At 68.7% G+C, this 87796-nt stretch carries 67 protein-coding genes and 3 tRNA genes; 31 read left to right on the top strand and 39 right to left on the bottom strand.

Translation table 11 applies throughout. The features are described 5' to 3' along the window. Both VFZ09_RS45620 and VFZ09_RS45615 read left to right on the top strand, forming a co-directional pair. Positions 1–559: hypothetical protein (locus tag VFZ09_RS45620; RefSeq protein ID WP_329734123.1), on the top strand; the 559-nt coding region annotated here is incomplete at its 5' end. 373 nt (positions 560–932) lie between these two features. After that, a complete protein-coding gene (locus tag VFZ09_RS45615) occupies positions 933–1343 on the top strand; it encodes a hypothetical protein (RefSeq protein WP_329734122.1) in 411 nt (136 codons plus the stop codon). Positions 1344–1366: 23 nt separating this feature from the next. Here the strand turns inward: VFZ09_RS45615 and VFZ09_RS45610 are convergent, their stop codons facing one another. Next, entirely contained in the window at positions 1367–1489 is a 123-nt protein-coding gene (locus VFZ09_RS45610; protein ID WP_329734121.1) for a hypothetical protein, read from the bottom strand. Between the two features lie 97 nt (positions 1490–1586). On the opposite strand from VFZ09_RS45610, the gene VFZ09_RS45605 reads away from it, so the two are divergent. Next, positions 1587–3068: a hypothetical protein gene (locus VFZ09_RS45605; protein WP_329734120.1), complete on the top strand. Its 1482-nt coding sequence runs from the start codon at positions 1587–1589 to the stop codon at positions 3066–3068. Here the strand turns inward: VFZ09_RS45605 and VFZ09_RS45600 are convergent. After that, complete coding sequence (locus tag VFZ09_RS45600; RefSeq protein WP_329734119.1) at positions 3048–5234, bottom strand: hypothetical protein; 2187 nt, start codon at positions 5232–5234, stop codon at positions 3048–3050. The genes VFZ09_RS45605 and VFZ09_RS45600 overlap by 21 nt on opposite strands. After that, a complete protein-coding gene (locus VFZ09_RS45595; RefSeq protein ID WP_329734118.1) occupies positions 5231–7273 on the bottom strand; it encodes a CHAT domain-containing protein in 2043 nt (680 codons plus the stop codon). Before VFZ09_RS45595 ends, VFZ09_RS45600 begins: the two co-directional genes overlap by 4 nt. Positions 7274–7437: 164 nt before the next feature. On the opposite strand from VFZ09_RS45595, the gene VFZ09_RS45590 reads away from it, so the two are divergent. Beyond that, a complete protein-coding gene (locus VFZ09_RS45590; protein WP_329734117.1) occupies positions 7438–8937 on the top strand; it encodes an FAD-dependent monooxygenase in 1500 nt (499 codons plus the stop codon). A 9-nt stretch (positions 8938–8946) separates the two neighbouring features. Here VFZ09_RS45590 and VFZ09_RS45585 read toward each other — a convergent pair whose 3' ends face one another. Beyond that, positions 8947–12198 (bottom strand): C45 family autoproteolytic acyltransferase/hydolase, encoded by a 3252-nt coding sequence (locus tag VFZ09_RS45585; RefSeq protein WP_329734116.1) that lies wholly within the window; start codon positions 12196–12198, stop codon positions 8947–8949. A gap of 503 nt (positions 12199–12701) precedes the next feature. Between VFZ09_RS45585 and VFZ09_RS45580 the strand changes: the two genes are divergently transcribed. After that, on the top strand, positions 12702–13976 hold the full coding sequence (locus VFZ09_RS45580) for a penicillin-insensitive murein endopeptidase (RefSeq protein WP_329734115.1): 1275 nt from the start codon (positions 12702–12704) through the stop codon (positions 13974–13976). Positions 13977–14037: 61 nt separating this feature from the next. Here the strand turns inward: VFZ09_RS45580 and VFZ09_RS45575 are convergent, their stop codons facing one another. The 6 genes from VFZ09_RS45575 to VFZ09_RS45550 form a co-directional block, all read right to left on the bottom strand. Further along, positions 14038–17505 (bottom strand): methylmalonyl-CoA mutase family protein, encoded by a 3468-nt coding sequence (locus VFZ09_RS45575; RefSeq protein ID WP_329734114.1) that lies wholly within the window; start codon positions 17503–17505, stop codon positions 14038–14040. Positions 17506–17513: 8 nt separating this feature from the next. Beyond that, entirely contained in the window at positions 17514–18488 is a 975-nt protein-coding gene (locus VFZ09_RS45570; protein ID WP_414640808.1) for a hydroxymethylglutaryl-CoA lyase, read from the bottom strand. 28 nt (positions 18489–18516) lie between these two features. Next, entirely contained in the window at positions 18517–19287 is a 771-nt protein-coding gene (locus VFZ09_RS45565) for a class I SAM-dependent methyltransferase (RefSeq protein WP_329734112.1), read from the bottom strand. 69 nt (positions 19288–19356) lie between these two features. Next, on the bottom strand, positions 19357–20553 hold the full coding sequence (locus tag VFZ09_RS45560; protein ID WP_329734111.1) for an aminotransferase class I/II-fold pyridoxal phosphate-dependent enzyme: 1197 nt from the start codon (positions 20551–20553) through the stop codon (positions 19357–19359). Between the two features lie 16 nt (positions 20554–20569). Next, entirely contained in the window at positions 20570–21517 is a 948-nt protein-coding gene (locus tag VFZ09_RS45555) for a phosphatase PAP2 family protein (protein WP_329734110.1), read from the bottom strand. Then, on the bottom strand, positions 21514–23994 hold the full coding sequence (locus VFZ09_RS45550; protein ID WP_329734109.1) for an efflux RND transporter permease subunit: 2481 nt from the start codon (positions 23992–23994) through the stop codon (positions 21514–21516). Before VFZ09_RS45550 ends, VFZ09_RS45555 begins: the two co-directional genes overlap by 4 nt. A 440-nt stretch (positions 23995–24434) precedes the next feature. Here VFZ09_RS45550 and VFZ09_RS45545 point away from each other — a divergent pair, with 440 nt between their 5' ends. Then, positions 24435–25976, top strand: coding sequence for a pyridoxal phosphate-dependent aminotransferase family protein (locus tag VFZ09_RS45545; RefSeq protein ID WP_329734108.1), 1542 nt, complete (start codon positions 24435–24437; stop codon positions 25974–25976). A gap of 9 nt (positions 25977–25985) precedes the next feature. Then, entirely contained in the window at positions 25986–27167 is a 1182-nt protein-coding gene (locus tag VFZ09_RS45540; RefSeq protein WP_329734107.1) for an N-acetyltransferase, read from the top strand. A gap of 30 nt (positions 27168–27197) precedes the next feature. Here VFZ09_RS45540 and VFZ09_RS45535 read toward each other — a convergent pair whose 3' ends face one another. After that, positions 27198–27761 carry an ABC transporter substrate-binding protein gene (locus VFZ09_RS45535; protein ID WP_329734106.1) on the bottom strand — a complete coding sequence of 188 codons (564 nt, stop codon included), beginning with the start codon at positions 27759–27761 and terminating at the stop codon, positions 27198–27200. Between the two features lie 203 nt (positions 27762–27964). Here VFZ09_RS45535 and VFZ09_RS45530 point away from each other — a divergent pair, with 203 nt between their 5' ends. Both VFZ09_RS45530 and VFZ09_RS45525 read left to right on the top strand, forming a co-directional pair. Next, positions 27965–28888, top strand: coding sequence for a class I fructose-bisphosphate aldolase (locus tag VFZ09_RS45530; RefSeq protein WP_329734105.1), 924 nt, complete (start codon positions 27965–27967; stop codon positions 28886–28888). A gap of 353 nt (positions 28889–29241) precedes the next feature. Then, positions 29242–30348, top strand: a complete 1107-nt coding sequence (locus tag VFZ09_RS45525; protein WP_329734104.1) for a polyprenyl synthetase family protein — start codon at positions 29242–29244, stop codon at positions 30346–30348. A 228-nt stretch (positions 30349–30576) separates the two neighbouring features. On the opposite strand, the gene VFZ09_RS45520 is transcribed toward VFZ09_RS45525, so the two are convergent. From VFZ09_RS45520 to VFZ09_RS45495, 6 genes are all read right to left on the bottom strand, one after another. Continuing rightward, positions 30577–30649, bottom strand: a tRNA-Ala gene (locus tag VFZ09_RS45520). Between the two features lie 70 nt (positions 30650–30719). After that, positions 30720–30792, bottom strand: a tRNA-Ala gene (locus VFZ09_RS45515). A gap of 53 nt (positions 30793–30845) precedes the next feature. Beyond that, positions 30846–31244, bottom strand: coding sequence for a hypothetical protein (locus tag VFZ09_RS45510; RefSeq protein WP_329734103.1), 399 nt, complete (start codon positions 31242–31244; stop codon positions 30846–30848). Positions 31245–31336: 92 nt separating this feature from the next. Beyond that, entirely contained in the window at positions 31337–32707 is a 1371-nt protein-coding gene (locus VFZ09_RS45505; RefSeq protein WP_329734102.1) for an RsmB/NOP family class I SAM-dependent RNA methyltransferase, read from the bottom strand. 21 nt (positions 32708–32728) lie between these two features. Beyond that, the gene (locus VFZ09_RS45500; protein WP_329734101.1) at positions 32729–33379 is read right to left on the bottom strand and encodes a response regulator; all 651 of its coding nucleotides are present in this window, start codon (positions 33377–33379) and stop codon (positions 32729–32731) included. A gap of 88 nt (positions 33380–33467) precedes the next feature. Further along, a tRNA-Leu gene (locus VFZ09_RS45495) sits at positions 33468–33553 on the bottom strand. Between the two features lie 93 nt (positions 33554–33646). On the opposite strand from VFZ09_RS45495, the gene VFZ09_RS45490 reads away from it, so the two are divergent. The 3 genes from VFZ09_RS45490 (at position 33647) to VFZ09_RS45480 (ending at position 37507) form a co-directional block, all read left to right on the top strand. Continuing rightward, positions 33647–34396 (top strand): tetratricopeptide repeat protein, encoded by a 750-nt coding sequence (locus tag VFZ09_RS45490; RefSeq protein ID WP_329734100.1) that lies wholly within the window; start codon positions 33647–33649, stop codon positions 34394–34396. 365 nt (positions 34397–34761) lie between these two features. Beyond that, on the top strand, positions 34762–35721 hold the full coding sequence (locus tag VFZ09_RS45485; protein ID WP_329734099.1) for a diguanylate cyclase: 960 nt from the start codon (positions 34762–34764) through the stop codon (positions 35719–35721). 49 nt (positions 35722–35770) lie between these two features. After that, positions 35771–37507 carry a response regulator gene (locus tag VFZ09_RS45480; RefSeq protein ID WP_329734098.1) on the top strand — a complete coding sequence of 579 codons (1737 nt, stop codon included), beginning with the start codon at positions 35771–35773 and terminating at the stop codon, positions 37505–37507. Between the two features lie 8 nt (positions 37508–37515). On the opposite strand, the gene VFZ09_RS45475 is transcribed toward VFZ09_RS45480, so the two are convergent. Both VFZ09_RS45475 and miaA read right to left on the bottom strand, forming a co-directional pair. Continuing rightward, positions 37516–38004 (bottom strand): hypothetical protein, encoded by a 489-nt coding sequence (locus VFZ09_RS45475; protein WP_329734097.1) that lies wholly within the window; start codon positions 38002–38004, stop codon positions 37516–37518. Positions 38005–38202: 198 nt separating this feature from the next. Beyond that, a complete protein-coding gene (miaA, locus tag VFZ09_RS45470; protein WP_329734096.1) occupies positions 38203–39102 on the bottom strand; it encodes a tRNA (adenosine(37)-N6)-dimethylallyltransferase MiaA in 900 nt (299 codons plus the stop codon). Between the two features lie 164 nt (positions 39103–39266). Here miaA and VFZ09_RS45465 point away from each other — a divergent pair, with 164 nt between their 5' ends. After that, entirely contained in the window at positions 39267–41282 is a 2016-nt protein-coding gene (locus tag VFZ09_RS45465) for a hypothetical protein (protein WP_329734095.1), read from the top strand. Positions 41283–41405: 123 nt separating this feature from the next. Here VFZ09_RS45465 and hisS read toward each other — a convergent pair whose 3' ends face one another. The 5 genes from hisS to VFZ09_RS45440 form a co-directional block, all read right to left on the bottom strand. Next, on the bottom strand, positions 41406–42668 hold the full coding sequence (gene hisS, locus VFZ09_RS45460; protein ID WP_329734126.1) for a histidine--tRNA ligase: 1263 nt from the start codon (positions 42666–42668) through the stop codon (positions 41406–41408). 26 nt (positions 42669–42694) lie between these two features. After that, positions 42695–43537, bottom strand: coding sequence for an archaetidylserine decarboxylase (asd, locus tag VFZ09_RS45455; protein ID WP_329734094.1), 843 nt, complete (start codon positions 43535–43537; stop codon positions 42695–42697). A gap of 42 nt (positions 43538–43579) precedes the next feature. Next, complete coding sequence (locus VFZ09_RS45450) at positions 43580–44254, bottom strand: hypothetical protein (RefSeq protein WP_329734093.1); 675 nt, start codon at positions 44252–44254, stop codon at positions 43580–43582. A 115-nt stretch (positions 44255–44369) separates the two neighbouring features. After that, the gene (locus tag VFZ09_RS45445) at positions 44370–45632 is read right to left on the bottom strand and encodes a hypothetical protein (RefSeq protein ID WP_329734092.1); all 1263 of its coding nucleotides are present in this window, start codon (positions 45630–45632) and stop codon (positions 44370–44372) included. Positions 45633–45637: 5 nt separating this feature from the next. Then, entirely contained in the window at positions 45638–47059 is a 1422-nt protein-coding gene (locus tag VFZ09_RS45440) for a hypothetical protein (RefSeq protein WP_329734091.1), read from the bottom strand. 293 nt (positions 47060–47352) lie between these two features. On the opposite strand from VFZ09_RS45440, the gene VFZ09_RS45435 reads away from it, so the two are divergent. Continuing rightward, a complete protein-coding gene (locus tag VFZ09_RS45435) occupies positions 47353–48129 on the top strand; it encodes a hypothetical protein (RefSeq protein ID WP_329734090.1) in 777 nt (258 codons plus the stop codon). Between the two features lie 107 nt (positions 48130–48236). Here the strand turns inward: VFZ09_RS45435 and VFZ09_RS45430 are convergent, their stop codons facing one another. The 6 genes from VFZ09_RS45430 to VFZ09_RS45405 form a co-directional block, all read right to left on the bottom strand. Beyond that, positions 48237–48968: a metallophosphoesterase family protein gene (locus VFZ09_RS45430; protein WP_043393211.1), complete on the bottom strand. Its 732-nt coding sequence runs from the start codon at positions 48966–48968 to the stop codon at positions 48237–48239. Between the two features lie 33 nt (positions 48969–49001). Then, positions 49002–49349, bottom strand: a complete 348-nt coding sequence (locus VFZ09_RS45425) for a TIGR02266 family protein (RefSeq protein ID WP_329734089.1) — start codon at positions 49347–49349, stop codon at positions 49002–49004. Between the two features lie 172 nt (positions 49350–49521). Beyond that, positions 49522–50445, bottom strand: a complete 924-nt coding sequence (locus VFZ09_RS45420; protein ID WP_329734088.1) for a PfkB family carbohydrate kinase — start codon at positions 50443–50445, stop codon at positions 49522–49524. Positions 50446–50567: 122 nt separating this feature from the next. Next, positions 50568–52094: an MlaD family protein gene (locus VFZ09_RS45415; protein WP_329734087.1), complete on the bottom strand. Its 1527-nt coding sequence runs from the start codon at positions 52092–52094 to the stop codon at positions 50568–50570. Between the two features lie 12 nt (positions 52095–52106). Then, a complete protein-coding gene (locus tag VFZ09_RS45410; RefSeq protein WP_329734125.1) occupies positions 52107–52847 on the bottom strand; it encodes an ABC transporter ATP-binding protein in 741 nt (246 codons plus the stop codon). A gap of 23 nt (positions 52848–52870) precedes the next feature. Next, positions 52871–53629 carry an MlaE family ABC transporter permease gene (locus VFZ09_RS45405; protein WP_414640807.1) on the bottom strand — a complete coding sequence of 253 codons (759 nt, stop codon included), beginning with the start codon at positions 53627–53629 and terminating at the stop codon, positions 52871–52873. A gap of 279 nt (positions 53630–53908) precedes the next feature. Here VFZ09_RS45405 and VFZ09_RS45400 point away from each other — a divergent pair, with 279 nt between their 5' ends. Genes VFZ09_RS45400 through VFZ09_RS45385 form a run of 4 tightly spaced genes read left to right on the top strand, consistent with a single transcriptional unit; the run spans position 53909 to position 57972 of the window. After that, entirely contained in the window at positions 53909–54487 is a 579-nt protein-coding gene (locus VFZ09_RS45400) for a hypothetical protein (RefSeq protein WP_329734085.1), read from the top strand. 39 nt (positions 54488–54526) lie between these two features. After that, positions 54527–55927 (top strand): hypothetical protein, encoded by a 1401-nt coding sequence (locus VFZ09_RS45395; RefSeq protein WP_329734084.1) that lies wholly within the window; start codon positions 54527–54529, stop codon positions 55925–55927. Next, the gene (locus tag VFZ09_RS45390) at positions 55924–56586 is read left to right on the top strand and encodes a hypothetical protein (RefSeq protein ID WP_329734083.1); all 663 of its coding nucleotides are present in this window, start codon (positions 55924–55926) and stop codon (positions 56584–56586) included. The genes VFZ09_RS45395 and VFZ09_RS45390 overlap by 4 nt, the downstream gene beginning before the upstream one ends. A gap of 18 nt (positions 56587–56604) precedes the next feature. After that, positions 56605–57972, top strand: a complete 1368-nt coding sequence (locus VFZ09_RS45385) for a M50 family metallopeptidase (RefSeq protein WP_329734082.1) — start codon at positions 56605–56607, stop codon at positions 57970–57972. A 179-nt stretch (positions 57973–58151) separates the two neighbouring features. Here VFZ09_RS45385 and VFZ09_RS45380 read toward each other — a convergent pair whose 3' ends face one another. The 4 genes from VFZ09_RS45380 to VFZ09_RS45365 all read right to left on the bottom strand — a co-directional run bounded on the left by VFZ09_RS45380 (position 58152) and on the right by VFZ09_RS45365 (position 63485). Continuing rightward, positions 58152–59354 (bottom strand): C39 family peptidase, encoded by a 1203-nt coding sequence (locus VFZ09_RS45380; RefSeq protein WP_329734081.1) that lies wholly within the window; start codon positions 59352–59354, stop codon positions 58152–58154. Positions 59355–59430: 76 nt separating this feature from the next. Then, a complete protein-coding gene (locus VFZ09_RS45375; protein ID WP_329734080.1) occupies positions 59431–62460 on the bottom strand; it encodes a DEAD/DEAH box helicase in 3030 nt (1009 codons plus the stop codon). Between the two features lie 58 nt (positions 62461–62518). Further along, positions 62519–63238 carry a double-CXXCG motif protein gene (locus tag VFZ09_RS45370; protein WP_329734079.1) on the bottom strand — a complete coding sequence of 240 codons (720 nt, stop codon included), beginning with the start codon at positions 63236–63238 and terminating at the stop codon, positions 62519–62521. A gap of 4 nt (positions 63239–63242) precedes the next feature. After that, positions 63243–63485 carry a TIGR02269 family lipoprotein gene (locus VFZ09_RS45365; protein WP_329734124.1) on the bottom strand — a complete coding sequence of 81 codons (243 nt, stop codon included), beginning with the start codon at positions 63483–63485 and terminating at the stop codon, positions 63243–63245. Positions 63486–63689: 204 nt separating this feature from the next. Here VFZ09_RS45365 and VFZ09_RS45360 point away from each other — a divergent pair, with 204 nt between their 5' ends. From VFZ09_RS45360 to VFZ09_RS45340, 5 genes are all read left to right on the top strand, one after another. After that, entirely contained in the window at positions 63690–64427 is a 738-nt protein-coding gene (locus VFZ09_RS45360) for a dienelactone hydrolase family protein (protein ID WP_329734078.1), read from the top strand. A 154-nt stretch (positions 64428–64581) separates the two neighbouring features. Beyond that, on the top strand, positions 64582–65223 hold the full coding sequence (locus VFZ09_RS45355) for a (2Fe-2S)-binding protein (protein ID WP_329734077.1): 642 nt from the start codon (positions 64582–64584) through the stop codon (positions 65221–65223). Next, entirely contained in the window at positions 65223–67697 is a 2475-nt protein-coding gene (locus VFZ09_RS45350) for a xanthine dehydrogenase family protein molybdopterin-binding subunit (RefSeq protein WP_329734076.1), read from the top strand. The genes VFZ09_RS45355 and VFZ09_RS45350 overlap by 1 nt, the downstream gene beginning before the upstream one ends. Positions 67698–67714: 17 nt before the next feature. After that, positions 67715–68704 carry an FAD binding domain-containing protein gene (locus VFZ09_RS45345; protein WP_329734075.1) on the top strand — a complete coding sequence of 330 codons (990 nt, stop codon included), beginning with the start codon at positions 67715–67717 and terminating at the stop codon, positions 68702–68704. Positions 68705–68712: 8 nt separating this feature from the next. After that, on the top strand, positions 68713–68955 hold the full coding sequence (locus tag VFZ09_RS45340; RefSeq protein ID WP_329734074.1) for a hypothetical protein: 243 nt from the start codon (positions 68713–68715) through the stop codon (positions 68953–68955). Positions 68956–68985: 30 nt separating this feature from the next. Here VFZ09_RS45340 and VFZ09_RS45335 read toward each other — a convergent pair whose 3' ends face one another. From VFZ09_RS45335 to VFZ09_RS45325, 3 genes are read right to left on the bottom strand one after another with little or no spacing between them, the layout of a single operon-like run. Beyond that, positions 68986–69708: an RNA pseudouridine synthase gene (locus tag VFZ09_RS45335; RefSeq protein ID WP_329734073.1), complete on the bottom strand. Its 723-nt coding sequence runs from the start codon at positions 69706–69708 to the stop codon at positions 68986–68988. Continuing rightward, a complete protein-coding gene (locus VFZ09_RS45330; protein WP_329734072.1) occupies positions 69705–71117 on the bottom strand; it encodes a pitrilysin family protein in 1413 nt (470 codons plus the stop codon). Before VFZ09_RS45330 ends, VFZ09_RS45335 begins: the two co-directional genes overlap by 4 nt. After that, complete coding sequence (locus tag VFZ09_RS45325; protein WP_329734071.1) at positions 71118–72473, bottom strand: pitrilysin family protein; 1356 nt, start codon at positions 72471–72473, stop codon at positions 71118–71120. It lies immediately after the preceding gene. A 218-nt stretch (positions 72474–72691) separates the two neighbouring features. Here VFZ09_RS45325 and VFZ09_RS45320 point away from each other — a divergent pair, with 218 nt between their 5' ends. Together VFZ09_RS45320 and VFZ09_RS45315 are read left to right on the top strand one after the other, a co-directional pair. Then, the gene (locus tag VFZ09_RS45320; protein ID WP_329734070.1) at positions 72692–73816 is read left to right on the top strand and encodes an AAA family ATPase; all 1125 of its coding nucleotides are present in this window, start codon (positions 72692–72694) and stop codon (positions 73814–73816) included. A gap of 10 nt (positions 73817–73826) precedes the next feature. Continuing rightward, complete coding sequence (locus VFZ09_RS45315) at positions 73827–74426, top strand: hypothetical protein (RefSeq protein WP_329734069.1); 600 nt, start codon at positions 73827–73829, stop codon at positions 74424–74426. A 4-nt stretch (positions 74427–74430) separates the two neighbouring features. Here VFZ09_RS45315 and VFZ09_RS45310 read toward each other — a convergent pair whose 3' ends face one another. Beyond that, positions 74431–75042 carry a hypothetical protein gene (locus VFZ09_RS45310; RefSeq protein WP_329734068.1) on the bottom strand — a complete coding sequence of 204 codons (612 nt, stop codon included), beginning with the start codon at positions 75040–75042 and terminating at the stop codon, positions 74431–74433. A gap of 344 nt (positions 75043–75386) precedes the next feature. On the opposite strand from VFZ09_RS45310, the gene VFZ09_RS45305 reads away from it, so the two are divergent. From VFZ09_RS45305 to VFZ09_RS45295, 3 genes are all read left to right on the top strand, one after another. Beyond that, the gene (locus tag VFZ09_RS45305; RefSeq protein ID WP_329734067.1) at positions 75387–76604 is read left to right on the top strand and encodes a cytochrome P450; all 1218 of its coding nucleotides are present in this window, start codon (positions 75387–75389) and stop codon (positions 76602–76604) included. Between the two features lie 77 nt (positions 76605–76681). Beyond that, positions 76682–77929, top strand: a complete 1248-nt coding sequence (locus VFZ09_RS45300) for a cytochrome P450 (protein WP_329734066.1) — start codon at positions 76682–76684, stop codon at positions 77927–77929. A 16-nt stretch (positions 77930–77945) separates the two neighbouring features. Continuing rightward, positions 77946–80105, top strand: a complete 2160-nt coding sequence (locus tag VFZ09_RS45295) for a fused MFS/spermidine synthase (protein ID WP_329734065.1) — start codon at positions 77946–77948, stop codon at positions 80103–80105. An 88-nt stretch (positions 80106–80193) separates the two neighbouring features. Here the strand turns inward: VFZ09_RS45295 and VFZ09_RS45290 are convergent, their stop codons facing one another. Then, positions 80194–81960 (bottom strand): ATP-binding protein, encoded by a 1767-nt coding sequence (locus VFZ09_RS45290; protein WP_329734064.1) that lies wholly within the window; start codon positions 81958–81960, stop codon positions 80194–80196. Between the two features lie 313 nt (positions 81961–82273). On the opposite strand from VFZ09_RS45290, the gene VFZ09_RS45285 reads away from it, so the two are divergent. The 3 genes from VFZ09_RS45285 (at position 82274) to VFZ09_RS45275 (ending at position 87619) form a co-directional block, all read left to right on the top strand. Continuing rightward, positions 82274–83923, top strand: coding sequence for an ATP-binding protein (locus tag VFZ09_RS45285; RefSeq protein WP_329734063.1), 1650 nt, complete (start codon positions 82274–82276; stop codon positions 83921–83923). A gap of 135 nt (positions 83924–84058) precedes the next feature. Then, positions 84059–85096, top strand: coding sequence for an FYVE zinc finger domain-containing protein (locus tag VFZ09_RS45280; RefSeq protein ID WP_329734062.1), 1038 nt, complete (start codon positions 84059–84061; stop codon positions 85094–85096). A gap of 75 nt (positions 85097–85171) precedes the next feature. After that, on the top strand, positions 85172–87619 hold the full coding sequence (locus VFZ09_RS45275) for an LPS-assembly protein LptD (protein ID WP_329734061.1): 2448 nt from the start codon (positions 85172–85174) through the stop codon (positions 87617–87619). Positions 87620–87796 lie beyond the last annotated feature (177 nt).

Raw genomic sequence — 87796 nt, 5'->3', positions numbered from 1 at the left:
CCAGAAGGTGCCGCTGCTGGGCGCGCGCACGCTGGCGGATGGCAGCCGGCTGCTGCCCGGCACGCCCCTGCACAAGGCCCAGCGCTGGGTGGACTATCAGTTCCGCCACCCGGAGAAGTACCCCCGCTTCTCCTTCCAGCCCGACGCCGACTGGGAGCGCCTGTACGAGTCCATCCTCAAGAACCGGCAGGCGGGCAACGTCTTCGAGGATGCCATCCTCCAAGTGGGGAGATACGAGCGCAACGGGGCGATGATGATGCCGCCGCCGGGCAGCCGCGCTCAGGGCTTCATCCCCGACTCGGTGAAGGGCAACCCCGCGGAGCTGGTGTGGGGCCAGCCCTACCCCTTCGTCGAGGCCAAGGCTCGCAAGGAGTTGTCCCTCTCCGGCAACCTCGAGGCCATGATCGAGTATGTGGAGAAGTACGGCGGTCACCTCGAGCTATGGGTGCGCTCTGCCAAGCACCCTGATGGGCCTACGAAAATGTCCGGCAAGTTGGAGAGGTTCCTGCGGGAACTCGCCCAGGAAGGAAAGGCGAAGGTGATGTATCACCCTCCTTGAGGTGCTCGTGTCCGCCAACGCTCTCGACACATACATCCATCTTCCGCCTGGGCCGATCTCAAGCGATGTGCTACGCCAATTTCTGCACCTCGTTTTCGACGAGTTCCAATGGTTTGCTCCCGTCCGGTACGGTTCCGTATCGACGAAGGAGAAAATCCCTCAAGGCGTGCTCAACGCCGAGCCACTCGTCTCCTATTACGAAGAGAATACGAACCTGTGGATTTCCTCCAGGACGGAGAAGGAGTTCATCTGGGTTCGTCCCTCCAAGCCTGGCTCTCCCCCGCACCATGGCAAGCTCATCTGGGTGACCTCTGCGAAATCAGCCCTGAAGGCTCCTTGGTGGACGTCACATGCTCAGCAGGTGGCCACGGTCATGCAACTCGTACAATCCCCGCTGGCATGGTGCGCACTCGAGAGCGACATCCAACGCAAGACCCAGCGGCTGGAGCCTGAAGGTATCGGTTCGAAGCTCACCTTCAACTTGCGCGACTACAGCGAAGGGCTCCCGGGCCTGTTCTGGCGCAACTTCTACGGCCCGCCCTTCCTTCGCATGTTCGGCGAGCGCCTCGACTCCCTGCCCGCCGAATGCCGCCAGAATCTCGGTGAGGACCTCGTCCTCGTCCAGCCCTACGAGCTGCCCACCGAGGCGGGCACCGCGTCCGGTATGGCGCGCGAGCGCGAGCTCATCTCCCTGCTCGGTCCCGAGTGCTTCTACGACCACGAGCACCACACCCTCCCCACCCGCCGCCCCGTCCTCGACTCCCTCGGCCAGCCCCTTCACTGAGCGGCTTCGGGCGAGTCCCTCACTCAGGTAGTCACCTGCGTGCCGCGCTTCAGGCGCTGCCGCTGGATGGCGGCGGACACCTGATCCGGGGTGTCCACGAAGTCGGCGTGATGGGTACCGAGCATCCAGTCGCGATGAGTCGTCATGTGCACCCCCCTCTTCGTGTTCACACCCTAGAACCAACACCTCGCGACGAAGCCGGGCGCCCGGTTGTGCGAAGGTGGGGGTGGGAGGGACACCGCCATGACACGGAAGGGACCACTGGAGAGCGTACCGAGCGGGTTGAACCTGCTGCTGGCCCGAGCGGACGACCGGCAACCCGTGCTGCCCGCCGGACTGCCCGAGGAATCGGCCCGGGCAGCCCCACGGCCCGAGAAGCTCCCGGGCCGGGCCGAGGTGCCCACACTCGAGAAGCCCGATGCGAACCCGAACGACCTGTCCGCCCAGCGCTGGGGCGTGGTGGCTCCGGAGGGCGAAGAAGGCGAGGCGCTGCTGCGAGCCATCGCGCCGCTGATGGAACACCGGGAGCGGCAACAGGGCGCGCCCGTGCGGGTGTACCGGGTGCCCGCGGACATGGACGCGAAGCGTTCCGTGGCCTGGCGCCGGGACGTGTACCAGGACGAGGCCGTGCCCCAGGAGGACCGGCCCAGGTACCTGCTGCTGCTCGGGGACCTTCACCCACTGTCCATGGAGCTACAACAGGTGATGGCCCTCGGAGCCCTCGTGGGGCGGCTGCACATGGCCACGTCCTCGGGGGCGCCGGACCTCGCGGGCTACCGGGCCTACGCGGAGAAGGTGCTGGCCAGCGAGGGCCGGGCCGACCCGGACGAGGCCGCCGAGGTACTCCTGTACTGCGCGGACGATGGCACTCCCGCCACGGCCCAGGGCCGCCGGCTGCTGGTGGATCCCTGTGCGCAGCAGGTGGAGACCCGGTGGAAGCGGCGGCACCCGGCGCTGCGTCTGCGGGAATGGAGCGAGGAGCGCGTGGGCCTCGAGGAGTTGCTCCAGGCGGGAGGTGCGGCACGCTCGGGGGTGATGCTCTCGGTGAGCCATGGACTCGGGAAGCCTCGTCGGGGTTGGCGCTCCCTGGAGCAGCAGCGCTCACAACAAGGGGCCCTGCGCCTCGCGAGCGGAGAGCTGCTCTCCGCGGAGGAACTGCGGACCACGCCCTTCCTCCCCGAGGGCATGTGGTTCTGCCTGGCCTGTTTCGGCGCGGCCACGCCCCCGCGCAGTGCCTTCCATGCGTGGCTGACGCTGCTGGCCCGGGAGGGCGGCCAGAAGGACCACGCCCAGGAGGTCCTGGAGAGCCTGCCCAAGGAGGGCGAGCGTCCCTTCCTCGCCGCCCTGCCCCAGGCGGCCCTGGCCAACCCACGAGGCCCGCTGGCCATCATCGGCCACAGCGACCTGGCCTGGACGTATGGCTTCACCACCGTGGGTGCGGCCTCTCGCGGCCGGGCCTCGCGGATCGCCGGAGCGCTGGAGGTGCTGGCGAACGGCAGCCGGGCGGGCGTGGCGCTGGACGCGTTGATGCGCGCATACCGCGAGGTGAACGACGGCCTGATGACGGAGTATCAGGAGCGGCAGGATGCCCTGCTCGAGGGCAGGCCGGATCCCGTCGATCCGGTCGAACACGCGGCGCGCTGGATGGAGCGCAATGACTTGCGCGGCTACGTGCTGCTGGGAGACCCGGCGGCACGGCTGTGCCTACGGAACGGCGGCGGCTGACAGGGGAACGCGGCCGTAGGAGCGCTCGCAGGCCTCGTAGTGCTCAATGGCGAGGGCTTCCGTTTCGCCGACATAGGTCATCCGGTCGCCCGCGGAGAGACAATCCTTGTTGGCTTCTCGTAGCCGCTGTCGAACTCTGTCAACGGACAGAGACCAGAGTCTGGCGGTCCCATCCGTGGAGGCCGTCACCACCCGCTGCCCGTCAGGGCTGAAGGCTGCGGACCCCACCGGCCCCTCATGGCCGCGCAGCACCACCGGCGCCCCCTGCCCGTCCACTCGCCACACCCACGCCGTCGCGTCCTCGGAGGCCGTCACCACCCGCTGCCCGTCAGGGCTGAAGGCTGCGGACAATACCGCTCCCTCATGGCCGCGCAGCACCACCGGTTCCCCCTGCCCATCCACGCGCCACACCCGCGCCGTCGCGTCCACAGAGGCCGTCACCACCCGCTGCCCGTCAGGGCTGAAGGCTGCGGACCACACCTCTCCCTCATGGCCGCGCAGCACCACCGGCGCCCCTTGCCCGTCCACGCGCCACACCCGCGCCGTCTTGTCCTCGGAGGCCGTCACCACCCGCTGCCCGTCAGGGCTGAAGGCTGCGGACCCCACCCGTCCCTCATGGCCGCGCAGCACCACTGACTCCCCCTGCCCATCCACTCGCCACACCCGCGCCTTATCGCGAAAGATCGTCACAATGTACTGTCCATCCGGACTGAACGAGGCGCGAAAACACCCTGGACAAGGCAGTGCGACTTCTTGAGTGAATCCCAGCACTTCGTTCGAGAGACTGAGCCAATCCTTCACCTGCGCTGGCTGAGTGATCTCAAGGAGCAACTTGCCCGACCTCGCGATCTGCCCGCGCCCCAGCAGTTCCCGTGCTCCCGCCATAATGCCAAGGAAGCGAGCACGCTGAGCCTGCTCTTCCGCCCGCTTTGTCTGAAACACGCCCCAGACAAACAAGGTGCCCAGCACCACCAGTCCCACGGATCCCGCAGCCATGAGTCGCAACTTCCGGCGCTCCAATAGCAGCCGCAGTTGCTCCGCCTTCTGCTCTCGCTGTTGCTTGGACTCGAAGACCTTCCGGGCCAGCCAATCATGCCCTAGTTCGAAGTACCGGCTGCTGTAGTGCTCCTCGGCACGCAGCACCGCCGCTCGCTCCAGGCAGTCGAGCACCGTGTCCGCCTGCTCTGGAGGAAGCGCGGCCCGCGCCTCCTGCTCCGTCAACAGCGCCCGGCTTCCATCCGCGGCGACCAGGTGCTCCTCCAGCAGCCGCTGCGCCGCTGGCGTCAACGCGCCCAGTCCGGCCAACGTCGTCTCCAGGTACCCGTGCAGGATGTTCTCCGCATCCACCGCCCGCACCAGGCTTCCCTCCGCTCGCTCCGCCCACAAGGCCCGGCAGACGATCTGGGCGAACGCCGTCTGCACCTCGGCCTCGTCCCTGGCCAGCTGCCCGGGCATCCGCACCTGCAGCATCAGCGCTCGCGTCTCTTCCCTCACCCATGACTGTGAGGGCTGGCCCAGGGTCGCCAAATGGAGCACGACCTCCAGCAACTCCCCCACCGTGAGTGGCCCGAGCCGGAAGCCCCCCTCCAAGAGCGTCCTCCATCCTCGCGCCCTGTCCCGGAAGCGACCCAGGTAGTCCTCGCGCAGCGACAGGACGATGCACAGCTTCTGGGACGTCTTGCGCGCCAAGGCATCCACGCCCTCCAGGAACTCCTCCGTCTCCTCCACCGCATGCCCTGGAAGCAGGAGCTGCTCGAGTTGATCCAGGAAGATGAGAACCGGCCGCTCCGAGCGCTCCTCGGCCAGTTCCACCGCCAGCTCGAGAGCCTCGGCGGCCGGAAGCGCCTCTGGAACGTTGCCCAGTTCGAGCTGCGCGAACATCGCCCGCGCCAACCACGGCAGGGGCGCCTCGCCCGCGGGCCACCCGTCCACGGACACGGCCCGGAAGTCGTGCTCCTGCTTCAACCGGGGAATCACTCCAGCTTGCATCAGCGAGGACTTCCCAGCTCCGGAGGGCCCATGCAGAGTGACACAGGCATGGGCGAGGATGCGGTTCATCAACCGCCGCGTCACCTCGTTTCGGCCCGTGAAGAGCCTGCGATCATCCTCGCTCCCGCTGTAGGGACGAGGCCCCAGGAAGGGGTTGAAGCCCATCTCCGCGCTCATGACGTCCGCCCTCCCGAGCCCCGGGTCTCGAGCAGCGCTGCGAGCACCTCGGCGCTCGCCTCGAAGACATGGCGCAAGGGGGCCTTGCCGGGCAGCCCCCGCCCCTCTTCCCACAGCCCGCACTCCTGCTGCCCACCGGGCTCCACCACCGCGAGGCTCCCCGACGGCAGGGCCTGAGACCCGAAGAGCCGGTAGAGCAACATCCGGTGGTCCCAGCTGAGCATCGACAACCCCATCAGCAGCGCAGGATGGCGCAGCAGCGCGCTCTGGATGGCATCCGCCAGATCCGGCGGCAGCATCTGCTCCAGCGCATGCACCCCCAGCAGGAAGTCATCCTCGGTGAGCAATGGCCGATCGTGGAGGTTCGAGGGGAGATAGCCCCGGTACAAACGGAGCACCACCAGTTCCTGCTCCAGGTCCAGTAACGACGGAGGCCGGGCCAGCCGCTCCCAGCTCTTGCCGCCGGCCTCACGCCGCATCACCGTGGCCCGCTTCCCACCGGGTTCTGGAGGCTGGATGACATGGAGCGTGAGCTCGGGCCGGTGCTCGGCCAGGGCGCGCTCCAGCAGGGGCAGGCGCAACAATGTGACGTGGACACCGGGCCACAACCCGCGCGCCAGAGCCTCCAACAGAGGCGGCGGAGTCGCCTCCCCTCCGAGGGTCTCCTGGAACACGAAGTCCAGTTCCTTCTCCCCCAGGCGCAGCAGGTACTGCTGGGCCAGCGCGCTCGTGGGGAGGTGCTCGGAAGGCGGAGCCGCTCCTGCGTGGGCGAGATCCTCGCGCATCCGTTGATGGAAGCCATCCAGGGTGGAGCCCAGGTGCCCTCCTTCGTCTCCCAACAGCAGCGAGAAAGGGCCCTCCATCAGCCGCTCCAGCGCGAGCGCCAGCGGATTGTCCACGCGTGGCGCGGGCGCGGGCGCCCTCAATTCCTTTCGGTGCTTGAAGTCGAAGAGGACGGAGTCATGGCCGCGCAGGTACAGCACCGGAGAGAAGGCCTCGGCGGTGCCATGCTCCATCAGCACCATGCGCCGCGCCTCGTGGAGACCGAGCGCCACGTCCCCCTTCTGGGGTGACCTGGCCCCGGTGAGCGCCCGGTAGAAGGTGGACGAGCACAAGCGCGCCACGTCATTGCGCACGGGCCACAGGTGGGCCACCACGGCGGCCACTCCCGTCCGGGCGAGCAGCTCCGCCGCGCTCGCGAAGGCCCCCGGCTGGGCCCCCTCGCACGCATCCAGGACGATGAGGCGCAGGTGCTTGTGGAGCCCGCTGGCCTTGATCTGCTCGACCAGGGACTCCACCTCCAACCAGCGCTCCTCTCCCTCGGCGTCCACGAGTTGCAGCACGGGCGTCCCGTCCGCCCTCACGCCACCGTGCCCCAGGAAGTGGAGGACATGAGGCATGGGCTCGCACCGCAGCAGCTCGGGGAGGTAACGCGGCTGGAGCCGCGCACCGACGACAGGCTCCAACCACTCCACCTCGCCCGAGGCGATGCTCTCGTGCAGCGCCCCCTGGAGCGCGCGGAGCGCGGGCGCGTGGGTCTCCTGGGGAACGAAGGCCCGAACCCGCACCGCCCCCTGGATCTCCCGCGGCAGCCAGGGCTGTGTCGACGTCACGCCGCGCACCACCAGCATGTCCGTCGAGTTGCCCAGGAAGCCCCGCTTCGTCCGAGGCTCGCACAGCGCCTCCCACGGGAAGGCCTGGAGGAGTGGCCCATGAAGTCCCAGTTGCAGGAGCACCGGGCCCTCATTCGCCGCTTCGCGCAGGGGCAGGAGCACCTGCTGCACCGCGCCCTGGAAGAGCGCCGCGTGGAAGGCCTGGGCTCGCGCGAGGTGCTCCTCCAGGGGTGACTGCTTCCGGGCCGTGGCCCGGAGGTTGTCGGAGAAGGTTCGCAAACTCTCCGGCGTGACGTCCGCGCCGAGTGTTCCGGGCTCGGGTCTCTCCCCCCGGCAACCGCGGACCGTGACCCGAAGGCCCGATTCCGCCGCGCCGATATCTATCTCCAACCAGAGCCGCGCGGGCCCCGTACCTTTCTCCGCCATGGGGCTGGAGATTAACACCAGGGGTGGCGGTACGATGTGCACAGGCCTTCTCGCCCTCAGCCAGCGTTCCGAGTTGCCCGCAGACAAGCAGGTTTCCGGCGCGGAAACAATCGAGCCCATGACGGATGCCGGGCGAAGGCGGCGCTGGCGTAGACCGCGCGGCCATGACCCTGACCCAGCATGCGGTGGTGATCGTCGGAGGCGGACCGACGGGGATGATGTTGGCGGCCGAGCTCGCGTTGGCGAAGGTCGACGTCGCGATCGTCGAGCGGCGCGAGACCCAGGACCTCGACGGCGCGCGCTCACGCGGCCTGCACGCACGCACCCTCGAGGTTCTCGATCAACGTGGAGTCGTGGAGCGATTCCTCTCGCGGGGGCAGGTGGCGCAGGTCGCGGGGTTCGCGTGGATCCCCCTGAGCATCAGCGACTTTCCCACCCGGCATCCCTACGGGCTCGGCCTCGAGCAGAAGGAGTTCGAGCGCATCCTGGCCGGCTGGGTCAACGAGCTGGGAGTGCGCATCTACCGCGGACGGGAGGTGACCGGGTTCGCACAGGATGACAGCGGCGTCGACATCATGCTCTCCGACGGTCCGTCGCTCCGGGCCGAATATCTCGTCGGATGCGACGGCGGACGCAGCGTGATCCGGAAAGCAGCCGGCATCGAGTTCGCCGGATGGGATCCGACCGTGAGCTGTCTGATCTCCGAGGTCCGGATGACGCAGGAGCCGAAATGGGGGATGCGCCGCGATGCCATCGGCGTCCATGCCTTCGCCAGGTTGGCGGAGGGCCGGGTGGGAGTGATGGTGACCGAGCGGCGGATCGGCCCCCGCGGAGAACCGACGCTCCGCGAGCTCAGCGACGCGCTCGTCGCCGTCTACGGGACCGACTACGGGATCCACGACCCCAACTGGATCTCCCGGTTCACCGACCTGACCCGGCAGGCCGCGGCCTACCGCGACCGCCGCGTTCTGCTGGCTGGCGATTCCGCACACGTTCACTTCCCCGTGGGTGGGCAGGGCCTCAACCTCGGCGTGCAGGACGCGGTGAATCTGGGGTGGAAGCTGGCCCAGGTGGTCAAGCGGACCTCGCCCGACAGCCTCCTCGATTCGTACCAGCTCGAGCGCCACCCGGTCGCGGCACGCGTGCTGCACAACACGATGGCGTCCCTCGCGCTGCTTCGATCGGACGACCGCATCGAGGCGTTGCGAGAAACCCTCGCCGAGCTGCTCCGGATGGACGAACCCCGCAAGCGGATCGCCGGAATGATGTCGGGTCTGGATATCCGCTACGAGCTTGGCGAGGGACACCCGCTGCTCGGACGCCGCATGCCGGATCTCGACCTCGTCACAGCGAACGGCCCACGGCGCGTCTTCACGCTGCTGCACGCGGCGCGGCCCCTTCTGCTCAACCTCGGTGAGCCCGGCGGCTTCGAGCTCGCTCCCTGGGCAGATCGGGTGAGCATCGTCGATGCACAATACGGTGGCCCCTGGGAATTGCCTGTCCTCGGGGCGGTCACCGCGCCCGCCGCCGTGTTGATTCGGCCCGACGGCCATGTGGCCTGGGTGGGAGACCGGACCCAGCTCGGGCTCACGGACGCGCTCACCCAGTGGTTCGGGCCGCCCCGAGCTGGGAGACAGGATTCGAACCTGTCTCCCCTGCCCTGACGCCCGGGCTCAGTTCGCCCCGGCCGCGGAGCCGATGGGCTTGAGCTCGGGAGCCGGAGACTCCGTCAGCTCCACCGCCAGCGCGTCAACACCGTGGTAGCCCTTGGCGCTCACCTCGCCACCCCGGTAGAGCGCCCAGCCCTGGAGCTGGCCCGGCATGAAGGTGCGCGTCATGTGCCACAGCTGCGGGCCACTGTTGGCCAGGTACAGGTAGAGCGTCCGCTTCGCGTTCCACGGGTTGGGCAGCGCCACCGCGAGCCCGTCATCCGAGCGGCCGTACGTCTTCCCCTGCCAGCGGAAGTACCGGCGGCCGATCTCCACCGGCAGCTTCTTCTCCGCCGCCAGCCGCGCCACCAGCCCGTTGTCCTCGGCGCCTCCGAGCACGAACAGATCCCGGCTCGCCAGCTCCTGGTCCGTCACCTCGGCGTCCGGCTTCAGCGGCGCGAGCACGTCCATGAAGGCATCCGCGACGATGTCACGGAAGTTGAGCGTCAGCGTGCGATCCGCCTCCACCCCCCGCGCCGTGCCGTGGACGAAGAGCAGCTGGCTGAAATCATCCATCGCGTTGGACAGCACCTGGAAGTGCTCGCGCGGCACGGGGATGTCATTCGTCGTGTTGAACACCACGCGCACCGGCTGCTCGGCCACGTGGAAGGTGAAGGTGTCGCTCGCGCCCTTCACCTCCACGCGCTCCAGCGTCGAGCCCTTCGCGGTGAACAGCTCCACGGTGGTGAGGAAGTGGTAGGGCTTGCCTCCCTGCTCCACCTTCACCGTCACGTCATACCCGTCCTTTGCCTTCGTGCTGCTGGCGCGGATGCGAGGCTCGGGCAGGCCGCCGCGCTCCACCCACTGCGCGATGAAGGGCGAGAGGTCCTTCCCCGCGGCCTCGGACGCGGTGCGCACGAACTCCGCGGTGGTGATGTTCTTGTTGGCGTAGCGCGCGTGCACGGCGCCCATCACCTTGGAGAAGGCCTTGTTGCCCAGCAGCAGGCGCAGCTGGTGCAGCAGGAAGGTGCCCTTGAGGCGGGGGATGGCATACGTGCCATAGCGGTTGTACGAGGTGCGCGCGGCCGCGGGCACCACATCCCCCTCGCGCGAGGAGAGGTACAGGTAGCGGGTGTTGAGGTCCGCCAGGGCGTCGCGCTGCTGCTCGAAGGCCTTGTCCGCCGAGTCCGGCAGCTTGTTGAGCAGGTTCCAGTAGGCGGCGGTGCCGCTCACGAGCCAGTTCTCGCCGTCGGTGGCGGGGAACACGGTGTTGGCCCACAGCAGCTTCTTGTCGAAGCCCAGGGACTCCTTGACCTTCGACGTATCACGCTTGGAGGCAGGGGCCTTCTCCTCCCTCAGGGCGCTCGACCTCGCGAGGGCCTCCTTCAGCTTGTCCGCGACGAAGATGGGGCTGAAGGTGGTGTAGCCGAGCGTCAGGTGGGGCGTGGCGCCGGGCAGGTCCTGGATCCACCGGCCGCCCACCATCTTCTCGCGCAGGGTCGTCTTGCCGTAGTGGGCGATGAACACGAGCTTGCCGGCCATCTCGCCGGTGGTGAGCTTGGCGTCACAGGCGTGGGGCCGGTTGATGGGGCTGGAGGCCATCATGCGGATGGCGTTCTCCAGATCGATACCGCCCTTGCCGTAGCGCTCGAAGTACTCCTGGAAGGCGATGTCCCGGTTCCACGTGTTGAAGGCCAGGTCCACCGGGGCGTTCTGGGGGTTGGGCAGGTATTCCTTGCGCACCTCCAGGTCGCGGTTGTTGTTGTTGGCCCAGATGAAGTCCTTGAGGTTGCCCGGGGTATTGCCCGTCTTGCCCGCGCCCCCCGTACGCCACAGCTTCGTCTTCTTCGTGCCGAGCGTGAAGCACGCCCCCTCGCCCGTCTTGGCGTCCGCGAGCGTCCAGTCATTGGAATAGAGGCCGTTGTTGCGCTCCTTGAGGATGCGGGCCACGTCGTCGATCGAGTTGGCGTACTGGGCCGCCCGGCGGATGCGGTTGCTCTGCGGCGTGCCCTCGGGATCGAAGGGCGTCTGGCCCACCGTGGTCTCGCCGATGACGATGCCCGCGTCGTTGATGAACCAGTCCGCGCCGCTGTGGATGCCACCCGGGAAGGTCTGCATCACGAAGCGGTGGCCCCGCGTGGGCTGCACGTCGGCGATCACGTCCCAGTGCACGCCCGTGTAGCCGTTCCACATGAAGATCTGCCCCATGACGAACTGGCCATCCTTCGTCGCGGACTTCGTGGCCACGAAGGACGAGCAGTGGTCCCCCTCTCCCGCCCGCGCCGTCTCGTCCTCGGCCTTCATGAAGACGCGGCCGGACAGGGACGTGGCGCTCACGCGGTTGGCGTCCTCGAGCTGCCCCAGGTCCACCACCGAGTTGAGGGCCGCCACGTCGAGCAGATCCACCTCGCGATCCTTGAACTTCACGCCGGCCTTGGTGACGCCGTCGGCGATGCCCTTCATCTCCTCGAGGTACTCGGGATCGTACTTGCGCAGGAAGAGCGAGTCGGTGAGCAGCCGCACCTGGCTCCAGCCGTTCACCGCGTCCTGGCGGTTCTTCTGGATGCCCACCTTCTCCATGTAGCGGACGATGTCGTCGGCCAGGAGCTCGCCGTACTGCTGGCCGCGCTCGTAGGGCTCGCCCTCGATGTGGACGTACTTCCAGCCGCCGTCGTCATAGCGGAAGCCCTTGCCGGCCCAGCGCACCGACTCCAGCGGGAGGTAGGCGGTGATGTCATCCACCTCCTCGAGGCGCACGTCATCCACCCAGGCGGTGCCGGTGGCCTTGCCGTTGCGGCCCAGGTGCAGCTGCACGCGATCCGTGCCCTGGATGGCGAAGAAGAGCACCGAGACCCGGCCGTCCTGCTCCGCGCCCAGGGTGGGCGAGCAGTTGGTGAAGGGGAAGCTCTTCATGGACAGGCAGGCCCCGAGCGCCGTCGGGTAGCGCGCCTGGGGATCCGCCTGCACGCCGCGGGTGCGCACCCACGCGCTGAGGCGGTAGAGGCGGCCCACCTGCAGCTTCACGGGCTCGGACTGCACGGTGGTCTCGGCGCCGGAGGCCGGGTTCTCGATGACGAGCCCCCGCGCGCCCTCGGCCTTGCCCTCGGGGCTGGAGGCCACCCTGCCCCCGCCCGTCACACTCCAGCCGGTGGGCTGGCCCGAGGCGGCCTGCGCCTCGAAGCCGGCGTTGGTCACGGGCACCTGCGCGGCCCCCGAGGAGGGCGCGTGGAGCGCTCCGGCGGTGAACAGCAGGGCGCCGGTGAATCGCGAAATCATACGGAGAGGGGTCATGTCCTTCCCGGAGGAGATGGAGGAACGCTGCGGGGCTGCCTACTTCGCCCACTCCACCCCTGGGGCGTCAACCCGCGCCTCGGAGCCATCGGCTGACGCGACAGGTCATCACCGGTGGGCTCGAAGTGCCTGATTTGACTGGGAGAGCAAGGGAGCGAGCAGGCCACGAAAGGCGGAACGAACGCCCTGCCCCGCGTCAAATTCCCGAGCGGTGCCTGCCTGGAATCCGAGCCAGCCTCAACCCTTTACTTTGGCGCGGAAGAATTTCGGTCCATGCTCCGCGCCGAGTGCGTTCTACATCCTGGATCATCCTGTTGCTGTGCGCCGGCTGCACCGCGCACGTTGCTCCCACCGTCTCTCCGTCGAAGGCGACGGCCCCGGTGCAGGAGGCGTCGACGTCTCCTGCCCAGGCGGCCGTCCAGCCCGCCCTGGCGCCGGCTGCTTCACAGGGAGCCGCCCCACCGTCATCGGAGCCCCCGCCGGAAGCCGTGACGCAGGTCGTCGAGCACAATGACGCGGCGCTCGCGGCCGCCGAGTCCTCCACCGAGGGTGAAGAGGCCGCCGCCGACGACGAGGAGCTGGCGGGCACCCCCGACGCGGACGAGGGCGAGGCCGAGGAGGCGACGGACGCGAACGGCGTGGTCCCCAACGGGCCGCTCTACACCGCGGAGCTGTCGGACGAGGAGCTGACGGCGATGTGGAAGAAGGATCCGGCCGCGCTGGGCTCCATCTCGGTGGGGTTCGTGGAGAGCGGCCGCATGGTGAACGCCGTGCGCGTGCCGCAGCCGGAGAACAATGACTGGATCGTGGTCTCGCCCGAGCTGGCGTGGGCCACGAAGGAGACGGTGGACTACCTGTCCACGGCCATCCGCGAGGTGCGCGCCCAGTACCCGAAGGCGCCGCCGCTGCGCGTCAATCAGCTCAGCTCGCGCGAGGGCGGCTACCTGCGCCCGCACAAGAGCCACCAGAACGGCCGGGACGTGGACCTGGGCTTCTACTACCCCACCGCCGAGCCCGTGCGCGTGCGCGCGCGCGAGAATCACATCGATCTCGAGCTGAACTGGGCCCTGCTCAAGTCGCTCGCCATCCACACGGACGTGCAGATGATCCTCGTGGACAAGCGCGTGCAGAAGGTCCTGTACGACTACGCGCTGCGCAAGGGCGAGAGCAAGGAGTGGCTGGACTCGCTCTTCAACTCCGGAGCGAGGTCGCTGGTGAAGCACGCACGTGGGCACCGCGATCACTTCCACGTGCGCTTCTTCAACCCGCGCGCCCAGGAGCTGGGCCGCCGCGTGGCCCCGCTGCTCGCGCTGCAGCCGGACAAGAACATCCAGATGCACCGCGTGCGCTCGGGCGACACGGTGGGTGGCATCGCCCTGCGCTACGGCTCCAGCATCAACGCCATCAAGAAGGCCAACCGGATGCGCGGCGTGTTCCTGCGCATCGGCCAGGTGCTCGCGGTGCCCCTGCGGGGCCCCTGCACCCGCTGCCCCGTTCCTCCGCCCCTGGTCGTTCCGCCGCGCCGGATGCCCCCCGGCTTGGAGGAGCAGGCGCCCGCCGTGGCCACGAAGCAGGCTCCCGCCGCTCCGGCGGAGCCGGCCGTGGCCGCGCAGGCGGAGAGCACGGGTGGAAGCGCCCCGGCGAGCACGGACACGGCCGTCGAGACGCAGCCGCAGGCGCCCGCGCAGGAGCCCTCGGTGCAGGGCTCTCCGGCGAACACCTCGGCGGCGATCATGCAGATGGGCCCCGCGGCATCGCGGTAGGCCCGTGTTCGTCCCCTCTCCCTCTGGGAGAGGGTCAGGGTGAGGGTCTCCCCGCCCCTCACTACATGTTGCGCCGGTACTGCCCGCCCACCTCGTACAGCGCGCGGGAGATCTGCCCCAGCGTGCAGACCTTACAAGCGTCCATCAGCGCGGCGAAGATGTTCCCGTTGTCGAGCGCGGCGCGCTTCACGGCCTTCAACGCCTCGGGAGCGGTCGCCTCGTTGCGCTTCCAGAAGGCGTCGCGCGAGCTGATGGCGTAGTCCTTCTCCTCCTTCGTGGCGCGGATGACCTCCGGCGGGATGATCGTCGGAGAGCCCTTGGGATCCAGGAAGGTGTTCACGCCGATGATGGGCAGCGTCCCATCGTGCTTGAGCGTCTCGTAGTAGAGCGACTCCTCCTGGATCTTCGAGCGCTGGTACATGCGCTCCATGGCCCCGAGGACGCCACCGCGCTCGGAGATGGAGCGGAACTCGGTCAGCACGGCGGCCTCGACCAGGTCCGTCAGCTCCTCGACGATGAAGGAGCCCTGGTTCGGGTTCTCGTTCTTGGAGAGCCCGAACTCCTTGTTGATGACGAGCTGGATGGCGAGGGCCCGGCGCACGCTCTCCTCGGTGGGCGTGGTGATGGCCTCGTCGTAGGCGTTGGTGTGCAGCGAGTTGCAGTTGTCGTTGAGCGCCAGCAGGGCCTGCAACGTGGTGCGGATGTCGTTGAAGGCGATCTCCTGGGCGTGGAGGCTCCGGCCAGAAGTCTGGATGTGGTACTTGAGCTTCTGCGAGCGCTCGTTGCCGCCGTACTTGTCGCGCATGGCCTTGGCCCAGATGCGCCGCGCCACGCGCCCGAGCACCGTGTACTCGGGGTCCATGCCGTTGGAGAAGAAGAACGACAGGTTGGGCGCGAAGTCGTCGATGTGCATGCCTCGCGAGAGGTAGTACTCGACGAAGGTGAAGCCGTTGGCCAGGGTGAAGGCCAGCTGGGAGATGGGGTTCGCCCCCGCCTCGGCGATGTGGTAGCCCGAGATGGACACCGAGTAGAAGTTGCGGACCTTCTTGTCGATGAAGTACTGCTGGATGTCGCCCATCAGCCGCAGGGCGAACTCCGTGGAGAAGATGCAGGTGTTCTGCGCCTGATCCTCCTTGAGGATGTCCGCCTGCACGGTGCCGCGCACGGCCTGCAGCGTGGAGGCGCGGATCTTCTCGTAGGTCTCCCGGGGAAGCACCTCGTCACCGGACACGCCGAGCAGCAGCAGACCCAGGCCGTCGTTGCCCTGGGGCAGCTCGCCCTGGTAGCGCGGCCGGGGAATCCCGCGGCGCTGGTAGAGCTCGGTGATCTTCTTCTCCACCTGCTCGGTCTGGCCCTGGGCGCGGATCCACTTCTCGCACTGCTGATCCACCGCGGCGTTCAGGAAGAAGCCGAGCAGCATCGGCGCCGGACCGTTGATGGTCATCGACACCGAGGTGGACGGATCCGCGAGATCGAAGCCCGAGTAGAGCTTCTTCGCGTCGTCCACGTTGGCGATGGACACACCGGAGTTGCCCACCTTGCCGTAGATGTCCGGGCGGTGGTCCGGGTCCTCACCGTAGAGCGTGACCGAGTCGAACGCCGTGGACAGGCGCTTGGCGGGCAGCCCGCGCGAGACGTAGTGGAAGCGCTTGTTGGTGCGCTCCGGGCCACCCTCCCCCGCGAACATGCGCGCGGGGTCCTCGTTCTCACGCTTGAGCGGGAAGACGCCCGCGGTGAACGGGAAGGCGCCCGGCGCGTTCTCACGCAGCAGCCAGGTGAGGACGTCGCCCCAGTCCTCGTACTTCGGCAGGGCGATCTTGGGGATGCGCAGGTGCGAGAGCGACTCGGTGAAGAGATCGATCTCGATGACCTTGTCGCGCACCTGGTACTGGTACTTGGACGCGGCGTAGCGGCGCTTCGTGGCCGGCCACTCGTCCAGCAGCCGCTTGCACTCGGGGTGCAGGCGCGACTCCAGGTCCTGGTAGAGCCCCGCCAGATCGGCGAGGTAGGCCGGCTCGCCCTCGACGCGCTGGGTGACGTGCACCACGTCCGAGGCGTCCCGGGGCTCGACGATCTCCAGCCGCGTCTTGCCCACGTTGGCGCGCAGCGCCTCGATGGTGCCGTGCAGCTGGTACATGCGCCGGGCGATGGCGGCCTGGGCGCGGACGAACTTGTCGTAGGCCTCGCAGGTCTCGACGATCTCCGCGAGGTACCGGGTGCGCTCGGGCGGGATGATCCACTTCTTCTCGCTCATCCCCGGGGTGATCTCCTGGTGCGACTGGAGCGAAGCCCCGGTCTTCCGGACGAGCGTGTCCATGATGGCCCGGTACAGCTGGTTCATGCCCGGGTCATTGAACTGCGAGGCGATGGTGCCGTAGACGGGCAGCGCCTCGTCCGGCGTGGAGAAGGCGTTGTGGTTGCGCTTCCACTGCTTGCGCACGTCCCGCAGCGCGTCCAGCGAGCCGCGCTTGTCGAACTTGTTGATGGCGATCACGTCCGCGAAGTCGAGCATGTCGATCTTCTCGAGCTGCGTCGCCGCGCCGTACTCGGCCGTCATCACGTAGAGCGAGACGTCCGAGTGCTCGGTGATCTCCGTGTCGGACTGGCCGATGCCGGACGTCTCCACCACGATGAGATCGAACCCGGCGGCCTTGCAGATCTCGATCGACTCGCCGACGTGCTTGGACATGGCGAGGTTGCTCTGGCGCGTGGCCATGGAGCGCATGTACACGCGCGAGTTGTCGATCGCGTTCATGCGGATGCGGTCGCCGAGCAGCGCGCCGCCGGACTTGCGCTTGGACGGATCGATGGAGAGCACCGCGAGCGTCTTGTCGGGGAAGTCCGCGAGGAAGCGGCGGACCAGCTCGTCCACGAGGCTCGACTTGCCCGCGCCACCGGTGCCGGTGATGCCGAGCACGGGGACGCGCGGGGTGTTGGCGTTGAGCTTCCCGAGCGCCTCGCGGAGCGCGTCCCCCGCGGAGGCGAAGTTCTCCGCGATGGTGATGAGCGAGGCGACCTTGGACGGCTCGCGCTGGGGCAGCGAGGACAGCACGGGCGCGAACTCCGGGGTGCGCTTCTCGAAGTCGCACTTGGAGATGAGGTCGTCGATCATCCCCTGCAGGCCGAGCGCGCGGCCGTCGTCCGGCGAGTAGATGCGCGTGACGCCGTAGCGGTGGAGCTCCTCGATCTCGGTGGGGAGGATGGTGCCGCCGCCGCCGCCGAACACCTTGATGTTCGCGCCGCGCTCGCGCAGCAGATCGATCATGTACTTGAAGAACTCGACATGGCCGCCCTGGTACGAGGTGATGGCGATGCCCTGGGCGTCCTCCTGGATGGCGCAGTCGACGATCTCCGCCACGGAGCGGTTGTGCCCCAGGTGGATGATCTCCGCGCCCGAGGCCTGCATGAGCCGGCGCATCACGTTGATGGCGGCGTCATGCCCGTCGAAGAGCGAAGCGGCCGTCACGATGCGCACGTGGTGCCGGGGCTTGTAGGGCGTGGGGATGGGGTTGGGTTGGGGGTTTCGCATGTGGAATGTCAGGTGGTGGCCCGGCGGTTCGCCTTCTTCTCGCGCTCGCCCAGGGCCGCTTGGAGGAACTTGCCCGCGAGCTTCCGGCCGATGAGCTCCTGGGCGACCATGCCGGCCTCGACGAGCTTGTCGAGCTGGATGCCCGTCTGCACGCCCATGCCATGGAGCATGTAGACGAGGTCCTCGGTGGCCAGGTTTCCCGCCGCGCCCGGCGCGTAGGGGCATCCGCCCAGTCCGCCGATGCTCGCGTCGAAGGTCGTCACGCCCAGCTGCAGGCCCACCAGCGCGTTGGCCAGGGCGGTGCCGCGGGTGTCGTGCAGGTGCAGCGCCAGCTTCTCCACCGGCACGTGCTCGAGCAGCGCGTTGAGCAGGGTCTCCGTCTGCCGCGGCGTCCCCACCCCGATCGTGTCGCCGAGGCTGAGCTGGTAGATGCCGCCGTCCACCAGGGCGCGGCTGATCTCCACCACGCGGGAGACGGGCACCTCGCCCTCGTAGGGGCAGCCCCACACCGTGGACAGGTAGCCGCGCACCCGCAGGCCCGCCTTCAGCGCGGCCTCGGTGGTCTGCCGCGCCTCGGCCACCGCCTCGGCGATGGTCTTGTTGATGTTCTTCTTCGAGTGGGCCTCGGACGCGGAGATGAAGACGGCCGCCTCCTCCAGGCCCGCCTCCTTGGCGCGCGTCAGGCCCTTGAGGTTGGGCACCAGCGCCGAGAAGGTGACGCCCTCGCGCCGCCCCACCAGACGCAGCAGTTCCTCCGCGTCGGCGAGCTGCGGAATCCACTTGGGTGACACGAAGGACGTCACCTCGATGCGCTTCTCCCCCGCCGCGATCAACGCCTCGATGAGGCGTGCCTTGTCGCGCGTGGGCAGGGTGCGCAATTCGTTCTGCAAGCCGTCCCGAGGCCCCACCTCGTAGACGTCCACCTTCTCCGGCAGGTTGCCGAGCCCGGTCACGCGCGGGCGGCGTTTTTCATTCGAGTCCACTGGACGATGTCCCGCGTCGAGCTTCCGCTCATGTCGAGCTTCCACTCCTGAAATTCACCGTTTCGGATCCCGGGTGCAACCGCAGCCGGGCGCCCACGATCAGATCCACCGATGTGTCCGAGGGCCGCTCCTCCTCCAACCCGCCGTGCACCCAGCACACCGAAAAACCCGTCGCTTCCAACAGCCGCGTCAGATCCGCAAGAGGATAGTAACGAATGGCATAGTGGCCCGACAGAACACGTCCGTCCGGCATCGTGAGCCTCCTCGTGGCCTCGTCGCGGCCACGCACCGCGTCGAACCGGCTCCGCTCCTCGAGCAGGCTACCGTCCGGCAACCGGGTAGAGAAGGAAGCCTCCGGTTGTGACGCGAGCCGATCGTACGGCACGGTGTGCAGCACCAGGAGGCCACCGGGCCGCAGGCACCTCGCCACCTCGCGCAGCAGCGCCTCGTGCTCCTCGTCCGAGAAGACGAAGAGCGTCGAGTACCAGGCATACGCGCCCGCCAGCGAGCCCGTCCGGAATGGAAGGGAGCGGAGGTCCGCTCGCACCGCTGGAAACCCAGGCAGCCGCTCCTGGAGGGACAGGGCATCCAGCTCCAGGCCGAGCACCCGATCCGCCAGCGGCCCCCGGGCATTCAGACGCGCGGCATGGCGGCCATGACCACAGCCCAGGTCCACCACCGGCCCGGGCACTTCGAGCTGCTCGAAGCGCCTCGCGAGGTACGCCACCTCCTTCGCCGTCGTCTCCTCGGAAAGGAACGGCAGTGTGGAGCGGAGGTAGAGTTCGCCGAAGAAGCTCACGGTGTGGCGCGGGGGTGTAACACCCGGGTGTAGGGGTCGCAAGCCACCCGGCCTCTGGGAGACCAGGCGTCAGCGGGCCCGAGCCAGCCCCACCTTCAACCGGCGCACCGCTTCATCCAGTACCGCTTCCGTCTTGCAGAAGGCGAAGCGCGCCATCCCCTGCCCCAACTGCTTGTGCTCGGGACTGTAGAAAACACTCGGAGGGATGGCCGCTACTCCCACCTCCGTCACGAGGTGCCGGCAGAAGGCCACGTCGTCCGCGAAGCCCCTGTCCGAGATGTCCGCGATGATGAAGTAGCTGCCCTCGGGCGCGTACGCCTTCAGCCCCGCCTCCGCGAGCCCCGTCAGCAGCCGATCCCTCTTGGCCAGGTACATGGCGCCCAGCTCCTGGAAGTACGAGTCCGGGAGCCGCAGCGCCGCCGCCGAGGCCGCCTGCAGGGGCGAGGCCGTGGCGAACGTGACGAACTGGTGCGCGCGCTGCACCGCGTCACGCAGGGGTGGCGGAGCGATGATCCATCCGATCTTCCACCCGGTGAGGCTGAACGACTTGCCGGCGCTGCTCACCGTGAGCGTCCGGTCCGCCAGCGAGGGCACCGTGGCGGGCCGCACATGACGCGCCGGGCCGAAGAGGATGTGCTCATACACCTCGTCCGAGAGCACCTTCACCTCGTGTTCAGCGCACAGGCCGCCGAGGAACTCGAGCTCCTCGCGGGTGAACACCTTGCCGGTGGGGTTGTGGGGCGAGTTGAGGACGAGCAGCCGCGTACGGGGACCGAAGGCCGCGCGCACCTCGTCGCGATCGAACCACCACGTGGCGTGCGAGCCGTCCGGCGGGCGCAGCGGCACGTAGCGCGCCTTCGCTCCGATGAAGCCGACGTTGGCGTCGTACGAGTCGTAGAAGGGCTCGAAGAGGACCACCTCGTCGCCCGGGTCCACCAGGCCCAGCATCACGCAGAGGATGGCCTCGGTGGCACCGCTGGTGACGGTCACCATGGTGTCCGGATCGATGCCGGTGTGTCCGTGGAAGCGCGCGCCGTGCTCGGCGATGGCCACGCGCAGGTCACGCAGACCGGGGCTGGGGGCGTACTGGTTCACCCCGTCGGTGATGGCCTTGCGAGCGGCCTCCTTCACGGCCTCGGGCCCGTCGAAGTCAGGGAAGCCCTGCCCCAGGTTCATGGCCCCGTGTTCGAGGGCCAGCGCGCTGAACTCGGAGAAGACGGTGGTACCGAGATGGGCCACGCGGCCCGCGAGGATCTGCCTGCTCATGCATACGCTCCCTTGTTCAGGGGCGCACGATAGCGTCCATCGTCACCGGGCGCGCCACGGGATCGCGCCGGGCGAACGTCCGGCCCCACCCTACGGCCAGGCCCACCACCACCGCCACCAGCGGCACGGCGCACAGCAGGTCCGTGGCGTAGTGGAAGCGGCCCACCAGGGTGGCGGCGATGAGCAACAGGCCGGGCACCAACGTCACCCGGAAGTAACGCGGCGCGAAACGCCAGGAGTACACGAACACCAGCAGCGTGGTCCCCGTGTGGCCCGAGGGGAAGCAGTCCTGCGCGAACCTCGGCAGGCGCATCACCGAGTCCAGGAAGGCCGTCACCCACACACCCTGGAGCGGCTGGTCGAAGGCGAAGGAGAGGAAGTAGCGCGGGCCGATGGCGGGCACCAGCGCGTAGAACAGGTAGTTGAAGGTGAAGAAGAGGCTGAGCGCGAGCAGGTACTCGTCGAAGGCGTCGTGGCGGCCGGCGAAGTACAGCACCACGCCCAGCATCAACGGCCAGATGAAGTGGCCGTAGTAGCAGATCATCAGGATGTCGGTGAGCCAGGGCGGCACGAGCTGCCCGAGCACCACCGAGGCCTGGGCCCCGAACAGCCGCTGATCCATGGCGACGAGCTGGGCATCCCGCAGCACCGGGGTGACGGCGGTCACCAGGGGACTGAGCACCTCGTGACTGAGGCCGAGCACCGGCAGCAGCCAGAAGTTGGCCAAGAAGGCCAGCAGCCGGTGCTGGGGGAAGTAGGACTCCAGGGTGCGCAGGACCAGGGGCCCGAGCGCGAAGACGGCGAAGTAGACGATGGACTTCGTAGAGCCGGGGGCCCAGCGGGCCGGGCCCAGGAGCGTCAGAGCGGCGAACGAGCAGGAGACGATCATGACGACGTCGACTGCTCGCAGGTGGACGTTCCGGACGCCCGCTCGGGCGCGCTCATACGAGGTCCAAGCGTTCACGCAGACTTACGCTCCCCCGGTTCGCCGGTGGGTTCCTTCACCGCGATGTCCAGGCTCCGAATCATGCCCCCATCCCTCTTGCGGTTCTTCCAGCGCTCCAGCAAGGCGAGCATCGCCGGGAAGAAAACCGTCGTACCCAGGAAGGTGCACATCACCCCCAGAAGTGCAATCTGTCCGATGGAGCGCAGTCCGGCGTGATGTGAAATCAACAGAGCGCCGTAGCCGGCCGCGTTGGACAGCGTGGCCACCACCGCCGCGAAGCCCGTGTGGCGCACCACGTGGCCGAGGGAGCCGGGGCCCTCTTCCTCATACCGGTGGAAGAGGTGCACCGAGTTGTCCACGGCGATGGCGAGCAGGTTGGGGAGCACCACGGCGTTGATGAAGTTCAGCTGCACGTCGAAGAGGTACATGCCTCCGGCCAGGCAGAGCATGCCCAGGAACAGAGGGCCGGCCACCAGGCAGGCTCGCTTGAAGCTGCGCAGGCTGAGGAGGATCGTCAAGAAGACCACCGCCGCGGCCGACCAGAGGATGAAGGGGCCATCCGCGCGCACCATGGAGAAGATGCGGGCGGCGATCCGATTGCTATCCAACACCGCGAGGTCCACGCCCCGGGCCTTGGCCCCGGCGATGACCTCGTCGAGCTGCGCGGCCCACGCCGACAGCTCCCGCGTGTCGTGGTTGGACACCGAGGGGAACAGCAGCAGGAACATGCCCTTGCCGTCCTGCGCCTCGAAGCGGCGACGCACCTCGAGGGGCAGCTGCGCCTCCCCGTAGGGCTGGGCCTCCAGCATCTTCCTCACGTTCTCCAGGCGAGGATCCTTCTGGGCCTCCTCGGGCAGCCGCTCCAGCGTGGCGCGCAGCGCGGCCAGCTGCTCCTGGTGCCCCGGCACGTCCTGGGGCAGCAGCTCGTTGAGCGAGGCGTACTGCTTGAAGGTGGACCCGGCGCCGTGGCGCGTCTTCACCTCGGTGATGACGTCCTCGACCACCTGGGCCTGCTCGAGGTCGTCCACCAGGAGGATGGCCGGGTTGAGGTGCGTGCCGAGCTGCTCGCTGATGTGGTCATCGAGCACGACCGAGGGCGACTCGCCCCGGAGCTTGCGCATGTTCGTCTCGAAGCCGATGCGCGGCAGCACGTAGACGGAGTACGCCGCGAAGCCGAGCACCGCCACCAGCAGGCCCGCGATGACGGCCGTGGGCCAGGGCTTGTGGGGCTTGGACGGCACCTGCCGCGCCGGAGCCTCGGGTGCGTGGACCCCGGCCGGCTTGCGCCCCAGGCGCAGGCGCTCGCCGATCACCAGCAGCGCCGGACCCAGCCCGTACGCCACCAGCACGGCCAGGAGCACGCCCACGCCGGCCAGCAGGCCGAACTGCTTGAAGGCCTCGAACTGGGCGAACACGAGCACGAAGAAGGCCGCCGCGTTCGTCAACGCCGAGGTGAGCGCTCCGGCGAAGGTGCCGCGCACGGCCTCGCCCAGCGCCTCGGCGGCCGGGTGCTCGCGCCGCTCCTCCCAGTAGCGCATGGCCAGGTGGATGCCGTACTCCAGGCCCAGGCCGATGAGGATGGCCACCAGGAAGCCCGTGACGATGTTGAGGTGGCCGATGGCCAGCTCCGCGAAGGCGAACGTCAGCGACACGCCGAAGATGACGGGCACGCCCACCACCGCCAGCGCCCACAGCCGCCGCGTGGCCAGCAGGATGATGCCCACCGCCATCACCGCCGAGAGGATGGCGGCGCGCGACAGATCCCTGCGCATCACCACGTCCTCCTCGATGCGGGCCTGGAAGGCGCCGGCGTAGTCCAGCGTCACCCCGGGGTAGCCCTGGACCACCTCGTTGGACACGCGCTGCACGTCATCCACCAGCTTCTGCGCGAAGACGATGTCGCCCGCGGTGCCGCCCGGCTTCACCATCAGGTACACCTCGGAGCCGTCCGCGTTGCCGAGGTACTCGCGCATGGGCGTGTCCGGGCTGTACTTCTTGACGATGGCGTCGAAGTCCGGCGGCGCGTCCGCCTCGTCGAGCAGATCCACCGCGATGGCCTGCTGCTTCTCGTAGCGCAGCCGCGCGTCCACGTCCGCGCGCAGCTCCTGGAGCTTCTCGGTGGGCATCAGCAGCAGGCCGCGCTCCTCGAAGAAGCCCACGTCGAAGTGGTTCTCCACGTAGCGCACCTCGGGAAGCGTCTCGAGCTTCCGGGACAGCGCGTTGGAGAGCTCCCGCAGCTTCTCGGGCGCGGCGCCGCGCGCGCGCACCACCAGGTAGCCGTCACCGCCGGCCTTCTGGGCCACCCGGTTCAGGTCCTGCACCTCGCGGGTCTCGCTGGGCAGCAGCTCCACGAAGGAGCCACGGAAGTCCAGCCGTCCAGCCAGCAGCGCGCCACCGAGCGCCAGCACCGTGAAGGCCAGCAACACCCGCCAGGGCCGGGCGAGCGTTCCCCGGATGAAGGCCTCGGACCCACGCCGTCGAAGAGAGTCAGCCACGCGTATCCCCAGTCGCCAGTCGAAGGAGGCTCGCCAGAAAGCAGACTTCCCGCCCCCTGTCACGGCCTCAGCGAATCTGGGAACGAACACCCCCCGGCCTGGAAGCCTTCCACCCCGTGTGTGGAAGCCATCCGTGTGACATCTCCCCTCTGAACCAGGGCACCTGAGTCCCGGTTGTGCAACCGGTTGCGCACCCGTCCGCCCCTCGACGGGAATATCCCCAGGTGTCAACCCCTACCCGAGGATTCCCAGTGAACCCCGGGGCTCGCGGGCCACCGTCCGTGTCTTGACACCCGGAGGGTGACTCAATAATGACGGCGACTCCAAGCCCCCCGAGGAGGAGGACGCGCGCTTGTGGTGCCCCGGGTCGGAGAGAACACCGCGAGAAGCGCGCCCTGGAGATCCGCGGAGGCGGATCTTCCCCACGAGAGAAGAGCGCCATGAGTGACGTTTTCGAGAAGTGCCGGAGCTGGAAGGACTACCGCATCGCCAAGGCCACGGGTCTCTATCCGTACTACCGGGCGATCGAGGAGTCGTACGGTGCCACCGAGGTCCAGATCGAAGGCCGCCGTATCATCATGGTGGGCTCGAACAACTACCTGGGCCTGAGCGCGGACCCTCGGGTGAAGGAAGCGGCCATCAAGGCGGTGGAGCGCTACGGCACCACGTGCTCCGGCTCGCGTCTGCTCAACGGCACCCTGGCGCTGCACGAGGAGCTGGAGCAGCGGCTGGCGAAGTTCCTCAACCGCGAGGCCGCGGTGGTCATCTCCACCGGCTTCCAGACGAACCTGGCGCTCTCCTCCATCCTGGGCCGTCACGACATCGTCTTCGCGGACCGGCAGAACCACGCCTCGCTGGTGGATGGCATCCGCCTGTCCTTCGCCACCGAGCGCAAGTACCGTCACAACGACCTGGAGCACCTCGAGCAGCTGCTGCAGCAGGCCGCCGAGAAGGAGCCCAAGGCCGGGAAGATCATCATCACCGACGGCGTGTTCTCCATGGAGGGCGACCTCTGCGACCTGCCCCGCATCGTGGAGCTGGCGCAGAAGTACGGCGCGCGGGTGATGACGGATGATGCGCACGCCATGGGCGTGCTGGGCGAGAAGGGCCGCGGCACCTCGGAGTACTTCGGGCTGGAGAAGGAGACGGACCTCGTCATGGGGACGTTCTCCAAGAGCTTCGCCTCGCTGGGCGGCGTGCTCTCGGGCCCCTCGGACGTCATCAACTACATCCGCCACAAGTCGCGCTCGGTCATCTTCTCCGCGTCCATGACGCCGGCCGCCGTGGCCTCGGCGCTCAAGGCGCTGGAGATCATCGAGGCCGAGCCGCAGCGGCGCGCGCGCCTGCTGGACATCGCCGAGAAGATGCACAACGGCTTCCGCGCCATGGGCTTCGACACGGGCGTGTCGGTGACGCCGGTGGTGCCGGTGCACATTGGCGATCAGGTGAAGTGCTTCCGCTTCTGGCGGGCCCTGCACGAGGCGGGCGTGTTCGCCAACCCGGTGATTCCGCCCGCGGTGGAGGCGGGGCACGCCCTCATCCGCACCAGCTACATGGCCACGCACACGGACGAGCAGCTGGACCGGGTGCTCGACATCTTCGAGCAGATTGGCAAGAAGCTGGACGTCATCCCCCAGACGCGGCCCTCCACGTACACCCCGGTGCAGATCGCCCGCCCCGGCACGAGGGTGCGCAACAACAAGGCCTCCGAGAAGTGGGCCGCCGCCAGCGAGGGCACCCACGGCCACCACGGCTTCACCCTGGATCAGCTCTCGCGCATGTCCTCGCGCGAGGTGGCCGGCAAGCTGTTCGACGCGGTGGAGACGCTCACCTGGCGCGCCGCCAACCTCCAGCCGGAGGACATCCGCAAGCTGGGGCAGATGCCGATGAAGCTCTGGGAGAAGCGCGCCAACATCCCCGGCATGCTGCTGGAGAAGGGCGCCAACTTCTTCATCCGCAACGGGCACGAGGACAGGAGCTAGGACACCACCATGGCCGTCGCCGCCGAGATGCAGAACACCGAATCCAAGCAGCCTCCCCTGCCCGCCGATGTGGAGGTGACTCCCGTCCGGAGCCCGGCGGACCGCACGGCCTTCATCCGCCTCACCTACTCCATCTACGAGGGCGACCCGAACTTCGTGCCGCACCTGGAGATGGAGCGCCGGGACTTCATGGACCCGAAGAAGCACCCCTTCTTCGAGTTCGGCGAGGTGGAGTTCTTCCTCGCCCGCAGGGCCGGGAAGGTGGTGGGGCGCATCGCGGCGGTGAACAACCCCCGCTACAACGAGTTCCACGGCACCAACGTCGGCTTCTTCGGCCTCTTCGAGTGCGTGAATGATGCCGGCGTGGCCCGGGCCCTCTTCGAGAAGGCCGCCGAGTGGCTGCGCGCCAAGGGCTTCGCCTCGGTGATCGGCCCGATGAGCTACTCCACCAACGGCGAGGTGGGCCTGCTCATCGAGGGGTTCAACACCCCGCCGGCCATCATGACGACGTACAACCCGCCCTGGTACGCCGCCCTCCTGGAGGCCAACGGCTTCACCAAGGCCAAGGATCTGTTCGCCTGGGAGCTGTCCTCCTCCACCCCTCCCCCGGAGAAGGTGGCGCGCATCGCGGAGAAGATCCGCCAGCGCGAGGGCGTCACGGTGCGCCCGGTGAACCTCAAGGAGTTCGACGCCGAGGTGGCCCGGGTCAAGACGATGTACAACTCGGCCTGGGAGAAGAACTGGGGCTTCGTCCCGATGACGGAGCACGAGTTCGACCACCTGGCGCGCGACCTCAAGCAGATGGTGCGGCCGGAGCTCGCGCTGGTGGCCGAGGTGAAGGGCCAGCCCGTGGGCTTCGCGCTCACCATCCCCGACGCCAACGAGGCCATCAAGGCCGCCAACGGCCGGCTCACCACCTTCGGCCTGCCCATCGGCCTGGCGAAGCTGCTGCTGGCCTCGCGCCGCATCCGCCGGCTGCGCCTCATCCTCCTGGGCACCGTCGAGGGCTACCGGCGCCGCGGCCTGGACGCCATCCTCTACCTGGACACGCTCAACAAGGCGCGCGAGCTGGGCTACGAGGGCGGGGAGATCTCCTGGACGCTCGAGGACAACCACCTCGTCAACCGCGCCATCGAGTCCATGGGCGGCAAGCAGTCCAAGCGTTACCGCGTCTACGAGAAGGCCCTGTAGAGGGCCCCGTGGACGCGGCCCGGGCGGGCGCTACTCGAGCGACTTCTCGAGCTGCGCCCGCTTGGCCTTCAGGGTGGTCAGCAGGCCGTTGAAGCCCTTGTCGGCCATGATCTTCCGGAACTGGCCCTGGTACGTCTCCAGGAGCGAGATGTCATCGGTGACGATGTCGTAGATGCGCCACTCGTCCTTGCCGGCCGCGCGGAAGAGCTTGTACTGCACGGGCAGCCGGTCGCGGCTCATGATCACCTTGGTGCCCACGGTGGCCTCGTTGCCCTGGATGGACTGCTGGCCGTACTGCACGAGCGCCCTGCCCTGGCTGAGCGCCCTCTGGGCGTAGGAGGCGCGCAGCAGGCCCTGCATCGTCTCCGAGAAGTCCGTGCGCTGGGCGGGCGTCAGCTTGTCCCACGTCTCTCCGAGCGCCCGCTTGGACAACTCACCCCAGTCCACGAAGCGATCCACCGTCTTGGAGAGCTGCTCCGCGGTGCCCCCCTTCGCGGTGATGATCTTCTGGACTTCGGTGTTGCCCGACTTGACGACATCGAGCGGTGCGGGTGCGGCGGTGAGCAGCACGGCGGCAAGCAGGGAAGCGAACATATCTGTGGAACTCCGGGGTGCTGGGAGTGAAGACAGGAGGGATGACACCTGACGGCGCGGACTTATTCACGCCCACTCCGCGCGATCTCCGAGCGTTCGTGTCGCGACGAAGCTACGAATGATCTGCTTGGTACCTGGCGCGCGCCTGTGCAGAATCCGCCCCGCCAAGTCAAGGGGCCTCCCGCCCCCAACTCGAGGAGCACATGGCGTATACCGACCGCGTCAAGCAGATCCTCTCGTGGTACCCGTCCGACAACCCCGGCACGCTGACCAACCTGGCCCGCCTGCTCAACACCGGCACGCTCGCCGGCACCGGCAAGATGGTGATCCTCCCGGTGGACCAGGGCTTCGAGCACGGCCCGGCCCGCTCCTTCGCGCCCAATCCGGCGGGCTATGATCCGGACTATCACATCAACCTGGCCATCGAGTCCGGCTGCAACGCCTACGCCGCGCCCCTGGGCTTCCTGGAGTGCGTGGCCGGCAAGTACGCCGGTGAGATTCCCCTCATCCTCAAGCTCAACAACTCGGACACGCTGGGCAAGCCCGAGCACCCCATGTCCGCCGTCACCGGCTCCGTGAAGGACGCGGTGCGTCTGGGCTGCGTGGCCATCGGCTACACCATCTACCCGGGCTCCGGTTACCGCAACGAGCAGTACGAGGCCCTGCGCGATCTGATCGCCGAGGCCAAGGATCACGGCCTCCCCACCGTGCTGTGGGCCTACCCCCGCGGCAGCATCTCCAAGGAGGGTGAGCAGGCCATCGACGTCATCTCCTACGCCGCGCAGATCAGCGCCCAGCTCGGCGCCCACGTCATCAAGGTCAAGCCGCCCAAGGACTTCCTGGAGCAGGCCGAGGCCAAGAAGGTCTACGAGAAGTTCAACATCCCCACCAAGACCATGTCCGATCGCATCCGCGACGTGGTGAAGTCCGCCTTCAACGGCAAGCGCATCGTCATCTTCTCCGGCGGCGAGTCCAAGACCACCGAGGACCTGCTCGAGGAGATCCGCCAGATCGCCGCCGGCGGCGGCTTCGGCTCCATCATGGGCCGCAACGCCTTCCAGCGGCCCCACGACGAGTCCGTGAAGCTGCTCAAGGACGTGATGACCATCTTCAAGAACGCCAGGTAATTCCACTCGTGGCGGATCCGAGCGGCCGACGTCCTTTTGGACCGGCCGCTCTTTTTCCGTGAGGGTGTACAAACAGGGGGATGAGTCAATAGAGACATCTGGGTATTCTCGGACCTATTACGACTTTTTCCCTCTGAGAGGCTTCCGTCTCTCCTCGAACGGCAATATTTCTCCACGAGATTCCGCGATTGCCTGTATAAAAGTTTTCTGATATTAAAATCCGTAAGAATATCCATGGGGCTTGCTCGACCCCCCAAGCTGCACAGCCCCGGAGGTTCGCTATGCTGACGTTGGTTGCCGCAGTCCAGGATACGATGCCGACGCGCGGAACCTCGGGTGCCACCTCCCCCGTCATGAAAGAGCGGAAGTCTCCACAGGCCGGGCCCCCGGCGGCAGAGCAGCAGCAGTCCGCGTCCCCGTCGCCCGTGGACTTCGTGTCCTGGGCCAAGACGGTGCAGTACCAGACGCAGGTGGTGCTGCATCAGATCCTGGAGCTCGAGGACGAGCGCCACCTGGATCCGGCATGGAACAAGGTGCTGGAGCAGGTGCGCAGCTACAGCCTGCGGCCCTCCAAGCGCATCCGTCCGGGCCTGGTGCTGGTGGGCTACGCCCTGGGCCGCGGCGACACGCGGGCGCCCTCGGGCCTGTGGCGGTTCGCGGCGGCCACGGAGCTGCTGCACACCTTCATGCTGATCCACGATGACGTCGCGGATCAGGCCGACACGCGCCGCGGCGGTGCCGCACTTCACAAGATGCTCGGCGAGGGGCGGCTCGGAGAGAACCTCGCGATCGTGATCGGAGATCACCTCTACGGGCGCTCGCTCGAGGTGATGCTGGGCTGCAACCTGACGGACGCGGACGTGGCCACGCGCTACTTCCTCAAGGTGTGCCGCTACACCGCCGCCGGGCAGTACATGGACATCCGCCTGCCGCACCAGCCGCTGGCCGAGCTGTCCATCTACAACGCGCTGCGCGTGGCCTACCTGAAGACGGCCCTCTACGGCTTCACGGCGCCGCTCGTGTGCGGCGCGATGCTCTCCGGCGGTGATCCGGAGCTCATCAACAAGCTGGAGCGTTTCGGCCGCTACGTGGGCACCGCCTACCAGCTGCGTGACGATCTGCTCGGCCTGTACGGGCAGTCCTCCGTGGTGGGCAAGCCGACGGACTCGGACCTGGCGCAGGGCAAGCGCACCTTCCCGCTGCTGGCCGCGTACCTGCGCGCCACGCCCGAGGCCCGCCAGGAGCTGGAGACGCTCTGCATCCCCGGCCCCAAGGACGAGACGATGCTGCAGCGCGCCCGCGAGCTCGTGGAGCAGCACGAGGGCCGCGCCGCCACCGAGCGCATCATCGAGCGCTCCACCAACGCCGCCTCCCGCATCCTCCAGAGCCTGCCCGAGGCCGGCGGTCTCAAGCAGATGCTGCGCGATCTGCTCCAGATGCTGATGATCCGCGAGGCCTGAGCCGCGACGCCCCGAGCGTCGCCCTGGCCTCCCGCCGTACCACCCGCCGCCTTCCCACGAGCAAGAGCGAGGCACACCTCGCCCCGTGGGGACGCGGCGTTCGCGTTTCCTCTTCCCTCCCGGCTTCGCTGATTCAGGTGGAGGCCACCGGCCGCGAGCGTGCGCTCGAGCGGCGCGGCGAAAATGAAAAGGCCCGCCGGGTTTTCACCAGGCGGGCCTTCTTCATTGTGGAGCTAATCGGGATCGAACCGATGACCTCTTGAATGCCATTCAAGCGCTCTCCCAGCTGAGCTATAGCCCCGTATTCACTTGTGCCTTCGAGGAGGAGAGAAGAGGCCCGTCAGCTTTTCCTGACGGGCCTCTTCTCGGAGTGGAGCTAATCGGGATCGAACCGATGACCTCTTGAATGCCATTCAAGCGCTCTCCCAGCTGAGCTATAGCCCCACAATGCCGCAACCACCTGGGGAGTGGTTGCCAACGTCGAAAGCGGCGCTCTTCTACAACTTCTTCGTGCGGGAGGCTACTCCCGAATTCGAGCCCCCCACGTTTTTTTGCTTCAGCCGCTGGGCCGTCTCCTCACCTTCCTGGAGGAGATCGCTGATCTCCCGGGCCTGGGCCTCGGCCTTGTGCTGCGCCTGCTCGACGGCCTTGAGCAGCGGGGCGAACGTGGAGGGCAACTCCAGCCTGCCCTTCTGCACCTGCTTGAAGACGGCCTCGCCCAGCTCCCGCAGGGCGCGCTCCTTCTCCTTCTGGATGAAGTCGTTCTGCGTCTTCGCCCGGGCCAGCTCGGCGTGCTTCTCCACCTGCTGGCGCAGCTGGGCCATCTGCGACTGGGCGGACTGGAAGGCCTCCTGGATCTGACGGAGGGCCTCGGACTGCTTGGGGTCGGCTGCCACCGGATGCGACCTCTCGGAAAAAGGATCGCCTTCCTGCGTAGCGTGGGGCCGCCAGGACTGTCAATGCCGCCTGCCCTCGGGCCCGCGTGCTCTCAGGCCTTGCGAAGCCGCGCCGCGAAGAAGCCGCCTCCCGGCACCCGGGACGGCAGCGCCCGGAGGAAGGGGCCATCGCAGAGCACGGCCGCCCGCTCGGGGCCGAAGAGAGGGGCCAGGGGCTCCACCGTGAAGCCGGGTACCGTGGCGAGGAAGTCGCGCACCACCGCGTCGTTCTCCTCGGGCAGCAGCGAGCACGTGGCGTACACCAGCAGCGCCCCCGGCTTCACCTGGCCCGCCAGCTCCTCCAGCAGCCCCAGCTGGGTGTCGTGGAACTCCTGCACCGACTTCGCGGTGAGCTTCCACTTCTGATCCGGCTCCCGCGCCAGCGAGCCCGTCCCGCTGCACGGCGCGTCCACCAGCACCACGTCCGCCTGCTCCAGCGGAAGCGGATGCGGGAAGGACACGTGCCGCAGCGACAGCTCCTTCGCCCGCTCGCGCGCCTGCGCCAGCCGCCGCCGGGAGCGGTCTCCCGCCACCACCCGCCCCGCCTTGCCCACCTCGTCCGCCAGCGCGAGCGTCTTGCCGCCCGCCCCCGCGCACACGTCCGCCACCAGCCGCCCCGACAGCGTGCCCTCCAGCGGCCGGCAGGCCTCGACGATCAGCTGGCTGCCCACGTCCTGCACCTGCAGCCGGCCCTCCTTCATCACCCGCGTCTCGAAGACGCGGTGGCTCGCCTCGGTGATGCGCACGGCGTCCAGCGCCACGTCCACCGGCTCCACCGCCACGCCCTCCTCCACCAACCGCGCCACCACCTCGGCCCGCGTCCCCGAGGGCCTCACCCGGAAGTGCAGCGAGGGATCCTCGTCCAGCGCCGCCAGCATCGCCTCCAGCAGCGGCTCCGGGTGCAGCTCGGCCAGCCGGTTCACCAGCCAGTTGGGGAACGAGTAGCGCGTGGCCAGCCGCTCCGGGCCCGACGCCGGCACCGGCGGCTCCGGCAGCGGCGACTGCGCCACCTGGGCCAGCAGATCATCCTTGATGGTCCGCGGGCGCACCGGGCCGGGCAGCTTCACCTCGTGGCTGATCCGCGCCCAGCTCGCCCCACAGAAGAGCCGGCGCCAGAGCACGTAGCGCACCAGCGTCTGATCCTCGAGCAGGCCGATCTTGCTGGGAGGGTGCCCCAACGTGCGCGCCGCCAGATCCAACAGCCGCTGGTGCCGCGACATCTCGCGCACCGCCAGCGCCGTGAAGCGCCGCTCCTGGCCGCCCAGGCCCTCCGCGTCCTTCAACGCGTTGGCCAGCGCCGCCTTGAGGGGATCGCCCTTCAACACCGACAGGTGCGCCTCGAGCGCCGCCGTCGCCGCGCGCCGCGAGGGACGCCCCAGACGGTCCTCGTCCACGAATGTGCCAGGCCAGAGAGTCGTGCTCACGCTCGAACCGCCAGCGCTCCGCTACCCGCGAAGCGCCATCGAGACGGCCAGACATCCTTCGTGGGTCCGCACCTCACGCGGTCCGGCCGCCAGGTAGAAATATTGGTGCCCCGTCCGCCGCTCGCCCTCCACCTCCAGCGAGCCCTCCACCACCACCATGCCCGAGCGCCCCCGGTACACCGGCCGGCCCTGGCTCGCCCCGGGCTCCATCCGGAGCCACTGGCACCCGCCCGGCTCCTCCACCACCCGCACGCCCGCCGCCACCTCCGTCCACCCCTCGCCCGGCGGTACGCGCTTCGCCGCCGTCTCCACCTGCGTCCGCAAGGTGACGAAGCGCTCCACCAGATCCAGGATGTCCTCGATCTGGAAGGGCTTGGCCAGCACCGCGTCCGGCTCGTGCGGCCGCAGCACCTTCACCACCTCTTCGGCCGTGGCCGCGCTGACGATCGCCACCGGCTGCAGCCGCTGACGCGCCGCCTCCAGGATGATCCGCCCCCCCTCGCCCTTCTCGCCAATGCGCAGGTCCGTCACCACCAGCGAGAAGCGCTCCTCCTTCAAGGCCTCCAACGCCTGGGCCACACTGCCCGCCTCGCGCACCTGGGCCTGCTCGGCGATCAGCTCCCCCATCCCCTCGCGGAGACTGGCGTCATCCTCCACCAACAACACCTTCATCGAGAGGACCTCCCGCCTGGATTCCGGAGTCTCACTGCGCGCCTGGAGGGAGTAGTGCCCCTTCCCATCGGGCGAGAACTCCCCGGAATGGCCCTCCCCGGACTCGAACCGGGACGCGGGGTCAGCCGCAGCGGATTTTGAGTCCGCCTCGTCTACCAATTTCGACAGAGGGCCCCTTGGGGCTGGAACAAGCGAACGTATACCGCGATGCCTGTCCGGGTGCATCTGAAGATTGCGGTCCTACACACTGATGGATAAACGGGCGCCATGTACAACCTTCTCATCGCCCTGGGTGTGGGTCTCGTCATCACCCTCGGTATCAAGCTGTCCGGTATCGGCTCCATCTGGGCCGGCATCATCCCCGGCACCATCGCCTTCGCGGCGACCTACCTGGTGCTCGCCCGGCGGATCGGCAACCAACTGCAGGTCCTCATGGGCTCCGTCCAGAAGGAGCTCCAGGGGCAGCCCACCAGCCAGAAGGAAGCCCAGGCGCGTGTCGAGCGGGCCATCAAGATGCTGGAGGGCGGGCTCGCCTACGACAAGTGGCAGTTCATGGTGGGGCCGGAGATCCACTCGCAGATCGGCATGCTCAAGTACATGTCCAAGGATCTGGACGGGGCCCAGGCGCACTTCGCCAAGGCCAGCCCGCGCAACTACATGGCCAAGGCCATGCAGGGCGCCCTGCACTACCAGCGCAAGGACTTCGCCTCCATGAAGCAGTCCTTCGAGGCCGCCGTCACCGCCGGCAAGAAGGAGCCGCTGGTGTGGGCCGTCTACGCGTGGTGCCTCGTGCAGAACAAGGAGAAGGACGAGGCCCTCCGGGTGCTGGGGCGCGGCGTGGAGGCCAACCCCTCGGACGAGAAGCTGAAGAACAGCCTGTCCGCCCTGCAGAACGACAAGAAGCTGAAGATGAAGCCGTACGAGCCCATGTGGTGGCAGTTCGGTCTGGAGGCGCCTCCCCCCCAGATGCTGGGCGGCGGCGGGGGCCGGCGCGTTCAGTTCACCCCCCGACGCTGACCCCCTCCTCCCGGGAATTCCTACTGGTGGGATAACCGGGAACGCTGCAACTCTTGCCTGGTCGGGGGCGCCTTCTCCCGAGACGGACGCTGCAAGTCCCTGGAATCACTCCCCCCTCTGGCGCCGTGAAGAGGGGCACGGCCCTTGCTCCTGGGCTGACACGTGATCGGGCCCGAGTGGCCCGGCCAGGTGGTGGAGACAGCGGACTTGGCAGCCGGGGGTCTCGGGTGAAGGAGGCGGAGGACGTGGGGTGCGTGCCTTGGGCGGCGGCCGGGGACGGGCGGGAGGGCACACCCTCCAGCGGGCGTGGCACCCGAGACTTTCGGCCTGCCATTACCAGGCAGACGCGGGAAGTGGAGCGGACCATGGAACGGCACGAGCGCCCCAGTGAGAGGGCCCTGATCCTGGTCGTGGAGGACGACCCGGGCACACGCGACAGTCTGGTGGAGCTGCTCGCCGCCCGGTTCGATGTGCTGGGCGCCAGCGACGGCGAGTCCGGTCTGGTGCTCGCTCGCGAGCGGCACCCGGATCTGGTCCTGCTGGATCGCTTCCTGGATCACGAGGACGGCCTGGCGGTGCTCGAGTCGCTGCAGCACGACAAGGCGACCGAGTCCGTGCCCGTCATCTTCCTCACCGGCGACTCCGACGAGGCCACGCTGGAGAAGTGCCTGGAGATGGGCGCGGTGGACTTCGTCCACAAGCCGGCCAGCGCCCGCGAGCTGATGGCCCGCATCGATCGCGCCCTGCGCCAGAGCGAGCAGCAGCAGCGGCTCCAGGTGCTCGCCCAGACGGATGCCCTCACCGGGCTGGCCAACTTCCGGGCGCTGTCCCTGCGGCTGGAAGAGGAGTTCAAGCGCGCCAACCGCTACCAGTACCCCATGTCGGTGGTGGTGATCGATCTGGATCACCTCAAGGCCATCAACGACGGCATGGGCCACGACGTGGGCAACCGGGCGATCCTGGCGCTGGCCAGCCACCTGCGCACCAACCTGCGCGAGGTGGACTTCGCGGCCCGCTTCGGCGGCGACGAGTTCGTCGCGCTGCTGCCCCACCAGACGGCGGCCGAGGCGGCGGTCTTCGCCGAGCGGATCCGCGCCGGACTGCGCACCGTGAAGGTGACGCGCAGCGATGGGCGGCCGGCCCCCTTCGGACTGAGCGTGAGCGTGGGGATCGCGGATCACTCGACCGCGCAGCCCAAGGAGAGCACCGACGCCCTGCTGAGAGCGGCGGACGCGGCGCTCTACGAGGCCAAGCGCGAGGGCCGCGATCGGGTCGTGGTGTACGGGGCGGCCGAGATGCCGCCCCCGAAGGTTCAGCGGCACTGACAAACCAGAAACCCCCAGAGGTCCGATGGACGGTGGAGTGAGGGCGCGGATGAACGGGAGCAAGCTGGCGAGCGGTTCTCGAGTGGCCATCGTGGGCGGTGGAATCGCCGGTGCGGGACTGGCCGCCTCGCTGCTCTTCAATGGACGGGCCCGCGGCTGCGCGCTCGATGTCCGGGTGTACGAGAGCGGAGAGCCGGGCACCATCGCCCCGCCCGCCCTGCTGACGCCCGAGTGCCGCTCCCGGCTCGCCGCGCTCGGCTGCCGCGTGCCCCCCGAGTGGCGCGCCCATGAGCTGCGCGGGGTGGAGATCCTCTCCCACGGCAATCGCGAGGTGCTGCCCTCGACTCCCGGCGGGCTGTGGGTGGTGGATGCGTGGCCCCAGGGTCAGGGGGGGCTCGCCCTGGTGCGCGAGGTGCTCGCGGGCGCGGCGACGTCGCAGGGCGCTCGCTTCGTGCCCCGGCGCGTCGAGCGGGTGGAGAACCAGCCCTCGGCGCCGGATGCTCCCGCCGCGGTGCGCAAGAGCGGTCCCCTCGTCGTAAGGGCCCAGGGCAGCGGCGAGCGCTTCCACGCGGTGGCCCTCGCCACGGGCGCCGGCCCCTCCATGGGCGATGCCTTCTTCCCGGGCTTCAAGCCCGCTCCCACCATCTCCGCCGTGCAGGCCCGGCTGCGGCATGCCTCGCCCCGGCTGTCCGTGGCGCCGCTCGCGCGGCTGTGGCTCTCGCCCATGGGCTCGGTGGATGGGCTGCTGCTGCTGCCCGGTGCGCACTCCGTGTACGCGCTCGCCTTCGGGGCCGCGGTGACTCCGGCGGACCTGTGCCAGGTGCTGATGATGGCCGCCCGCGACGGGTTGGTGGAGGAAGGGTTCGAGCTCGCCGCCCTGGAGACGACGCGGCTGCCCTACGGCCCCGGCCGCACGCTCGTGGCCCCCGGACAGCTCGCCGTGGGCGCGGCGGCGTTCGGTCATCCGCTGCAGCTCGGCCTGTCCGAGACGCTGGCCTCGTGCAGCCGCGCCGCCGTGGCGCTGCTGGACGCGGGACTCGAGGGCTCGGCCCTGGAGCGCCGCTACGTGCGCGAGGGCCTGCATGAGATGCTCGAGGACTCGGCCGCGGGCGCTCGCTCCATGGCCTGGCTGCGCCGCGCCGGACGCCGTGCTCCCCAGGCCTTCCTCGCGGCTCGCAACCGCGGCACCTCGGGCGGCATGGGCGGCGGCGGTGTGATGGGGCTCTCCTCCCCCACTCCGCTCTCCCTGCTCCACGCCGCCCGCTGGGCCGGCATCCGCGAGACCATGGCCTCCTGGGTGCGCACCGCCGTGGAGCCCCTGCCCGCGACGATTCCCTCGCTCGAGCCGGACCTCTACTACATCGTGGATGATGACCCGGATCAGCGCGAGGCGATGACGCAGCTCCTGGAGTCCACGGGAGCCCGGGTGGTGGCCTTCGCCGATGAGCTGGCCCTGTTCTGCGCGGTGGCTCGCCGCCCGCCCACGGCCATCCTCCTGGACGTGGTGCTGCACTGGGTGGACGGCCTGCGCCTGTGCGAGGGCCTCAAGCAGCACCCGCTCACGCGCGACACCCGCGTGGTGGTGATGAGCGGGTTGAACCGGCCCCACGTGCGCCAGCGCGCGCTCGAGGCCGGCGCCGAGGCCTTCCTGCCCAAGCCCGTGGATCCCGAACGCCTGCTGCGCCAGCTCCTGGGCCATGTCCCCGCCAGCGCGCAGGCCGCCTCGTCGAGCCGCTCCACCGAGAGCGATGTCGTGTCCGACGAGACGGGCCGCTACGCCTCCTGAAGCGCTCCTCAGGGCAGCGCGGTGGTGACGTAGTCCCTGCCACTGGCATGACAGCCGTGGCAGGTCGCGTGGCCCCGGCCGTAGTAGTTGCTGGCGTACTCCGGCCCGAAGCCCTCGTAGAAGATCCACGTGTCCTTGCCGGGGCCCTCGGCGATCTTCACGTCCAGGGCATGACCTCGGAGCGTCTTGCCATCGCTCTCGTACAGCTCCTTCACCAGGATGCTGCCCACCGGGTGCGTGGTGTTGCCCACGCGCAGTGACTGGACGACCGGGTCATTGAAGAAGACGCGCACCTTGCTGCCGTGCGGCGCTCGCGTCTCGTGGACGCCAGGCTCGGCGAGCCACTCCTTGTACCGGCCCTCTCGCACGAAGGCGGTGATGCCCGCCTCGGAGGTGTCGAGCTCCTGGATGACGCCCATGCCCTCGTCCACTGACGACGAGGGCCCACAGGCGCTGGTGGCAAGCACGGCCAGGAGGATCAGGAAACGCGGGTGCATCGGGCAGTCCTTTCAGCGGAGTGCCCTGTCGTACGGTGGTGACGCGCCTCCGGTTACCTCGGAATTCTGAGGGCTCGTGCGCGCGCAACCCCGCGAAATCCCGGAGCGCAGAATATCCAGTGCGTCCAGGCCCCCTGCCCCACCCTCTGCGTCTCGCGGCTCGACTCGCGCGCCGGGCTAGCGGGAGGCGGAACCGGCTCAGACAGACCCGCGGCTCAACAACACCTCATACGGTGGCTCCACGAAGCTCGCTCCCGCTTCCTTACGGAACCACGTGAGCTGCCGCTTGGCGTAACGGCGCGTCTCCTGCGCCGCCTGTTGGATGGCCTCCTCCACCGTGAGCGTCCCGTCCACCACCGCCTTCGCCTGCACATACCCCACGCTGCGCATCGGCGCGGCCTCGCCGTAACCCCGGGCGATCAGCTCACGCACCTCGTCCACCAGCCCGTGCTGGAACATGGCGGCGGTGCGCGCGTCGATGCGCTGGTACAACTCCTCGCGCGGCGGCGACAGCACGTGCATCCGGAAGGGATAGCGGTCCGCGGCGAATGCGTGCTCCTTGCGGAACTCGGAGGCCGGCTTGCCCGTCTGTTTGTGGATCTCCAGCGCCCGGATGGTGCGCACCAGATCCTTCGGCGGCAGCTTCGCGGCCGTCTCCGGATCCACCTCGGCGAGCTTGCGGTGCACGGCCTCCCGGCCCTCGGCGGCGGCGAGCGCCTCCAACTCCGCGCGCAGCTCGGGGTCCGCTCCCGGCGCCTCCACCAGGCCATGCAGCAGGATGCGCAGGTACATGCCCGTGCCTCCCACCACGAAGACGCGCTTGCCTCGCGAGGCAATGTCCTCGATGGCCGCGTCGGCCCGGCGCTGGTACTCGGCGGCGGAGAAGGGCTCGAGCGGGTCCACCACGGAGATGAGGTGATGCGGCACGGTGGCCAGCTCCTCCGCCGAGGGCTTCGCCGTCCCGATGTCGAAAGACCGGTACACCTGCTGCGAGTCCGCGCTGACGATCTCCCCACCCTCGCGGCGGGCGAGCTCGATGGCGATCGCGGTCTTCCCGGACGCGGTGGGCCCCGCGATGACGGTGAGGAAGGGTTTCATCTCGGAGGAGAATAGTAGGATGGGGCGTGCACGACAGAGCGCACAAAGGACACACCAGCGGACGGTTCATCGGCCCCGCGGAGCGATCCCCCAGCGCTCCCCGAGACGTAACCATGAGTCATCTGCCTTCAGGAGGCGAGGCGCGCTCGTCCGGGGGATGGCCGATGGCGAAGTGTTCGATCCAGATCGAACTGGACAACAGCCGGAGGACCTATGCGCCTCGGGAGTTCATCACCGGCACTGTCGTGGTGAACGTCCTCGAGCCATGCCGGTGTGAGCAGCTGACCCTCGGCTGGCAATGGCGGGCTCGAGGCGGGAGCATCCTCGATGAGGCCCACCCCGAGCACCTGCTCACCTTGAACGAGGGAGAAGAGTGGCTCGCCGGCCAGGAGTTGCGCTACCCGTTCCGTCTCGAGGCTCCGGTCCTGCCACTCACCTACCATGGGCACCTGATGTCCGTGGACTGGGCTCTGCGGGCCGATGCTTCCCTCTCCAGATTCCTGGACCCCCCATACCGGGCGGAGAAGCCCTTCCACCTGGTGCTCGCGGAGACGAGGCAGCCAGCACCTGCCGCCACGGGTCCAGGGCCGGACTCCTCTCACGTTCTGGAGGTGAAGGCCGCCCCCGATGAGGAGCCCCTGGGATATCTCTTCCGGGGGTGGTTGTTCATGCTGGGGTTCTTCGCCCTGTTCTTCTCCTTCGGGCTGCGCGGCATGGACAGTTTCATGCCCGTGTTCCCCCTCATCGCAATCGGCTGGATACTCCTCTCCCGATGGCGGAAACGCAGACCGGCCTGGAATCACGCCATGGGCAGATTGTGGCTCGACCCGGCGATCGTGCCCCCGGGAGGGAGCACCAGACTGCACATCCAGCTGCGGCCCCAAAAACGGCTGCGGGAGCATGACCTGTCGGTCTCGGCGGAGTGCGCCGAGTTGGTGACGAGCAAGGGAGAGGATGGGACTCTCCTACAAGAGAAGGTCGTGCACACGGAGCCCCTCCTGACGTGCACGAACCGGGCGTTGAACGCGGGAGAGTTCCTCGAAATCCCCCACGTGACGCTCGCCATCCGCGCCAATGCGCCCACCAGCTTCAAGTTCAGGACGCATGAGCTGAGATGGCGCCTGCGGCTCGTACTGAGGCGCAAGGGCGACAAGAGGACCTTCTTCCAACTCGTCCCCTTCCAGGTCCACCCGCCTCTTCCGATGTCCCGGGCCCCCACGACACCCCATCAGGCGTTCCAGGTCTCGAGCTCGCTCCCCGCCAATCCAGCCCCGTGGATCCAGGTGGCTCCTGCTCACGAGGAGCGGCGACGCCCGCTGCCGTCATCCGACGCTATCCGCCGCCAGCTCGAAGGCGGGCTCGAGGTGCTGGAGGCCGCCCACGCGCACTACACCACCCTGGAGGAAGCGCTCCGGGCGCCCAAGTGGAAGCTGCACCTGCGCTCACGGCTCGAGACGCTGCGGGAGGCCATCCGTCAGGAGCCCGCGCTCATCGAGGCGCTGGAGCGGCTTCATCATCGCGCCCGTTCCGAGGGATGGGCCGGGACCGAGCCGGCACTCGTGCTCGCCCAGGAGGTGAAGGGACTGCGGGCCCGCGTCGGAGCGCTCGCGAGCCGTCAGCTCGGCCCACCCGAGGAGCGGGAGACCGGCCTCGCGCGGCGGCTCGACCGGCTCGAGCGCAGCGTCCTCCAGTCCATTCCCACTCCGCTCGCCCCCGGGGAGAAGCTCCTGTGCTCCGGAGGGTTCTCTCCGTCCCTGTTCCTGCCAGGGGTGCTGCTGCTGCTCGGGCTCTCCTGGATGCCCGGCTCCAGAGTCTGGTGGGGCACATGGCTGCTCCTCACCGCGCTCTGCTTCTGGCTCCAGTACCGCCGCTCTGGACGCTACTGGCTCACCGAGCGCCGGCTCATCTGGCTGCCCATGCGAGGAGAGCCCCTCCAGGTCTCCCCGCTCGACATCCGCGACCCCAGCGGCAGCGGTTTCCGCTACCCCAAGAGCGTGAAGGTCCTCCTGGAGGACGGACACTTCCTCCTGCTCGCGTTCATCTCCCGCGCAGGACTCTTGGAGGACGCGTTGTGGCGCCAGTGCCAGGCCCTCCGGGACAAGAGCACCTCGGATAATGAACGCTCGTCCCTCCCCGAAGTCCCAGAGGAGCGGCCTGGCACGGACTCCCCAGCACCATGAGCGAGGGCCACCTTCATGGCGGGGACGCCTGGGGCGCACCGGAGGGGTTCTGGCTCCACCCTCCGGCGGTTGGTCTGGAAGCCCACGGGACGAAAGGCCCGGGTTCCTGAGACTCTTCCCGTCTCAGGCGGCGGGAGCAGCGGCCGGCCGGGCGAGCGCCTCGCGCACGGCGGAGGCCAGGTCCGCGAGCCGCACGGGGATGGAGTCTCCGCCGGCCATGGGCTTGAGCTGGGCCTGGCCGCTCTCGCGCTCGTTCTGTCCGAGCACCAGGGTGAAGCGGGCGCCCGTCTTGTCCGCGCGCTTCATCTGGCTCTTGAGGCTGCCGCCGCGCGGATCGAACTCCACGCGCAGTCCCTCGCGGCGCATCCGGCTCACCAGCCCGAAGGCCTCGTCCGAGGAGCCCTCGTCCGCCGAGGCGATGAAGAGGTCCACCGGCTGGGAGAACGTCTGACCGGTCTCCTTGAGGAGCAGGCAGAGCCGATCCAACCCCAGGCCGAAGCCCACCGCGGGCACGTCCGGGCCGCCGAGGCTCTTCACCAGCTTGTCGTAGCGGCCACCTCCGCCCACGGTGCTCGCGGTGCCCAGCGCCGGGTGCGAGGCGATGAACTCGAAGACGGTGCGCGTGTAGTAGTCCAGGCCGCGCATGATGCGCGGGTTGATCACGTACTTGATGCCGGTCACGTCCAGCTTGCGCTGCAGCTCGGAGAAGTGCGCGCGGCACGGCTCGCACAGCGACTCGAGGATGTTGGGCGCGTCGTTGGCGATCTGCTGGCAGCGCTCGTTCTTGCAGTCGAGCACCCGCAGCGGATTCTTGTCCAGGCGCACCTGGCAGTCGGCGCACAGCTCGCTGGCGTGGGCGCGCAGGTGCTCGACCAGGCGATTCTGGTAGCCGGGCCGGCACGCGTCGTCACCGAGCGAGTTGATGTTGAGCGACACGTCGGTGAGCCCCAGCTTCTGCAGGAGCTGCACGACCATGTCCATCAGCTCCACGTCCTGGGCGGGCTCGCCGGAGCCGTAGCCCTCGGCGCCAATCTGGTGGAACTGGCGGTAGCGGCCCGTCTTCATGCGCTCGTAGCGGAACATGGGGCCCATGTAGAACCAGCGGGTGATGGGCTCCTTGTTCAGCACCGAGTGCTCGATGTACGCGCGCGCCGCCGGAGCGGTGCCCTCGGGACGCAGGGACAGGCTGCGGCCGCCCTTGTCCTCGAAGGTGTACATCTCCTTGCCGACGATGTCCGTCGTCTCGCCCACCGTGCGCACGAAGAGCGCGGTGTCCTCCACCACGGGCGTGCGCACCTCGCTGTAGCCGAAGCGGCTGAACAACTCGCGGGCCGTGCGCTCCACGTGCTGCCACACCTCCACGTCGCCGGGGAGGATGTCGTTCATGCCCTTGACGCCACTGACCTTCTGACTCACGGAATCTCTCCAATCCGCCGGCCCATGCGCACCACCGCCTCGGGCTGGAGGCTGTCGTCCCACTTCACGCGGCCCGGCTCGAACACGAGGATGACGGTGGAGCCCATCTCGAAGCGGCCCAGCTCGCCGCCCTTCTCCACCGGGATGGCCGTGTCGTAGCGGTGCACCTTGCCCGGCTTGCCCACGTGGGTGATGACGTCCTCGTAGGCGGCCTTGATCCGCGACACACAGGTGGCGCCCACCTTCACCACGGCGCACTTGCCGGCCACGGTGTCCAGGTACGTCACGAGCCGCTCGTTGACGCAGAAGAGCGCCTGCTTGTTCTTCACCGAGGCCGGGTTGACGGGCCAGAACTCGCCGGGGATGTACGAGTAGCCGGTGATCTTCCCGCCCAGCGGCGAGTGGATGCGGTGGTAGTCGCGCGGGGACAGGTAGATGGTGGTCCAGGCGCCGCCGTGGAAGGGCTTCGCCGCCTCCTCGTCACCGAGCAGCTCGCCCACGGTGTAGTGGATGCCCTTGGCCTGCATGACGCGGCCGTGCTCGGCGTAGCCCACCTGGGACACGGCGCCGTCCACCGGGGACACCACCACCTTCTCGCCCGGATCCACCGGGCGCGAGCCCGTCTTCAGGCCGCGGGTGAAGAACTCGGCGAAGGTCGGGTACTGCTCCAGGGTGTGCTCCGCCTCGGCCACGTCCACGTTGTACATCTTCGCGAACGCCCGGATGGCGGCCCGGTGCAGCGGGGCCGGCGCGGGCAGGCGGGTGGCCATCCCCACCGCCGTGGACAGGGCGGACTTGGGGAGGATGTTCATCAACTTCATGAAGGTCTGTTCGTTCATGAGACGGTTCCGCGTGGAAGGTCCGAAAGGGGGATGCGCGCCTTAGCGGCCGGCATCCGGGGTGGGGCCCGTACCGCCATCCACGGGGATGGCCTGGAGGGCGCTCCGAGGCACCTGGGCGAGCACCTTGCCTTCTTCGATGATCAACACCTGATCCTGGAGCGCGCCATACTGCTGGCGACACGCCGGGCGGTCCGCCAATTCCCAGCGATCCCGGCGGCCGCGGCCCTTCACCTCGAGCGGCTCACCCTTCTGGAAGCAGCCGGAGCTGGCCAGCTGGGCCTCCGGGGTGCCGACCCCAGGCACGCCGCTTCCCGCGTCCGCGTCGACCGTGCCGGCATCCGAGTCCTCGTCCGCCGGCTCGGAGTCGGAGGGAGCGGAAGCGTACGATGAGCCCGTGTCCGAGCCGAAGTTGGAGGAAGCGGGACCTTGCTCGCGCGCCTTGGCCATGGCGTCTTCCTGGGCCTTCTGCTGGGCGGCGACCTGCTGCTTGCCGGTCTGGATGCGGGCGCGCAGCTCCTGGGCGGCCTGGGCGTCGAGGCTGTCCGCGGGCACCTGGGCCAGCAGCGACTCCACCTCGGCGAGCTCCGGGTCCAGGAAGACGTCATCGCCCTTCTCTCCGTACAGCTTGCCGAAGCGCGTATGCGCCTGGGTATAGGCCTCGGAGGGCTTGGCGGGCTTGCGGCAGGCCACGGGGGCCGCCACGAAAAGGGCCATCAGGAGGCCCACGACGATCCGGCTGGGGGGGCTGTAGGGGCGCACAGGTCCGGTTTTCTACGCCATTTCCGGACCGCCGCACCCCTTTTTCGCACTGCGACGACAGGCCCCCGGCTCAGGGAGCCCCGAACGTCTCCTCCCAGAGCAGTTCGCCCTCGGGGGACAGCCCGAAGGTCCACAGGTCCGTCTTACCCGCCCCCTTGGACATCGTCGTGCCGACGACCACCAGGCTTCCATCCTCCAGCCGGGCGATGCCGGAGCCCGAGTCGTCCTTGTCACCACCATAGGACCGCTGCCAGAGCAGGCGCCCATCGGCGGAGAAGCGCCACACCTTGGCTTCCCGATCGTCCTTGAATAGGTCCTTCCACCAAAACCCCACCACCGCCACGCCTCCATCCGGTAGCACGGTGAGGGCCGAACCGGCGTCCATCCGCAGCAACTCCGAGACGTACTCCCAACGGGGCTCTCCCCGCGCATTCATGCAGATCACCCAGAAACTCCAATCCATCGAATCAGGGCGGCTCAGGCTACCGGTCGCCACCAGCCCTCCATCCGGCAGCAGCGCGAGTGCTTCCAGTTCCCCCCGGCCGTCGGTTGGCAACCGCGTCTCCACGGTGGCCCGGCCGTCGGACTCCAGCAACAACAGCCTGGAGACTCCCAGTCCGACAGTCGACGTCTCCGTCACCCCCAGGACGGCCACGCGTTGGGCCGGGAGCGCCACCAGCGCGTTGACGCGCTCGAGCCGCGGCAGCTTCACCTCCCAGAGCATATCGCCCCGCGAGTCCATCCTCACCACCCAGCCCTCTCTGTCCTGTCTTCCTCCCGCCACAATGGAGCCGTCCTCGAGCACCACGACGGCGTCGAGCCCGTTGACGCCCTCCCGGCCCGGAGTGCGCTCCCAGAGGACGTCCCCCGCTGGGGAAAGCGCGAGGAGCCACTCCTGGAATCCACCTCCGGTCACATACTCCGTTCCAGCGACAACGAGCCCTCCTCCCTGCATGGAGGCGATGGCACGGCTCGCGGCCCCGAGCTTGCCGTTACCCGCATGGGTCCGTTCCCAGCGCGGGGGCGGAGCCTTGTCGAACCGGAGCACCCAGGCGTGCTCTACCCCGTGCTGCCGGGAGTTGGTCTGTCCGACCACGGAAAAGCCGTTGCCGGTCGCGATGACTCCGTGGGCCGACTCATGGCCCGTGCTGTTGTCCCGCTGGACGTCTCGCGCCCACTCCACGTCTACCCCCCGCCCGAAGATGAGCGCGAGCACGATTTCGTGCCGGTACAGGTACAGACCCACGAGCAGCACCGTGAGCAGCAGCCCCACCAGGACCGTCCGCCGCGTCCTCCCCCCTTGCCTCGTCCTCTTGTCTTCCTCGAAGCTCATCGCGTTCAGCGCAAGAAGCGCTCCTCCCCCTTGATCCACCGCGTCCGCAGCGGCTCCGCAAGCCCCAGGTCCCTGACGGCCTCCTGCATGCTCTTGTCGTCACAGACGAGGGTGAAGACGCGCTGCCACTCAGGCGTGTGCAGCCGGTTCTTCTCGGCCTGGCTGAAAGGGCGGACGAGGGGGGCAAGATCGCTGTACTTCATGTCAATCCATGGGCCGTTGTTCTCCCCCCCGATGTGGCTGCTCAGGAAACGCATCTGCGCCTCAAGGTTGCCGCGCCAGGTGGTCAGCACGGAGACCAGGGTGCGACGCGAGAGGATGCGCAGGCGTACGGAGTAACGGCCTCCCTCGGGCCTGTGGTCCCGGAGGATTTCGGCCTGTTCGGCGGTCGTCATCTGGCGCAGGAGCGCTTCCACCTGCCGGGTGAGCCAGGTGGCCCCAACGGCGCCCCCATCCAGCGCGGCGTCGAGCCGGTGGAGGTTGGGCCGGGTGCGCACCCGGGCCAGCTCGGCGCCATTCATGTAGCCGGCCGAGGGCGCGGGGCGTTTGTGCCTGACGGGGTCATAGCCTGTTCCCCCGGGGGTGAACATGTCGCCCAGGACCATTCCATAGTGCCAGCGCTCGTCAATGGAGGTGAGCGTGGTGCCCATGAAGCCAGGGACACGCCCTCCCCGGACATACGGTGGCTCATCCCTGACGACAGCACTGGCCGAGAAGGCCGCGACGACGCCGGGCAGCCCCTGCAAGCGGGCAATCTGGTTGAGCTGGGTGCGCGCCGCCTGGGAGACTCCCTGGTAGAGAGGCTGGATGAGCGTCTGCTCCTCGGACAACGTGCCCATGTCCCACATGCGGGCGGGATCGTCCTGGAGTGGACCATGGCGGCGCGTCAGCAGTTCACCAAGCTTGGGGAAGACGTTGTCGAAGATGACCTGATTGCCCTCGCGCATCATGGCCTGGAGCTCGTTGCTGACGGTATCGGCCATCCGGCCCATGTCCTCCAGACCCGGATTCATCATGGCCACCTCGTGCGCTCCCGTGGCCACGATGGACGCGGCGAGCGCCCAGCGCGTGTGGAAGCCCTTGTCGACCGAGTACCTGTAGAACCAGCTGTAGAAGTCCCGGCGCTCGATGATGCGCGTGTAGCGGCGGAAGTTGTTCGCCAGCAGGTTGTGGAGGCAGGCGTCCTTCCAGCGCTGGTTGCACTTCTCCCGGTCGCTCTCCGTCCACTCTCCTGGAACCAGCGGAGCACCAGCGGCCGGACCTTCCGTCTTCAGCGTCGGCGTGTTCGGCGCGAGGCTCTTGCGCGCCGGGAGGAGCTGCGGCTCGTCCCGTCTGGCCAGCCTCACCATGTGACTGGGGACGACTGGGCAGATGGGCCTCCTGTCCTGGAAATGGCGCTGGCAGTTGCGGCACTCGAACGTGTTCATCAGGCCCCCCGTGTTTCCCAGCAGCCTACACCGGCACTCCTCTAGAGGAGCCGCCGCATCATGGCGTTGCTTTTTCGATTCGGCGTATTAGGTGAAGGGCTGGGGACGGTTGATACTGGCCCACCCTCGCGAGGTCGCGGTCTTGTGTCATGAGCAGCGCCTCATCACCCGGGCCGCCGCCCGCACGACAGCCCGCCTCATCAATCAGGCCAGAGAGGAAAGGGACCTCAAGTGCTCATCCGCAACGCACCCCAAGCCGCCGCAGCCCGCCGGGCGATCCGGAGGCGGACGGCATGACGGACGAAGCTCGGTTCCGCGACATACTCAGGGCCGCTTTGGCGCGCGTGCGCACGCAGGCCAAGACGGACCCCTTGTTCGTGCCCAACGAGGAAGCGACCGTGTTCGCCACCGCCGCTGGCCCCATGCCCGAACTCATCATGGTCGCGGACAACCCGGGACCCAAGGAGCGTTCGCGCAAGGAATACCTCTCAGGCCTGGGCTCAGCCGGGCGGTGGGCTCGCGCTTTCCTCGACGCAGCCTTCGACCAGCCCGGGGCGGTGGGCTCGAAGGTGCTGGTGTGGAACAAGAGCACCTACCATACGCCCCGAACCGGTGGCCTGAGCGCACTGATGCGCTCGAAAGACCAAGCACTCGTCGCCCGCCTGCAAGGGGACCAAGCGGAGAATGGCCGCCTACTGGCCCGCCTGGCGGCGCTGAGCAGGGTGCCCGTACTGGCTATCGGGTTGGAGCGTGACAAGACGACCTTCGCCGCCTTCCGCTCATCCCTTGAGGCCGAAGCCAAGAGCCTCGGCGAGTGGCGTGCGGTGTTCCGCGGGATGGAAACGAGCGCCTTCCTCAAGGCGCCGCATTTCTCCATCTGCAATTTCTTCCGCCATAACGCCGATGAGGCCTGGAACACCCGGTTCGACGCTTATCTGGTGGAGTGGGCGGCCAAGCATCCAGAGATCCGCACCAAGAAAGGCAATGTCTCTCCGAAAGCTCTTATTGCTCTGCCCGGCCCTGCACCGCAAGAAGCCTATCTGCGGCAGGTCATTCTGTGCGACGTCTGAGCAGTGCGCTGCGCTGCGCTTGACCGTCGGCGCTGGCCGCTCAGGGGGGCTTGGCGTCGATCTGCGTCGACGTGGTCCGGACGGTTTAGGGGCCTGGGGTTCACGACTCACACCCCGAGGAAGAGTCGCTTGCCGAAATTGAGCGCCAGCGAGGCGTCGAAGATCTTCTGCGCGGCCGACTCGATGTCGTACTCCACCCGGAGGTACTCCACCGTGCGCGCCCCGGTGTCGCAGATGACGAAGCAGGCCCGGTTGTCGTAGTCCCGCGGCTGCCCCACGCTGCCCACCGAGATGATGTACTTGTAGCCCCGGCGGATGCCGAACTTCTGGGCCACCACGTCATGCACCTCGCCGTTGCCGATGGCGAACGCCTTGCACAGGTGGCTGTGCCCGATGAACGTCACCTCCGGCAGGTGCTCCACGTACGGCGCCAGCTCCCGCGCCTGCTCCAGCGCGAAGATGTACTCGTACGCCTTGGGCTCCACCGGCGAGCCGTGGCTGAAGCCCACGTCCCCAATCCGGTACGTGTAGGGCAGGCTCTTGAGCCACTCCATGTTCTCGTCGGAGAGCACCCCGGCGGACCAGTCCAGCGCGTGGCGGGCGGCGTCGTAGTAGTACGAGTAGTCCATCCGCCCGGCCACCGCCGCGTCGTGGTTGCCCAGCAGCGTCACCTCGGTCACCGAACGCACCAGATCGCAACACGCGTTGGGCGAGGCCCCGTAGCCCACGATGTCTCCCAGGGAGACGATGCGATCCACCTTCTGCTCTTCCGCGACCCGGAGCACCTCCGTCAGGGCCTCGATGTTGGAGTGGACGTCGGAGATGATCGCGATTCGCATGGTGGGTTCTCGCCGGTGGCCCACGTCCGGTGCCTAGTTACCGAACGTCGCCCCTCGCTGCTCTTCGGAGATGATGCGCCGCAGCAGTGCCAGCGCGCCAGAATCCAGCGCTTCGAACTTCAGCCCCATTCCCGGCGGCCCCTTGTCCTGCCGCTGCGGCCGGCTCCACACCACCGTCGCCTCGGCCATGACCTCGCGCACCTCGCCGCTGCTCAACCTCAGCAGCGTCCGCCGCCCCAATGCAAGCGGGGTGTGCGTCTGCAGGAACAACCCACCCTCGCTCAGATTCGCGATCCGCGCGTAGAGCGTGATGGTGTCCGACTCGCACCAGCACCGCAGGCGCGAGGGGAAACGTGCGTGCTTTCGGTTATCCGTCCGCAACCCCGGCGTCCTCCGCGCTGCTCGGCCGCCAGGAGAACCCCAGCGGCCTACGATTCTTCCCCAGGAACGCGGGAATCGCGGGAACCAAGGATAGGGACAGCGTAAAAATCCGTCAAGCCGGGCAAGGGGCATTCTGCCCCACCCGGTGCCGGACTCCTCCGGCTCAGCCGGCTCAGCCCTCGAGGGGGCCGAGGTCCTCGAAGTGGGTGAGGCGCTTGAAGTCCGAGAAGCGGGCACGGATCTCCGAGCGCGTTACCTCGCGCAGGCGCTCGAGGCTGAACTTCTCCACGGTGAAGGAGGCCATGACGCTGCCCATGACCATGGCGCGGCGCAGCGTCTCGGTGTCCACGTGGCTGGCGATGGCGAGCGTGCCCATGAAGCCGCCGGCGAAGGTGTCCCCGGCGCCGGTGGGATCGAACACGTCGGCGATGGGCATGGCCGGGCAGGCGAAGATGTGCTCCTTCTCGAAGAGGAGCGCGCCGTACTCGCCGCGCTTCACCACCACGCGCTGGGGGCCCATCTCGAGGATGGCGCGGGCGGCGCGGACGATGTTGTGCTCGCCGGTGAGTTGGCGGGCCTCGGCGTCGTTGACGAAGAGCAGGTTGACGCGCTTGAGCGTCTTGAGGAGCGCGGGCCGGCTGCCGTTGATCCAGAAGTTCATGGTGTCGGCGGCCACCAGCTTGGGCGCCTTCACCTGATCCACCACCTGGGACTGGAGCTCGGGGTGGATGTTGCCGAGGAAGACGTACTGGGCGTCGCGGTACTTCTCGGGCAGACGGGGCGAGAAGGACTGGAAGACGTTGAGCTGGGTGTCGAGCGTCTCGGCCTCGTTGAGCTGGAAGCCGTAGCGGCCCTTCCACCGGAAGGTGCGGCCCTTTTCGCGGGTGACGCCCTCGAGGTCCACGCCCCGGGCCTTGAGGAAGTCCAGGTGGGCCTGGGGGAAGTCCTCACCGACGACGGCCACCACCTGGGTGGGGGCGAAGAAGGAGGCCGAGGTGGAGAAGTAGGTGGCGGAGCCGCCGAGGACGTCCTCCTTCAGACCGAAGGGGGTTTCCACCGAATCCAGCGCGACCGAGCCAACGACGAGAAGAGACATGGGGCTTCCAGGGAGAGGGGCCTTCGAGTACCAGGCACGGGGCTCCCAGGGGACCGCCCGTGCCGTGGCGAGGTACGACGCTTGACCCGGTCAGGTCAAGCCATCTGGTGCCGGACCCACACTCAGGGCGTGGGGAGGACGGGCAGCATGGCCTTCAGGTCGTCATCCGTGAAGTAGATGCCGCCGCCGAAGAAGAAGTCGCGGCCGGCGAGCATCCGGCGGGTGTTGGTGTCGCGCCGGGGATCATTGAGGAGGTCATCCATGCCGGCCACGACGAAGAGCCGGTCGAACGCCTGGGCCCTCAGCGAGGTGCGGATGCGGGGGTAGCGCAGCTCGGCCACGGAGAAGTTGAAGGCGTCCACGGACAGCTTCAGGTGGTCCTTGAAGAAGTGGAAGTCCGCGCCCACGCCGCCGGTGGACTCGATGATGCCGAAGCGCAGCGTGGTGAAGTAGTAGCGCTTGGCGAACTGGGCGCTGAACTTGAAGGACTCCTTGGTGATGGTCTGCTTCTGCACCACGGGCTCGCCCGAGGAGGGCGGGTTGGCCTGGACGTACTGCGTCTCGGTGGTGCCGCGGGGATCATCCACCAGTTCCAGCAGGTAGTACTTGTCCGGCTTGGGGGCCAGCCGCAGCGTCAGCATGTTCTTCGAGGAGCCCTGCTCCATCAGATAGGTGGCCTGCAGGCCCACTTCCGTCTGGAGGCCGGTGAGCCTGGAGGAGAAGTCGGACAGGTCCTCCACGGACTCGGAGAGCTTCTGGCCCAGGCGCTTGTCGGTGAGCAGCGTGCCCACGGCGCCCTCGCCGTTCTTCACCTTGGTGGTGACGTCCTCCAGGTTGGCCAGCGTCTTGTCCAGCCGGCTCATCGTCTGCTTGAGGCTGGCCACGCTGTCCTTCAGGTCCCCTTCCCCACCGGCGCCCACCAGCTTGTTCACCGTGGCCAGCACCTCCCGGGTGTCGCGGGTGATGACCTCGATGTTGTCGACGATGTTGTTGACGCTCTGCTCGTTGGACCGGGTGATGCCGCGCACGTCCGCGCTCACGCCCTCCACGTTGCGCAGGATGGCGTCCAGGCGCTCGGAGCTGGCGCGCACCGTCAGATCCACCGCGTCCGACACGCGCACCAGGTTCTCCACGATCCGCCCCATGGAGCCGGCGCCCTTGTCGCCGCCGAGCACGTCGCGCAGCGCGCCCGTCACCTGCTGGATGTCCGAGGTGATCTGGCTGAGCGAGGCGAACACGGCCTCCATGCCCTGCACGTCGATGACCTTGCGGATCTCCCCGCCCTCCTTCAGGGGGGGCGCCAGCTCCGTGCCGGGGTTGAGATCCAGCAGGTAGTCGCCGAGCAGGGACTCCGAGCGCTTGGCCAGCGTGGCGTCCTCGTACATGGCCACGTCGCGGCGGATGCGCACGGTCACCCGGGCGCGCGTGCCCTCCAGCTTGATGCTCTCCACCTCGCCCACGGGGAGACCGGCGATCTGGATGCGGCTCTTGGGCCCCAGGCCCGAGGCGTCCCGGAAGTAGGCGTAGGCCTGGAGGGACTCGTCCTCACCCAGCCCGCCCTTCCGGGTGAACAGGATGAAGCCAAAGAGGAACCCTCCGGCGATGAGCACCAGCAGGCCTACTCGGAACGGTGTGACGAGCTTCTTCACCGGGTGTGACTCCTAATCATTCTTTCCGAACCAGGTCTGGAGGAAGACCTTCACGGCGGGGTGCTGGGAGGAGCGTAGCTGTTCCGGGGGCCCCTGCTCCAGGATCACCCCCTTGCTGAGGAAGGCGATCTGGTCCGCGATGTTGAAGGCGGAGGCGATGTCGTGGCTGATGACCACGCTCGTAATGCCCAGCTCCCGCTGGGCCGCGAGGATCATCTCGTCCACGTAGTCCGTGGTGATGGGATCCAGCCCCGTGGTGGGCTCGTCGTAGAGGACGATCTTCGGATTCATCACGATGGCGCGCGCCAGGCCCACGCGCTTGCGCATGCCGCCGGAGAGGTCCGCCGGGAACTTGTGCTCGGCGCTCCGCGGCAGGCCCATCAGATCCAACTTCGAGCGGACCAGCTCGCGGATCTCCTCCTCGGAGAGGCCCCGGTGCTCGCGCAGGGGGAACGCCACGTTGTCGTAGACGTCCATGGAGTCGAAGAGCGCGGCGGCCTGGAACACCATGCCGAACTTGTGGCGCACCCGCTCCAGCTCCTGGGCGCCCATGGGGACGATGTCCTCGCCGTCGATGACCACCTGGCCCTGGTCCGGCTTGAGCAGGCCGATCATGTGCTTCATCAGCACCGTCTTGCCCGAGCCCGAGCCGCCGAGGATGACGCAGGTGCTGCCCGCGGGCACGGTGAGATCGATGCCCGTGAGGACCTTGTGCACACCGAAGGACTTGTGCAGGCCGGAGATCTCGATCATCGGCCGGGAGCTTGGATCGGCCATCAGTGCAGGAGCACCCCGACGATGAAGTCGAGGATGAAGATGGAGAGGGCGCTGGAGACCATGGCCTCGGTGGTGGCCTGGCCCACGCCCTTGGCGCCGCCCGTGGCGTTGAAGCCCTTGAAGCAGCACACGAGCGCCACGGCCAGGCCGAAGACGGCGCCCTTGATGAGGCCCTCGTAGACGTCGATGGGATCCAACCACTGCTGGGTGCGGCTGATGAAGGTACCGGCGGACACCCCCTGGGTGCCCACCGAGACGATGTAGGCCCCGAAGATGCCCGAGGTATCGAAGAGCAGCGTGAGGATGGGGACCATCAAGAGGCCGGCCAGCACCCGGGGCACCAGGAGATACTGGATGGGGTTGACGGCCATGGTCTCCAGGGCGTCCACCTGCTCGGTGACGCGCATGGTGCCCAGCTCGGTGCACATGGCGGAGCCGGCGCGCATGGTGACCATCAGCGCGGAGAAGACGGGGGCCAGCTCGCGCGTGAGGGTGAGGGCCACCGTGGGGCCCACCAGGCTCTGCGCATCGAACATCTCGAAGGCGCGCGCGGACTGGTGGGCGAACACCATGCCGGTGAACAGGCCGGTCAGCAGCACGATGAAGACGCTGCCCACCCCCACGAAGTCCAGCTGGAAGAAGAGGTTGTGCCAACGATACGGCCGGCGCACGCCCCAGCGCACCACGTCCACCCCGAGGGTGGCCAGATGCCCCAGCTCCTCCACCGTCGCGATGGCACCCCGGCCCACGCCCTCGATGGACTGGGTCAGGAGCGAGGGCTGCTCGGGCTGTTGCTCGGCGTTCTGTGCGTTGTCGGAGGCCACGTGGGGCCCTACTCTACGTTTCCCACCAGCCGGAACAAGCAAACGCTCTGGCTCCAGAGCCCCCTTCCGCCTCCCGGCAGCCCAGGCATCCAGGCGCCCGCCCCCCGCTCGTGACACGCCACGACAAAGGGGTTTCTCCCGAGCGCGCTTGCCGTTATGTTCCGCCGCCCTTTTTCCCTCCCCTTCAAAAAAGAGAAGCGAGAAGCAACACCCATGGCGACCCAACACAAGGTCGGCGGCGAGGTCGACGCGTTCTGTACCCGGTGCCGGCTCACGCTGGCCCACACCATCCTGGCGATGGTGGGCACGAAGATCGCTCGAGTCCGGTGCAACACCTGCAACGGAGACCACGCCTTCCGCTCGGCACCGGGCACCACCGACAAGCCCAGCCCGTCGGCCCGCTCCAGCGGCGGCGGTACCAGCGGCACCAAGGCTCCCCGGGCCAGCCGCCCCACCGCCGAGGAGAGGATCATCATCTCCTTCGAGGAGCAGCTGGCGGGCAAGGACATCGCCAATGCCCCCCGCTACAGCCCCAAGGACACCTACAAGCCGGATCAGGTCATCCAGCATCCCACCTTCGGGCTGGGACTGGTGACGGCGGTGCGTGGGGACAAGGTGGACATCACCTTCAAGTCCGAGACGAAGACGCTCGTCCACGGACGTGGCGGGGCCCCGGCGGAGAAGCCGGCGTTCAGCCCGCCCAGCGCGAAAGCTACGGGCCCAGCGGACAAGCCCATCTCTGAGACAACGGAAGAGCCCGCTTCCCCGCCGGGCAACCCCGCCGAGGGTTGACAGAGACGCCGGGGAGGCTGGACGGTAGGCCCCCTTCACATGCGCGCGCCGTTCCTCCCACTGCTGCTGATGCTCGCCCTGCCCCTGGTGGTGGAGGCGGCGCCCTTCCCGGCGACGGCCTCGCCCACCCAGGTGGTGCTGGGCCGGGACCGGGCGGTGGTGGTGCAGGTGAAGGTGCCGCGCGGTACTCCGCCGCTCCGGGCCGTGGCCTCCACGGGCAACCTGATGCCGCTGCCCGCCACCGCCCGGGGCGTGTTCTCGTACCGGTGGATTCCGCCGGACATCCGCTACCCGCTGCTGGCCGTGCTCGCCTTCTGGGTGGACGCGGCCGAGGGTCCGCCGGAAGTCACCACCGTGCGCATCCCCCTGCTGGGCCGCACGGAGCTGGACGTGGCCACGGACGTGGGCGCGGGCGCCCAGGTGGTGGTGCAGGTGGCCGACATGCGCTTCGGCCCGGTGACCACCAACCGCAAGGGCCGCGCCCAGGTGCCCGTCGAGGTGCCTCCCGGGGTGCGCGAGGCCATCGTGCTGGCCACCGCCAAGGGCCAGCAGACGCGCCGCACCACCCCGCTCGACGTGCCTCCCGAGCGGCCCCTGGTGGCCGTGCTCAGCCCGGACGTGTTCCCGGTGGACGGCACCGGGTGGCTGACGCTGCTGGCCGAGGAGCTCGTGCCGCGCGCGGAGGTGACGCTCGAGGTGCAGGGCGGCAGCGTGGAGGAGCAGGGCCCGGGCGTGTTCCGCGTGAAGCCGGAGACCGGGGCCCGGGCCGTGGTGGTGGATGCCCACCTCAAGGACGGCACCGGCGCGGCGCGCGTCATGGCCCCGGTGGCGGCCCCCATCGTGGCCCACGTTCCGCCGCCCGTGACGCCCGTGGCGGCACCGCCCCCCGCCCCCTCCGCGCCCGGCGTGGACTGGAGCCGGTACCTGAGCTGGCACTACCTGTCCCTGCACCTGATGGCCGGAGGCTTCTTCGCCGGGGGCGACAACCGCGGGCCCCTGCTGTCGGCCGGCCTGGGCTACCGCCTGCCGCCGCTCGGAGGCCGCCTCGCGCTCGAGGTGGAAGGCGGGCTGCGCCATGTGGCGAGCCAGCCCCGCCTGGGCGCCGAGGGGCCCGTGCTGGACTCGCGCGTGGTGGGCCTGCCCCTGCTGGGCTCCCTCCGGGTGCTGGCATTCGAGCGGGGGCCCCTCTCCTTCCATGGCCGCGCGGGCGCCGGTGTCCTGTATTACGACCAGCGCGTGACGAGCACCTCCTTCGATGAGCCGCTCATCCAGCAGGGGAGCACGTTCATGGGCTTCGTGGCGGCACAGGCCGCCTGGCGCCTGGGCCCGGTGAGCGCCCTGCTCGAGTTGCGCGGCAGCTACGCCTCGGCCCGGGCCCAGCAGATCGACGCACAGCTCGGGGGCCTGTCGGCGTCCCTGGGCGTGAGGTACGTCCTATGAGCAAGCTCCTCCCCCTTCTCCTGCCGCTGCTGTGTGCGTGCGAGACGGTCGTGACGCCTCCCGCCGGGGCCTTCCAGATCCTCGACGTCTCGCCCCGCGAGCAGGTCACCAACGAGTCCAAGAGCATCACCGTGCAGCTCGACGTGGAGCCCCGCTTCCACGTGGACTATGGCGAGCAGCAGGTGAAGATGATCGACCAGCCGGTGCTGGAGATCGGCTCCCAGGTGGTGCCACTGGACACGTACCTGGGCCACGGCCAGTTCCAGGGCCAGGTGAAGCCCGGGCTGCAGGTGGGGGTCTACGCCATCCGCGTGAAGATGGGCGATGGGCGCGAGGCCACCCTGCCGGATGCCTACGAGGTGAAGCCCTCGGTCGGCTTCTGGATCGAGTCCATCGGGGACCAGTACATCAACGAGCCCTTCACCATCACCCTGCATGCCGCCGGTCCGGACGCGGCCACCTACGGGGGCACGGTGCGGGTGAGCCTCTACAAGGGCGGCGCCTCCACCCACACCTTTCAGAGCAATCCGTTCTCCGCGGGCTTATGCCAGCAGGAGATCACCATCGACACGCCCGGCAACAACTACCTGATCGTCGTCGAGGACGCTCAGAGCAACGGCGCCACCTCGAACGCCTTCCGGGTCCTGACGAAGACCTGATTCACGAGACTCATGAGCATGGACTCCTCTCCTCCCTTCACGTGGCAGTTCAACCTCGGTCGCATCCCCGTCCTCGTCGAGCCGAACTTCTGGGTGATGACGGCCATGTTCGGCCTGATGGGAGGCGGCAGCTGGCAGACCATGCTGTCGTGGGTGGCCGTGGTCTTCGTCTCCGTGCTGATGCACGAGATCGGGCACGCGCTCATGGCCATGGGCCTGGGCTGCGACGTCGCCGGCATCCGGCTCTACATGGGCGGGGGCCTGACCTACTTCGACCGGGCGCTCAGCCGCTGGCGGGATGTGGCGGTCTCCGCGGCCGGGCCGCTCACCGGCTTCCTCTTCGGCGGACTCATGTACGCCGTCTATGAGTTCATTCCGCCCAAGAACTACATGGGCTACGTCGTCCTGCGGCAGCTCATGTGGGTGAACTTCGGGTGGGGCATCATCAACCTGCTGCCCGTGCCGCCGCTGGACGGAGGCCACATCGCCCGCGGCGTGCTGGGGCCCAGCCGGCAGCGCATCGCCCTGTGGCTGGGCGTCCTCACCGCGGGCGCCGTGGTGGCCCTGGCGCTGAGCATCAAGGCGTTCTTCATCACCTTCATGTTCGGCATGTACGGCTACCAGTGCTGGCAGGCGCTCCAGGTGACGCGCGACATCAAGCCGCTGGAGCCGGTGAAGGTGGCGGAGATCGAACCGGATGCGCTCGCGCGCGGCTGGCAGGCGCTGCGCTCGGGGCATGAGAGCGAGGCGGCCCGGCTGGGGCACCTGGCGCTGTCGGCGGCGAAGCCGGGTGAGGAGAGCAACGCGGCGAGGGATCTGCTGGCCTGGGTGGCGCTGGCCGAGGGAAATGCGCGCGCGGCGGTGTCGCACCTGGAGAAGGTGCAACCGCCCGAGGCCGCGAGGCCGTACAGCCTGGCCATGGCGTACGAGGCGGCGGGGCTGCACGAGCGCGCCCTGCCCCACGCGCTGGCCGCGCTGGAGAAGGAGCGCACGGAGGCGCTGGTGGCGCTGGCGGCGCGCCTGCTGGTGAAGGCGCAGCGGCTGGACGAGGCCGAGCGCACGGTGCGGGAGTTCTCGTGGAAGGCGGCGGCGAAGCGGGACACGCTGCTGGCGGACGTGGCGGTGGCGCGGGGAGACTTCGGCGCGGCGGCGGCGCTGCACGCGAGCGTCTTCGAGGCCTCGGGTGACGCGGAGGCCGCGTACCAGGCGGCCCGGAATCACGCGCGTGCCGGCCAGGGGGCGCAGTCCTCCGAGTGGCTCAAGCGTGCGCTGGAGGCGGGCTACGACGACTACGAGGAACTGGCCCGGGATCCTGCCCTGGCCGAGGCCCGCTCCGCTCCGGAGATCGCCGAGCGGATCGCCCGGCGCGGCAAGGGCGTGGCCTGATCCGAGGGCCCGTGGACGTCCCCTCTCCCTCTGGGAGAGGGTCAGGGTGAGGGTCTTCCCTCGAGCACGCGGGTGACGACCCTCACCCCCCGCCCCCAAAGGGAGAGGGAGCATGCGCAACACGATCATGCGCTCGTCCCCCGCGCCACCAGGCGGCGCAGCCAAGGCCTCTCCATTGATTAGAGCGCGGGCACCGGCCAGCCGGCGGGATAGATGAGGTACGCCGTCCCGGCCGAGGCCTGGAGCCAGAGCGGCTCGAACTCGGAGCGCAGATAGGTGCGCTGGACGGCGGCGTCGGTGGAGGCCGCGGGATCGTTGATGATCGGATTGCCGGACGCGTCGAAGCCCACCAGCACCAGCAGGTGGCCGGCGGTCGAGCTGATGGACGCACCCGTCAGCTGCCCGCTGCTCCAGGCGACGCTGAGGATGGCGGGGACACCCGCGGAGATCCACGGCTCGAGCTGGGCCATGCTGGTGAAGCGCGTCACGTGGGACTGGAGGCCCTTGGTGGCGGCGTAGGCCGTGTTGAAGGGCCAGTTGCCATACCCCTTGAAGACCCAGTCATAGACGCCGCCCAGGGCCGCGCGCACGTGCGTCTCGCAGGCGGTCGTGGTGTCGCCGGCCCAGTAGCGCAGCACCATGGACGTGGACGTGGGGCTGCACCAGACCTGGCCACCGTCCGGGTAGACCATCTGCGAGCACTCGGGGACGGCGAGCACCTGGTTCCAGTGAGCCGGATTGCCCACCGAGGCCACCGCGCTCTTGTCCGGCGAGGTGGAGAGGGCCACGGAGCTGGCGCGCACGCGCGGCACGGCGATGCCATCCGCGCTGAAGAGCCGCACCTTCACCTGGAAGGCCGTGGCCGCCGACTTCTTGTTGGAGATGACCAGCGTGTCGATGCCCACGTAGCCATTGGTGTCCGACTGCGAGCCCGCCGAGTGCCGGCGCACCGTCGAGTAGTCCGCGGCCCACACGCCCAGGTTGTACCACTTCGTCCACACGCCCCCGACCAGGGCGCGCATCTGCGTCTCCATCCAGGTGCCGGTGGGCGTCTCGGCCTCCCAGGAGGCCACGGCCTCGCGGAAGGAGAAGCCGGCGTTCATGACGGGGCTGGTGGCCTCGCCCACGCGGAAGCTGCCACCGTTGTAGAAGTTGCCACCGTTGTAGGCACCGGCCGCGTAGGGATCCGTCCCGGCCACCGCCGTCTGGGGATCCACCTGGAGCGAGCCATCCGCCGCCAGGGCCACACCGCTGCGCTGCCACGAGGAGAAACCACCCTGGCTCGCCGCCCAGCGCGAGAAGCCACTCTGGCCCGCCCACGCCGGGGAGACCCACGTGAGCGTGACGAGCACCGCGAGCACGGCCGTCTTGAAGTTCCGCATGAACCGCCTCCTGAAATCGGGGGGTTCTCTCTTTACGCGTTTTCCAAGAAACCGCCAGTACGGCCGTGCGCGAGTGTCAGTCGAGCAGCTGCATGAGGTCCGCCCGCGTGATGGCCGCGGCCCCGGAGGCGCCTCCGAGCGCGGACTCGAAGAGAGCGCGCTTCTTCTCCTGCAGGGTGAGGATCTTCTCCTCCACCGTGCCCTGGGACACCAGCCGGTACACCATCACCGGCTGCTGCTGACCGATGCGGTGCGCGCGGTCCGCGGCCTGTGCCTCCACGGACGGGTTCCACCACGGATCCACGAGGAACACGTGGTCCGCCGCCGTGAGGTTGAGCCCCGTGGCACCCGCCTTGAGCGAGATGAGCATCACGGGCGGGCCCTTCGGATCCTGGAACGACGCGGCCACGGCACCGCGGTTGGCCGTGCCACCGTCCAGCCGGATGAACCCGATGCCCGCCTCGCGCAGCGCCGGCTCGATGAGATCCAACATGGATGTCCACTGCGAGAAGACGAGCGCCTTGTGCCCCTCCCCCACCGCCGTGTCGAGCGCCTCGAGCAGGGCCTGCACCTTGGAGGACGTCTGCGCCTGCTGCCCCGGCACGAGCGCCGGGTGACACGCCGCCTGACGCAGCCGCAGCAGCGCCTCCAGCGCCTTCAGCACGCTGCCGCCCTCCTCCAGCTGCGACACCACCTCCTCGCGCGTGGCGGCGTACACCGCGTCATAGACGGCGCGCTCCCGCTCGTTGAGGGTGACGTGCAGCACGGATTCGGTACGCGGCGGGAGCTCGGGCGCCACGTCCCGCTTGAGCCTGCGCAACACGAAGGGACGGATGCGCGCGCGCAGCGCCTCAGCCGCGCCCTTCTGGTTGTCCGACACGGGCCGCGCCCACCGCTCGTCGAACTCCTTGCGCCCCCCGAGCAACCCCTGGTTGGTGAAGTGCATCAGGCTCCACAGCTCCTCGAGCCGGTTCTCGATGGGCGTGCCGCTCAGGGCCACCCGGAAGTTGGCTTGGAGCCCATACGCCGCGCGCGCCACCTGGCTGTCCGGGTTCTTGATGGCCTGGGCCTCGTCCAGCACCACCGTGTCCCACGTCTTCGCCCCGAGCACCGCCGCGTCCAGACGCATCAGCGCGTAGGTGGTGATCGTCACATCGGCCGTCTCGTCCAGGGTTCGGCCGGGGCCGTGGTAGACGGAGACCTTCAACGAGGGACGGAAGCGCTTCACCTCCGCCACCCAGTTGGGGAGCACGCTCGTGGGCGCCACCACCAGCGTCCCCGGCCCCAGCACGCAGATGGTCTGCAGCGTCTTGCCGAGACCCATGTCGTCCGCGAGCACGCCGCCAAGACCCGCCTGACGCAGGAAGGTCAGCCAGCTGATGCCCTGGAGCTGGTAGGGGCGCGGCGTCGCGGTGAGATCCCTCGGGAGCTGCACGTCCGGTAGCTTCTCGAAGCCCTGCACCAGGGGCGCCAGCCGCTCGAGCCCGGGCGGAGGCGGATGCTCCAGCGCGTCACACAGCCCGGTGAGCTGCGGGATGGCATGGTTGGCGAGCCGCCCGTCCTTCCCGCGCGCGGCCAGCAGGTCCGCCACGCGCTGGCCATGCGTCTTCAGCCATGCCGTGGGCAGCGGCGCCCAGCCACCGCCCTCCAGGGGCACCAGCCCCAGACCCTCCTCCCACGCGCGCATCACCGCCGCCGCGTCCACCGAGCGCGGCGCACCCGGCCCCGCACCCTCCACCTGGAACTGGAGCGAGAAGCCCACCTGCGGCACGCCATTCTGCGTGGCGCCCGTCTCCACGGAGAGCGTGGGGCTCAGCTTCACGTTGGGGCTCACCACGCGCGCCGCGTCGCCGGTGAGACCCCCGCGCCAGCGCCGCAGCTTGTCGGCGAGCTGCACCGCGTCCTTGCCCTGCACCGTCACACGGCGGCCGGGCACCATGTTCAGCTCGTCGCGGAGCTGGTGGATGAGCTTCTGCTCGGTGCCCTCGTCGCGCACGGGCACCGCGCCCTGGAGGTACACCATGCGCCCGTTGTCGATGCGCACCGTGGGCGGCGAGCCGTACACCAGCGTGGGCAGCACCGAGAGGCCCGAGTCCAGCTGATTGAGATCCAGGGAGATGCGCGGCTGGAGCGTGCGATCGATGGGCGGCAGCCGCTGGCTCTTCACGTCCACCGGCATGCGCCGCGCGAGGTCCGGCAGCACCTTCCCGGTGAGGTCCCCCAACTGCTCGGGCGGGAAGACGCGCTCCTGCGGCAGGCTCTCCATCCGCGAGCCGACGAGCCCCTGCTCTCCGAGCCGGCAGAGCGTGCCTCCGCACACCACGATTCCGGGGGACACCAGCTCGGTGATGCGCGGGTCCTTCTCGATCTTGAGCACCGTCTGCTCGCCGCGATCCTCCACGGTGACGCGGGGAAGCACGGGCTCGCTGGAAACGGACACCAGCGCGCCGTCGAAGATGATGGTGCGCGCGGGCTCCAGGACACGCAGGAGCGCCTCGAGCCGCTCGGGGGGAAGCGCGCCCCGCGTGGGCTTGAGCAGCAGCTTGTCCGCGAGCAGGTCGCACGGCTCCACCTGGATGCGGGCCGCCTCCACGGGGTTCGTCAGCACCGACGCCAGGCTGCGCGCGAGCAACCGCGCGGTGTTGTCCGGACGCACCAGCAGACGCTCGAGCTGGAGCCCCCCGTCCACGCGCTTGAAGCGGTACACCATGCGCTCCGACTTCGGCGCGACCGCCGGACGCGGGCCGCCCTGCGACACGGGGGCCTGGGCGGGAGCGGGCCGGGACGGCGGCACGGGCCGCGCGGGTGCACGCGGGGCGGGGGCTCGCTGGGACATCGAGTGATGGAGGACGATGGCCGCCGCCACCACGTGCTCGCAGGGGTCCACGCGGCCCCGGCAGTCACACTCCCAGATCTCGTCCTCCGGGTAGAGCACCGTGGTCAAGGGAGCGGGCCGGCCGGCGGCGCGCACGCGCAGTACGGCCTCTTCCTCTCCGACGGACTGAACCGAGACGGCACCGGCGCGGGCCAGGCCCATACCGGCGGACCAGGTGTCCGGGCGCGCTTCCTCCCGGACGGCATCGAGTAGCTCCGCGGTCAGAGACATGAGAACCGCATCCCTATCCCCGCTGCGGGCCTCGGGCAACAAACGCATCCGCTTCGGGTCAGCGCACCGGAACCTCGCGAATATCGACCTCTTCCAGGTCCAGGCGCCGCACGGCCTCCACGAGGCGTTCGGTGGCGATGAAGACGGTTTCGAAGTCGCTCAGCCGGAACAGGTCCGTGTGCACGGGCAGTGATGCCGCATCCAGGATGGGCTCCTCAGGGAAGGCGTAATCATCCCAGCCACATTTGGGGCATGGAGGGCGCCGATCCGGCGGTGTGCACTCCGGATGCAACCGGCCGTGAGGCAGGACTTGCAGCTCCAACAACTCCGGGTGGTTCTTCTGGCGGAAGCGCAACTCCGTCGGGAAACCGTGAAGACCGCGTACCCCCTCGGCCTGCAATCTCTCCAGCGCTTCGCGGTGAGCCAGCGGCATCTCGACGTAGTGGAAGAACAACGGGCTGAAGCCACCGGTGGCGGTGCCCACCAGCGGGCCGAACTTCGCGCCTGGGAGCAACTGGGCGCCAGGTGGCACGAGAGGCCGCACCAGCTCACGCAAACGCACGAACTCGTCGAAGGGCTCCGGCCGGGGCTTCTCGTACGCACCGCGTTCGGGAAGAGAGGACAGATCCACGCCTGGATACCCGGTCATCCCCCCGGCCCATGTGGCTCCACATTCAGGGCAGCGAAGCCCAGGCAGGCTGCCCCATTTGTGTCTGGCACTGAGGCTGCCGGTGTACCGGGAGTTTCTGGGTGCTCGGATCCGGTAGAACTTCGTCATCTCGTCACCTGCCCCCGCGCGCATACGGAACGACGGGGCCCGTCAGCTCGAATCGGAAGATGAGCTCTCCAGCATGGCGGTAGATGGCCTCGGATGAGGCGTTGGGGCGAGCCTCCTTGAAATCCTTCCAGGCCTGGTTCCACATCCCCCCCTTGGGCCCTCGGCTGTGGATGCGGATGTGGACATGCTCGGGGATGAGGAGGGTGTACTGATGAATGTCGGTCACTCCGCGGGCCTCGAACCACAGAGTGTTCGTGTCGTTCGCATGGGCCGCGAAGTCTACCTGGGGCTGGCGGGTCGCTGTTGTACTGTCGGGAGTGCACGCTCACAATCCATCGGACGGCCGCTGATCCTCGACTGTTGCCCGCGCCATGTTCCGTGGGTTTTCCGCGTGGAAAGGCGCGCCCGATGAATTAGAGCCATGCGACCCAACCACGGAGGCGCAGGGTTCATGCAAGACGTCGACATCAAGACCCGTGAAGGCACGATGGACGCGAAGCTGTTCCACCCGGAGAACCAGAAGCCGGGGCCCGGGGTCATCCTGCTCACGGATGCCATGGGCATTCGGCCGGTGTTCGAGGCCATGGGGCGCCGCCTGGCGAAGGCGGGCTACGTCGTCCTGCTGCCAAACGTCTACTACCGCGAAGGACGCGCGCCGCTCCCCAACATGGAGGGCTCCTTCGCGGACGAGGCCTTCCGCAAGCGCATCCTGGGCCTCGTCGCGACGCTGACGCCCGAGCGGGTCATCACCGACGCCACCGCCGAGCTCGACTTCCTCGCCGCGCAACCCCAGGTGAAGGGCCAACGGGTGGGCGTGGTCGGCTACTGCATGAGCGGCGCCATCGCGGTGCACATGGCGGCCGCCTTCCCGGATCGGATCGCCGCGGCGGCCTCCTTCCATGGCGGACGCCTCGCCACGGACTCACCCGACAGCCCCCACCGCGTCGTGGGCAAGGTGAAGGGCGAGCTCTACTTCGCCCACGCGGACCAGGATGGCTCCATGCCGGCCGAGGCCATCGCGCGCCTCGAGGCCGCATTGAAGGAGTCCGGCGTCAAGGCGCAGTCCGAGCTCTACACCGGCGCACGCCACGGCTTCGCGGTGGAGGGCTCGGCCGTCTACGACAAGGACGCCGCCGAACGGCACTGGAGCAAGCTGCTCGAGCTGTTCGGCCGCACGCTCCACGCCTGACCGGTTGCCCATCCCCGACCAGTGCACAACCGTCCGGGAGGCCCATCGCCTCCCATCTGTTGACGAGACAATGCTCGCGGCCCAACCCTAGACATCCTGATGGGCCGTCATCGGATGGCTCCTGTAGCTTGCCCGGCGAGAGGAGCGTTCGACATTGGCCCCACCCGATGATGACTCCGTCCCCAACAACCCGCTGCTTCCCAAGCTCAGCCGCCGCGCTTTCTTCAAAGGCGCGGGTGCCTCCGCCCTGAGCGCCACCCTGGCCCCGTCCGCCGCGCAAGCGGCCGATGCTCCGCCAGTGCTGGGCCCGGAGCCGGCTCCCCTGTCCCTGTCCATCAACGGCCGCACCGTCACCGTCCAGGCCGATCCCGCCACGACGCTCGCCGAGCTCCTGCGCCACCAGCTCGGCATGACGGGGACGAAGATCGGCTGCGACCGTGGCGCCTGCTCGGCCTGCACGGTCTGGCTCGATGGCGAGGTCGCCGCCAGCTGCATGACGCTCGCCTTCGACGCCCGGGGCCGCAAGGTCACCACCATCGAGGGGCTCGCCAAGGGTGAGGAGCTCCACCCGGTGCAGCGCGCCTTCGTGGAGAACGACGCCATGCAGTGCGGCTTCTGCACGCCCGGCATGGTGATGAGCTGCGCCGCCCTCGTCGAGCGCAATCCCAAGTGCACCCTCGACGACGTGAAGCAGGCGGTCAGTGGTCATCTGTGCCGCTGCGGCACCTATCCCAACGTCTTCAAGGCGACCCTGGCCGCGGCCCAGGGAGGCGGAAAGGCAAAGGGGAACAGCTGATGCAAGACGTCAAGGACACCTCGGATCCCCGGGCCTCCAACAAGCCCCATGGCGGACAGCCGCGGCAACAAGCAGGAGGTCCCCCGCAGCCCAACCCGGGGCCCTCGCGGCAGCAGGCCCTGCCGTATGGAATCGTCGGCGCGAACCTCGAGGAGGTCACCCGCCGGGTTCCCGAGGACGAGCCCCCTCCCCTGCCCGAGAACGCGAAGCTCAAGTCCATCGGCAAGCCGGTATCGCGGCTGGATGGAATCGAGAAGGTCACCGGCAAGGCCCGCTACACCTTCGACGTCCAGCTCCCCGGAATGCTCTGGGCCAAATGGGTCGCCGCGCCGCTGCCCCATGCGCGCGTCAAGTCCATCGACACCTCGGCGGCCGAGCGCTACCCGGGCGTCCGGGCCATCCACGTCCTGGAGCGCATCCTCGCGTCCGCGCAGCTGCGTGACCCCAAGGCGGATCAGGGCAACCGCTACCCCACCGTCCGCTACGCCGGCCAGCCCATCGCGGCGATCGCGGCCGACTCGCCCCGCGCCGCCGAGGCCGCGGTGAAGCTGATCAAGGTGGAGTACGAGCCCCTCCCCCACGTCTCCGAGCTCGAGGCGGCGATGAAGGACAACGCCCCGCGCGTCTTCCCCGGCCCCACCGAGCAGCCGGCGACCGCGGGAGGCGGAGGCGCGCCCCCGGGCCTGCCCCAGAAGGGCAACGTGCGCGGTCCCGACACGAAGCCCCGGGGCGTGGGCCCGCGCGGCGACGTCACCAAGGGGCTCGGCGAGTCCGACGTCGTCATCGAGGCCGAGTACCGCACCCAGGTGCAGACCCACGTGCCCATGGAGCCGCACGGGCTCGTCGCCGATTGGAAGGACGAGGGGCTCACGCTCTACGCCTCCACCCAGTTCGTCACGAGCGTCCGCGAGGACGCCGCCGAGATGTTCGATCTGCCCAAGAGCAAGGTCCGGGTGATCAGCGACTTCACCGGCGGCGGCTTCGGGGCGAAGTACGGCATCGGCAACTACGGGCTGCTCGCCATCCACCTGTCGCGCAAGGCCGGAGCGCCGGTGCGGATGATGCTGGATCGCCGCGAGGAGCACGTGTCGGGCGGCAACCGTCCCAACAGCCTCCAGCGGCTCAAGCTGGGCGCGAAGCGCGATGGCTCGCTCATGGCGCTCCAGGTCCAGGCCTACGGCACCGGAGGCGTGGCCGGCGGCGCGGGCGTCGGCTTCTGCCACTCCACGCTCTACGAGTGCCCCAACGTGACGGTGGAGCAGTACGACGTCTTCACCAACGCCGGTCCCTGCGCCGCCTTCCGCGCACCCGGTCAGGTCCAGGGCATCTTCGCGCTGGAGCAGACCATCGACGAGCTGGCCGAGAAGATCGGCATGGATCCGCTCGCGCTGCGCGGGAAGATCGACATCTCGGGCACGGATGACTGCCTGGCCCGAGCCCACGAGCGCAAGATCGGCGCCGAGCGGGCCGGCTGGAACAAGCGGCGGCCCGCGGGCGCGGACAAGGGACCCATCAAGCGGGGAATCGGCTTCGCCCAGTCCCAGTGGCTCTACCTGGTCCAGCCGAGCTCCGCGTGCGAGGTGCGTGTCTCGGGAGATGGCTCCGTCGAGGCCTTCAGCAGCACGCAGGACATCGGGACGGGGACGCGGACCATCCTGGCGCAGGTGGTGGCCGAGGAGTTCGGCCTGCGCGCCGAGGACATCGGCTCCCATATCGGAGACTCCCGTTATCCGATGGGGCCCGCCTCGGGTGGCAGCCGCGTCACCAGCTCGCTGACTCCGGCCGCGCGCAACGCCGCGTACCGCTGTGCCCGGGAGCTGGCCTCGCGGCTCGCCCCCGTCTTCAAGGCGAACGCGGACGACATCGTCTTCGCCGACGGCAAGGTGATGGTGAAGGGCAAGACCGCGACGGCCATGCCCTTCCGCGAGGCGGTCAAGAAGGCCGGGTTCGAGGAGATCTCCCACCGCGCCGAGCGCCGGGACGACTACGAGGGGTACGTGTTCAAGACCCCCGACATGGGCCTGAGCCGGCACGGCATTGGAGGCGTGCAGTTCGCCGAGGTCGCGGTCGACACGGAGACGGGCATCGTCAAGGTGGAGCGGGTGGTCGCGGTGCATGACTGCGGGCGCCCCATCAACCCCAAGCTCACCGAGAGCCAGATCTACGGAGGCGTGATCCAGGGCGTGAGCTACGCCCTCTACGAGGAGCGGCACCTGGACCCCGGGAGCGGCCAGCAGCTCAACGCCAACATGGACCAGTACAAGATCGTCGGCTCGCGCGAGACGCCGAAGATCGAGGTCATCCTGCTCGAGCAGCTCGGGGCGCAGTCCTCGACGGATGCCCGGGGAGTCGCCGAGCCCGCCAACGTGGCGACGGCGGCGGCGGTGGCCAATGCCTTCTACAACGCGACGGGCAAGCGCATCCGCACGCTCCCGATGACGCCCGCGAACGTGCTCGCGGCGCTGCGCGGCTGACACGAATCGGAGGATGCATGCAGAGCTTCGAGTGGGTGGATGCTGAATCCGTGGAACACGCCGTGTCGCTGCTGGGGGAAGGCAGCGAGCGCCAGCGCGTGGTCGCCAAGGCCGGCGGGATGGATCTGCTGGACTTGATGAAGAACGGCGTGATGGCGCCCCGGCGGGTGGTCAACATCAAGACCATCAAGGGACTGGACGGGGTGCGCTTCGACGCGAAGCAGGGCCTGGAGTTGGGCGCCCTGGTGACCCTGGCCCGGGTGTCGCGGGAGCCCGAGGTGCGCAAGCGCTTCGTGGCGCTCGCGGACGCGGCGGAACATGCCGCGACACCCCAGGTCCGCAACGCCGCCACCATGGGAGGGAACCTGCTCCAGCGGCCCCGCTGCTGGTACTTCCGGTACGACCATTTCCACCAGGCCGGTGGCGATGACGTCGAGCGGGTGCGCGAGGGGGAGAACCAGTACCACGCCATCTTCGACAACCAGCGCACGGTGATGGTGCATGCCTCCACCCCGGCCACGGCGCTGGTGGCGTACGGGGCCTCGGTGGAGCTGACCGGTCCCGGGGGCAAGACGCGGGTGGTGCCCGTGTCCGAGTTCCTGCTGCCTCCGGACATGAAGCGCTCGACGGACACGGTCATCGCGCCCAACGAGCTGTTGACGCGCGTGCGCATCCCGCCCCCGGCTGCGGGAACGAAGTCGGCGTACCACAAGCAGGGCGAGCGGGAGAGCTACGACTGGCCCCTCTGCGACGTCGCGGTGGTGCTGCGGATGGATGGACGGGTCGTCCGGCAGGCGGCGATCGCCATGGGCTGGGTGGCGCCCACGCCCCGGCGCGCGGCGGAAGCGGAGAAGCTCCTCGTGGGGAAGACGCTCAACGAGGAGCTCGCGCGGCAGGTGGCGAAGGCGGCCGTGAATGGCGCGACGCCCCTGTCGAAGAACGCCTACAAGGTGCCGGTCCTCGAGGCGGTGGTGCGGAGAACGGTGCTCGCCGCGGCGGCGGCCTGAGGGAGCGCATGGACTCGAGCCACGGACAGAAACCGCCGTGCGTCTGCCGGCGGATGCGCTCGAAGGGAACGCCGGGCGTCCGGTACGACTCGGCGGTGGCTTGGGAGACGGGCTACGTCTCGACCGCGACGTTCTGGTGCGTCGCGACGGGCGAGAGCGTCGGGCCCGATGACAACCAGGTGCACCCGCACGTCTGTGGAGAGGCCCGCCTCTGCTTCCGGGCCCCCACCGATAAGGCGGGGTTTCCCTGAGAGCGCACCGCGCGAGTTCCGGCACGACCCTCACCCCAACCCTCTCCCAGAGGGAGAGGGGGCTTTGCGCAGCAGCTCCACGGTCCTCGCCATGTCCTCGGGCAGCGGGGACTCCAGCGCCCTCGCCTCCACTCCTGGCAGTGCCGGCCACTCCAGTCTCGCCGCGTGTAACGGCGTGCGCGCCAGCACGACCTCCTCCCCTTCCCCTCCCACGTCCTTCGCCTTCAGCGGCTCGTCCCGCCCGTACTGGTGATCCACCAGCAGCGGGTGCCCCTCCGACAACAGGTGCACGCGGATTTGATGTGTCCGCCCCGTCATCGGCTCGGCTTCCACCAGCGAGGCCGCCGTGAACACCTCCACCGGCCTCACCCGAGTCCTCGAGGGCTTCCCCTCCTCGCCCGGCCTCGCCACCCGCATCCGCCCCTTGCGCGCCGGCACCAGCGCCGCGTCCACCACCCGCGGCGCCTCCACCCTCCCCTCCACCAATGCCAGGTAACGCTTGCGCACCTTCCCGGACTCGAACGCCATCGACAGCGTCCGGTGCACCCCGGGCTCCAGCGCGAACACCATCACCCCCGAGGTGTCCCGATCCAACCGGTGCACCACGTACACCTTCCGCTTCAGCTGCTCCTCCAGCACCTCGCGCAGCGACGGGCCTCCGCCCTCACCACGCCCGGGGATGACCAGCATCCCCGCGGGCTTGTCCACCGCGAGCAGCCCCGCGCCCTCGAAGAGAACGCGGACCCCGCTCACTCGTAATCCGAGGCCGGTACCACCGTCACCGGCCCCAGCCCCGTCAGCTGCTTCTTCACTTCCGACGCCTTGCCCACCAGCACGATCAGCGGCGGCTGCGAGAACAGGTACTTCCCCGCCACCTCCAGCGTCTGCTTCGGCTTCACCTCCATCAGCCGCTCCCGGAACTTCTCCACCCAGTCGTCCCCGAGCCCGTGCACCCGGATGTCGCTGATCACCGACGCCACCGACTCGTTCGTCTCCGTCCGCAGCGGGTACAGCCCCGCCAGGTAGCGCTGCGCCTTCTTCAGCTCCGCCGGGGTGATGCCCTTCGCGCGCACCTTCGCCACCTCGGCGAGCGTGACGTCGATCATCTCCCGCGTCTTGTCCGTCTGGGTGAACGTGGAGATGCCGAACACGCCTCCCGCGTTCATCATCTCGAAGTAGCTGTGGATGCCGTACGTCAGGCCGCGCTCCACGCGTATCTCGTTCACCAGCCGCGAGGTGAACCCGCCTCCCAGCACGTTGTTCATCGCCGCCGCCGGGAAGTAGTCCGCATGTCCCACCCGGAAGCCCGGCCCGCCGATGCGCACCTGCGTCTGCGTCTGCTCCGGCTTGTCCACCAGGATGATCCGGCCCGACGTCTTCATGTCGGCCGGCGGCAGCTCCACCGGCGCCTCCGGTCCGCCCTCCCAGCCCGCGAAGGCCTTCTCCGCCTCCCGTGCCACCACGTCCGGGCTCACCGCTCCCACCACCGACAGCAGCGCCACCCGAGGGCCCATCCGCTCGCGGTGGAAGCGCACCAGGTCTTCCCGCGTGAAGGTGCGCACGTGCGCCTTGCTGCCCCCCACGTCGTGCCCGTACGGGTGGTCTCCCCACAGCGCCCGGACGAAGGCCCGGTCCGCCACCACCGACGGATCGTCCAGATCGTTCACGAAGCCCGCCAGCGCCCGCTCGCGCGCCAGCTCCACCTCGCGCTCCGGGAAGGAGGGCTCGCGCACCAGCTGCCCCAGCACCGACAGCATCTCCGGGAAGTGCTCCGCGGGCGTCGCGACGAAGAGCGACAGCACGTCCTCGCTGCTCCCCACCGAGAAGCTCGCGCCCACGAACTCGATCGTCTCGTCGAGCTCGTCCGCGCTCATCTTCGCCGTGCCCCGGCGCAGCAGCCGCGCGGTGAAGTCCGACAGGCCGTGCTTGTCCGCCGGATCCACCGAGCTGCCCGCGCGGAGAACCAGCCGCACCGCCACCAGCGGCAGCACGCCGCGCTGGGCGGCCAGCACCTTCAGCCCACTGGACGTGGTGCTCTCGTGCAGCGCGGGCAGCTTCACGGCGGCTGGCGCGGACTCCTCCTTGCGCACCACCTTCTTCACGGCCTTCACGGCCTTCGCCGCCGCCTTCTTCACCGTCTTCTTCGTGGCTCGGGTGGCCATCTACTCGGCGTCCTTTCCGTCAGCGGCTCCGTCCGCGGCTTCGTCCGTGGTTTTGTCCGGGGTGGGGATGAGCGTCACCACCGAGCGGCGCTCGGGCGAGAAGTACTTCGCCGCCACCGCCTTCACCCGCTCGTTCGTGGCGGCCGCGTACACCGAGGGCAGCGTCAGCCCGTCCCTCCACGAGCCCAGCAGCACCTCGTAGTGGCCCATGGCGTGCGCCCGCCCGCTGTTCGTCGCCAGCTCCCGCAGGTGATCCGCCCGCAGGTTGTTCTTCGCCTTCTGCAGCTCGCGCTCCGTCAGGCCCTCGGTGGCCACGCGCGCCAGCTCGGCGTACAGGGCCTCCTCCACCTTGCGCGGATCCGAGTCCTGCTTGAGCTCCAGGTAGACGATGATGGCACCCGGGTCCACCCGCCAGCCCCAGTCCACCATCACCGACACGGCCAGCTGCGTCTCGTAGACGAGCTTCTTCACCAGCCGGCTGCCCTCGCCCTTCGTCAGCGCGTACTGGATGATGTCCAGCACGAGCGTGTCCTCGTCCCGCGCCGCCGGGCCGTGCCAGGCGAGCATGAGGGCCGGGGACTGGGCGGGGTGGCGCACCTCGGCGCGGCGCTCGCCCTTCTGCACGGGCTCGGCGTTGAGCACGGGCACGGGCGAGGGGCCCTTGGGGATGTCCCCGTAGTAGCGGCGCACCAGCGCCAGCGTCTTCTTCGGGTCGATGTCCCCGCAGATGTAGAGCACCGCGTTGTTGGGCGCGTAGTACGTGCGGAAGTAGTCCTCGCAGTCCTTGCGGGTGATGTTCGCGATGTCCTTCTCCCACCCGATGACCGGCCAGCGGTACGCGTGGGCCTTCCAGATGAGCGTACCCAGCTCCTCGTCCATGGTGCCGGTGATGTCGTTGTCCACGCGGACGCGGCGCTCCTCCATCACCACCTGGCGCTCGCTCTCCAGGGCGTCGTCGTCGATGCGCAGCGAGCGCATCCGGTCCGACTCCAGGTCCAACACCGTCTCCAGCGCGTCCGAGGCGAAGTCCTCGTAGTACACGGTCATGTCCGTGGACGTGTACGCGTTGGAGCGGCCGCCGTTCGACTCGAGCACCTGGTCGAACTTCTTGGGCCCGTACTTCTTGGCCCCGTTGAACATCATGTGCTCGAACAGGTGGCTGATGCCGGTGATGCCAGGGCGCTCGTTGCGGCTGCCCACCTGGAAGAAGGTGTAGAGGCTCACCACGGGCGTGTCGTGGTTGGCCAGGAGACGGACGCGGAGGCCGTTGGGCAGCGTGGCCTCCTGGACGTCGAAGAGGGATTGCAGGACGGGATCCGCCTTGCGCACGGCGGAGTTCGCGGGTGCCTTCGGCATAGGTGGCCCACCGTATACACGGCTTCTCTCGGGGGGAAGCACGGCTTTTGGCCCCCGAGTGTCCGGCACTCACAACCCCGGGTGTCCGGCACCCGGTGGAAGCCGGGGTCCACCGGCTGGCCGGTCCCCGTCACCTGCCTCTTGCGAACCTCTGGAGTCGGGTCATCGACCCGACTCGAATGTGGCCGGGTCCGTGGCCCCGGGTTACGCTGGGCTCCATGATCCAGTCGATCTCGCTCCAGAACTTCAAGAGCTTCGGCGAGCTTCAAACCATCCCGCTCGAGCCCATCACCGTGCTCGTGGGACCGAACAACTCGGGCAAGTCGAACTTCATGAGCGTGGGGCGGTTAATCTCAAACAGCACCGTTGCGGATCTGCCTGAAGCTCTTCGCCAAGAGGGGGGCGCGGAGTTCCTCCTCCACCGTCCGCCTTTTCAAGGGGCTAGCTGCACGATTGGCTGGAGCACGCTCGATGGAAGTTATTCCATGAGGTTTGATTCCACCCCTTTGGGGTGGCGTATTCGTGACGAAGACCTCAAGAGCGAGGATGTAGAGAAGAGCTTCTTTCGGCAAAGCGCAGTGGCGAACCTCGGCGACGAGACCGTACGCACGGGTCTCAACCCCCAATCATTGATGATTCGCCAATGGGCCAGCTCCGGGGGATTACCCATAGGATTGCTAAATGGGTTCCTTGAGATCTGGCGCAGCCTGGCATCTGCCAGAATGATCAAGCTCTCGCTGTCCTCGCTTCGAGCAGATTCCGAGGTGATTCCGCAGCCCGTGCTTGGCCCTGATGGTCGCGGGCTCGCCGCCGTCCTGGGACTCTGGCGAGGGGCCATGCCGGAGAAGGCAGTGGCATTGGAGCAGTTCCTGGCCCGATGCCTTCCAGAAATCCGGAATGTCTTCGTGCGCCCGGCCCCGACCCCTGGCCACCAGCGCTTGTGGTTCAACCAGAAGGACGGGCAGCAGTTCGACTCGGAGCACGTCTCCGACGGCGTGCTCGCATTCACCGCCCTCGCCATGCACGCAATCAGCGCCGAGGAAGGACAGCTCTTCTTCATCGAAGAGCCGGAACAGTCCATCCATCCCAAGCGCCTCCGGGAACTCGTGGACCTGCTCAAGGACATCGTCCGGGAGCGGAAGTGCCAGTTCGTCATCGCCACTCACTCGACCGTCCTCCTCAACGCCTTCCGCGATGAGCCCGAGGCCATCCTCCTCTTCCGCCGCTCGGAGACTGGAACCCGGGTGAAGCGCCTGTCCGACGTCCCGGAACTCCTCGAGTTGCTCCAGCAGACGCCGCCAGGAGATCTGCTCGAAACGGGCGCGTTCAGCGCCGCATTCTGAGGACCACGCCGTGCTCACGGTCGCGATTGCCAGCGAGTTCCACGCCTATGACGGCGAGCTCTACCGCTGCCTGCTCGAGCGGATACTCGACACCCCGGTACAGGCGTGGAAGAGCGAGATCGAGTTCAACGGGTGCAAGCACGTCCGCAAGCAGGCCGGGCTTTATCTCGAAAGGGCCGCACAGGAGGGTGTCCGGCACGCACTCATCGCCATCGACAATGATGGGGGGAGCCGCAAGGGACTTCCCCACCACCCGAGCCATCAGGTCGCCGAGCATGTCGCGGATCCAGACGGATGCCGCGTGTGCTGGCTGCTCGATACGATTCCCCAGGGGTGGCGGGATCCTGGCTACCGCTCGTGCGTGGTCGTCCCGATCCAGACGCTGGAAACCTGGCTCCTCATCATCAAGGCGCATCCGTTCACCGAGCCATCCCCCGAGCAGCGCTATGCCCGCAGCGTGCTCAAGAAGGACTTCTTCGGCAAACCCCTGCCATCCAGCCGGGAGCAGCAGCGCCTCGCGCTCGAGGCCCTCATGCAACCGGACGCCCTCTCCCGGCTTTCCCTCCGGCCCAGCTTCCAGTGGTTCATGAACCAGGTACTCGCCTGGTGAGCCCCTATCCCGGGAAGCTCTCTTCCTGGGTCTCGGTTGTGAGGTGCCGGCTCATCCACTGAGCAAGCGCTCCGTCCAAGATCCGGCTCGTCGCGGCTTCGTCATACCGGAGTGAACGCCCCAGCGCCCGGGCCAGCTCCACCAGTACGTCCTCGATACGCTGCATGGCTCGCTGCTTTGCCCTGCCCTCCTGTGCCGCATACTGCGGAGTCCGCAGCTTCTGCACCAAGGAGGAAGCACGCGAAGGGCCGAGCGTTCGCACATATTGGACGAGCAGCGCATCGAAGGTGCTCGCGTCCAGCTCATCCCGGAGCGGAGCGAAGCGCTGGTGGAGAAGCAGCTCGAACCGGCGCATCTCCTGTTCCTCGTCCGCCAGCCTCGCCCCCGCATCGAGGGACCAGTTCGTGAAGGCGTCCGAGTGCGGGATGCGCATCTCGGAGAGTTGCCGGTGGAGCGAGAGGATGAGCACGTACTCAGGACCCCGCTCGGAGTCCGCCAGCTGGATGCGGACGACCTCGCTTCCTGCACGCAATCGCTCCTTGAGCAGGCGAACATAGGGGTCGTCCACGGCACCGACCACGGCATCGTGGATCAGTGAGGTCCAATCGTGAGCCATGGCGCAAGGCTGCTGCCTGCCGTGGAGCGAGTCAACCCAACATCCGAACAGATGCCCTCGGCGTCTCGGCCCCCGAGTGTCCGGCATTCACAAAGGCGAAGGTCCGGCACCCGGTGTATGCCCGCCGCCCCTCACCTCACGGGTAGCCGTCAGCGTCATGGTACCGGGATGGCCGACCACCCTGGAGTCGCCTGCCAGACAGGCCGTACAGGATACCTCTTAGGAAGTGTGACGGGCAGAGCAATCCAATCCGGCGGCGGAACGGCCTGTCGAGGCGGCGGCGGAGACTCATGGTCCTCCATCACCCGGGCAGCCCAGGCTGCCCCTCTCCACCGGAGCGCCCGATGCAGGCCCCCTCCCTCCCGCCGATGGCCGAGCTGCTCTCCAACCCCCATCCCTTCTTCGCCGCCCTGCGCGAGGCCACTCCGGTCCAGAAGGTGGAGGCCTTCATGGGCGCCTACGTCGTCACGCGCCATGCGCACATCGGCGCCATCCTCAAGAACACCACCGTGTTCTCCTCCCGCGTCATGGGCTTCGAGCAGGTCATGCCCCCCGAGCTCGGCGAGGAGGTGCTCCGCTACTTCCGCGTCGAGCACAACCTCATCTCCTCGGATCCGCCCGAGCACACGCGCCTGCGCACCCTCGTCAGCCGCGCCTTCACGCCCCGCCGCGTGGCCGGGCTCGAGCCCCACCTCCGGGAGATCACCCGCGGGCTGCTCGACGCCATGCTCGCCCGCGAGGAGTTCGAGCTGATGGCGGACCTGGCCGCGCCCCTGCCCGTCACCGTCATCGCCGAGCTGCTCGGCATCGAGCCCGAGCACCGCCAGGACTTCAAGCGCTGGTCCGATGCCATCATCCAGGCCGCCTCCTTCACCATCCGGGACAAGAGCCAGCTGGGTCACAGCATCCGCGAGCTCCAGGCCTACCTGGAGGCCGCCATCGAGCGCCGCCGCCGCGAGCCCCGCGATGATCTCATCGGCGCCCTCGTCGAGGCGAGCGAGGCCGAGGGCGGCTTCCTCTCCACCCTGGAGCTCATCGACTTCGTCCGGCTGTTGCTCATCGCCGGCAACGAGACCACCACCAACCTCATCGGCAACGGCATGGTGGCCCTGCTGCAACACCCCTCCGAGTGGGAGCGGTTGGTGGCGGACCCCTCGCTCCTCCCCAACGCCATCGAGGAGATGCTGCGCTACGAGGGGCCCGCCCAGAGCGTCCTGCGGGTGACCACCCAGGACACGGAGGTCGCCGGCCACCCCATCCCGAAGGGCTCGCGCATCATGCTCCTGCTCTCGGCCGCCAACCGGGACCCGCGCCGGTTCCCCGAGCCGGACCGCTTCGACATCACCCGGGATGCCCATGGGCACCTCGCCTTCGGCCACGGCGTCCACTTCTGCCTGGGCGCTCCGCTGGCGCGGCTCGAGGCGAAGGTGGCCTTCGAGGAGCTGCTGCGCCGGGTGCGCCGCGTCTCGTTCGCTCCCGGCCAGGAGGACCCCATCGCCTGGAGCGAGACCTTCATCGTCCGGGGCCCCCTGAGTCTCCGGCTGCGTGCCGAACGCCGCTAGCCCGCCGGCCCTCCAGACAGGAGAGCACGCGCCCCTCCGGCACGGCATACTCCAGGCACCTTCTGTCTGGAGCATCGATGTCATCCCTCGCCCCCCAGTTCTCCCCCGAGGTCACCCTCGATCCGTACCCGTTCTACGCCTCGCTGCGAGAAGCCGGCCCGGTCCAGTTCGTCCCGTCCCTGATGCGGGGCTGCTACGTCCTCACCCATCACGAGGACATCGCCACGGTCCTCAAGAATCCGGCCCTGTTCTCCTCGAAGCTGATGGGCCCCGGCGCGATGATGCCCAAGGAGCTCGGCGAGGACGTGCTCCGCCACTTCATGTCGGAGAACAACCTCCTCACGTCCGCTCCGCCCCTGCACACGCGCCTGCGCAACCTGGTGAGCCGTGCCTTCACCATGCGCCGCGTGGCCGAGCTCGAGCCGCGCATCCGGGAGCTCTCCGGCGAGATGCTCGATGCCATGCTCGCCCGGGAGGAGTTCGAGCTGATCCGCGAGCTGGCCGCGCCGCTGCCCGTCGTGGTCATCGCCGAGATGCTCGGCGTCGAGCCCGAGCGCCGCCTGGACTTCAAGCGCTGGTCGGACGACGTCCTGCTCACCATCTCCCCGCAGAGGGCGCCCGGAGAGCTCACCCGGCTGAGGGACAGCCTCCTGGAGTTCCACGCGTACCTGGAGGCCGTCGTCGAGCAGCGCCGCCGCGAGCCGCGCAACGATCTCATCAGCGCGCTCATCGAGGCGAGCGAGGCCGAGGGCGGCTTCCTCTCCACCCTGGACATCATGGCCTTCACCCGGTTGCTGCTCGTCGCCGGCAACGAGACCACCACCAACCTGATCGGCAATGGCATGGTGGCCCTGCTGCGTCACCCGTCCGAGTGGGAGCGGCTGGCGGCGGATGGCTCGCTCATCCCCAACGCCGTCGAGGAGATGCTGCGCTACGACAGTCCGGCACAGTCCCTCGTCCGGGTGGTGACGGAGGACACGGAGCTCGCCGGCCAGGCCATTCCCAAGGGCTCGCGCGTCCTGCTGCTGCTGGCGGCGGCCAACCGGGATCCCCGCAGGTTCCCCGAGCCGGATCGGTTCGACGTCACGCGGGAGGCGGCCCAGGGCCATATCTCCTTCGGCCACGGCATCCACTTCTGCCTGGGCGCTCCGCTGGCGCGGCTCGAGGCGAAGGTGGTGTTCGAGGAGCTCTTCCGCCGGGTGCGCCGCGTGTCGTTCGCGCCGGGCCAGGAGGGCACCATCCCCTGGAACCAGGCCTTCCTCATCCGCGGCCCCAAGAGCCTCCGGCTGAAGGCCGAACGGCACCAGCCCGCCCGGGCCGCCTGAGCCTCGCGCCCCCGTCATGGCCCGCTACGCCTTCACGCTCTTCCTCAGTGCCTTCCTGCTGTTCGGTGTCCAGCCGTTGGCGGGCCGGTACGCGCTGCCCTGGTTCGGCGGCACGGCCGCCGTGTGGACGGCGTGCATGCTGTTCTTCCAGGGCGCGCTCCTCGCGGGCTACGCCTACGCGCACGCGAGCGCCACGCGACTCCCTCCGCGCCGGCAGGTGCGGTTGCACCTGGGCCTGCTCGTGCTCGCTGTGGGAGCGCTCGGGGTGCGCGCGGTGCTGATGGGCTCTCCGGTGGCCCCCGGGCCCGAGTGGCGCTCCACCGGCACCGAGGCGCTGCTCACCGGCCGGCTGCTGGCGATGCTGGCCGTCTCGCTCGGGCTCCCCTTCTTCGTGCTGTCCACCACCGCGCCCCTGCTGCAGACCTGGTTCAGCCGCGCGCGGCCGGGGGTCTCGCCCTACCGGCTCTACGCCCTGTCCAACGCCGGCTCGCTGCTCGCGCTGCTGGGCTACCCCTTCCTCATCGAGCCCGCTCTGTCCCGCTCGGCACAGGGACAGGCGTGGGGCGTGGGTTTCCTGATCTTCACGGCCGGGTGCGCCTCCTGCGCGTGGGACGTGTGGAAGCGGGCGGAGGCCGCTGCTCCCGGGCAGGCCTCGGAGCAGTCCTCGGGCGACATGGGTGCACCCGAGGACTCGCAGCGGCTGGGGCCGTGGCACTCGGTGGCGTGGCTCGGGCTGAGCGCCTGCGCGTCGGTGCTGCTGCTGGCCACGACGAATCAGCTCTCGCGGGACGTGGCGGCCGGGCCCTTCCTGTGGGTACTGCCCCTGGGGCTGTATCTCCTCACCTTCATCCTCACCTTCGAGCGCGAGGCGTTCTACCGCCGCTCGGTGTGGGTGCCCCTGCTCATCGTGTCGGTGGGCGGCGTGCTGCGCGCCTTCTTCGAGGGGCCTCACTGGCCGCTGTCCTTCCAGCTCCTCGCGTACGGCGGCGCGCTGCTGGCCGGCTGCATGGTGTGCCACGGTGAGCTGTACCGCCTGCGTCCGGCCCCTCGTCACCTGAGCGCCTTCTTCCTCCAGGTGTCCGCGGGCGGCGTGCTCGGCGGGGTGTTCGTGGGCCTGGTGGCGCCGCACGTCTTCCACACGTACAGCGAGTACCCGCTGGCGCTCGCCGCGAGCTGTATCGTGGCGCTGGTGCCCCTGCTGTCGCCCTCACCCGGCGAGGGGGTGCTGGGGCGGCTGGGGCGGCTGGCCCGGGTGTTCCTGCTCGCCTCGGCGGTGATGGGGCTGGGCGTGTCGCTGCTGGACATCCGGCGCGAGGTGCGCGTCACCGTGCGCAACTTCTTCGGCGTGGTGCAGGTGCTGGAGCTCGGCGTGGGAGACCCGGAGCGGCATCTGTTCGCGCTCAAGCACGGCACCACCACCCACGGATTCCAGCTCATCGAGCCCTCGCGCCGGAGCAGACCCACGGCCTACTTCACGGCGGACAGTGGACTGGGGCTGGCCATCGCCGAGCAACGGCGGCTGCACGAGGCGGCGGGATCACCGGCTCTGCGTATCGGGGTGCTGGGACTGGGCGTGGGCACGAGCGCCTCGCTCGCCCGGGCCGGTGACTCGGTGCGCTTCTATGAGATCAACCCGGCCGTCATCTCGCTGGCCCAGGGCGAGGGCGGCTACTTCAGCTACCTGCGCGACACGCCCGCACGGGTGGAGGTGGTGCGGGGCGATGCTCGTATCTCCCTGGAGCAGGAGTTGGAGCGCGGCGAGGCTCGGGGGTTCGATGTGCTCGCGCTGGATGTCTTCAGCTCGGACGCCATCCCCATGCACCTGCTCACGCGCGAGGCCGTGGCGCTCTATCGGGCGCACCTGGCACCCGGAGGCGTGCTGGCGCTGCACATCAGCAGCTCGCACCTGGATCTGCTGCCCGTCACGCTCGCGCATGCCCGGGACTCCGGCATGCACGCGACGCTCGTCATCAACAAGAGCCAGGGGGACAGGCTGCGCAGTACGTGGGTGATTCTCGCGCCGGATGCGGGCTTCTCGCAGGGGCCTACATTCACTGGCACGGCCGCCCGCGTGTACCGCCTGGAGGTGAAGGACGGGCCACCGCCGATCCTCTGGACGGATGAGCACCACAGCGTGCTGCCCGTGCTCCGGCGCGAACCTCGCGAGGGGGAGTGACCCATACTCCCTCTCCCCTCGGGAGAGGGGAAATTGACGCGGCGAGGGGAAATTGACGCGGCGAGGGGAAATGGACACGGCCAAGGGCTCAGGACTCGAGTACCGGCGGCTGGCCCACCGGCAGGAACACCTGGAACGTGGTCCCCTTCCCCGGCTCGCTCTTCACCGCGATGCGCCCGCCCAGCTCGGTGATGATGCCGTGGCAGATGGACAGCCCCAGCCCCGTCCCCACTCCCACCGGCTTCGTGGTGAAGAAGGCATGGAACAGCTTCCCCAGGTTCTCCTCCGGAATCCCAACCCCCGTGTCCCTCACCGCCACCACCACGTGCTCCTCCTCGTACCTCGTGGAGACGTGGATCTCGTTCCCCCGGCTGTCCCCGTGCGGAATCGCCTGCGCCGCGTTGATGAGCAGGTTGAGGAACAGCTGTCCCAGCCGTGACTCGTTGGCGTGCACCGGTGGCACTCCGCCGTAGTCCTTCACCAGCCGAGCCCGGTGCCGGATCTCGCTCCACGCCATGTTCCCGCACAAGTCCAGCACCGACTGGATGTCCACCGGCCCCCGCCGCTCGTCGCTGCCCCGCGAGAACGTCTTCAGGTCCTTCACGATGTCCACCACGCGCTGGCTGCCGGACAGCGCCTCCTTCAGCGCCTCCCGCACCTCCTGCCCCCGCTCCCCCGCGAGCCCCTCGCCCGAGCCGGCCATCGCCGACAACTCGTCCTCCATGAAGCGCAGGTTGCTCAGCATGTACGACAGCGGGTTGTTGATCTCATGCGCCACGCCCGCGGCCAGCGTCCCCAGCGACGCCATCCGCTCGGTGGCCAGCAGCTTCTCCTGCACCTGCCGGCGCTCGGTGATGTCGCGCGCGATGGACACCGTGGCCAGCTGCCCGTCGAACAGCAGCGGCAGTGTCACCACCTCTCCCAACACCCGCCGGCCCTCGCGATGCCGGAAGAGCACCTCGTGGGGCGCGCTGACCGGGGACGGCTCGATGAGCCCGGCCTCGCACCCCGGCTGCACCAGCTCCGCGATGGGCCGCCCCCGCAGCGACTTCCCGCAGGCATGGCCCAGCAGGCACGCCGCCGCCGGATTGGCGAACACCACCACCCCCTCCCGATGGATGAGGATCGCCTCCGGGCTCCGCTCGATGAGCGTCCGGAAGCTCTCCGCCGAGCGCCGCTGCTCCTCCTCCGCCTGGCGCCTCCGCCGCTCGCTGCGCACCCCCTGGAGGATGGCGCAGCACGTGGCCAGCAACGGCTGCAGGAAGTCGATGACCCCCTCGTCGTAGCCCCCCGGACGGTTGGCGATCCCCACCATCCCCACCAGCTCCGTCGCCGAGTGGAACGGCAGCCCCAGGAAGCCGCGCAGCGGCGGATGGCCCTCGGGCAGCCCTCCCCGGCGCGAGTCCACCGCCGGAGCGTTGGACACCACCGGCTCGCCGCTCGTCATCACCGCCCCGAAGAGCGTCTGGAGGTTGGTGAACTCCATGCCCCGGGGCGCCTGCCGGGCGAAGAACTCCCGCAGCTCCTCCGTCCACGCGATGTTCGTGATGGCGTGGGTGCGCAGGTAGGGCTTGCCCTCCGGCGTGTGCAGCACCTCGCCGATGAAGCCGTACTCGCTGCCCGTCAGCTTCAACAGCACCGACAGCAGCTTGTCGAAGAGCTGCGGCACCTCGCGCCCCTGGATGAACTCCGTCTGCACCTCCGTGAGCGCCTGCAACAGCAGATGGCTGGCTCGCAGCTCACTCGCCGGGTCCCCCTTCCCGGCACTCCAGGGGTGGTTGGGCCACTCCATCCGTCCGCTCACCTGATCCCGCTCTTCCCGGTTTCCATGAATCTGATAGCGGACCTCCTGCATCGGGCAATCCCCCTCCCTCCCTATTGGCGATTGGGGGACATTCTGGATCTCACCAACTAAAACCTTGGTTGCGAATCAACTGCTGGTGGAGCGCGCTCGCGGCAACGACTACGCCAGCACCGTGCAGGCCGGGCTGCTCATCCTGCGCAACCCGCACCTGCTCGACTGAGCGCGCGTCCGGGCGGGGGGCCGCGGAGGAGCGACCGGTGTTGATACTCCGGGCTCAAAGAGATGCACGGCGGGTACCGGAAAACGTGAGGCACTCTTCCGGGCTCCGCGTCTCGTCCTAGAATGGAGCCCGTTGAGCCCCCTCATGGACAGCGTGCCCTCCTCCCTCATGCCAGACACCTCCCGCGGTCAGGCGTCCGATACCGTCGACGAATTGCTGCGCCACTTCCAGGCCACCTTCGAGCAGGCCGCCGTGGGCCTCGCGCACGTGGGCACGAATGGCCGGTGGATGCGCGTCAACTCGCGGCTGTGCGACATCGTCGGCTACCCGTACCACGAGCTGATGGAGCTGTCCTTCCAGGACATCACCCACCCGGATGACCTGGCCGCGGATCTCCAGCAGCTCCAGCAGGTGATCGCTGGAGAGCTCTCCACCTACTCGATGGAGAAGCGCTACTTCCGCAAGTCCGGGGAGACCATCTGGGTCAACCTCACGGTGTCCCTGGTGCGCAAGCCGGATGGCACCCCGGACTACTTCATCGCCGTCATCGAGGACATCAACCGGCGGCACCGCGCCGAGCAGGAGCGGGATGCGCTGCTCGCGCGAGAGCACCAGGCCCGCACGGAGGCCGAGGAGCAGGTGCGCCGCCACTCCGCCGAGCTGGATCTGACGCGCAACGCGCTCATCCAGGCCGAGCGGCTGGCCACGGCGGGCCAGCTCGCGGCGGGCGTGGGGCACGAGATCAACAACCCACTCTCCTACGTGCTGGCCAACGTGACGTTCGCGCTGGAGGAGCTGGCGGAGCGGGAGCTGGACGAGGCGATGAAGGAGGTGCAGGACGCGCTGCAACAGGCCCGCAAGGGCGCCGAGCGCATCCGGGGGATCGTCCGGGATCTGCGCACGTTCGCCAGCAGCAAGTTCGACTCGCTGGGGACGGTGGACGTGCGGGAGGCGTTGGAGTTCGCCGTGTCCATGGCGGAGCACCAGCTGCGCCTGCGCGCCCAGCTGCTGCGCGACTACACGCCGGTGCCCGCCGTGGTGGGCAACGAGTCGCGCCTGGGCCAGGTGTTCCTCAACCTGCTGCTCAACGCCACGCAGGCGCTCCCCGAGGGGGCGGTGTCGAGCAACCAGGTGACGCTCACCATCCGGCCCCACCAGGAGTCGTGGGTGGCCATCGAGGTGCGCGACACGGGGTGTGGCATTCCCGCGGAGAACCTTCCCCGCCTCTTCGAGCCGTTCTTCACCACGAAGCCCATTGGCGAGGGCACGGGGCTGGGGCTCTCGGTGTGCCATGGGATCGTCACGAGCATGGGAGGCCAGCTCCAGGTGGAGAGCACGCCGGGCCGGGGGAGCACGTTCCGCGTGCTGCTGCCGGTGGCGGGCAAGGCGGTGACCCCCGAGGCCTCCGGTGAGGTGCGCGTGCGGCGCCCCGGGGATCCGGAGGCCCGCCGCGTGCTGGTGATCGACGACGAGCCCGAGGTCATCGAGGCGCTCGTGCGGACCATCGGTCCGTCGCACACCGTGGAGCGGGCCGGCAGCGGCAGGCGCGCGCTGGAGCTGCTGGCGCAGGACGCGGGCTATGACGTCATCTTCTGCGATCTCATGATGCCGGAGCTCACGGGCATGGATCTGCACGAGGTGATCACCTCGAAGTACCCGGAGCTGCTCGAGCGCATGGTCTTCATGACGGCGGGCGGTTTCACTCCACGTGCCATCGCGTTCGTGGATCAGCACGGCCCGAGGTGCATCGAGAAGCCCTTCAGCCCGGAGACCGTGCGCGCCTGCCTGCGGTAGGCCAGCGCCGCTCGCGCCGCTCCAAAGGCGGAATCGCGGGGTCTTTCCGCTATCGGGTTACAGAACGCCTCGTGAAGTGGCATAGAGTCGGCGGGAGTGAGGAACCCGTCGCACGCCGAGGTGTAGACCATGGCCATGCAGGTCATCCTTTGGAATCCGCCCAACGCGGACGTCCTCAAGTTGTCCCTCAAGAACAAGCTCGAGCTGCTCTCCCATGCGGTGACGCAGCTCAATCACGTCAGGGACGGCTCGGAGCTGTGTGCGCTCGTGGGGCCGGACTACCTGTTCTTCCATGACGTGCCGTACGGCGTGGATGACTTCAATGCATACCACGTCAAGGTTCAAGCCATCGCGGATCAGCTCCCGCAGAAGGTCCTCTTCGTCGCCGGCTCGATGCAGTGGGTGGACCCGACGTCGAAGAAGCTCTTCGTGAGCGCCCTCATCGCGTCCAGGGGCCAGGTGCTCCGCTATGACAAGAAGCACAAGGCGGGGATCACCGAGGATGTGAAGGGCTACGAGTTCGAAGCAGGTACGGCGAGCGGCCGTTTCCAATGGCAGGGCTTCCGGTGTGGTCTCGAGATCTGCCAGGATCATGAGAAGGAGGTGCTCAAGAAGAGCGGCCCCTTGGACGTGCACATCCTGATCTCCTATGGCCAGTGTGGCCGGGCGCGCAATCTGGCTCTCGATCCAAACAAGAGAGGGGTCTTCATCCAGTGCGAGCTGGAGACCACCCAGTATTACGCGGACAAGAAAATGGGCTCCAATCCAGAGAGCTATGTCTCGCTTTGTTCCTACGAGAGACATCGGATGCTGGGGTTGGTTCCCAACGAGAGCAAGCAGGCGCTGACGGACTGTGCTTCCACCAAGGCCCTCATCAAGTTCAAGCAGTGTGCCGTCGAAATGCCAGTGCCCACCAAGAAGGGAGCGCCACCGCTCCGGCTGAAGCGCCCGGTCTGGCAGCCGGACAGCGAGGTGTCCCGCTGTACGAAGTGCATGACGTCGTTTGGCGTGTTCACGCGCAAGCACCACTGCCGTCAATGCGGAAGAATCTTCTGCTCCAGTTGTTCGAGCAAGACGATGATCGTCGTGAAGCCCGCGACGAAACCCGGTGAACAGGACGTGGAGCAGAGTGCCGAGGCCGTGCGGGTCTGCGACAGCTGTGCGAATGGGTGAGCCGCGCCCGGCCGCGCCCGAGCCCGCGATAGTCCATTGCCGAAGGACCGGCGTTGGTCTTGAGTGCGCGGTCCCATGGTTGGCCTGATCCTCACCCTCGCCCTCACCACCGCCTCCGGGCAGCTCCCGGTGCCCGCCTCGCCCGGGGAGCTCCTGGGAGAGACGGTGGAGCTCCAGGGCGACCTGCGCGTGGAGACCGAACCCGGGGTCGTCATCGTCGCCCGGAAGAACGCGGTGCTGCGCTCGGGGACGTCGGTCATCCGCGCCGATGAGATCTCCTACAACCACACCACGCAGGTGGCCGAGGCCCGCGGCAACGTGCTGCTGGTGATGCGCGGCCTGGCCGGCTTCGCCGAGCACCTCACCCTGGACCGCCGGACGCGCACCCTGACGGCCGAGAACGCCAACGGCGAGGGCGCCGCCTTCGTCCAGAAGGAGAACGTGAGCCCGGAGGAGCTCGCCGCCCAGGAGACCGCCGAGCAACTGGCCAAGGTGGGCAAGAACGCCTTCTCCTTCACCACCCGGGGCCTGCGCATCGAGGAGGATGGCACGTACGTGCTGGAGCAGTCGTCCTTCACGCCCTGTGACTGCGACGTGCTCACGCCCACCTGGCGCATCTCCACGAGCGGCGCGACGGTGAAGCCCGACGAGAGCGCCACCCTCACCCTGCCCGCGGTGCGCGTGTACGGCGTGCCCGTGCTCCTGCTGCCATGGGTCTACCTGCCCCTGGCCCAGCGCGCGAGCGGCCTGCTGCTGCCCGAGATCACGGGCTCGGGGCTGAGCGGATTCCAGCTGGACGAGCCGCTCTTCCTCACGCTCGGGCGGAGCTACGATCTCACGCTCTCGCCGGGGTACGCGTTCGGCACCGAGCCCGCGGATCCCACCCGGGGCTCGCTCGGCGTGAAGGGTCCGCGCCTGTCCACCGAGCTCCGGTACGTGCCCCTCGCCGACCCCGACGGCAATCCCGCGATGGAGGGGCGGCTGTGGATGCAGCTGCTCTACGACCTGAAGCCCGAGCGGGATCCCCTCAACTACAACGTGCTCGCGCCCGGCGCGCCACGGCGGGGACTGCGCGGCTGGGGCCTGCTGGAGCACCGGCAGAAGCTCGGCAATGACTTCTTCGCGCGGGCGGACGTGAAGCTCTTCTCGGACGGCTTCCTCTTCGCGGACACCACCAACAACTCCGGATTCGCCCGCTCGTACTATGACGTCCCCTCCACGGCCACGGTGTACCACCGGGGCGCGGACGACTACGCGGGGCTCGCCCTCGCCTACCGCCAGGACATCCGCTGGGGCTATCCCCTCTTCGGCGACGCCCCGCGCCCGCCCGTCTTCCAGGAGCTGCCCACGCTGCGGTACGCGCTGCCCACGGTACCGCTGTTCGGTCCGCTCACCGGCGGCGTGGAGGTGGAGCTGTCCCGGCTCTCGCCGATCGACGGGCTGCTCGGGGACGAGGGCACGGACGGCACCTACTGGCCGCTCCTGGCGGACGCGGATGGCACCCAGGGCAACGGCCGTTTCGATCCGGGCGAGCGTCAGGCCCGCACCCGGCTGGACGTGATGCCACGGGTGAACGCCACCTTCGACCTGGGTGGCGTGCTGCGGCTCACCCCGTACCTGGCGGTGCGCGAGAGCCTCTACCTCTACGAAGCGACCCGGGAGACGAACCACCGGGCATACGGGATGGTGGGCGCGTACATGGACACGGAGCTGTCGCGGGTGTTCGGAGAGGGAGCCAACGCGATCCGCCACAGCATCCTGCCCTCGGTGGAGGTGCGCGCGGTGCCGCATGTCTTCGGCCAGGGCTCGCCGCAGATCTACGACGAGGTGGACGCCGCCGTGCCCGGGAATGGGTTCTTCCAGGCCCAGGTGGCGCTGCGCCAGAAGCTGCTCGCCCGCGTCGGGACCCACGGCACCCGCGAGCTGGGACGGTTCGACGTGGTGCAGGGCGTGGACTTCCTCGAGCGGCGGATGGGCGAGACGTCCGGGCGCATCCTGGCGGTGCTGGGGCCGGTGTCGGCGGAGGCCCGGGGCCGGCTGGATCTCTTCACCCCCGAGACGGAAGAGCGGCTGACCCAGCTGTCGGCGAGGATCGGTTGGACCATCCATCCCAGGCTGAGCGTGAACGCCGGGTACGAGCGGGCCCTGGCGAGCTCGGAGCAGGTGCGCCGGCCCATCGACATGCTGCTGCCCCCGCCCCTCGCTCCGCGGGAGCCGATCCCGGGTGCGGCGGTGTCCTGCTCGAGCGCGGCCGCGTTCGCCAACAAGCCCATCGACCGCGTGCTGCTGGGCGCCGACACACGCCTGCCGTTCGGCTTGAACGTGGGCTACGCGGCCGAGGTGCAGCGGAAGGATCCCGCGCGCTGCGATGTGGCCGAGCTGTTCTCCCAGACGCTGAGCGTCTCGTTCAGCCCCTCGTGCGACTGCTGGCGGCTCAACTCCTGGGCGCGAGTGGGACCCGGGACGAACTTCGACTGGGGCCTGAGCGTGACGGTGCTGAACCTGGGCACCTTCGGGCGCTGAGCCCGGAAGTCACGAGGGAGCCCTCCGGGCGCGATGTTCACGAACTTGGTCGGGTAGACCGGGGAGTTACCTCCCCGGCCCCCCACGGATCCGGACGTGCGGAATTCCCGCATCCGGCTCTTCGGCTCATGGACTCACTGCGAGCGGAAGCCCATCTCGCACCCTGCGCTGGACGAG

It is taken from the genome of Archangium sp., from assembly GCF_036277355.1.
GTDB lineage: Bacteria > Myxococcota > Myxococcia > Myxococcales > Myxococcaceae > Archangium.
Note: the sequence above shows the minus strand (reverse complement) of the source record. Positions and strands in the feature narration are given on the sequence as shown.

Bases quoted from the DNA above. Each gene is read 5' to 3' on its own strand.
- VFZ09_RS45590 (WP_329734117.1), top strand. From the start codon at position 7,438: ATGACCCTGACCCAGCATGCGGTGGTGATCGTCGGAGGCGGACCGACG.
- VFZ09_RS45375 (WP_329734080.1), bottom strand. From the start codon at position 62,460: ATGTCTCTGACCGCGGAGCTACTCGATGCCGTCCGGGAGGAAGCGCGC.
- VFZ09_RS45345 (WP_329734075.1), top strand. From the start codon at position 67,715: ATGCAGAGCTTCGAGTGGGTGGATGCTGAATCCGTGGAACACGCCGTG.
- VFZ09_RS45540 (WP_329734107.1), top strand. From the start codon at position 25,986: ATGGCCGTCGCCGCCGAGATGCAGAACACCGAATCCAAGCAGCCTCCC.
- VFZ09_RS45400 (WP_329734085.1), top strand. From the start codon at position 53,909: ATGGCGACCCAACACAAGGTCGGCGGCGAGGTCGACGCGTTCTGTACC.
- VFZ09_RS45360 (WP_329734078.1), top strand. From the start codon at position 63,690: ATGCAAGACGTCGACATCAAGACCCGTGAAGGCACGATGGACGCGAAG.
- VFZ09_RS45575 (WP_329734114.1), bottom strand. From the start codon at position 17,505: ATGCGAAACCCCCAACCCAACCCCATCCCCACGCCCTACAAGCCCCGG.
- VFZ09_RS45500 (WP_329734101.1), bottom strand. From the start codon at position 33,379: ATGAAGGTGTTGTTGGTGGAGGATGACGCCAGTCTCCGCGAGGGGATG.
- VFZ09_RS45295 (WP_329734065.1), top strand. From the start codon at position 77,946: ATGGCCCGCTACGCCTTCACGCTCTTCCTCAGTGCCTTCCTGCTGTTC.
- VFZ09_RS45430 (WP_043393211.1), bottom strand. From the start codon at position 48,968: ATGCGAATCGCGATCATCTCCGACGTCCACTCCAACATCGAGGCCCTG.
- VFZ09_RS45535 (WP_329734106.1), bottom strand. From the start codon at position 27,761: ATGTTCGCTTCCCTGCTTGCCGCCGTGCTGCTCACCGCCGCACCCGCA.
- VFZ09_RS45605 (WP_329734120.1), top strand. From the start codon at position 1,587: ATGACACGGAAGGGACCACTGGAGAGCGTACCGAGCGGGTTGAACCTG.
- VFZ09_RS45440 (WP_329734091.1), bottom strand. From the start codon at position 47,059: ATGAACACGTTCGAGTGCCGCAACTGCCAGCGCCATTTCCAGGACAGG.
- VFZ09_RS45280 (WP_329734062.1), top strand. From the start codon at position 84,059: ATGCAGGTCATCCTTTGGAATCCGCCCAACGCGGACGTCCTCAAGTTG.
- VFZ09_RS45350 (WP_329734076.1), top strand. From the start codon at position 65,223: ATGCAAGACGTCAAGGACACCTCGGATCCCCGGGCCTCCAACAAGCCC.
- VFZ09_RS45285 (WP_329734063.1), top strand. From the start codon at position 82,274: ATGGACAGCGTGCCCTCCTCCCTCATGCCAGACACCTCCCGCGGTCAG.
- VFZ09_RS45410 (WP_329734125.1), bottom strand. From the start codon at position 52,847: ATGATCGAGATCTCCGGCCTGCACAAGTCCTTCGGTGTGCACAAGGTC.
- hisS (WP_329734126.1), bottom strand. From the start codon at position 42,668: ATGAACGACATCCTCCCCGGCGACGTGGAGGTGTGGCAGCACGTGGAG.
- VFZ09_RS45370 (WP_329734079.1), bottom strand. From the start codon at position 63,238: ATGACGAAGTTCTACCGGATCCGAGCACCCAGAAACTCCCGGTACACC.
- VFZ09_RS45485 (WP_329734099.1), top strand. From the start codon at position 34,762: ATGGAACGGCACGAGCGCCCCAGTGAGAGGGCCCTGATCCTGGTCGTG.
- VFZ09_RS45290 (WP_329734064.1), bottom strand. From the start codon at position 81,960: ATGCAGGAGGTCCGCTATCAGATTCATGGAAACCGGGAAGAGCGGGAT.
- VFZ09_RS45480 (WP_329734098.1), top strand. From the start codon at position 35,771: ATGAACGGGAGCAAGCTGGCGAGCGGTTCTCGAGTGGCCATCGTGGGC.
- VFZ09_RS45310 (WP_329734068.1), bottom strand. From the start codon at position 75,042: ATGGCTCACGATTGGACCTCACTGATCCACGATGCCGTGGTCGGTGCC.
- VFZ09_RS45300 (WP_329734066.1), top strand. From the start codon at position 76,682: ATGTCATCCCTCGCCCCCCAGTTCTCCCCCGAGGTCACCCTCGATCCG.
- VFZ09_RS45545 (WP_329734108.1), top strand. From the start codon at position 24,435: ATGAGTGACGTTTTCGAGAAGTGCCGGAGCTGGAAGGACTACCGCATC.
- VFZ09_RS45305 (WP_329734067.1), top strand. From the start codon at position 75,387: ATGCAGGCCCCCTCCCTCCCGCCGATGGCCGAGCTGCTCTCCAACCCC.
- VFZ09_RS45380 (WP_329734081.1), bottom strand. From the start codon at position 59,354: ATGCGGAACTTCAAGACGGCCGTGCTCGCGGTGCTCGTCACGCTCACG.
- asd (WP_329734094.1), bottom strand. From the start codon at position 43,537: ATGAACGAACAGACCTTCATGAAGTTGATGAACATCCTCCCCAAGTCC.
- VFZ09_RS45420 (WP_329734088.1), bottom strand. From the start codon at position 50,445: ATGTCTCTTCTCGTCGTTGGCTCGGTCGCGCTGGATTCGGTGGAAACC.
- VFZ09_RS45390 (WP_329734083.1), top strand. From the start codon at position 55,924: ATGAGCAAGCTCCTCCCCCTTCTCCTGCCGCTGCTGTGTGCGTGCGAG.
- VFZ09_RS45615 (WP_329734122.1), top strand. From the start codon at position 933: ATGCAACTCGTACAATCCCCGCTGGCATGGTGCGCACTCGAGAGCGAC.
- VFZ09_RS45325 (WP_329734071.1), bottom strand. From the start codon at position 72,473: ATGCCGAAGGCACCCGCGAACTCCGCCGTGCGCAAGGCGGATCCCGTC.
- VFZ09_RS45450 (WP_329734093.1), bottom strand. From the start codon at position 44,254: ATGGCCCTTTTCGTGGCGGCCCCCGTGGCCTGCCGCAAGCCCGCCAAG.
- VFZ09_RS45340 (WP_329734074.1), top strand. From the start codon at position 68,713: ATGGACTCGAGCCACGGACAGAAACCGCCGTGCGTCTGCCGGCGGATG.
- VFZ09_RS45330 (WP_329734072.1), bottom strand. From the start codon at position 71,117: ATGGCCACCCGAGCCACGAAGAAGACGGTGAAGAAGGCGGCGGCGAAG.
- VFZ09_RS45475 (WP_329734097.1), bottom strand. From the start codon at position 38,004: ATGCACCCGCGTTTCCTGATCCTCCTGGCCGTGCTTGCCACCAGCGCC.
- VFZ09_RS45385 (WP_329734082.1), top strand. From the start codon at position 56,605: ATGGACTCCTCTCCTCCCTTCACGTGGCAGTTCAACCTCGGTCGCATC.
- VFZ09_RS45525 (WP_329734104.1), top strand. From the start codon at position 29,242: ATGAAAGAGCGGAAGTCTCCACAGGCCGGGCCCCCGGCGGCAGAGCAG.
- VFZ09_RS45395 (WP_329734084.1), top strand. From the start codon at position 54,527: ATGCGCGCGCCGTTCCTCCCACTGCTGCTGATGCTCGCCCTGCCCCTG.
- VFZ09_RS45560 (WP_329734111.1), bottom strand. From the start codon at position 20,553: ATGAGCAGGCAGATCCTCGCGGGCCGCGTGGCCCATCTCGGTACCACC.
- VFZ09_RS45585 (WP_329734116.1), bottom strand. From the start codon at position 12,198: ATGATTTCGCGATTCACCGGCGCCCTGCTGTTCACCGCCGGAGCGCTC.
- VFZ09_RS45275 (WP_329734061.1), top strand. From the start codon at position 85,172: ATGGTTGGCCTGATCCTCACCCTCGCCCTCACCACCGCCTCCGGGCAG.
- VFZ09_RS45595 (WP_329734118.1), bottom strand. From the start codon at position 7,273: ATGGCGGAGAAAGGTACGGGGCCCGCGCGGCTCTGGTTGGAGATAGAT.
- VFZ09_RS45530 (WP_329734105.1), top strand. From the start codon at position 27,965: ATGGCGTATACCGACCGCGTCAAGCAGATCCTCTCGTGGTACCCGTCC.
- VFZ09_RS45490 (WP_329734100.1), top strand. From the start codon at position 33,647: ATGTACAACCTTCTCATCGCCCTGGGTGTGGGTCTCGTCATCACCCTC.
- VFZ09_RS45465 (WP_329734095.1), top strand. From the start codon at position 39,267: ATGGCGAAGTGTTCGATCCAGATCGAACTGGACAACAGCCGGAGGACC.
- VFZ09_RS45600 (WP_329734119.1), bottom strand. From the start codon at position 5,234: ATGAGCGCGGAGATGGGCTTCAACCCCTTCCTGGGGCCTCGTCCCTAC.
- VFZ09_RS45320 (WP_329734070.1), top strand. From the start codon at position 72,692: ATGATCCAGTCGATCTCGCTCCAGAACTTCAAGAGCTTCGGCGAGCTT.
- miaA (WP_329734096.1), bottom strand. From the start codon at position 39,102: ATGAAACCCTTCCTCACCGTCATCGCGGGGCCCACCGCGTCCGGGAAG.
- VFZ09_RS45435 (WP_329734090.1), top strand. From the start codon at position 47,353: ATGACGGACGAAGCTCGGTTCCGCGACATACTCAGGGCCGCTTTGGCG.
- VFZ09_RS45445 (WP_329734092.1), bottom strand. From the start codon at position 45,632: ATGAGCTTCGAGGAAGACAAGAGGACGAGGCAAGGGGGGAGGACGCGG.
- VFZ09_RS45610 (WP_329734121.1), bottom strand. From the start codon at position 1,489: ATGACGACTCATCGCGACTGGATGCTCGGTACCCATCACGCCGACTTC.